The sequence below is a fragment of the Burkholderia anthina genome (assembly GCF_001547525.1).
Taxonomy (GTDB): domain Bacteria; phylum Pseudomonadota; class Gammaproteobacteria; order Burkholderiales; family Burkholderiaceae; genus Burkholderia; species Burkholderia semiarida.
Map to the genome: position 1 here is coordinate 2,435,746 of NZ_CM003768.1, position 113,265 is coordinate 2,549,010.

Here is a 113,265-nt window from a genome sequence, read left to right on the forward strand (position 1 = left end):
CCCGCGCGACGTCGAGCCACGCGCGCGCCGCGTGAGACAGGTAGCCCTTCTTCAGCCAGCCGAGCGCGATCGCCCACGTGATTTCCGGCTCGACGATCGGCCGGCACGTGAACTGGCCCGCGTCGAGCCGCCGGCAATACGGCTCGGGCAGCAGCGCGATGCCGACGCCCGCATGCACGAGCGCGGCCATGAAATCCCAGTGGCCGCTGCGGCTCACGATCGACGGCGTGAAGCCGGCCTGCCGGCACGCATCGAGCACCGCGTCATGCAGCGCGAGGCTTTCCGCATAGAACACGAACGATTCGCGCGCGAGATCCGCGAGCGGCACGGCCGTGTGATCCTCCCAGCGCGACTCGCGCGGCGCGACGAGCCACAGCGGCGCGCGCACCATCGGCAGCCGCTCGAACGTGCCGGGATCGACCGGCTCCAGCAGCCCGCCGAGCTCCAGCTCGCCCGACGTCAGCGCGGCCTCGATCATCCGCGCGCCCTGCTCGAACAGCTTCAGCTCGATGTTCGGGTAGCGCTGCTTGTACGCGGCGATGATCGGCGTGAACAGCGAGCCGCCGAGCGGCGGAATGCCGATCGTCAGCTCGCCGCGCCCGAGCGTGCCGAGATCGTTCAGCTCCGACTGCAACTGCGCCTGTGCGGCGAGCACGTCCTGGCCGCGCTGGAACACGATCCGCCCGGCGTCGGTCAGCACCATCTGCCGGCCGTCGCGCAGCAGCAGCGGCGAACCGATCTCGTCCTCCAGCGCCTTCACCATCTTGCTGATGGTCGGCTGCGTGACGAACAGCCTGTCGGCCGCCGCGGTGAAGCTCTGCTGGCGAACCACCTCGACGAAGTACCGCAGCGCGCGCAATTCCATCGATCACTCCCCACATTGGTGCAGCCACGTCAAAACGAATTCCGGATTGGAATGATAAGGATAGAGACAAGTCATTTTATTTATGGTTAGGGGAAACCCTATACTGAGGCCATCGACAGAAACATCCGTATGGAGCCCGCCATGAACCAGCCGACCGCCACTGCCGCCGCCCGCCCCGCCGCTTCGGGCAGCCTCGCGCACACGGGCCGGATCGTGCTGCAGGCCACCGCGCTCGGCGTGCTGTGGATGGCGGTCGACTGGGCCGTGCGCAAGATCGGGCTGCCGATTCCGTCCGGCGTGATCGGCCTCGCGGTGCTCCTCGTGCTGCTGTTCTCGGGCCGCGTCGCGCCGGCGTGGGTGAAGGACGGCGCGAACTGGCTGCTGTCCGACATGCTGCTGTTCTTCGTGCCGGCCGCCGTCGCGGCCGTGCAGTACGGCGGGCTGTTCCGCGAGGACGGCTGGCGCATCGCGCTGGTGATGCTCGCCGGCACCGCGTTCGTGATGGTCGCGGTGGCCGTCGCGGTCGATCTCGCCGCGAAGCTCGAACGCCGGCTCGCCGCACAACGCGTGTTCGCCGAGCGCCGCCGCGCGCGCCTGGGCGCCGTCGCCCACTGAGCCGGAGCCTTCCATGCTCGCCGCGCTATCGAACCTGCCCGCCGACCGCGTGAATACCGCGATCTCCGTCGGCTGCTTCGTGCTGACGGTCGTGCTGTATTTCGCGTCGAAGCGGCTCTACGCGTACAAAAAGACGCTGCTGTTCTCGCCGCTCGTGTTCGTGCCGGGCGTGCTGGTGCTGCTCGTGCTGCTGACCGGCATCCCGTATTCGGTCTACTTCCGCGACACGCGCTGGCTGATGTGGCTGCTCGGCCCGGCGACGATCGCGTTCGCGGTGCCGATCTACGAATACCGCGACCTGATTCGCCGGCACTGGCTGTCGTTGTCGGTCGGCGTCGCGGTCGGGATCGCCGCGGGCGTGTGCGGGTCGCTGCTGCTCGCGAAGCTGCTGCATCTGTCGCCCGAGCTGCAGCGCTCGCTGATGACGCGCTCGGTGTCGACGCCGTTCGCGCTCGCCGTGTCGGACAAGATCCACGCGCCGAAGGACCTCACCGCCCTCTTCGTGATCGCGACCGGCATCTGCGGAATGCTGCTCGGCGAGCTCGTGCTCGCGCTCGTGCCGATGCGCACGCGGCTCGCGCGCGGTGCGCTGTTCGGCGCGGCCGCCCATGGCGTGGGCACCGCGAAGGCACGCGAGATCGGCAGCGAGGAAGGCGTCGTGTCGAGCCTGACGATGATGATCGCGGGCGTCGCGATGGTGCTGATCGCGCCGCTGCTCACGCTGCTGCCGATCTGACGCCCGACGGGCGGGCGCCGCCGCCTGCCCTTTTCTCCGCGCGGCCGATTCCGCCCCGCTGGGCCGCCTGCGCCGCCGTTCCCCCCTGCATCGAGCCGGCGCCGCGCCGACAATCGGCTGAGATAGCCGCAATTCCCCCCTCTTTTCCGCCCATCGGCCTCGGCCCGGATGCCGAACAATGCATGCTACGAGACATCACGCACGCATTCACATGGCCACGACCGCAACCCCGACCGCCGACAAGCCGGCTTCCTCCGGCAAGTTCAAGCGCATCGCGCTCATCGCCGTCATCGCGCTGGGCGCAGCCGCCGCCGCCGCCGGCGGCATGTACGTGTTCCTGGGCAAGGCAGGCGTCGGCCATGCGAGCGCGCCCGCCGAGCCGGCGCCGCTTGCCGCGCCGGTGTTTTTCCCGCTCGACCCGATGACGGTGAACCTGCAGTCCGACGACGGCGTGCAGCACTACCTGCGCGTGGGCCTGTCGCTGAAGCTCACCGACCCGAAGGCGCAGGAGCAACTGACCGCGCGGATGCCGGAAATCCGCAGCCGGATCCTGCTCGCGCTGTCGAACAAGCATCCCGAGGAGCTGGCGACGCCGGACGGCAAACGTTCGCTCGCGAACGAGCTGCGGGAGCTGATCGCGCAGCCGACGCAGCCGGGCAACCAGCGCGCGAAGGTCGACGAGGTGCTGTTCACCGAATTCGTCGTCCAGTAACGCGGCCGCGAAAGGAGCGCGTATGGGTCACCAGGAGTTCATGTCCCAGGAGGAGGTCGATGCCCTCCTCAAGGGCGTCACGGGCGAAACCGATGCGGTCGACGAGCAGCGCGACACGTCGGGCGTCCGTCCCTACAACATCGCGACGCAGGAGCGAATCGTCCGCGGCCGGATGCCCGGCCTCGAGATCATCAACGACCGCTTCGCGCGCCTGTTGCGGATCGGCATCTTCAACTTCATGCGGCGCACGGCGGAAATCTCCGTCAGCCAGGTGAAGGTGCAGAAGTACAGCGAATTCACCCGCAACCTGCCGATCCCGACGAACCTGAATCTGGTGCACGTGAAGCCGCTGCGCGGCACGTCGCTGTTCGTGTTCGACCCGAACCTCGTGTTCTTCGTCGTCGACAACCTGTTCGGCGGCGACGGGCGCTTTCACACGCGTGTCGAGGGCCGCGATTTCACGGCCACCGAGCAGCGGATCATCGGCAAGCTGCTGAACCTCGTGTTCGAGCACTACACGACCGCGTGGAAGAGCGTGCGGCCGCTGCAGTTCGAATTCGTGCGCTCGGAGATGCACACGCAGTTCGCGAACGTCGCGACGCCGAACGAGATCGTGATCGTCACGCAGTTCTCGATCGAGTTCGGGCCGACGGGCGGCACGCTGCACATCTGCATGCCGTACTCGATGGTCGAGCCGATCCGCGACGTGCTCAGCTCGCCGATCCAGGGCGAGGCGCTCGAAGTCGACCGCCGCTGGGTGCGCGTGCTGTCGCAGCAGGTGCAGGCCGCCGAGGTCGAGCTGACCGCGAATCTCGCCGAGATCTCGGCGACGTTCGAGAAGATCCTGAACCTGCGCGCGGGCGACGTGCTGCCGCTCGAGATCGAGGACACGATCACCGCGAAGGTCGACGGCGTGCCGGTGATGGAATGCGGCTACGGAATTTTCAATGGTCAATATGCGTTGCGCGTGCAGAAGATGATCGGCGCGAGCGATTCGATGAAGGAAGGTGGATATGAGTGAGCTGAACCAGACGCCCGACGACGACATGCAGGCGATGGCCGATGCGGCCCTCGCGGCATCGGCCGCCGCGGCATCGGCCGCCGACGCGAAGGCGCCGGCCGCGGCCGACGAAGAGCAGGGCCTCGACGACTGGGCGGCCGCGCTCGCCGAGCAGAACCAGCAGCCGGTGCCGGCCGGGGCGACGGGCGCCGGCGTGTTCCAGCCGCTGTCGAAGGCCGCGGCAAGCTCGACGCACAACGACATCGAGATGATCCTCGACATCCCGGTCAAGATGACCGTGGAACTCGGCCGCACGAAGATCGCGATCCGCAACCTGCTGCAGCTCGCGCAGGGGTCGGTCGTCGAGCTCGACGGCATGGCCGGCGAGCCGATGGACGTGCTCGTGAACGGCTGCCTGATCGCGCAGGGCGAAGTCGTGGTCGTCAACGACAAGTTCGGTATCCGCCTGACCGACATCATCACCCCTGCCGAACGCATCCGGAAGCTCAATCGATGAACGTCGTGACGTCCGGCCGGCGCGCGTGCCGCGCGAAGGCGGCGGCGGTGCTTGCCGTCGCCGCGTCGCTCGCGTGCGCGCCGGCCGGCGCCGCCGACATGAACGCGGTGAACCACGCCGGTTCGATCGCATCGAGCGTGACGGTCGGTTCGGCCGTGCCGTCGCTCGGCATCGGCGCGGTGCTGCAGACGCTCGTCGGGCTCGCGGTCGTGATCGGCCTCGTGTTCGCGTGCGCATGGCTCGCGCGCCGCTTCGGCTTCCAGCCCGTGCGGCGCGGCGGCCCGTTGAAGGTCGTATCGAGCGTCGGGCTCGGCGCGAAGGAAAGCGCGACGATCGTCGAGATCGGCGACACCTGGCTCGTGCTCGGCGTCGCGCCGGGCAACGTGCGCCTGCTGCATACGCTGCCGGCCGGTTCGGTGACCACAGTCGCGGGCCCGGCCGCGTCCGACGCGTCCGCCGGCGGCGCTTCGCCCGGCGCCGGCCTGCCCGGCACGTTCGGCTCACGATTTCGCGACGCGCTCGCGGGCGAAGCCGCGAAACGCCTCGGGCGCGGCAAGGACCGCTGACATGGCGCCGCGCCCTCTTTCCGACTCCGCATTCCGATGAAACACGCCTTCCTGCGGCGCGCCGCGCGCGTCGCGCCCGTGCTGATCCTCTGTCTCGCCCCTGCGCTCGCGTATGCGCAGGCGAACGGCCTGCCCGCATTCAACGCGAGCCCGGGCCCGCACGGCGGCACCACCTATTCGCTGAGCGTGCAGACGATGCTGCTGCTCACGATGCTGTCGTTCCTGCCGGCGATGCTGCTGATGATGACGAGCTTCACGCGGATCATCATCGTGCTGTCGCTGCTGCGCCAGGCGCTCGGCACCGCGACGACGCCGCCGAACCAGGTGCTCGTCGGCCTCGCGATGTTCCTCACGTTCTTCGTGATGTCGCCGGTGCTCGACCGCGCGTACAACGACGGCTACAAGCCGTTCTCCGACGGCTCGATGCCGATGGAGCAGGCGGTGCAGCGCGGCGTCGCGCCGTTCAAGACCTTCATGCTGAAGCAGACCCGCGAGACCGATCTCGCGCTGTTCGCGAAGATCTCGAAGGCCGCGCCGATGCAGGGCCCCGAGGACGTGCCGCTGTCGCTGCTGGTGCCCGCATTCGTCACGAGCGAGCTGAAGACCGGCTTCCAGATCGGCTTCACGGTGTTCATCCCGTTCCTGATCATCGACATGGTCGTCGCGAGCGTGCTGATGTCGATGGGGATGATGATGGTGTCGCCGTCCACCGTATCGCTGCCGTTCAAGCTGATGCTGTTCGTGCTGGTCGACGGCTGGCAGCTGCTGATCGGCTCGCTCGCGCAGAGCTTCACGTAAGCGGAGGAACACGCGCGATGACGCCCGAACAAGTGATGACGCTGGCGCACCAGGCGATGATGGTCGGCCTGCTGCTCGCGGCCCCGCTGCTGCTGGTCGCGCTCGCGGTCGGCCTCGTCGTGAGCCTGTTCCAGGCCGCGACGCAGATCAACGAGGCGACGCTGTCGTTCATCCCGAAGCTGCTCGCGGTGGCCGCGACGCTCGTGATCGCCGGCCCGTGGATGCTGACGACGATGCTCGACTACCTGCGGCAGACGCTGCTGCACGTCGCGACGCTCGGCGCCGGCTGAGCCGCGCGTCCGCCCTCCTTTTCCCGCGATGTTCTCGGTCACCTACGCGCAGCTCAACGGCTGGCTGACGGCTTTCCTGTGGCCGTTCGTGCGGATGCTCGCACTCGTCGCGACGGCGCCGATGGTCGGCCACGCGGCCGTGCCCGTGCGCGTGAAGATCGGCGTCGCCGCGTTCATGGCGCTGATCGTCGCGCCGACGCTCGGCGCGATGCCGGACGTCACCGTGTTCTCCGCGCAGGGCATCTGGATCCTCGTCACGCAGTTCCTGATCGGCGTCGCGATGGGTTTCACGATGCAGCTCGTGTTCGCGGCCGTCGAAGCGGCCGGCGACTTCATCGGGCTGTCGATGGGGCTCGGCTTCGCGACCTTCTTCGATCCGCACTCGAACGGCGCGACGCCCGCGATGGGCCGGTTCCTGAACGCGGTCGCGATGCTCGCGTTCCTTGCCGTGGACGGCCATCTGCAGGTATTCGCCGCGCTCGCCGCGTCGTTCCAGTCGCTGCCGGTGTCGGCCGACCTGCTCCACGCGCCGGGCTGGCGCACGCTCGCCGCGTTCGGCGCGACCGTGTTCGAGATGGGGCTGCTGCTTTCGCTGCCGGTGGTCGTGGCGCTGCTGATCGCGAACCTCGCGCTCGGCATCCTGAACCGCGCGGCGCCGCAGATCGGCATGTACCAGATCGGCTTTCCCGTCACGCTGATCGTCGGGTTGCTGCTCGTGCAACTGATGATCCCGAACCTCGTGCCGTTCGTGTCGCACCTGTTCGACATGGGGGTCGATGCGATGGGGCGGGTGCTGATCGGGTGGCGGTAGGCGCCCTGTCGACCCACGTCGATGCTCGTTCGCGTCATTCGGGCGGGACTCGTCCCCTCCCGCCGCGACTCTCCCTGCGGCACGCCCGCGTTCGGCGTCGACCGTGCCCCTTTTTTCGTCCTTTCCGCGGCCCCGTCGAATGCCTACCGCCCGACCGCCCCGTGCCGCAACCGGCCCGACCCCCGCTTGCGCCCCGTCCGGCGGGCAATCGCGGCCGATGCCCGCACGTTCGGCCCACATCGGCGCTTGACCTCGGCCGACCGACTCGCTAGCGTTTCGGGTTTGCCCCGGGCGGCCCTTGCCGCCGGTGCCGTGAGCGCGCCCGACGTCCTGGCGCGCACGGCCGGGCTCCGATGGAAAAGACGATGCACAAACTCGATGCGGCCAGCCCGCAGGCGATGTCGACGGATTTCACCGCCGACAACGTCGCGCGCCTGAAGGCGCTGTTCCCCGAACTCGTGACCGAAGGCCCGCACGGCGCGTCGGTCGACGTCGACGTGCTGAAGGCGCTGGTCGGCGAACGCACGGTCGGCGACGCCGACGAGCGCTACGGCTTTCACTGGCACGGCAAGCGCGCCGCGCGCCAGGCCGCGCTCACGCCGTCGACGGGCACGCTGCGGCCGTGCCCCGACGACAGCGTCGCGTGGGACGACACGCGCCACCTCGTGATCGAGGGCGACAACCTCGACGTGATGAAGCTGCTGCACAAGAGCTACGCGGGCAAGGTGAAGCTCGTCTACATCGACCCGCCGTACAACACCGGCAACGATTTCGTCTATCCGGACGACTTCAGCGACAGCATCCGCCACTACCTGGCGATGACCGGCCAGACCGAAGCCGGCGTGAAGCGCAGCACCAACACCGAGGCGAACGGCCGGTTCCACACCGACTGGCTGAACATGATGTATCCGCGCCTGAAGCTCGCGCACGCGCTGCTGTCCGACGAAGGGCTGATCGCCGTGCACATCGACGAGCACGAAGTGCATGCGCTGGTGCTGATGCTGCGCGAGATCTTCGGCGAGGAAAACGAGCTCGGCGTGGCCGTGTGGGACAAGCGCAACCCGAAGGGCGACGCGCGCGGCATCGCGTACCAGCACGAATCGCTGGTGCTGTTCGCGCGCAACGCCGAGACGCTGCTCGAACGCGCGCCGCTCAAGCGCCCGAAGCGCAACGCGCAGCGCATGCTCGACGCCGCGCACGACGCCGTGTACCGCAGCGGCAACCCGAAGGACGCGCAGAAGGCGTACCGCGCGTGGATGAAGGCGCAGACCAACCTGTCCGGCGGCGAGGCGATGTACGACCGGCTGTCGGCGGAAGGCCGCGTGTACCGTCTCGTGTCGATGGCGTGGCCGAACAAGAAAAAGGCGCCGGAAGAATACTTCACGCCGCTGATCCACCCGGTCACCGGCAAGCCGTGCGCGATGCCGGCGCGCGGCTGGCGCAACCCGCCCGCGACGATGCAGGCGCTGATCGAGCGCGGCCAGATCGAATTCGGCCCGGATGAAACCACGCAGCCGCAGCGGATCTACTACCTCGACGAGAACATGTACGAGAACGTGCCGTCGGTACTGCCGTTCGCCGGCTCCGACGACGCGCTGCTGAAGGCGCTCGGCATCCCGTTCGATCTGCCGAAGCCGGTCGACTTCGCGGCCGCCGTGATCGGCTGGTGCACGCGCGGCGACGACATCGTGCTCGACTGCTTCGCCGGCTCCGGCTCGACGGGCCACGCGGTGATGCAGGTGAACGCGACCGACGGCGGCGCGCGCCGCTACGTCCTCGTGCAACTGCCCGAGGCGCTCGATCGCCGCGACAAGACGCAAACCGCGGCCGCCGATTTCTGCGCGAAGCTGAAGAAGCCGCTGACGCTCGCGGAAATCACGAAGGAGCGCCTGCGCCGCGCCGCGCAGCAGGTCGCGCGCGACTATCCGGAAAGCTATGGCGACCTCGGCTTTCGCGTGTACCGGCTCGACACGACCAACGTGATCGAGTGGGACCCGCGCCGCGACGACTTCGACCATGCGTTGTTCGCATCCGTCGAACACGTGAAGACCGGCCGCACCGAGGACGACCTGCTCGCCGAGCTGACGCTCAAGCTTGGGCTCGACCTGTGCACGCCGGTCGAGCACCACCAGGTGGCCGGCAAGACGGTGCATCTGATCGGCCGCGAGATCGTCGCGTGCTTCGATGCGCGCCTGTCGCGCGACGATGCGGGCCCGCTCGCCGACGGCATCGTCGACCTGCTCGATGCGAGCGGCGCGTCGCGCGACGTCACGTGTCTGTTCCGCGACAACGGTTTCGTCGACGACGTCGCGAAGCTCAATCTCGCCGCGCTGCTCGAACAGCACGGCGTGAAGCGCGTGCGGAGCCTGTGATGCGGCTGCATTTCGAAGCGGATCTCGACTACCAGCGCGAGGCGATCGACGCCGTCTGCGACCTGTTTCGCGGCCAGGAGTCGTATCGCGGCGATTTCAGCGTGCTCGCGAACGCCGCGCCCGGCACGACGGCCGCCGCACAGGGCTCGCTCGGCTTCGCGGTGTCGGAGCAAGGCGTCGGCAACCGGCTGTCGCTGACCGACGACGCGCTCGCGCGCAATCTCGCCGACGTGCAGTTGCGCGGCGGGCTGCCGCCGTCCGGCCTGCCCGGCTCGCGCGACTTCACCGTCGAGATGGAGACGGGTACCGGCAAGACCTACGTGTACCTGCGCACGATCTTCGAGCTGAACCGCCGCTACGGCTTCACGAAGTTCGTGATCGTCGTGCCGTCGATCGCGATCAAGGAAGGCGTGCACAAGACGCTGTCGATCACCGAGGATCACTTCCGCGCGCTGTACGCGGGCGTGCCGTACGACTACTTCCTGTACGACTCCGCAAAGCTCGGCCAGGTGCGCCACTTCGCGGCGAGCGCGGCGATCCAGATCATGGTGATGACGGTCGCCGCGATCAACAAGAAGGAAATCAACAATCTCTACAAGGACAGCGAGAAGACCGGCGGCGAGAAGCCGATCGACCTGATCCGCGCGACGCGGCCGATCGTGATCGTCGACGAGCCGCAGAGCGTCGACGGCGGGCTCGAGGGGCGCGGCCGCGAGGCGCTCGCCGCGATGGCGCCGCTCTGCACGCTGCGCTATTCGGCCACGCACGTTGACCGTCACCACATGGTGTACCGGCTCGATGCGGTCGACGCGTACGAGCGCAAGCTCGTCAAGCAGATCGAGATCGCGTCGGCGATCGTCGAGGACGCGCACAATAAGCCGTACGTGCGGCTCGTCGGCGTGTCGAACCGGCGCGGCGCGATCAGCGCGCGCGTCGAGCTCGACGTCGCGACGGCGGCCGGCGTGAAGCGCCAGATCGTGTCGGCCACCGACGGCGACGATCTCGAGCGGCTGACGAAACGCGCGCTGTACGCAGGGCTGCGGATCGGCGAGGTGCATGCGGTGAAAGGCGCCGAGTACGTCGAGCTGCGCCATCCGGATGGCGAGGCATTCCTGTCGCTCGGCGAGGCGTTCGGCGACATCGACACGCTCGCCGTGCAGCGCGAGATGATCCGCCGCACGATCCGCGAGCATCTCGACAAGGAGCTGCGCCTGGCCGAACGCGGCGTGAAGGTGCTGTCGCTGTTCTTCGTCGATTCGGTCGAGCGCTATCGCCGCTACGACGAGAACGGGATGCCCGTGAAGGGCGACTACGCGCTGATCTTCGAAGAGGAATATGCGCGCGCGGCGCGCGTGCCGGCCTACCGTGCGCTGTTCGACGGCGTCGACGTCGCGCTCGAGGTCGAGCGCGCGCACAACGGCTACTTCTCGATCGACCGCAAGGGCGGCTGGACCGACACGAGCGAAAGCAGCGCGGCGGCCCGCGAGAACGCGGAGCGCGCGTACGGCCTGATCATGCGCGAGAAGGAGGCGCTGCTGTCGTTCGACACGCCGCTGAAGTTCATCTTTTCGCACTCGGCGCTGAAGGAAGGCTGGGACAACCCGAACGTGTTCCAGATCTGCACGCTGCGCGACATCCAGACCGAACGCGAGCGCCGTCAGACGCTCGGCCGCGGCCTGCGCCTCGCCGTCGACCAGGACGGCGAACGCGTGCGCGACCCGGGCGTGAACACGCTCACCGTGATCGCGACCGAGCGCTACGAGTCGTTCGCCGAGAACCTGCAGAAGGAAATCGAGGCCGATACGGGCATCCGCTTCGGGATCGTCGAGGAACACCAGTTCGCGGCGCTGCCGGTGCAGGAAGACGACGGGCCCGCGCACGCGCTCGGCATCGAGCTGTCGCGCGTGCTGTGGAACCATCTGCACGAGCAGGGCTACGTCGACGCGCAGGGCAAGGTGCTCGACCGGCTGAAGGATGCGCTGCGCCAGAGCGCGCTCGTGCTGCCGGATGCGTTCGAGCGGCTGCGCGCACCGATCGTCGCGACGCTGCGCAAGCTGTCGGGCCGCTTCGCGGTGCGCAACGCCGACGAGCGCCGCGCGATCGCGTTGCGGCGCGATGCATCGGGCAAGGCCGTCGTGTTCGGCGAGGATTTCCGCGCGCTGTGGGACCGCATCCGCCATCGCACCGTGTACCGCGTCGAGTTCGACAACGCGAAGCTGGTGCGCGACTGCACGGCCGCGTTGCGTGACGCGCCGGACATCGCGCGGGCGCGGCTGCAGTGGCGCAAGGCCGAGATCGACATCGGCAAGGCCGGCATCGAGGCGATCGAGGTGGCCGGCGCCGGCACGGTGCTGCTCGACGAAGGCGAATTGCCGCTGCCCGACCTGCTCACCGAGTTGCAGGACCGTACGCAGCTCACGCGCCGTTCGCTCGCGACGATCCTCGCCGACAGCGGCCGGCTCGACGATTTCCGCGTGAATCCGCAGCAGTTCATCGCGGTGGCGGCCGACGCGATCAACCGCTGCAAGCGGCTCGCGCTCGTCGCGGGCATCGCGTACCGCAAGCTCGGCGAGCGCCACGTGCATGCGCTCGAATCGTTCGAGAGCGAGGCGCTGACCGGCTATCTGCGCAATCTGCGGCTCGACGCGCGCAAGTCGATCCACGAAGCGGTCGTGTGCGAGACGGACGCCGAACGCGCGTTCGCCGATGCGCTCGAAGCGCACGACGGCGTGAAGCTGTACGCGAAGCTGCCGGCATGGTTTCGCGTGCAGACGCCGCTCGGCAGCTATCACCCGGACTGGGCCGTGCTTGCGGAGCAGGATGGCGGCGAGCGGCTGTACTTCGTCGTCGATACGCCGAATACGGACGGCCACGTGCCGAGCGAGCACGAGCGCGCGAAGCTCGCGTGCGGCGAAGCGCATTTCCGTGCGCTGGCCGATGGCGACGGCGCGGCGCGCTTCGTGCGCGTCAAGCACGTCGACGCGCTGTTCGAACCTGCGGCGCCGCTGGCAGGCGCGAGGCGGTGAGACGAAGGGCGGCGACGAGCCGCCCTTTTTTGTCGGCGTGGCCGGGCCTTTATCGATCGCGCCACGCACGATGCGCGCCGCACGACGTTGTAAATGATCGTAACGATGCGTGCGCACGCATTCGTCGGATCAATCCGGGGCGTGCATGAACGCGGGAACGAAGCACCGGCGCGACGCCACGGCATCGCGCCGGCGGCGAGGTCGCTTACTGCGCCGGCTGCATGCCCTGCGCGGCGGCCTTGTGCTGCGCGGCCTGCTCTTGCGCCTGCTTCTTCGCCATGTGATGACCGACGATACAGCCGCCGACCGCGCCGACCACCGCGTGGTGCCCCGCGTAGTGGCCAGCCACACCGCCGACTACCGCGCCCTTCATGCAGCCCGCCGCGTGAGCGCTGCCGATCGTTGCGAGCGCAACGGCCGCGGCGGTTGCATACCGTCCGATGTGCCGGATGGGATTCATACGATCACTCTCCTCGTGTTGTCGTGATCAGTGTTCGCGCGAGCGGGTCGCCGCGCTCAGTCCCAACGGCCGCGCCAGCCGCCGCCGTCACGCCAGGCGCGCTCGCGCCACTCGTGTTCGCGCCATTCACGGCGGCGCCACTCGCGTTCACGCCATTGACGCGCACGCCAGTCATCGCGATAGCCGACCGGCGCGTACATCACCGGCGGAGGCGGCGCCACGTAGACGGGCGCCGGCGCCGCATAGGCGGGCACACCGATGCCGACCGACAGGTCGACGTGGGCCGAGGCGACGCCCGAAGCTGCCAGCGCCGCTACACCGAGAACTGCACCGAGAATAAATTTCTTGCTCATTTCGCGACTCCCTGCACGTGTCGTGCGTCATGTGACTACGGTTCGGAGTCTAGGCACCGTGCGCCGACACAGGTGAAACGGGTATGCGAGACAGGTAACGGACGTTTACGGGTGCTCGCAAAGCCTTATGGAACAAGGAAGAGACGGTATTCCACACACCGTTGCGGCGATGCATCGGGCCGGTAAAAGGGGGATTTTCGGCACGAAACCGGGCAACGGGATCGAACCCGCCGGTGTGCATGGCGAGCGAACCGCCCTCACCGTGCGGCGCGAGCGGTTCGTGGCGGCGCGCGTTACGCGCGGATATCGTCGACGCTGCGCAGCCAGTGCACGCTGAACAGGTTGTCCGCGTCGGTCCACACGGTATCGGGTTCGAACCCGGCGCGGCGCGCGATCGCACGAAAGCCGTCGATCGTGAACTTATGCGAGTTTTCCGTGTGGATGCGCTCGCCGGCCTCGAAGCGGAACGCGTGGCCGCGCACGTGCACGGTCTGCGCGACGTCGCTGACGAGATGCATCTCGATGCGCTGCCGCTCGCGGTCGTAGAACGCGCAATGCGAGAACGCATCGACGTCGAAATCCGCGCCGAGCTCGGCATTCGCACGCGCGAGCAGGTTCAGGTTGAACTGCGCGGTCACGCCCTGCGCGTCGTTGTACGCGCGGTGCAGCGTGCGCTCGTCCTTCACGAGATCGACGCCGACCAGCAGGCCGCCGCCGCGCAGCAGCCGCGCCGCGTCGCGCAGGAACGTGTCGGCCTCTTCCGGCGAGAAGTTGCCGATCGTCGAGCCGGGAAAGAAGCCGATGCGCCGCCGCGGCGTGTCCGTCAGCGCGGCCAGTTGCTCGGCCTTCGTGTAGTCGGCCGCGAGCGGCGCGACGTCGAGCCACGGATAGGCCGCCCGCAGCCGCGCGGCCGCGCCGTGCAGGTAGTCGGCCGAGATGTCGACCGGCACGTAGCGCGCCGGCGCGTTCGCGTAGTTGCCCGCGAACGCGTCGAGCAGCACGCGGATCTTCTCGAGCGAACCCGCGCCGAATTCGACGATGTCCGCATGCGGGCCGACGCGCCGCACGATCTCGGCCGCGCGATCGCGCAGGATGCCGAGCTCCGTGCGCGTCGGGTAGTACTCGGGCAACTCGCAGATGCGGTCGAACAGCGCGGAGCCGGCCGCATCGTAGAAGTATTTCGGCGGGATGCTGCGCGGCGTGCGCGACAGTCCGTCGATCAGGTCGCGCTCGAACGCGCTCGGCCGCGAATCGCGGGCGGGTTGCAGGCCACCGCTCGTGGCCGTCAGATCAGACGTCTCGCGCAAGTCGCACCCCCGTGAATTGCCAGCGTGCCGCCGGCGGAAAGAAATTGCGGTACGTCGGCCGTTCATGCCCCGGCGGCGTCGCGATGCTGCTGCCGCGCAGGACCTGCTGGCCGACCATGAACTTGCCGTTGTATTCGGCCGCGACCCCGGCGAGCGGCCGAAAGCCCGGATACGGCTCGTACGACGAACGCGTCCACTGCCAGACGTGCCCGAGCATCTGCCGGATGCCGTCGGCCGCGAACGCGGTTTCCCATTCGAATTCGGTCGGCAGCCGTGCGCCGGCCCATTCCGCGTACGCGGCCGCTTCGTAGAAGCTCACGTGGCATACCGGCGCGTCGGGCGCGAGCGGCTCGACGCCGTGCAGGCCGAACGTGCGCCGCACGCGCGTGGCGGCCGCATCGTCGTCGTCCGGCATCCAGTACGCGGGCCCCTGCCACCCTTCCCGCTGCACCGTCGCCCAGCCGTCGGACAGCCAGAACTCGGGGCGCGTATAGCCGCCGTCGGCGATGAACGCCGCGAATTCCGCGTTCGTCACGAGGCGGTTCGCGATCTCGTACGGCCGTACGAGCGCGGTATGACGCGGCCGTTCGTTGTCGAACGAGAACGTGTCGCCGTCGTGCCCGATCTCGACGAGCCCGCCTGGCTGGGGCAGCCAGCGCAGCACGCCGGCGTCGCCCGCGGCCATCGCGTCGCCGTCCGTCGCGTTGCGCGGCCGGAACGCCGGCTTCAATGGATTGCACGAGAACGCGTGCAGCATGTCGGTGACGATCAATTCCTGATGTTGCTGCTCGTGATGCAGGCCGAGCACGAGCTCGGGTTCCATCGCGTCGAGTAGCGCCGCATCGGCGCTGGCCAGCGCGCGCAGCATCGCGTCGTCGACGTACTGCCGGTACGCGTGCACCTCGTCGAGCGACGGACGCGTGAGCAGCCCGCGCTGCGGCCGCGGATGGCGCGGGCCGAGCGCTTCGTAATAGGAATTGAACAGGAACTGGAAGGCGTCGTCGAACGGCGCGTAGCCGGGCACGCGGCGCATCAGCACGACGGTTTCGAAGAACCAGGTCGTATGCGCGAGATGCCATTTCGTCGGACTTGCGTCGGGCATCGACTGCACGGCCTGGTCTTCGGCGGACAGCGTCGCGGTCAACGCGACGCTATGGGCGCGCACGTCCTGGTAACGGCGCTGAAGCTGGGATGCAAGAAGGCTCATCGGTTTACCGTTCACGTCGCGATTCGCTGCGTTGCGTTGCCGGAAAAGGGAAAGCCTTGCGCGGATGCGCGCGGCTGACGTGCGATTTGCTGCTGCGTCGTCGGGCAGCCGGCGCGCGCGCCGGGCCGCGGATGCGGCGTCACTTCATCTGCCCGTGCAGAACAGTATGGTCCAGAAATGTGAACGTCGCGAATCGGATTTCGGATGAAACGAAGGCGAAAGAAAAATGAAAGCATGCGTGATGTCGGCATCGCCGGTGCAGCGGACCGCCGATGCCCTGTCGTGGTGGGGTTCGGCGACGGGGGCAATACGCGTGCCTACCGCTGCATGCTGCTGACGCCCGGTGACAGCCGCGCGGCGTGCGTGAAAGGTCGATGGCGCGCGTGGGTCGGAGGCGCGGCGTCCCGCGGACGATTCGTCAGTCGATATCGCGTTGTTCTCCGTGCCCCGCTCAACGCCTCTGCCCTGCGCTGGCCGCCGCTTTCTTCTCCGGCCGCAAAAAATTTTTTACGCCGATGTCACACGCGCGGGGGGCTCGCTCGTCATATCGGCGGAACCCACACGAAAGGAGAAGGAACCATGACTGCGAAACTCAATCCGTTTGCCGCCGCCCCCGCGTTGATGAAGCAATGGATGACCGTGTCGGTCGCCGCTGCCGGGAGCCTCGAGCCGACGCTGATCGAGCTGGTCAAGATCCGCGCGTCGCAGATCAATGCATGCGCGAACTGCCTTAACATGCACACCGTCGAGGCGCGCGAACAAGGCGAGACCGAGCAGCGCATCTATCTGCTGTCCGCGTGGCGCGAAGCGCCCTGCTACACCGACCGCGAACGCGCGGCGCTCGGCTGGACCGACGCGCTCACGCGGCTGTCGGAGGGCCACGCCGCGCACGAAGCGGCCCATGCGGCGCTGAACGACCATTTCAGCGAGGAGGAACAGGTGAAACTGACGGTGATGATCAACGTGATCAACGGCTGGAACCGGCTCGCAGTCGGCTTCGGGCTGTGGGTCGACCCGGCCGCCGCGAAGGCCGCCGCCGCGAAGATGGTGGCTTGATGCCGAACCTCGACCCGGCCAGCGGCGGCGCCGACGAACGGGCTGACGCGGCGGCGAGCTTCGATCCGCTGCGTCGCACGCTGATCCGCGTCGCGTACCGGATGCTCGGTTCCGTCGCGGATGCCGAGGACATGGTGCAGGACGCGTTCATCCGCTGGATGGACGTCGACCGCACCGACGTGCGCGTGCCGGAGGCGTTCCTGCGCCGCATGGTGATGCGCATGTGCCTCGACCAGTTGAAGTCCGCGCGGTATCAGCGCGAGACCTATATCGGCCCGTGGCTGCCCGAGCCGGTCGTCGAGGAAGACGAACAGGACGACGTCACGCTGCCGCTGCTGCTTGCACTCGAACGGCTGTCTCCGCTCGAACGCGCGGCGTTCCTGCTGCACGACGTGTTCGGCGTCGAATTCGACGAAGTGGCCACGACGATCCGGCGCGATCCGGCCGCGTGCCGGCAGCTCGCCGCGCGGGCCCGCACGCACGTGCGCGACGCGCGGCCGCGTTTTCATGTCGAGAAGCAGCGCGGGATCGAACTGGCCGAAGCGTTCTTCGCGGCGTCGCGCAGCGGCGACATGCGCGCGCTCGGCGCGATGCTTGCGGAGGATGTGAGCCTGCATTCCGACGGCGGCGGCAAGCGCGCGGCCGCCGGCAAGCCGGTGTTCGGCTTCGAGCTCGTGATGCGGGTGCACGCGCACCTGGCCGAGTTGTTCGAGACGCATGCGTCGAAGCTCGTGCGGGCCGGGTTTATCAACGGGCTGCCGGGGTTCGTCACGCTGGAAGCCGACGGCGAGCTGCAGACGACCGCGCTCGAGATCGACGACGGAAAGATCGTCGCGATCTATGTCGTGCGGAATCCTGATAAATTGAAGCATCTGCATTGAGCGTGCGCGGGTGGCGTGCGGCTTCAAGCGGCCACCCTGCCCGCTTTCTCGTTCGATCCGGCGCGAGCCGATGACGTCATCGGAATGCGGCCACCAAGGCGTGAATGAGCGACGTCGCGTAACAGAAAAATACGAACGCGACGGCAAAGCCGATTACCGCGAGCCAGTTCGTGCCGCCTTGCACGCTCAGGAGTGCAAGAAAGGAGTCGCCGGGTGCGGAATGGGGACGCAGCCTCGTGATCGCCCGGCGGACATGCGCCTGATAGAAACTGTTGCCATGCAAGCCAAGTATCACCGAAATCCCGATGCCGATTGCGTTGCTCTGACTCGAGTCGAAGAAATTCGGGAAGAACAGCATTTCGATCAGCGAGAGCCCGAATACGATTCCGAATAGCGCCAGCGCATGCCAGTACATGCCACGGTACGCCATCCAGAACGGCCCCACCAGAAAGGCTGCCCAGTTCCAGGAATGCTTGCTCCTGCGTGTCGCGGCGATTGCCCATTTCGTTTCATACCAGCGGGCTTTTTTCCCAACGTAAGCGGCGATTTCGTCAGTGCTGACGGGTGTCGTGGTCTCGGACATGTGTGTGTTGGCCCTCGGTGGCGCAGCGTGCGCGTTATTGGTATCGGGTCCGCTCACTGCGTCGGCAAGATGTGTGCGCTTTCCCGGGAATGCCGCGGCGGGTCTTTTCGGGTATCGGGACGCGTCGACGGTCGGCCGAGTCTATGCGGCGTACGGCGATGGAGTAAGAGAAGCCGGAGTAGCGTGGATGCGGGCGCGCGGACGAAACGCACGTCGGCTGGTGCTGTGCCGCGCCCTCTGCATACGGCCGCAATTGTGTCGAACCGTTTCGACAGTCAATACGTGTAGCGCGGGATACGGAGAGAAACGTGAAGGCTGGCGCGCGGCCGGATGCTACCCGTCGGCGCAAAGAAAAACGCCACGCGAGGTTGCCGCGTGGCGTTTGTATGTTTGGCGAGCCGCGTTGCCTGTAGGCAAGTTGTGCTGCCGGACCCCTTCATTTTGTTCGTTGGTAGGCTCGATTGGATTCGAACCAACGACCCCCACCATGTCAAGGTGGTGCTCTAACCAACTGAGCTACGAGCCTAAGAAGCCGCGAATTATAGAGAGGGTTTTGGGGGAGCACAAGCCCCTTCGTGAAAATTTTTGAATCGACGTGTGCGCAGGCTGACGATCGATGTTGCCTCGAGATGCAGGAAGTGTGGACGTCACTTGTTCGCATCACAGCAAAACGCGTCGATGTGCTGCCGTGTTATCCACATCGCCCTCTGGATAACCGTCCGGCAAGCCTCTGGATTCACAGTGGAACGATTGAGGATATGTCGGCGCAGCTGTGAATCGACGAAAAGTTGTTCTGTGCTGCCGGACACTGTTCACGTCGCGCACCCAGGGTTATGCATTTCGCTTCGCGTTGAAAATTCAGTGCGTTACGGAGGTTATCCACTGTGGAGCACAGGGTTTGTTAACTATCACTACGTATATATACGAACCCTGTTAACACCTTTGGATAAGCACAGTCCGTCGACTGTGCTCCGCGCACGCCGTGCGCTTCGTGTAGCGATTGGATGAACGAAGTCGAAAACTGTGGAGAGCCTTGACCGATGCTTGGACCAGCCGCTCTGTAGAATTGCCGTCATCCTTGGTGAGCGGTCACGCGAAGACATACGAGGTTCCGATGGTGTCGCGCGGTGCGATTGATCTGTCCGATGGCGAGCGCAGCGTCCGGGTGTTGAGCGACGCGCAGCCATGGGATTGGAAATCAAAGGTGAAATGATGCCGCTGGTGAATTGTTCATATCACGGACGTGTCGGAGGCGAGCTCGCGACTCGTGCTGTGTCCGAACTCGTCAACGATCGTGGCAACAGGAAGGGCGGCCGCGGGGTCGTGCCGTTGACGCTGGTGCGCGATGAGATCGAGTTTCCGGGCTACATGCTCGAATCGGAAGCGACGAAGCTGCTTGAATCGGGCGGGACGCACGCAGGCGGAGGCGTCTATCGGTTCGACGATGACGAGCCGATGGAGACGGCGATCGGATGGTTGACGGCAACGTGTGTTGAATGCCTGAGGGAATTGATGGCCGGGCAGGAAGCAGGATAGAAGCGCGGCGTCTTCGAGGGGAGGCGATGGCCCAATTGAATTTCGGCGCGGTCGATCGATGCTCCGTCCGGCTCAATACCGCGACGCTGCTCGGCCTGAAGGCTGCCTACGAGGAATTTGCGAAGACCGGGCAGGACCTGCGTAACTTCGAGATCTACATCGAGGACGAAAGTGCAGCCAGGGTCGATCCGAAGCCCGAGGACGCCGTCATCGGTGTGACGTTCACAGCGAAGATGCCCACAGGCGTGCGCGGGCTCGGCAACGCGAGTCCGCTCGGGACGTCGATGAAGTATGTCGTCTCTCCGGAAACCGGCGAGATTCTCAGGGTTTATCTGATCAAGTGACTTCGGAGGCGATGAAGGTAGTCGGCCTTCATATGTGGATAACCGCGGTACAAAACGATGCGAAACGCTGTGCTCCGGACGGGTGAGCACCATGCATTCGACCATGCGAATCAGCCCGAACGTCTTGTCTGACGGGGATTTTCCGGAATAGCGCAGGCGATGTGGAGCGTCCTCGCGCGATCCGTAGTGATGGAATGTCTTGTGGATATCGAGCAGCCAACGCACGCGAAATCCTGTGCGCTCAACAGGCGAGGGTAAGCGAATTCGGTGCTATCCCCTCATCTATCGCTGCGACGACAGAGGCGTTCTCGGCGAAATAGCGGTGCTTGGGGACAATCGGAAGCATCGTCGTCATCGCGGTTTTCCTGGCGCCGGCCTATGCGTACGCGAGCGACCTCAGGACGACCCTGAAATCGGTCAGCCGCGGATCGCGTGTGTGGCCGAACCCAACAGTGTCTGGCTGATGTTCCTCGTGCCGTACAACTTCATCGAGGACTTCTTCATTATTTCCAACGTTGTGAAGTCCCTGGAAGCGGAGTCTCGTATCAATCCGGCGCTGTCGGGTTTGCGCTCGCTCGGCCGGATCAGCTGCATCGGGTGGTGCTTGCCCACGTTCTTTCGTTGATACGCAATGCCATGGGCTCCGTCGCCGGCGGCGTCAAGGTTTTCCTCTGGGTTTGGCACTGGGTGTTTGTGCGCCGAGCCAACAAGATGCTCGCCGGCAGCCAGGTTCCCATGGCGACTCTACCTGGACGGACAGGATCGCAGCCCGCCTTGGAAGCCAGATCGCTTGCCCGTGATCGATGTGGATATCCCGTTCCGCAGCGACTCGAAACCCTGTGATTCCAAAGGTGAGGGCGCCGCCGGGGTTCCGATGTGAACAACAGCCCGGGAAAGTCAGTCGAAACGCTGTGCGCTCGACTGGTGAGCATGAACTCGTTCAAGCCCGCCGGGCCGCCCCACAAAAGCCGCTGGCGGTCACCACCAACCGCCTGCCGGGCGCGCATCCCGCTACTTCAAGTCTGCTGATCGAGCGCCTGCGCGATCGCCTTCTCCCCGACGCTGCCGGCCGGCCCGACTACCGCATAATTGAGTCCGTTCACCGACCCATACCGCGCGAGCAGCGCGCCATCCGCGCGTTGCCCGTTCGGCAACAGCCGATGTCCCGATTCCGCCGGCCGGAGATAGAAGCTCAGCGTCCGTCCCGCATCATCCTCATAGAGCACCATCGCAGCAGTAGCGCCGCTGTCCGTCGTGAACAACCGCCCACCGACCGGCCTGAACCCCGCCGCGCTCAAATCCGGCAGCTTCGCCGATGCGCCCACGCCTTTGGTGAGCCATCCCTGCAAATCGCCCGCACCGGTCGGCCGGTAATCGACCTTGGCCGTTCGATCGACCACCATCATCTGATAAGCCTTGACCGCATCGCTCATCGGCGCGATGGGCGGCGGCGCGTTCCACCCGCGCGCCTGCCATCCGCCGACCGTTCCGAGCCCGACGCAGAACACGAACGAAGCCGCCATCGCGAACCGCATGCGCGCGCGCTCGGCCCGCCGGCCGCGAATCGCGGCCGGGTCCAACGCGGGGTTGTCCGCCGGCATCCGCACGCTCTCGAGCGCAGCCCGCAACCGCTGCGCGTCCTGCTGCCATTGCTTCACCTGTTCCGCGCGGGCCGGATGCAGCGCGAGATAGCGCTCGACCGCGGCGCGCGCATCGTCGTCGAGCTGGCCGTCGACATAGGCCTGAAGGTCATGTTCGTTCGGAGGCGTGTTCATTTTTTCATCAACCGCAAGGAAGGAGCAGGAAGTTCGCCGTCGCTCAGCTGGCGCAGCGCCTGGCGCGCGCGCGACAGCCGCGACATCACGGTGCCGATCGGCACCTCGAGCAGGTCGGCCACTTCCTGATAGGTGAAGCCTTCGACCGCGACGAGCAGCAGCAGGCTGCGCTGTTCGTCCGAGAGCCGGCCGAATGCTTCGAGCGTCGCGCGCGCCGCGAATTCGCGTTCGGCGGACGGCCAGTGCGCTTCGTCGTCGTCGTGGATGCGGCCGAGCAGCCACGCGTAGCGCTTCGCGCTGCGTTTGCCGTCGAGAAATTGTCGGTACAGGATCGTGAAGAGCCAGCTGCGCAGCGACGCGTCGTCGCGACGGCTCGTCCAGCGCGACAGCGCGCGCTCGAGCGTCGACTGGACGAGATCGTCGGCCGCATGGACGTCGCGCGCCAGCCAGAGCGCGAAACGTCGCAGCCTGGGGATGAGTTCGCGCAATGCTTCGTCGTCGAGGGCGGTGGAGGGCATGGCGGGGCCGGTGGCCGAAAGGGTCGTGGATGCCGCGTAGGACGCCGGCCGGCATCGATTATTCCCTCCAGCATACGAAAAAACTTTTCGTGGAATAAAGCGGCGCGGGCGGCGTCCTACGCGCGTTCGACAATGATCTGACGATCGGGAGTACATTCATGAAGCAATCTTCTTCTTCGCCGCAGCGCGAGCCCGGGCGCGGGTGGTGGCGCTGGGCCGTGATCGGCGGCGCGGTGGCCGGCGTGGCGGCGGCGTTCGGGTATGCCGGCGGATGGCTCGCGCCGGCGCGTCTGACCCCACACCGGCTCGTCGACGCGCTGCAGACCAACAGCGGCATCCATCCCGGCTACCGGCGCAATCACGCGAAGGGCGTGTGCGTGACCGGCTATTTCGAAGGCAACGGGGCCGCGAGCGCGTATTCGGTCGCGCCGTTCTTCAAGCCGGTACGCACGCCGGTGGTCGGGCGCTTCGCGTTGCCGGGCGGGAACCCGTACGCGCCCGACAGCAGCGTGCCGATCCGCAGCCTCGCGCTGAAGCTCACCGCGCCGGACGGCCAGCAATGGCGGACCGGAATGAACGCGATGCCGGTGTTTCCGGTCGCGACGCCGCAGGCGTTCTACGAGCAGACGCTCGCGACCCGGCCCGACCCGAAGACGGGCAAGCCCGATCCGGCGAAGGTGAAGGCGTTCTTCGGCGCGCATCCGGAGGCGGCCGCGTTCCTGCAATGGGTGAAGGGTGCGAAGCCGAGCGCGAGCTACGTCACCGAAAGCTATTACGGGTTGAACGCGTTCTACTTCGTCGATGCGGCCGGCAAGCGCCAGGCCGTGCGGTGGCGTGTCGTGCCCGAGCAGACGGCCGGCGCCGGGGACGTCGCGACGGCCGCGGATCCGAACGTGCTGCAACAGGACGTGACGCAGCGCATCGCGGCCGGCCCGCAGAAGTGGAAGCTGCTGGTCACGCTGGCGGAGCCCGGCGACCCGGTGGACGACGCGACGAAGATCTGGCCCGAGCAGCGCCCGACGATCGATGCGGGCACGCTCGTGCTCGACCGCGTGGAGGCGCAGGACAGCGGCCCGTGCCGCGACGTGAATTACGACCCGACGGTGCTGCCGCAAGGGATCCAGGTGTCGGGCGATCCGTTGCTGGCGGCGCGCTCGGCCGCGTATGCGGATTCGTATCTGCGGCGCACGAGTGAAGAGGCCGGCGTGGCAGGCGTGGCGCGAGTGAGTGGGGAGGGACGGTGATGAAGGCTTCGACGACGTTTAGTTTGCCGGCGCGGGTGCTGCACTGGGTGATGGCCGCGATGATCCTCGCGATGCTGTTCATCGGAGTGGGGATGGTGGCGTCGGTTTCCGGGCGGCACGAGATCCTGGTGGCGATTCACAAGCCGCTGGGTGTGGCCGTGCTGGTGCTGGTGTGCGTGCGGATCGTGGTGCGGATGCTGTCGAAGCCGCCGGCGTTGCCCGACGATCTGCCGTGGTGGCAGAAGGTGGCCGCGCACGGGTCGCATCTCGTGCTGTATGCGCTGATGGTGGCGATGCCGCTGATCGGCTGGGCGATGCTGTCGGCGGGCGGATATCCGGTGACGTTGGGCGGCGGTGTGCAGCTACCGGCGCTGGTGTCGGCTGATCCGGTGACGTTCGCCTGGCTCCGGATTGCGCATCGCGTGCTGGCGTATCTCTTCTTCCTGACGTTCCTCGCGCACTTTGCCGCGGCGCTGTATCACGGGCTGATTCGGCGGGACGGCGTGGTGAGGGCGATGGTGGGGCGGTAATCGACGGAAGGTTGCGTTCGATACGGCGGGGGCTGTTCAAGGGCGACCGAGGCCGCGCCTGCCGTGTCGTCTTATATATGAGCACTGGGAAGTGCTCGGCGGCCCCCGCCATAGCACGTCAAAAATATTTCACAAAAGGGGTTGCGGAGACCGGGGCGGATGCATAGAATCACGCCTCTTTCGCGCTAACGGAAACACGGCGCGGGGGAAGAAGAGGGAAGCGGTGCTGTTGCAGTCTGTTTTATCGATTCCAGTGCACGCGAAATTAAACCGCAGTCGTCGCAACGAAGTAGTTAAAAAAGTTGTTGACGAGTCTCAAAAAACGGTTGATAATCTCGCTTCTCTGCTGCTGAAAACGCAGCGCTGCCGGGAAACACGGAGTTCCTCGCAGAAACGCTCTTTAAAAATTAACAGCCGATAAGTGTGGGCGCTTGATGAAAGCGAGCTGATCCTCGGATCAGATAGCGAAAGTATCAAGAGTCTCACACTAAAGTAAGTCAGGTTTATGAAGTGATTCATATTCCTGTCAGCTTTGAGTGAGCGACCGGTTCTACGGAACCGAAAACAGTAACAGGTTTGAACTGAAGAGTTTGATCCTGGCTCAGATTGAACGCTGGCGGCATGCCTTACACATGCAAGTCGAACGGCAGCACGGGTGCTTGCACCTGGTGGCGAGTGGCGAACGGGTGAGTAATACATCGGAACATGTCCTGTAGTGGGGGATAGCCCGGCGAAAGCCGGATTAATACCGCATACGATCCATGGATGAAAGCGGGGGACCTTCGGGCCTCGCGCTATAGGGTTGGCCGATGGCTGATTAGCTAGTTGGTGGGGTAAAGGCCTACCAAGGCGACGATCAGTAGCTGGTCTGAGAGGACGACCAGCCACACTGGGACTGAGACACGGCCCAGACTCCTACGGGAGGCAGCAGTGGGGAATTTTGGACAATGGGCGAAAGCCTGATCCAGCAATGCCGCGTGTGTGAAGAAGGCCTTCGGGTTGTAAAGCACTTTTGTCCGGAAAGAAATCCTTGGCTCTAATACAGTCGGGGGATGACGGTACCGGAAGAATAAGCACCGGCTAACTACGTGCCAGCAGCCGCGGTAATACGTAGGGTGCAAGCGTTAATCGGAATTACTGGGCGTAAAGCGTGCGCAGGCGGTTTGCTAAGACCGATGTGAAATCCCCGGGCTCAACCTGGGAACTGCATTGGTGACTGGCAGGCTAGAGTATGGCAGAGGGGGGTAGAATTCCACGTGTAGCAGTGAAATGCGTAGAGATGTGGAGGAATACCGATGGCGAAGGCAGCCCCCTGGGCCAATACTGACGCTCATGCACGAAAGCGTGGGGAGCAAACAGGATTAGATACCCTGGTAGTCCACGCCCTAAACGATGTCAACTAGTTGTTGGGGATTCATTTCCTTAGTAACGTAGCTAACGCGTGAAGTTGACCGCCTGGGGAGTACGGTCGCAAGATTAAAACTCAAAGGAATTGACGGGGACCCGCACAAGCGGTGGATGATGTGGATTAATTCGATGCAACGCGAAAAACCTTACCTACCCTTGACATGGTCGGAAGCCCGATGAGAGTTGGGCGTGCTCGAAAGAGAACCGGCGCACAGGTGCTGCATGGCTGTCGTCAGCTCGTGTCGTGAGATGTTGGGTTAAGTCCCGCAACGAGCGCAACCCTTGTCCTTAGTTGCTACGCAAGAGCACTCTAAGGAGACTGCCGGTGACAAACCGGAGGAAGGTGGGGATGACGTCAAGTCCTCATGGCCCTTATGGGTAGGGCTTCACACGTCATACAATGGTCGGAACAGAGGGTTGCCAACCCGCGAGGGGGAGCTAATCCCAGAAAACCGATCGTAGTCCGGATTGCACTCTGCAACTCGAGTGCATGAAGCTGGAATCGCTAGTAATCGCGGATCAGCATGCCGCGGTGAATACGTTCCCGGGTCTTGTACACACCGCCCGTCACACCATGGGAGTGGGTTTTACCAGAAGTGGCTAGTCTAACCGCAAGGAGGACGGTCACCACGGTAGGATTCATGACTGGGGTGAAGTCGTAACAAGGTAGCCGTATCGGAAGGTGCGGCTGGATCACCTCCTTTCCAGAGCTTCTCGCACAAGTTGAGCGCTCACGCTTATCGGCTGTAAATTAAAGACAGACTCAGGGGTCTGTAGCTCAGTCGGTTAGAGCACCGTCTTGATAAGGCGGGGGTCGTTGGTTCGAATCCAACCAGACCCACCACCGTCTTGTGTGGCGGTACACACCTGGGGCATCTGTACTCATGGGGGCATAGCTCAGCTGGGAGAGCACCTGCTTTGCAAGCAGGGGGTCGTCGGTTCGATCCCGTCTGCCTCCACCAATCTTCAATGACAAGCGTTCGAACGAAGCGTGGTTCGAGTCTTTGTCATTGGCGATTGAGCCAGTCAGAGCGGTACGAAAGTATCGGCTGTCGTTCTTTAACAATCTGGAAGAAGTAAGTAATTTGGATAGCGGAAGCGTCTTGAGATGGACGTGGAAACTATCCGGGTTGTGATTGTATCGATGTATCTCAAGATGATTCGAACTTCATTGTTCGGCTCGATTTTGGAATACGGCACAACGCGAGAACTCAACCTGTAGCGACTGTCGTCCCCCATGCGGGGATGGGGCCCTCGTAAGCGCTAAAGCGCTAACGATGGCCGACATGAGACAGACTCGTTATAGGGTCAAGCGAACAAGTGCATGTGGTGGATGCCTTGGCGATCACAGGCGATGAAGGACGCGGTAGCCTGCGAAAAGCTACGGGGAGCTGGCAAACGAGCTTTGATCCGTAGATGTCCGAATGGGGAAACCCACTCCTTATGGAGTATCCATGGCTGAATACATAGGCCATGCGAAGCGAACGCGGTGAACTGAAACATCTAAGTAACCGCAGGAAAAGAAATCAACCGAGATTCCCAAAGTAGTGGCGAGCGAAATGGGATGAGCCTTGCACTCTTTATTTGTATTGTTAGCCGAACGCTCTGGAAAGTGCGGCCATAGCAGGTGATAGCCCTGTAGGCGAAAACAGTATGAAAGAACTAGGTGTGCGACAAGTAGGGCGGGACACGTGAAATCCTGTCTGAAGATGGGGGGACCATCCTCCAAGGCTAAATACTCGTGATCGACCGATAGTGAACCAGTACCGTGAGGGAAAGGCGAAAAGAACCCCGGGAGGGGAGTGAAATAGATCCTGAAACCGCATGCATACAAACAGTCGGAGCCTCGCAAGGGGTGACGGCGTACCTTTTGTATAATGGGTCAGCGACTTACGTTCAGTAGCAAGCTTAACCGTATAGGGCAGGCGTAGCGAAAGCGAGTCCGAATAGGGCGTTCAGTTGCTGGGCGTAGACCCGAAACCAGGTGATCTATCCATGGCCAGGATGAAGGTGCGGTAACACGTACTGGAGGTCCGAACCCACTAACGTTGAAAAGTTAGGGGATGAGCTGTGGATAGGGGTGAAAGGCTAAACAAACCTGGAAATAGCTGGTTCTCTCCGAAAACTATTTAGGTAGTGCCTCGTGTCTCACCTTCGGGGGTAGAGCACTGTCATGGTTGGGGGGTCTATTGCAGATTACCCCGCCATAGCAAACTCCGAATACCGAAGAGTGCAATCACGGGAGACAGACATCGGGTGCTAACGTCCGGTGTCAAGAGGGAAACAACCCAGACCGCCAGCTAAGGTCCCCAAATATAGCTAAGTGGGAAACGAAGTGGGAAGGCTAAAACAGTCAGGAGGTTGGCTTAGAAGCAGCCACCCTTTAAAGAAAGCGTAATAGCTCACTGATCGAGTCGTCCTGCGCGGAAGATGTAACGGGGCTAAGCTATATACCGAAGCTGCGGATGCGAGCTTGCTCGCATGGTAGGAGAGCGTTCCGTAAGCCTGCGAAGGTGCCTTGTAAAGGGTGCTGGAGGTATCGGAAGTGCGAATGCTGACATGAGTAGCGATAAAGGGGGTGAAAGGCCCCCTCGCCGTAAGCCCAAGGTTTCCTACGCAACGTTCATCGGCGTAGGGTGAGTCGGCCCCTAAGGCGAGGCAGAAATGCGTAGCTGATGGGAAGCAGGTCAATATTCCTGCACCATTGTTAGATGCGATGGGGGGACGGATCGCGGAAGGTTGTCCGGGTGTTGGACGTCCCGGTCGCTGCATTGGAGAAGGCGCTTAGGCAAATCCGGGCGCGGGATTCAAGGGTGTGGCGCGAGCTCCTTCGGGAGCGAAGCAATTGGAAGTGGTTCCAAGAAAAGCCTCTAAGCTTCAGTCTAACGATGACCGTACCGCAAACCGACACAGGTGGGCGAGATGAGTATTCTAAGGCGCTTGAGAGAACTCGGGAGAAGGAACTCGGCAAATTGGTACCGTAACTTCGGGATAAGGTACGCCCTTGTAGCTTGACTGGCCTGCGCCAGGAGGGTGAAGGGGTTGCAATAAACTGGTGGCTGCGACTGTTTAATAAAAACACAGCACTCTGCAAACACGAAAGTGGACGTATAGGGTGTGACGCCTGCCCGGTGCCGGAAGATTAAATGATGGGGTGCAAGCTCTTGATTGAAGTCCCGGTAAACGGCGGCCGTAACTATAACGGTCCTAAGGTAGCGAAATTCCTTGTCGGGTAAGTTCCGACCTGCACGAATGGCGTAACGATGGCCACACTGTCTCCTCCCGAGACTCAGCGAAGTTGAAGTGTTTGTGATGATGCAATCTACCCGCGGCTAGACGGAAAGACCCCATGAACCTTTACTGTAGCTTTGCATTGGACTTTGAACCGATCTGTGTAGGATAGGTGGGAGGCTATGAAGCCGGAACGCTAGTTTCGGTGGAGCCGTCCTTGAAATACCACCCTGGTTTGTTTGAGGTTCTAACCTTGGCCCGTGATCCGGGTCGGGGACAGTGCATGGTAGGCAGTTTGACTGGGGCGGTCTCCTCCCAAAGCGTAACGGAGGAGTACGAAGGTACGCTAGGTACGGTCGGAAATCGTGCTGATAGTGCAATGGCATAAGCGTGCTTAACTGCGAGACCGACAAGTCGAGCAGGTGCGAAAGCAGGTCATAGTGATCCGGTGGTTCTGTATGGAAGGGCCATCGCTCAACGGATAAAAGGTACTCTGGGGATAACAGGCTGATACCGCCCAAGAGTTCATATCGACGGCGGTGTTTGGCACCTCGATGTCGGCTCATCTCATCCTGGGGCTGTAGCCGGTCCCAAGGGTATGGCTGTTCGCCATTTAAAGAGGTACGTGAGCTGGGTTTAAAACGTCGTGAGACAGTTTGGTCCCTATCTGCCGTGGGCGTTGGATATTTGAAGGGGGCTGCTCCTAGTACGAGAGGACCGGAGTGGACGAACCTCTGGTGTACCGGTTGTCACGCCAGTGGCATCGCCGGGTAGCTATGTTCGGAAGAGATAACCGCTGAAAGCATCTAAGCGGGAAACTCGCCTTAAGATGAGATATCCCTGGAGGCTTGACCTCCTTGAAGGGTCGTTCGAGACCAGGACGTTGATAGGTCGGGTGTGTAAGCGCAGTAATGCGTTCAGCTAACCGATACTAATTGCCCGTAAGGCTTGATCCTATAACAAGTCTGTCTCGATGCCCGTTAGCGCTTTAGCGCTTACGGACATCGAGCGTCGAGTGCGAGGCACTCGACGTACGACGGTTGAAGTACCGCGTACGTGTGAGATACAGCTCACAACCCAAATCAAGATTACTGCTTCTTCCAAGATTGGTTGCGCTGCGAAGCAACGCAACAACCCCCTTTGCCTGATGACCATAGCGAGTCGGTCCCACCCCTTCCCATCCCGAACAGGACCGTGAAACGACTCTACGCCGATGATAGTGCGGATTCCCGTGTGAAAGTAGGTAATCGTCAGGCTCCCTAAGCCAAAAACCCCCGCCCGACAAGGCGGGGGTTTTTGCATTTGAGCGGCGCGAGATGTGCGTGGAGCAGATAAGGCTCGATTTAATTAGAGCCAGACGGCATCACTCGCTTGCCAGGAATTCTTGTTGGCTGGCGATTAGCGAGGCGCCACATGCAGTCTTCATCCCATCCAGCGCAACGGGGCGGCCTTCAATCGTGTACTGGCTGGAGCCCTGAACGATCGGGTAACCGTGCATGCAAACGCCCCAGAGCGTGTAAGGCCAACATGGACCAGCCGACCGTTCTGCAGATGCGCGAAAATAACCGGGAATGTGCGATGGCGCGAGACCTGATCAACAAAAAGTGCTTCGCGGGTGGAGACGCCAACCACCGTAACGAAGCACTCGAAGCCTGGGCGAATGTTGCGAAGTGCGAGGGATTACTAAAATGAGCTTGAATTTCTCAATGTTTTCAAACGATCCCTTCCCGAATGGAGAGCCGATCACAGACAGATCGGGGATTGAGTCATGTGCTGTCGACGATTTTTTTCGAGGAAAGAAGCGCTTCGAAATAACGCTCAAGGAATTAAGAGAAGACTACGAATGCGATGAGTCGGCTTGCCTCACTTTTATGAAGCCGAAAGCGTTTGCATTTTTTCTTCCGTTGTTCATGAAGATAGCCACATATGAGTACGACGAGGCGGACAATATACCCGATTCTCTTGTCTACAAATTGCACCGAATGGCAACAGGTGGGGCGAGCGACTGGCTCGATGAAATCTCGAAGACGTATGCAAAAGATCAGCGAAATTGCATCATTGATTTTCTAGACGAGATGAGCCGAATCGAGTGGCGGCACCAAGATCCCGACTTGGCGGCAGATGCTGCCAGCCTGCTGCGTGAGATATTTTGATCAGCGTTTTTCGGTCGGAGCCGAATTTGAGGGTTCGAGTTGGGCGATCTGAATCAACGTGGTGCAGTGGGGGATCCGTCTCATAATTCGGACTTCCCGACTGCCGGCATCTGCTCGAGCGCCCGGGTCGGCGAAGCGGAGCCATCTACGGCGGTCCCGACGACATGGTCAAGGCACAGTCGAGGCCACTCTTCGCCTTCCGCCCCTGACGTCCGGACTGGGATGCCCCGATTCTGGATGCGGCTGTATTCGTCGTCCTCGCACCCTGGAATCCACTGATCGCGTTTCGGCCCTCGGGTAGTACAGCGTAGCGCCGCTCGGTCGTCATTTCGTCGTGCAAGTCACGAAGCCGTTTCCCTGCAGTCGGCGTGACCTCTGTAGGTTGTCGTAGATGGTGAAAAGTACGCCATTGATTTTATGGAAGTTTTTCACTAACTCTGACACGGTCCTCCAAACCATGTGTCACTATTCGTGAAAAAAAGCGGCAGGATTGTCGCAAAAGGTGAAAATTCTCGAGGGTGGGTCGCCGCGTACCGCGAGCTGGTTTCGACTGACCCTGTCCCGTAATACGGCCGGCCCCCACTGAGATTTCCTCGGTGGAGCACGGCCATGAAATCGGATCGGATCTGTGCCGCCTGCGGCGCACCCTTCACTCCGCTCTTACACATCCCGCATCAACGCTTCTGCTCGGCCAAGGCGTGCCAGCGTGCTCGCCGGCGTGCATGGCAGCACCAGCGCATGCGAGTCGATCCCGACTATCGCGAGAATCAGATCCGCGCCCAGGCCAGCTGGCGGGCCCGACATCCTGACTACTGGCGGCACTACCGCGAGACGCACCCGGCCTATCGAGATCGCAATTGCGCGATGCAGCGACGACGAAATGTGCGGCGCACCGCTGGTGCTGTTGCAAACATGGACGCGTGGTCGGCCCATCGCCCGCTGGCATCTGGGTTCTATATCCTGCGCAACGCGGTTGAGGCCGGCGTTGCAAAGATGAACGCGTGGACGGTGCACATCGCCGTGCTGTCTGAGCCGAGGCCTGTTCCGGCGTGATTGCAAAGAGATGACGTGTACGACAAGGGTCTATGGCCTGCTACCTTGGCTGTGTACTCGCTCGCATTCGACGTCGTTGCAAGGCGCGACGCGTCCGCCGATACAAGTCCATGTAGTTGATGTCGTGGACGGCGCAGCGGGGAGCGGTTGCCGGTGGGAGCTGGATCGTGGACCTCGAATGCACATGCGAATCCGTTGGCGAGCAGACTTGCAGGATGCGGGCTGCTGAATACGTTCGGATGTCGACGGAGCACCAGCAATACTCGACGGAGAATCAGCGTGATCGGATTCGCGACTACGCTGCTCGTCGCGATCTCGAGATCGTACGGACCTACGCCGACGAGGGTAAAAGTGGTTTGCGAATCGATGGGCGCCAAGCGCTGCAGCAGCTGATCCGGGACGTGGAAACCGGCATGGCCGATTTCCAGGTGATCCTCGTCTATGACGTAAGCCGCTGGGGACGATTCCAGGATGCAGACGAAAGTGCCTATTACGAGTACATCTGCCGGCGCGCAGGCATCCAGGTTGCCTATTGCGCCGAGCAGTTCGAGAACGACGGCTCGCCAGTTTCGACGATCGTCAAAGGCGTGAAGCGCGCGATGGCCGGTGAGTACAGCCGCGAGTTGTCAGCGAAAGTCTTCGCCGGCCAGTGTCGGTTGATCGAGCTCGGTTTCCGGCAAGGCGGCCCGGCAGGCTATGCGTTGCGCCGGATCCTGGTCGACGAGCATGGCCTCATGAAAGGGGAATTGCAACGCGGTCAACACAAGTGCCTGCAGACGGACCGCGTCATTCTGATGCCGGGCCCGGATAGCGAGGTGCGTATCGTCAATCTCATTTACAGCTGGTTCATCAATGAGTCACTCAATGAGCACGAGATCGCCGCACGCCTGAACGGCATGAATGTTCAGACGGACCTTGGGCGTCCCTGGACTCGGGCAACTATTCGGGAGGTGCTGACCAACGAAAAGTACATCGGCAACAACGTCTACAACCGTGTGTCGTTCAAGCTGAAGAAATCGCGCGTCACGAATCCGTCGGAGATGTGGATACGCAAGGAGGGGGCGTTCGAATCCATCGTGCCGAGCGAAACGTTCTATACCGCGCAGGGCATCATGCGGGCGCGCGCGCGGCGCTACTCGAGTGAGGAGCTTATCGAGCGTCTGCGAAACCTGTATCGAAGCCGAGGTTTTCTATCGGGCGTCGTGATCGACGAAACCGAGGGTATGCCGTCCACCTCGGTTTATGTGTATCGCTTCGGCAGCTTGATTCGTGCGTACCAGACGGTTGGCTTCACGCCCGGCCGTGACTATCGTTATATCGAGACGAACCGCTTCATTCGGCAACTGCACCCAGAGATCGTTGCCGACACGGAAAAGAAGATCGCGGATCTCGGCGGATCCGTGTCACGCGATCCGGCGACGGACCTGCTGACTGTGAATAGGGAGTTCACTGCCTGCATCGTGCTGTCACGGTGTCAAGTGCGCGGGAGCGGCCGTAACCGCTGGAAGGTGCGGTTCGACACGAGCCTGCTGCCGGATATCACCGTGGCAGTCAGGCTGGACCAGAGCAACTCGACTGCGCTCGACTACTACCTGCTGCCGCACATCGACTTTTGGCAGCCTCGTATCAGCCTCGCGGACTGGAATCCGATCGAGTTCGAGAGCTATCGCTTTGACACGCTGGACTACTTATACGGTATGGCACAGCGTGCTCGGCTGAGGAGAAGAGCATGACTCAGCGTGAGCAGCACGGTGAGGTTCGGATGATTCCCATCAGCCAGATCGAGGTGATCAATCCTCGCGAGCGCAATGGTCGAGTTTTCGACGAAATAGTCACCAACATCAAGACCATTGGCCTGAAGAAACCGATCCTGGTCACGCCACGGGCAACGGCAAGTGGCGTGGAGAAGTATCTGCTCGTGTGTGGCGAGGGGCGACTGAAGGCGTTCCGATCGCTCGGCGAAACGACGATACCAGCGCTGGTGGTGAGCGTGAGCGACGAAGACGCTTTCATCATGAGCCTGACGGAGAACATCGCGAGACGACAGTGCCGACCGCTCGAACTGCTCGCCGGCATACGCGAACTGCAGGAACGCGGATACGCCCCGAAGGCGATCGCCGAGAAGACGGGCCTCACACAGCACTACGTGCAGGGAATCCTGACGCTGCTGCATCAGGGCGAGGAGCGACTTGTGATCGCGGTGGAGAAAGGCCGAATCCCGCTGAACGCAGCGTTATCGATTGTTGGTGCCGGCGACGACGATGAGGCGATCCAGGCCGCACTGCAGGAGGCATATGAATCGGGGAGATTGCGTGGGCGCCAGCTGATGGATGCTCGGCGCGTCATCGAGCGGAGGAAGGCGCTCGGCCGCACGGCGAATCGAAACATGACGCGCAAGGTGATGGACGTGACCACATCGAGCCTCGTCCGAACGTATCAGCATGAAGTTGAGCGGCAGAAAACGATGGTGCGGAAGGCAGAGTTTACGCAGCAGCGGTTGCTGTTCATTGTCGGCGCCCTTAGGCAGCTATTTGCCGATGAGAACTTCTTCAATCTGCTGCGCGCTGAGGAGCTAGCGACTTTGCCGAAGTATCTGGCGGAACGTGTTTGGCCGAGCGGGAGTCCAGCATGACCGGCGTAGCACTTGGATTCATTCCGGAACCACTTTCCGTTCCGATCACGAGCATCCTGCCGTCACGGCGTACGCCTGCCGGCATGATGAACTCGCGAAAGTTCAAGCAAATCAGAAGCTCCATCGAAGAGGTGGGCTTGATCGAGCCCCTTTCGGTGACGGCGGTCGATCAGGCATCGGGCAACCACGTCCTGCTCGATGGGCATCTGCGACTGATCGCGTTGCAGGAGCTCCAGTTCAACACCGTGTCGTGCCTCGTTGCCACGGACGATGAGAGCTACACGTACAACAACCGCGTCAATCGACTTTCGACCATCCAGGAGCACTTCATGATTCGTCGGGCCGTTGAACGAGGTGTGTCTCCTGAGCGGCTCGCGAAAGCGCTGTCGGTAGATGTGTCTCAGATCATCAAAAGGATGGCATTGTTGGATGGGATTTGCGCTGAAGCGACCGAGCTCCTGAAGGACCGGCAGTTTTCACCGGAGCTCGCGCGGGCTCTGAGGAAGATGAAGCCGACGCGGCAAGTCGAATGTGTCGAACTGATGGTAGCGGCGAACAACCTTTCCGTGTCTTATGCGGAAGCGTTGCTCGTTGCGACGCCGGCATCTCGGTTGGTCGAAGGAAAAAAACCGAGAAAGCTTGCCGGCGTGAGCCCCGAGCAAATGGCAAAGATGGAGCGGGAGATGAGCAATCTGCAGGGGCAGTACAAGGTGGTCGAGCAGACTTATGGACAGGACGTCCTCAACCTCGTGCTCGCAAAGGGCTATCTTTCGAGGTTGCTTGGGAACGAGTCGGTGCGCCAGTACTTGCAAGTCCAACAGGCGGAGTTATTGGGTGAACTCCAGAATGTTGTCGACATGATCGCTCTGGAGCAGCCAGTGCTCGAAGGGACGACATGATGATGTGTATTAGCTGGGACTCGATCTGACAGGGAATCGGGATGACAAAGAACGGGTCATCAATGGGGGATGAGTTTCTCCTTAGCGGATTCGCCGTCGCTCAGTCCACCGCATAGCGTGCCCCTACACGCTATCTACCGCGCCCCCTGCGGTCGGTCACGTCACGCCTGCTCGACCAGTCCGGGGGGATGGCCCGAAGCACACGGAATGCGCTATCAGTATCGGGGGCTCACACCCACGAGCTCCAAAGAGAGCCGATCGACCATTGCCCTGCGCACTGGAATCCAATGCGCGTCAATTTCTTCATCATGGCCACTCCAGCTCCTAGTTCATCGATTACCGTGCATGTCGTGCTAGGGTACGACACGTCGCTTAGAGCGACCGTGCTCGTCCTACTTCGCTATCGTAGGCTGTACCATTCATCCGACGGCATCCCACGCATGGGTGGGCCGGCAGTGGTGGGGCCGATACGAGTTCATCCGCGACCAGTGGCTCCGAAGGGGTCTCCGGCTCCCTTACGTGCCCGTCGGTTTAAAATGCACCCTTACCCGTGCGTCTGGCTGTTCTGGAAGGCGGAAGGCGCCCCAGCAATTCAGCTGAAACACGCACTGGCAGTTGAACACAAGCCTGAGAATGATAATGTCGCAAAAAATTGGAGCCGCCCTGCTCTCCTACGCCGAAACGATCTGGAAGACGGCGGACACGCTCCGCGGGGCGGGCATCAAGGAGGGCGATTTCCCCAGCTACATGATGCCCTTTTTCGCGCTGATGCTTTTGGAATCGCGATTGCGGCGTTTCCGTGCGGAAAAGATCGCGCAGTTCGAAAAGGCAATGGGAATGGGCTTCGATTTTGAGCTCGCTGATCATCGTGAATGGTTGGAAGCTTCGGCGCGCGCTGAAAACAAAGGTTTTCACCCGGAGCTGCTGCTCTTGGGCAAGGGTCTTAAGGAGACGTGCGCGGTTCCTGGCGGAAATTTTCGGGGGCGCCTGCTTGCGCACTTGGAGCTCTATGACACTGAGACGAAGCGGTTGCTGGGGCTCGGGTATCCAGAAGGTGCGCCCAAATATCTCGACATCCAAGGAAAGGCTTCAGACCTTTTTTCACGCCCAAATAGCCCGCTTTACGCCTTCGCGTCTCGCTGGGCGGCGATCGACCTGACGCCGTTCACGAACTCGGAAGTCACCACGATCGAAGAGCATATAAAGAGGCGTTGGGGGGACATTTCAGCCGAAACCGCTGGCGAACAATACACACCGTCGGACGTGATCGACCTTGCAGCCGACTTAATTGTGAGCCTGCGAAAAGAAGGGTCGCTTGAAGACGGCGTTGCGGACGTCTATGACATGGCATGCGGCGGCGGGAATTTTTTGTTCGCGACCGAGGATGCATTGCGTCAGGCGTTCCCTCGTCTGTCCGTGCGCACGCGAGGACAAGAGCTCAATGACGCGCTATATGCGCTTGCAGCGATCGAGGCGCGCTTCCGGGAAGACTCGCGCATCGAGCATGAAAACACCCTGACGAACGATCTCTTCCTCTCCGAAAAATTTGATGTCATCGTCGCGAATCCACCGTATGGCAGCGATTGGAAGGATTTCAGGTTCGCTATCGAATCGGACGCGTCGGGCCGATTTTCGAGAGATCGCCTGCCGCCGATTTCGGATGGTCAATTGCTGTTCTTACAGCATGCCGCTTTCCATCTTGCCGAGCAAGGCGTCGCTACGATCGTCCATAACGGATCGACTCTCTTTTCCGGCGGAGCTGGCAGCGGCGAGTCTCAAACACGGCTCTGGTTGCTCAAAGAGCAAGACCTGGTCGAGGCAATCATCCAGTTACCGAGAGGCGAGTTTTTCAACACAGACATCTCCACCTACATGTGGGTCCTCAATAGGAACAAGCCGAGGCACCGAAGTGGAAGGGTCTTATTGATCAACGCGGAAGATTGCGGAACGAAGCTGGAACGTAATTTGAACAAGAAGAATTGCAAGATCTCGTCCGAGACGCGCGAGACGATTGTTCGAGCTTTTGAAGCGTACGCCGATGGACCACTGTCAAAGGTGCTGACGATCGACCAGTTGCTTTACAACGACGTCGAGATAGAGGTGCATCGACATGATGAAGAAGGGCGCGCGATTCAAGAGCCAGTGGAACTCAATTGCGACGAGCTGGAACTGTCTATCGACGATCGTCTCGTAAAGATCGTCCGCGGTGTGCTGGACGACGCCGAAAGCATCGGATCGACACCTGTGGCGGCCGCAGCAACACTTAACGAATGGGTCAAGCGCGCGACCTCGATTCACCTTGTCGCTTCGGACGGTAATCAGTGGCGCTGGGATGTCGAGAGCGGGCGACTGACTGAGGAAAGAGTCGAAGGCCACATGTCGCTTGGACTGGGACGTGTGTCGGTAAAGGCGAAGGTGTCGAAGTCAAAGAAATCGGGGGAAGTCGTAAAGGTGACGACGGTGATTGGTCCCCTCCTTGAAAAAGATCACGAGATAACGGCGTTTTCGTCGGACCCGTCCGAAAACGATCGCTTTATTGAAGAATTTTTGAACAGTTGGGTCCGAGAACCGCGAAGGCGCCTTGGACAAAAGCTCGGCTGCGAGATCAATTTCAATCGTTTTTTTCCGAAGCGGGTGCATGTTCCCAGCAGTGAAGAGCTCGCCAATGAGCTAGAGATTCTGGCGCGAGAGATGACCGATTTGCAGGCCGCGTTGGAAGCCGTCGGTGGCCGGAGGCGCCAGTGAAAGGGATTCGAGCAGAACAACCGCCTCTATGGATGCGGGGGCTTCCGGCCGGGTGGACTGACGCTCGGCTAAAGGACGCTGCGCATCTGCCGCGCGTGAAGAACCAGTTCGTGCCGAAGCGTTACGTTGGCATGGAGCATGTCGAAGCCCAGCGAGGCATCGCGCGGCCGATCGAACTCGGCACACACGTGTCGACTAGCAATCTTGCGCGGGTTGGGACAATTTGCTATGGGAAACTGCGGCCATATCTCGCGAAGGCGTTCATCGTGGCCGAGCCACTGGCCGTATCGACGGAATTTTTGCTTCTCGCACCGAACATCGGCATCGCCGATCCAGAGTATCTGGCATTCGTTCTAATCTCGAAAGGCTTCACCGACAAGCTAAGCGAGCATGTCTCTGGCGCGAAAATGCCCAGAGTCGATTGGGGAATCTTGTCTTCGCAGCGCATTCCGCTCCCCGATCTGGCGACCCAGGGCGCAATCGTAACGCTGCTCAAACAGCGGCTCGCTCTTATCGACCGCCAGGTGGAGTTGCTCGCGCGTCGTCGCACTCTCATCGCTGAGCTAAAACGGTCGATTCGGGAGGAAGTTATTTTTGCCCGCGCTGCGACGATCGGGACCGAACCGCTTGCAGACGAAGCGTGGCACGGGCCCGTGCCATCAGGTTGGCGCGTCGAACGACTCGGCAATCTGTTTCGGCAAAGCTCCGCCTTCGGCGGAGCCGGCCTTCCAATACTGAGCGTCTCGATTCATTCAGGCATTTCGGACAAAGAGCTCGCCGACGACGAGCAGGATCGAAAGGTCGCGAGAAGCGAGAACCGCGGTCTCTATAAAAAAGTCCAGCCAGGCGATATCGTGTACAACCAAATGCGTGCATGGCAAGGTGGCTTCGGTGTTGCAAAAGTCGAGGGTTTGGTAAGCCCCGCCTACGTCGTGGCGAGACCGAAGCGACAAGTTGTGCCGAGCTTCGTCGAACATATGCTGCGGACGGCCTCTGCGATCGAGGAAATGCGAGCGCGCTCCCGAGGGATCATTGATTTTCGGTTGCGCCTTTACTGGGACAAATTTAAAGATATTCGCATACCGCTGCCGCCGCTCGACGTCCAATTCGACCTCGCGAAAGAACTGGATCGGCGTCTAGCCGGGATCAATCGACAATCCGAAGCGCTTGATCGCATGGAAGAGCTGCTGAGCCAGCAACGCCGCTCTATCATTGATGAAGCGGTCACTGGCAGACTACTCGCGTTTCAATTGACCGGACTGGACGAAGACGGAGCAGTCGAAAAAGCGGCATAAAAACGGGGTAAATAATGAGGCACGGGTTCAAAGAGGATGATTTTCAGCGAGGGGTGTTCTTACCGTTTCTGACTGGGCACGGACAAGATCAACTCGGTTGGGTACTGGGCAAACCGTCAGATATCGATTCCGATAGATGGCTTATACCCGGCGACATCCTCGAGTTCATCCGAGATGGGAACCCGTCCAACCAAGCCGCGTTTGAGAAGGCGGCGCAGGCTTTCGCCTCGGACGAAGATTGCGCCAAGGCATTCATCGAAGAAGCGCTCGCGCCGAGGATAGCGGCGACCCCCAACGCGTCGTTCGTTCTTCGCGAGCCGATTGTCTTTCGGTCATATTCGTTTTCTCTCTGGAACGAGGCCCCGCGCGCAGGGGCTCAGCAAGCAGCGGCCGATTTCTTCGCCCGCAACCTTTTGCGTGCAGTTCCCGAAGCCGCGTTTGAACGCGTCTTTCCGTTGACCGGCAAGCGCATCAAGCGACGCCCTGACTACGTGTTCTTCGTCAATGGAGTTTATTTTGCCTATTCCGAGCTGAAAACCGCCCAGACTGGGCAGACAGCTGCGACTGATGGACGCAAAAAGATAGCGCACAACTGCGTCGAATCGGCGATAGCAGTCTTGGCTGAAGCGCGCGAGGATTGGGCACGCGCCGGCGGAAAATGGCCGGGTTTCAGAAGCCGCTCAATGCCAGCTGCTGAAAGGAACCGCATTCGTCAAGAGGTCTGCCTTTACGAAAAGGCGGTCCACATCAGCTGCGTCGACATGGGCAACCTGATGTTGCTGCAAGACCTCGAATGGCTACTAGCTGACGTGGATGAAGCCATCGAAAAGGGCGATCGGATCGGTTTGGAGGCTGTAATCCCGCAGCGCCTCATCGCGGCGTTCACCCGTGGCGCAGACATGCGAGAGAAGTCGCCGAGCGAGGCGCTGGCCGATCACCTAGCGGCCCTGTTCTCGGCCGGGGACGGCATTGACCGCGAAATCTTCTACTTCAACCAAAGCCGTCCAAGCCGCACGACTACCGGGGCAGAGATACTGCTTCCACGCCCCGCTCAGCGGGCTATGTTATTTCAGACCATTCGCCGTGTCCGCGAGCTTTATGCCGAGGAGGGCCGTCCAAAAATAAGTGAGCAGACAGTGAGGGAAAGGCTGGCGATCGACCTCCCCGACTTGGACTCCGCGAAAGCCGACCAGATCGTCAGCGAAACCTTGCTTTATCGAAACGGAGCGGAATCTCACTCTGTGCTTCTCCAAGGTGCAGCAGGGCTTGGCAAAACAAACGTTATCGTTTGGCTCGCGCAAGCGTTGGCGGACATGCCCGACCCGCGCAGCAAAACATTCGCTCCCCTTTTTGACCTTTGCGTGTTGCTGACCGATCGGACAGAACTTCGCAAAAACGTCGCTGAGGAAGCGGGTCGGCTGCGCGCGACACGAGAGATTGTCGCTGAGGCTCGGACATTCAAGCAGCTGCGGCTCGCTTTGATCGGCCGCACTCGCGTCGTAGTGGTGAACGTTCACAAGTTTCCATCGCTGCAGCGCCTTGCCGGCGAAGACCCCGAACTCGCCGAGCTCCTTCTTCGTATGCGTGTAGCGTTCGTGATCGACGAGGTTCACCGCTCGCAAAGCGGCGTGTTGCATAACGCGATGATTGACGTATTCGATCAGTGGGGCACGATTCGCCCAGAAGGCGCGAAGCGCAATTTGGTCATTGGGCTGACGGCCACGCCCACGGACGAAATCCTCGCTAGGATCGGAGAGTGGCGCTCGCCCAGTTCGCCTGGCGATGACATTCGTTGGGCTCCGTATTTCGCTTACACGATGACGCAAGCGATACGGGACAAGGTGATCCTCAATCCCATCCAGAACGTGGTTAGATTCGAAGATCATGTCGTGTATGCGATAACCGACACCCTGTCGAAAATTGGCGAAGGAGACAAGCTGCGCGCGCCCACCGCCGACGAGATTTATGAGAATCCAAATCGTCAGCGGTTCGTGGCGAGAAAAGCCGCGCGTGTCTTCGCTGCTAAAACTATGATGGCCGTGCGGCCTGCAGGAGGCCGGACCCTCGGCGAGGGTAAGGCCTTGTTTGCCTCCAATTCGATCCGATCCGCAATCGCTTACCAAACCCTGCTCAAGGAAGAGTTGGAGGCTCTTGCAGCTGACTCCCGTTTCTCAGAGCATGCTGAAACCCTGAGAAACATCCCGGTGTTGCTCCTCTACACGGACAAGCAGGGGGAAGCGAGCTGCTCGTCGAAAAACGACGGACGCAATCAGGAACAGATTATCGATGCGTTTCGACGCAAAGGCATCGAAAGCGCGGGCGGGTTGAAGGTGCGCAATTCCATTGTGGTTGTCGTGGACAAGCTTCTCACCGGATTTGACGAACCGACGTTGCACACCGTGTTCATTGACCGCGGCATGGACGATGTCTTGCTGTTTCAGACCGCATGTCGCGCGAATCGTTTGCGGAAATGGAAAAGCGACTGCCTGATTGTCGACTTCTCTCATGCGGGCATCGTCTCCAAGAACCTTCCGAAGGTCTTCGCAAAATATGGCGGGATTGCGGTTTCCGACCTCGACGCCATGGATTTGGTGGAAAAGATGAACGCCGCGTATTGCGGCTTCTTCAAGGACCGCGACCTTGAAACACATTGGAGAACGTGGCGTGCAACGCTCTCCGGCGGGAAGGACAGTTTGGGAGCAATGGGGCTCTCCGACTTTTTGGACGAATTGGTCCTCCGAGACATAGTTCGCGCGGCAAAGCTGCGGAAGTATGGAACGGCGTGGCTATCGAGCCGCACGCGGCTGCTCGGGATTCTCGATTTTGACCGCGCTGAACTGCGCCGGCACAACGACGAGTGGCGAGTGGCGTTCGCTGAACAAGTCGTCAACCACCTTTCCGCGAAAACTAAGGACGCAGACGAGCGTGTCGGTGCGGTGTTCGATATCGACCTCGTTGAAGAGTCAGAGGGCTGGGGGCTGGACGAGATCCCGGAGAGCAAGAAGCGGAATCGCGCAAAGGAGCTTGCCTCCAAGAATGGCTTGCCGCAATCCGTCGCGGCGATAGCGGAGTCGCTCGATGCGTTGGAGCTTCTGGTGGCTTTGCAGTTGACCGAAGAGCAGAAGCTTGAATTGATCGAAAAACTGAAAGACTTTTTGCGGACTTTGTTTGCCGCGATGGACGCTGTCGGAAAACGAAAAAATAACGATGTCCACCGCAAATTGATCCAAGCCATGGCTGCGAACGGCGAGGACTACTCTTGGGAAAATCGGTTCGGAAAATTTAAAGAGCTGCTGGACGCAGCTGTAATTGAGCCAAACGTTTTCGCGCATCCGCATCGCAAGGCGTTTCTGAATCCGCTGATGCGACGCCCTGAACTTGTTATGGCGGATTACGAGGAATGGGTGGTGGTTGGCGACAGCCGGCTGAGGCAGAGCTGATAGCGGGCGGGGCAGGCATGATATCTGGTAGTCTAGATTCCTACTGACCCTGAACCAGAATTAGTCCCGGTCGGAAGTGGAGATTTCCGGCTTGTGACCCTGAACCAGAATTAGTCCCGGTCGGAAGTGGAGATTTCCGGCTTGTGACCCTGAACCAGAATTAGTCCCGGTCGGAAGTGGAGATTTCCGGCTTGGTTGAGTTGTCAGGCGAGGCGGATTCCCTTGCCTGACGGGCGAATTCGGCGGGCGTCATCCACTGCAATGCAGAGTGGGGGCGCACCTCGTTATAGTACGTGCGCCAGTCGTCGATTTTGCTCTGCGCGTCGGCCAATGACAAGAACCAATGTGCGTTCAGACATTCCTGCCGGAAACGCCCGTTGAAGCTTTCGACCTTGGCATTGTCAGTGGGCGTGCCCGGCCGACTGAAATCCAATTCAACGCCATGTTCGTAGGCCCAGCGATCCATTGCCTTCGAGATGAACTCGCTGCCATTGTCGACCTTGATCGTGGCGGGGTGCCCACGTGTTGCAGTAATACGCATCAGCGCTTTGACCACATGCTCTCCCTTCAGACTTTGTCCGACCTCGATGGCCAAACATTCCCGTGTGTAGTTGTCGACGACGGTCAGAGTCCGAAGGCGTCGCCCATCGAACAGGGCATCTGCAACGAAATCCATGCTCCAGATTTCGTTGATCGCGGTCACGATGTGCTTGGGCTGTCGCAGCCGAGCCGATTTGTTACGTCGTGGTCGCTTATGCCGCAGTGACAGGCCCTCCGCACGATACAGCCTGTAGACGCGCTTGCAATTATCTCGCCAGCCTTCCCGTCGCAGGACCACATGAACGCGTCGATACCCGTAGTGCACGCGCGTGGCGGTGATTTCCTTGATACGCATGAGCAGCGCCGACGAATCGCGCGCAACCGACTGATACCGATACAGCGAACGAGACATGCCAAACAACGCGCATGTCTTCGTCAAGCTGGTTCGATAGCGATCACGCAACTCATCGATCAACATGCGCCGACGGGAAGGCTTCAGAGCTTTTTTGCGAGTACGTCCTGCAGCATGGCCTTGTCCAGGCTCAGGTCTGCTACGAGCCGCTTCAACTTCGCGTTTTCCTCTTCGAGCTGGCGCAAGCGGCGCAACTCAGAAGGTCCCAGACCTCCGAATTTCTTCTTCCAGTTGTAGAAAGTCGCCTCGCTTATTCCGAGCTTGCGGCAGATCTCTTCGACCTTCGTCCCCAACTCGGCTTGCTTCAGTGCAAATGCGATCTGCTCTTCCGTAAACTTGCTTGTCTTCATGGCATGGCCTTCGTGTCCGCTTGGACACATCATGCCGAATTTCTCTACTTTTGAACCGGACTATTTCTTGGGTCAGGGTCACGGACTTTGATGCCGTGGGATTATCGGTGCCAGAAAATAAAATAGCCCGGAAGACATTGGCAGTCGACCGGGCTATAACGATGATTCTAATTTTTCACGGACACTGAGAAACTTTTTTCATTTCAGTGACACGTTTTTCACTATCTCTGACAACCTACAACCTCAAACGTCAATATTCCCCGCCCGCAACGCATTGCTCTCAATAAACGCCCGCCGCGGCTCGACATCATCCCCCATGAGGGTAGTAAAGATCCCATCCGCCGCGATCGCATCCTCGATCTGCACACGCAGCAGACGCCGCACGGCCGGATCCATCGTCGTTTCCCACAGCTGCTCGGGGTTCATCTCGCCGAGCCCCTTATAGCGCTGTTTGGAGACGTTGCGTTCAGCATCCGCCAGCAGCCACTTCATCGCGCTCTTGAAGTCCGCCACGGCCATGCTGCGCTCACCGCGCTTGATGACCGCACCTTCCCCAATCAGCCCCTTGAACGTATTCGCCGTCGTCACGAGCTGCTGATAATCCGCCGTGTGCTGGAATTCCTGGTCGATGACCGAAACCCGCACGTTGCCGTGATGCGTGCGCTCGACATGCAGCGCCCGCTGTTCGCGAACCGGGTCATACGAAGGCACAACCCGCACTTCATTCTTCAGCGCGTCATCATGCAACGCAGCATGCAGCGCCTTAGCCGAAGCCTCAGTCGACTCCTCATTGGAAAGATCGATCACCACCCCGTCCATAACGGCTTCCAGCGCGGCCGGGTCATACAACCGGCTCAACCGATCGATCACGCTCTGCGACAGCAGATACGACCGAGCAAGCTCCCCAAGCGCATCCCCAGAAATCGCCGCCGCATTCTCACCCGGCACCAGCTCCGACCCTTGCAGCGCCAACCGCAGCATATGCGCGTTGAGCTCCACGTCATCCTTCAGATACCGCTCGTCCTTACCCGCCTTGATCTTGTAAAGCGGCGGCTGCGCGATATACACGTACCCGCGCTCGATCATGTCCGGCATCTGGCGATACAGGAACGTGAGTAGCAGCGTCCGGATGTGCGCACCGTCGACGTCCGCGTCGGTCATGATGATGATGCGGTGATAGCGGAGCTTCTCGAGGTTGTAGTCTTCCTTGCCGATGCCGCACCCAAGCGCGGTCACGAGCGTGACGATCTGTTCCGACGACAGCAGCTTGTCGTAGCGCGCCTTCTCGACGTTCAGCACCTTGCCGCGCAGCGGCAGGATCGCCTGGAACTTCCGATCGCGCCCTTGCTTCGCCGACCCACCTGCCGAGTCACCCTCGACGATGTAGATTTCGCACTTCGCCGGGTCTTTCTCCTGGCAATCCGCGAGCTTACCGGGCAGGCCGACGCCGTCGAGTACGCCCTTCCGACGCGTCATTTCACGCGCCTTCCGCGCAGCATCCCGCGCCCGAGCAGCCTCGACGATCTTCCCGCAGATGATCTTCGCGTCGATCGGCGTTTCCAGCAGGAACTCTTCCAGCGCCTTCGCCACAACTTCCTCAACCGGCGCACGAACCTCGGAAGAAACCAGCTTGTCCTTCGTCTGCGAGCTGAACTTCGGCTCCGGCACCTTCACGGAGAGCACGCACGACAGCCCTTCGCGCATGTCGTCGCCGGTCGTCTCGACCTTCGCCTTCTTCGCGATTTCGTTGTCGGTGATGTACTTGTTGATGACGCGCGTCATCGCGGCCCGCAGGCCGGTCAGGTGCGTGCCGCCGTCGCGCTGCGGGATGTTGTTCGTGAAGCACAGCACGTTTTCGTTGTAGCTGTCGTTCCACTGCATCGCGACTTCGACGCCCACGCCGTCCTTCTCGCCGTTGGCGAAGAACACGGTCGGGTGCAGGTTGGTCTTCGTCTTGTTGATGTACTCGACGAAGCCCTTCACACCGCCGGCGAATGCGAAATCGTCTTCCTTGCCCGAACGCAGGTCGGTCAGACGAATCCGCACGCCGTTGTTCAGGAACGAAAGCTCGCGCATCCGCTTGGCCAGAATGTCGTAGTGATACTCGACGGTCCCGAAAATGGTCGGATCGGCCATGAAATGCACTTCGGTGCCGCGGTTCTCGGTGTCGCCGGTCACGAGCATCGGCGACACTTCCACGCCGTCCACCACTTCGATCACGCGATCCTGCGCGACGCCGCGGTGGAACTCCATGAACCGCTTCTTGCCGTCGCGGCGCACGGTGAGGCGCAGCCAGCTCGACAGCGCGTTCACGCACGACACGCCCACGCCGTGCAGGCCGCCGGACACCTTGTAGCTGTTCTGGTCGAACTTGCCGCCGGCGTGCAGCTCGGTCATCACGATCTCGGCGGCGCTGCGCTTCGGCTCGTGCTTGTCGTTCATCTTCACGTCGGTCGGAATCCCGCGGCCGTTGTCGACCACGGAAATCGAGTTGTCGGCGTGAATCGTCACGTGGATGTCGTTGCAGTACCCGGCCAACGCTTCGTCGATCGAGTTGTCGAGCACCTCGAACACGAGGTGGTGCAGACCGGTGCCGTCCGACGTGTCGCCGATGTACATCCCGGGGCGCTTGCGCACCGCTTCCAGACCTTCGAGGATCTGGATCGACGAGGCGCCGTAGCTGCTGTTATCGGGTTGCGAATTGTGCTGTTCACTCATGGATATCTTCCGGTTCTGCGGGGCCACTCTCGTGGCGGCGCGGTGCGTTTCAGCGAGAGAAATCGCCGGGCCGCTCCAGTTTCCTGGCCCGCCCCAGGTGCCGAAACGGCACCAAAAGGGCGGGTTGTCGGTTCGCCATAAAAACGCCAAAGGGGCTTGCCGCCCCCTGGTGTGTGTCGCGATGTCGAGCGCGTCAGATGCGCATCGGCATCACGACATACTTGAACTCGTCGTTCTCGGGCACGGTGATCAGCGCGCTCGAGCTGGCGTCGCCGAGGCTCACCTGCACGGTGTCGACCTTCAGGTTCGCGAGCACGTCGAGCAGATACGTGACGTTGAAGCCGATGTCGACGGTATCGCCCTGGTAGGCGATTTCGAGTTCTTCCTGCGCCTCTTCCTGATCGGCGTTGGTCGACATGATCTTCAGCTGGCCCGGCGCGATGATGCAGCGCACGCCCTTGAACTTGTCCGAGGTCAGGATGGCCGCGCGCTGCAGCGAACGCTGCAACTCTTCACGGCCGATCTCGAACGTGTTCTTGTGCGCCTTCGGGATCACGCGCTGGAAGTCGGGGAACTTGCCCTCGACGAGTTTCGACACGAGCTCGACCTGGCCGAACGTGAACTTGGCCTGGGTTTGCGCGATGTCGATGGTGACGGTGTCGTCGATGTCTTCGAGCAGGCGCTGCAGCTCGAGAATCGTCTTGCGCGGCACGATGACTTCCTGGCGGCCGAACGTGCCGCCTTCGAGCTTCATCGACGAGAACGCGAGGCGGTGGCCGTCGGTGGCCACGGCCATCAGCTGGTCGCCGTCGACGACGAGCAGCATGCCGTTCAGGTAGTAGCGGATGTCCTGCTGCGCCATCGCGAAGTGCACCATGCCGAGCAACTGGCGGAACGACTTCTGCGGGACGGTGAGCGTGGCGCCGAAATCCTTCGCCTGCGCGACGGTCGGGAACTCGTCGGCCGCCAGCGTCTGCAGTGCGAAGCGGCTCTTGCCCGATTGAACGGTGAGGCGCTTGTCGGCGAGCGACAGCGTGACCTGGCCGTCAGGCATCGCGCGCAGGATGTCGAGCAGCTTGCGGGCCGCGACGGTGGTCGCGACCTGGTCGCCGCCGACGCCGAAATCGGCGCGCGTGGTGATCTGCAGCTCCAGGTCGGTCGACAGGAATGAAACGTCCGGGCCGTTCTTGGTGATCAGCAGGTTGGCGAGGATCGGCAACGTATGGCGGCGTTCGACGATGCCGCTGACCGTTTGCAGCGGCCTGAGGAGGGTGTCTCGTTCGGTCTTGACCAGTTGCATAGAGTTCCTTCGTTGAGTAACGGCCTGCAGCGCAGCAGCCACGCAGCGCCCCGCCGGCCGGGCTCTTGGCCCGCCACCACCGGGGCGGTCAAACCAGTATTGTGCCTCAAAACCGAACCGCCCCCCTTAAATTGGGGCGGAGGCCGAATTATCAAGCGCGGTGCACGCGCTCAGCCCTTCAGCGTCTGTTCCAGCACGTGCAGCTCGTGGTTGAGCTGCGCGTCCTTGCTGCGCTCGTCGGCGATCTTGCGCACCGCGTGCAGCACGGTGGTGTGATCGCGCCCGCCGAACAGCTCGCCGATTTCCGGCAGGCTCTTCTGCGTGAGTTCCTTCGCCAGGTACATCGCGATCTGCCGCGGCCGCGCGATGTTCGCGGGGCGCTTCTTCGAGTACATATCCGCGACCTTGATGTTGTAGAAGTCGGCGACGGTCTTCTGGATGTTCTCGACCGAAATCTGCCGGTTCTGCACGGTCAGCAGGTCCTTCAGCGCTTCCTTGGTCAGCTCGATCGAGATCTCGCGGCCGTGGAACTTCGAATACGCGAGGATCTTGCGCAGCGCGCCTTCGAGCTCGCGCACGTTCGAGCGCAGGTGCTTCGCGACGAAGAACGCGACGTCCTCCGACAAATTCACGCCTTCCGACTGCGCCTTGCGCATCAGGATCGCGACGCGCATCTCCAGCTCCGGCGGCTCGATCGCGACGGTGAGGCCCGAGTCGAAGCGCGAGATCAGGCGATCGTCGATGCCCGAGATTTCCTTCGGATACGTGTCGCTGGTGATGATGACCTGCGCCTTGTTCGCGACCAGCGCCTCGAACGCGTAGAAGAATTCCTCTTGCGTGCGCGACTTGCCGGAGAAGAACTGGATATCGTCGATCAGCAGCAGGTCGAGCGAATGGTAGTAGCGCTTGAAGTCGTCGAACGCCTTGCGCTGGTACGCCTTCACCACGTCCGACACGTACTGCTCGGCGTGGATGTAGCGGATCCGTGCACCGGCCTTGTCGAGCAGCAACTGGTTGCCGATCGCGTGGATCAGGTGGGTCTTGCCGAGGCCGACGCCGCCGTACAGGAACAGCGGGTTGTACGAGATGCCCGGGTTGTCCGCGACCTGGATCGCGGCGGCGCGCGCGAGCTGGTTCGCCTTGCCGGTCACGAAGTTGTCGAACGTGAGCACCGGGTTCAGCTTCGAACGTTCGTACATCGAATCGGCTTCGCCGCCGTTCGCGGGCGCGGCGCCCGGGCCCGGACGCCACGTGCGGCGGCCGGCCGCCGCTTCGTGCGCGGGCAGGCTCGGCAGGTCGATGTCGGCGTCGTCGGCGTTCAGGTGGTGCGCGGCGGCCGCCGACGGCGTCATCGGCACGTCGGCCGGCGCGCTGGGCGCGGCGGCGGCATTCGCGGTCAGGTTGGCGGCGATCGCGGCGACCGTCGCGGCCGGGCCGCTCGGCGCCAGCGGCGCACGCGGCGCGGCCGGTGTGGCGCCTGCCGCGGCGCTGCGCATGCCGGCCTTCGGATCGAGGACGAACTGGACTTCGATCGGCGTGTTCCAGAATTCACGGGCCAGATCGCTGATCCGGCCCGAAAACTGGCTCTTGACCCAGTCCAGCTTGAAGCGGTTCGGCGCGGCGATGGACAGCGTGTTCGCCGACGCATCGAAGGCCACCGGGGCCAAGGGTTTGATCCACGTCACGTACTGCTGGGGCGTCAGCTCGCGCTCCAGCAGTGCGGAACAGTGTTGCCAGAAATCGTTCATCAAGTAACTGTCGTTTTTTGCGTGCACAGCGCGGCTCGCCGGCGCCCTTGTCGCGGTCGCGCAACAAGGCCCGAAGCGGTCGTGCGAGCGTGCGTCGGACGCCTGCGTCACAGTCTTGGCGGGGCAGGCGCGAGCCGAAGCGGCGTGCGGGATTCTTGGAGATAAGGCGAGATTCTAACGCCAAACGCGGCCACAGCGGGACTTATCCACAGGCTGTGTTTGTGGGCCGCGGGGCCGGATCGGGGCGGGCTGGCACAGGCGAACGACGCGTAAAGTATTGACCGTCAACGGAAAAACGGTTTAAATAGCGGGTTCCGCGAAAACCAATCCTGTATTCCCGGCGATTGCGTTCGCCCGAATGCCTCCGGTTAAGGGCACGCGGTCCCCTGAATTTCGACATTCTCGAACAAGTGAGAACATCATGAAACGTACTTACCAACCGTCCGTGACGCGCCGCAAGCGCACCCATGGCTTCCGTGTCCGCATGAAGACGGCAGGTGGCCGCAAGGTCATCAACGCTCGCCGCGCGAAGGGCCGCAAGCGCCTCGCCATCTAAGGCAGGTTGCGCGCTGTGTCCGCCGTCCGCAGTCCTGCGGAAGGTGCCGTCGAGCCGGGTGCGAATCCGTCGCAGACGAAAGCCGCCTTCCCGAAAGCTGCGCGACTTCTGAAAACGGATGAATTTTCATCCGTTTTTCGTTTGCGCCCCTGGCGGCGCTCCGCGCACTTCGTGATTTACGGCAAGCCGACCGGTCAGCCCGCACGCCTGGGGCTCGTCATCGGCAAGAAGTATGCGCCGCGGGCAGTCACACGTAACCTCGTGAAGCGGCTGGCGCGCGATGCGTTTCGCCTGCGCCGCGCCGAATTCGCCGGTTACGACCTGCTGCTGCGGCAGCACACGCGCTTCGACAAGAAAGCGCTGCCGAGCGCGGCTTCCGCCCCGCTCGCGGCGATGTGCGCGGGCGAGATCCGCGAGCTGCTCGACAGGGCAGCCCGGGAAATCGCGCGCCGCGCGTCGAAGCCCGCGTCCGAGTGACGCATCCGTGCCCGGTGCGGCGTTCGCGCCCGCCCGGCCGGTTTTGACGCGGCGTCGTACGGCGCCGCCCAAGGTATGGAAACGGTATTGATCGCCTTGCTGCGCTTCTACAAGGTTGCCGTGAGCCCGATGCTCGGCAACCGTTGCCGTTTTTATCCTTCCTGTTCGGATTACGCGCGCGAGGCAATCCAGTATCATGGCGCCGCGCGCGGCACGTATCTCGCCGTCAGGCGTGTGTGCCGATGCCATCCGTTTTCCGCGGGCGGCATCGACCTCGTCCCGCCGCCCAACTCCGACACTCGCGCTCGCGGCGAAGCCGACGCGCGGTCCCATCGACTCTGAGACAACGCATGGATATCAAACGCACCGTCCTATGGGTGATCTTCTTCATGTCAGCTGTCATGCTGTACGACAACTGGCAGCGGGACCATGGACGCCCGTCGATGTTCTTCCCGAGCGCCACGCAGACGGCCCCGGCCGCCGCCGGCGGCGCATCGGGCACGGGCGCGACGACGACCGCAGGTGACGTGCCTGCCGCCGCGGCCGGCGCCGCACCGTCGACGACGGCCCCGGCTGCGCAGGCGCAGCTGGTGAAGTTCTCGACCGACGTGTACGACGGCGAAATCGACACGCGCGGCGGCACGCTCGCGAAGCTGACGCTGAAGAAGCAGGGCGACGGCAAGCAGCCCGACCTGTACATCACGCTGTTCGACCACACGGCCGGCCACACGTATCTCGCACGTACGGGCCTGCTCGGCGGCGATTTCCCGAACCACAACGACGTCTACACGCAGCTGAACCCCGGCTCGACGTCGCTGACGGGCGACCAGAACACGCTGAAGCTGTCGTTCGAATCGCCGGTGAAGGGCGGCGTGAAGGTGATCAAGACCTACACGTTCACGCGCGGCAGCTACGTGATCGGCGTCGATACCAAGATCGACAACGTCGGCACGGCGCCCGTCACGCCGACGGTCTACATGGAACTGGTGCGCGACAACACGGCCGTCGAAACGCCGATGTTCTCGCACACGTTCCTCGGGCCGGCGGTGTACACGGACGCGAAGCACTTCCAGAAGATCGACTTCAGCGACCTCGACAAGAACAAGGCGAACTTCGAGAAGTCCGCCGACAACGGCTGGGTCGCGATGGTGCAGCACTACTTCGCGTCGGCCTGGATTCCGCAGCAGGGCGCGAAGCGCGACATCTACGCTGAAAAGATCGATCCGACGCTGTACCGCGTCGGCGTGAAGCAGCCGGTCGCCGCGATCGCGCCGGGCCAGTCGGCCGACGTGCAGGCGCGCCTGTTCGCCGGTCCGGAAGAAGAGCGCATGCTCGAAGGCATCGCGCCGGGCCTGGAGCTCGTGAAGGATTACGGCTGGGTGACGATCATCGCGAAGCCGCTGTTCTGGCTGCTCGAGAAGATCCACGGCTATGTCGGCAACTGGGGCTGGGCGATCGTGCTGCTGACGGTGCTGATCAAGGCCGTGTTCTTCCCGCTGTCGGCGGCGAGCTACAAGTCGATGGCGCGCATGAAGGAAATCACGCCGCGCATGCAGGCGCTGCGCGAACGCTTCAAGAGCGATCCGCAGAAGATGAACGCCGCGCTGATGGAGCTGTACAAGACCGAGAAGGTCAATCCGTTCGGCGGCTGCCTGCCGGTCGTGATCCAGATCCCGGTGTTCATCTCGCTGTACTGGGTGCTGCTCGCGTCGGTCGAAATGCGCGGCGCGCCGTGGATTCTGTGGATTCACGACCTGTCGCAGCGCGATCCGTTCTTCATCCTGCCGGTGCTGATGGCCGTGTCGATGTTCGTGCAGACGAGCCTGAACCCGACGCCGCCGGACCCGGTTCAGGCGAAGATGATGAAGTTCATGCCGATCGCGTTCTCGGTGATGTTCTTCTTCTTCCCGGCCGGCCTCGTGCTGTACTACGTCGTGAACAACGTGCTGTCGATCGCGCAGCAGTACTACATCACGCGCAAGCTCGGCGGCGTGAAGAAGAAGCCGGCCTGACGCCAGTCGTACTCGCGGGCGGTCCGCCGCTCGCGATGCGCGCAAAAAAAGCCGCATGGTTCATGACCGTGCGGCTTTTTGCTTTTACTGGTCCGATCCCGGCTCAGCCCTTCTTCGATTCGCCCACGTCGCCGTAGAACTGCTCGACCAACTCCTGTACGAGGTAGCGATGATGCGGCGACAACGCTTCGATCTTCGACGCGAGTTCGATCGTCTCGGGCGTCGGCGGATAGTGCTCGTCGCGCGGCAGCGGTTGCGGCGTCGCGTGTTCGATCACGCTTGGCGACGGGCCGTAATGCAGCCAGTGGACTTCGACGCGCAACCAGTCGGCGAGCGTCGCGAGTTTGTCCGGCGTCGGAATCGTGCGGCCCGTCAGCCATTTGTGCGCGGTTTGCGGCGAAACGGGCTGGGCTCCGCGATGGCGCAGATTGAATCGGTTCGCCAGTTCCGTCGCGCCGGTGACCTTCTCCGGGCTGCGCCGCAGGGCGAACTTCAGGCGTTCCGAGAACGCGGCTTTTTCTTCGGGTGTCGGCATGGGGGAGATTGTGCAATTCGGCCGACGTTTCTAAGACAACCATATAGGATAAACGTATCCTGTTCAGACGAATCCCGGCCTCGTACGGGCACATTGGCGGAATTGAGGGGCAAATCGTCCGCCCCCGCCAGCAGGCATACTTGTCCGAAACGAAGAGTATGCCAGCACGGGGTACTGATACTCGACTTATCCCCGTCGGGATAAATTCGGGCGAGTCCGAATTCGGCGTCGCGTCCGGTGGCGCGGGTGCCGACACGCTACAATGCCGGCGTTCCAACGCGCGAACTGTTGCGCCGGCGCACCGGCTACTCGCCGATTTCCCAGACTCCCCAGATTCGTCCGATTCCCATGCTCGCTACCGATTCCGATCCGATCGTCGCCATTGCCACCGCCGCCGGCCGGGGCGGCATCGGCGTTGTCCGCGTGTCGTTCGGGCGCGGCGGCGAGGCGGCCGCGCTGCCGCTGATCGACGCGTTGTGCGGGCAGAAGCTCGCGCCGCGTCATGCGAGCTACGTGCCGTTTCTCGACGCGCATGGTGCGCCGCTCGACCGCGGGATCGCGCTGTATTTCCCGGCGCCGCATTCGTACACGGGCGAATACGTGCTCGAGCTGCAGGGGCACGGCGGGCCGATCGTGATGCAGTTGCTGCTGCAGCGCTGCCTGGACGCGGGGCGCGGCTTCGGGCTGCGGCTCGCGGAGCCGGGCGAGTTCACGCGACGCGCGTTCCTGAACGACAAGCTCGATCTCGCGCAGGCCGAAGCCGTCGCCGACCTGATCGAGGCGAGCACCGAGGCGGCCGCGCGCTCGGCCGGGCGTTCGCTCGACGGCGCGTTCTCGCGGCAGATCCATGCGCTCGTCGACGACGTGATCACGCTGCGGATGCTGGTCGAGGCGACGCTGGATTTTCCGGAGGAGGAAATCGACTTCCTCGAGGCGGCCGACGCGCGCGGCAAGCTCGCGAAGATCCGCGCGCAGCTCGCGCACGTGCTCGGCGATGCGCGGCAGGGCGCGTTGCTGCGCGAAGGGCTGTCGGTCGTGCTCGCGGGGCAGCCTAACGTCGGCAAGTCGTCGCTGCTGAATGCGCTGGCGGGCGCCGAGCTGGCGATCGTCACGCCGATCGCCGGCACGACGCGCGACAAGGTGGCGCAGACGATCCAGGTCGAAGGGATTCCGCTGCACATCATCGATACGGCCGGGTTGCGCGAGACGGAGGACGAGGTCGAGCGGATCGGCATTGCGCGCACGTGGAGCGAGATCGAGCGCGCGGACGTCGTGCTGCATCTGCTCGATTCGCGCATGGGGATGACGCCGGACGACGAAACGATCGCGGCGCGGTTTCCGGCCGGCGTGCCGGTGGTGCGCGTGCTGAACAAGACGGATCTGACCGGTGTGCCCGCGTGCGTCGAGCATCCGGCGGCGGAAGGCGATCTGACCGAGGTGCATCTGTCGGCGAAGCGCGGCGACGGGATCGACATGCTGCGCGCGGAGCTGCTGCGGATCGCCGGGTGGCAGGCGGGGGCCGAGGGCGTGTATCTCGCGCGGGAGCGGCATCTGATCGCGCTGCGGGCCGCGCAGGAACATCTCGCGCAGGCGGCCGATCATGCGGAGCAGCGCGCGCAGTCGCTCGACCTGTTTGCCGAAGAGCTTCGGCTCGCGCAGGAGCAGCTCAATGCGATTACCGGGGAGTTCACGTCGGATGATCTGCTGGGGGTGATTTTCAGCAGGTTTTGTATCGGGAAATAAAGGCGGCATTGTTTCAGAAGCTAAAAAAGCACTGGAGAGGCCGCCTCCCCCTGATGCCGATCGTGAAGCGTGTCCGTTTGCAGAGACACTAAAAAATATACGATTTATGACATTTTCAGCTGCAATCGGTTGATCGCATATTACCATCATCCTTCATGAGACAAAGATCAATCTCCTGGAGGGGCATCATCCGGCCGATGCACTCGATCTCCCTTGGCTGGCGCTACATGCGGGGCGTAGACGGCGAACATGCCTTTTCGACGAGAAGGATTTTTCTCAACATTTTTTGTTGGGTGTTGCGGAATATGCATCAATTTCCGGTGCCGGTATATTGAGATATCCGGTGCCGATCGGACGAATACCCTGCATGCTCTTGCGATATTGAATCGATACAGTAATCCTCAAATGACGCCATTCGTTTCGGAGTGGCGGGAATGCTCGACTTTGACGAGTTTTACTTTGAGGAAAGCATGTTCGATCACAACCACTACGTTCCAGTATTGAAATGGCGTCAGGGAGAATACCTTGCGTTGTCCAGATTGACGGCGACCGTCATGAATTGGGTAACACCGTTGTTCGAGGTGCCGACGGAGGCGTGGGACTTTGAGGCTGAAGCGCCAGCCAAGAGCCTCGACGAGCACTTGAGCAAGTTTGGCGTGCGACTCAAACAAAAATGGGACACGCGACGTTGTTTTGTCGATTCTCCCTTTATCGACGGCGACGCGTGTGTCGAGAGCGGCGCGCACCATCTGGCCCATATCTTCGACTTGGCACGGGCCGCCGGGGCCATGCCCGTCCCGGTGTTTGGGGCGGGGCGCTCCGAAGCGTATATGGCTGCTGTAAGGGCGATTGTCGATCGCGATGGACGGGGAGCCTGTCTTCGACTGACGCCGGACGACTTCGGCATTTCGATGCGCGCGGAGGTGGATACGTTGCTGGACGCCATCGGGATAGCAGAAAGCGCGTGCGATCTCGTACTCGATTGCGCGGCCGACATCGCAACCAGCCCGAAGATGCAGGCGTTGGTGTGGAAAGGGTTGCTCGACGAGTTGCCGAAGCTCGAAGATTGGCGTTCCGTCACGATTGCCGGGACGTCATTCCCGCAGACGTTGCCGTCGGCGTCGTATCGACCGTCCGGCCTGATCAAGCGTCATGATTGGCTTGGCTACAAATCACTTGTCGGAATGCTACCTGCCGGCACACGCGTGCCGACTTTCGGCGACTACGCCGTGGCGCATCCGGAGACCGAACTCATCGATCCACGCATGCTCGATCCGACTGCAAAGGTGAAGTACACCATCGACGATGAGTGGTTCATCGCGATGGGTGTGCAGGTCAAGAAACATGGGCGTGCGCAGTACGCCGACATCTGCCGGAGTATTGTTTCCGCCAGGCCGCCGATCTTCATGGGAGGCGCCTACTCACACGGTGATCAATTCATCGAGGACTGCGCGAGCGGCATTGGAAGTACCGGCGGTGCATCAACTTGGCCGATGGTGGGGAGCAACCACCATGTCACGAAGGTTGTGAGGGATGTCGCCACCTTGTTCGGCGCTTCAACGCTTCCCTGACCTGCGCGCGAAGCGACGAAGGGGAAAGGTGTTGCGTGAGCAGCGTATACAGCGCCCGTCTGCTGCCGCGCAGCGCCTTCCTGTCGGTTTCAAGGGCTTCCAGAATGGCCAGGGCTTCGTCGCGCCAGAGAAGGTGGGCAACATGGAACGGGGAGATGTCCGGGTTCATTGACGCGGCGCGCTCGGTCTCGATGTGAACCGCTCCGCGAGGGCCGACATGCGACACCTTGATGCCCCACCACGGTGGAAGCAGGTTCGCCGCTTCGACGAAGTGCCGTTCGCTCACGACGAGCGTCGCCTTGTCGAGCGCTCGCGAGTAGGCGTCGATCTGCAGCGGCAGACGGTGCAGTGTATCGGTATCGCTTTTGAGCTCGTAGCCGTGAATGACGCCATTGATTACCGCGATGTCGACCCTGCATGCGCCGTGCTCGAGCCCCAGCTCTTCCACGACGAGCACGTTGGGATTCGACATCGGCTCCGCAAGGACCTTTTTCATGACAGCGGTTCGAACGTCACGATCGCGTGTCGCGATACGAGGCGTTTGATTGCTGTTTGAAAATTTCACCACGGTGGAGGGCCCCCTGAATCGGTACGCAGCGGGGCATGTTAACACAGGCAGAGAGTGCCTTTACCCCCCACTGCCGTTAGGCCGACCCTGCGTCGACATCAAGCCCGATGACGAAGTTGGATGCCCGTCGAAGCCAGGCCGGACGTTCAATCCCAATGACGATGATGGTGATAATACCCACCCCCACCGTAATACCCGCCACCGTCAGGCACCACGACACAGCCGCTCAACAACACGGCGACGCCGGCAATCAGCAAAAGGGCCTTCTTCATCGCGTTCACCTGCTCGGATTCAATATGAAACCCAGCATAGCGAGCGGCTCCGGCCGAGGCTGTAAGCGATCGTATCCCCGCGCCGCAATCCGTAACGGCGGATTATTCCGGTCAAAATGACCGTAACAATTAGCCAAACAGCAGACGTTTCAGGCGACGACGACCCGGTTTCGCCCCGTGTCCTTCGCCCGATACAGCGCGGCATCGGCGGCCTCGATCAACGCGTCGGGCGTTGACAGGTCGTCGGCCGACACGGTCGCGCAGCCGATGCTGACGCTCACGCGCCCGGCCGGCGAATCGGGCATCGCGAGGTCGAGCCGCAATACGGCTTCGCGCGCTTCGTCGGCCACCACCCGCGCGCCGTGCGCGCCGGTATTCGGCAGTACGATCGCGAACTCCTCGCCGCCGTAGCGCGCGACGATATCGGTGGGCCGCCGCACCGCGCCGACCAGTGCATTCGCGACGGCGATCAGGCACGCATCGCCCTTCACGTGACCGAACGCATCGTTGTACGCCTTGAAGTGGTCGACGTCGACCATCAGCAGCGACAGCGGTTCGCCCTGCCGCCGCGCCTGCAGGAACAGCATGTGGAAATGGTCGTTGAAGTGGCTGCGGTTGAACGCACCCGTGAGCCCGTCGCGCGCGGACGAGCGAATCAGCGTCGCGTGCGCTTCGAACAGTTGCTGATACAGCATCGTCACTTCCCATGCGAGCACGCACACGAGCACGCCCGGCGTGAACATGCTGAACACGCGCGCGACATACCAGCCGAGCGTGAAGCGATGGGTGGACAGCAGGTTCAGCGTCGTATCGGTGAGGCACGCGAGCACCGCGATCGCGAGCCACAGGTCGAGCGTCGTGCGCAGCCGGCCGGTGACCAGCACGGCCACGAGCGCGAGCACGTTGAGGATCCACACGACGAGCGCGGTGCCGTTGACGGGCAGCACGGCCGCGTCGCGAGGCGGATGGAACGCGGGCGGCAGCGACACGTTCAGCGCGAGCACACACAGCAGCGCCGCCGCGACGGCCGGGCCGCCGACGAGCGCGAGCGTCCAGCGGCGTGTTTCTTTCGCGCCGACCGGCGCGCGCGTCAGCCGCTCGCGTGCGACCAGCGCGGCCATCACGAAGCACGGAAAGCCGGCATGCCAGAAGATCCACATCCATGCGGCGCTTTGCGGGCGCGCGCCGAGCAGGCCGTGGGGCGCGAACACGCCGGGAAAGGTCAGCAACTGCAGCGCGACGGCGAGCGCGGTGAACGCATAGGCGCCGCCGAGCGCACCGAGCACGGGCTGGCGCGTCACGGTGAACTGCGCGCCGAGGAAGAACGCCGCGATGCTCGCGGTCGTGAACACGGTGAGCGCGCACATCGGCATGAACGGCTCGACGGCCGGCAGCGCGACGTTCGCGTGCGGCACGGCGATCCCGAGCGTGAGCAGGATGACGAGCGCCGTCAGCGCGCCGAACCACAGCTGACGTTGCGTCGTGTGCTGGATCAGGATGCCTTCCATGGAGTCCCCCGGGCACGCGCGCGAAACGCCCGATCTTGCGCCGGGCGGCGCGCTCCCCGATCGCGGCGCGACCGGTGCGGCCCGATCCTATCGCGTTATTGGCATCCGCTCAAATGCCGAGCCCCGGGCCGAAGTTGCCGGCAATCCAGCGCGTGACGGCGTCGACGTCCGCGTAGTCCTGTTCGGGCAGGCCGTCGAGCATCGCCAGCACTTCGTTGCTGGCGCCGGCGTCGCGTGCGGCATCGACGATCGCATCCTTGTTCGCGGGATAGCGGACGGCCGCCAGCACATCGGCGATCTGCAGGTCGATCGTTTCGTTCGGGATATCGTGCGGAGGAAGGGCGGGCTTGTCGTTCACGTCGGTGTCTCGCGGGTGGGGCGGGAATCGGATCGAAGCGCAAGGGCCGTGCCCGCGTGTTACCCGGCCTGGGGTGGCCGGCCCTGCGCATGCGGCGGATCGACGATGATCGAAGTCAATGCCCGCGTCGCACGCGGCGCCACGGATGCTTCCAGTCGATGTGCGGTGCGTTCTCGTCGCGCGGATGCTGGCGACGATGCTCCTGCCAGAGTTCGTCGGAAAACAGCGCAGCCACGATGACGAGCGGCAGCACGAGGAAAATTCCGAGGATGACTTGCTCGATCACGATAGCCTCCTTGCGGTGGCAGGAACCCTTGTTCCCATTCTAGGCTCTGAACTTCGCCCGCGTTCAATTTCTTACAGTGCGAAACGGGCCGGAACGCGGCCGGGCCGCAGGCATTTCGCGCATGCGGCGACATCAAAAAGGACACCAACATGCAACTTCAGAACGATACCCACACGCTCGCGCTACGGCCGCTGGAACGCCAGGACCTGCGCTTCGTCCACGAGCTGAACAACGACGCGAAGATCATGCGCTACTGGTTCGAGGAGCCGTACGAAACCTTCTCGGAACTGTCGCAACTGTACGACCGTCACGTGCACGATCAGCGCGAGCGCCGTTTCGTCGCGGTCGATGCGCGGGACGAACTGGTCGGCCTCGTCGAGCTGATCGAGCTCGACTACATCCACCGCCGCGGCGAGTTCCAGATCATCATCGCGCCGCAGTGCCAGGGGCGCGGCTATGCGGGCCAGGCGACGCGCCTCGCGATCGAATACGCGTTCAAGGTGCTGAACATGCGCAAGCTGTACCTGATCGTCGATACGTCGAACGCGGCGGCGATTCACGTGTACGAGAAATGCGGATTCCAGCACGAAGCCGAATTGAAGGAAGAATTTTTCGGGAATGGCGCGTATCACAACGCTTATCGCATGTGCATCTTCCAGCGCGATTATTTCGAGCGCCAGCAAACCGGATTGAATAATGCAGGGTAAACACCACACGGACGAAATGCGCTTGCGACGGGGCACCGAGCGCGCCGAATAGAGGCGGCGACCTACGGATAAATACGGATGCGCCTATATCTGGCATTTTTCTTGTATCGAGTAAAGGCGCTGCCGCGCTGCGGTAAAAGTCGAATCATTTTGGATGACTTTATGTGCAATGCATCAAAATGAGCCGAATAGCGAAATGGATTATCCAAACCGTTCAATCGTCGCATTGTAACTTCGCTGAAAGCCTTGTCGGATAACGCTTTCCGCCGGGCGGCGCGGGCCCGTCCGCGATTCGGCAGCGTTTGCCGGACGCGCGCCGCCCGCGAAAAGCGGGGCGCGCACGGGGTGCGACAATCCGCCGCTATTGCGGTCGCACAACAAATGTGCTTGCTATCGTTTGCCGGTCTTCTAAAGTGAAAAACGCGGGTTCACGATCACCTTTAAACACATAGCTAACCCAGCCTGGTGCCCGCAAGCCTGGAGACAGAACATGATCAAGCGTACCGGTGTCCTTTTTGCCCTTGTCGGCGCGTTTTGCGCGGTGTCGATTGCCCAGGCCGGCGGCGATTCGGCCGTCAAGCCGAAGCAGGAAATCCAGCTGACGAAGAATGCATGGGGTTGCCTGTCGAAAGACAATCTGGACTCCGTACTGAGTCACGAACGTGACGGCAAGTCGCAGGCGAAGCAGCAGTATTTCGACGACTTCCGCTGCCTGTCGGTGCCGGAAGGCCAGCGCTTCCGCGTGGTGTCGGTCGACGAGGGCGACGTGCAGTTCGTCAGCGCCGACAACAGCGACCAGCAAGGCCTCTGGGCCGATTCGCGCTTCGTCAAGCAGTAACCGTCCATTCCCCGCGCAGTCGCACGACGCGCGAGCGTGCCGGCCCGACGAGCCGGCGGCGCGAACCGAACGCGGCCCGGCCCAATGCCGGGCCGTTGCGCTGTGGGTCGCGCATGACGCGCGCCCGACGGCCCGCATTCGGTATCATCACGGCCCGACCGAACCGAATGCCCGCCCGGGCCGTATCCGCATGGCGCTGAAATCCACGATCTACAAAGCCGAGTTGCAAATCGCCGACATGGATCGGCATTACTACGCCGATCACGCGCTGACGGTGGCGCGCCATCCGTCGGAAACCGACGAACGGATGATGGTGCGCATCGTCGCGTTCGCGCTGTTCGCGCACGAGCGGCTCGAATTCTGCAAGGGGCTGTCGGACGTCGACGAGCCCGACCTGTGGCAGAAGGACCTGACGGGCGCGATCGACGTGTGGATCGAGGCCGGTCAGCCCGACGAACGGCGCATCTCGAAGGCGGCCGGGCGTGCCGGGCAGGTCACGGTGATCGCGTACGGCGGCAAGACGTCGGATATCTGGTGGCAGGGCGTGCGCAGCAAGGTCGAACGGCTGCGCAACGTGCAGGTGCTGTCGCTCGCCGACGGCGTCGCGGCAGCGCTCGGGCGGCTCGCGGAGCGCACGATGCGCCTGCAGTGCACGGTGCAGGACGGCGCCGCATGGATCTCGAGCGCGGACCACGATCCGGTCGCGGTCGAGTGGACCGTGCTGAAGGCGCGCGCGGACGCGTAACGGCTCGCGCGCCGGCCGCGTTCAGCCGAGCGCGGCCGGCGGCCCCTTGAATTCGACCATGTTGCCTTCCGGATCGAACAGGTAGATCGACGGCCCGTAGCCGCCGGCGCCGTAGCGTTCGGCCGGCGCGCCGGGCCGCGCGCCATGCGCGGCGAAATGGGCGATCAGTGCGTCGGGATCGAACGGCTCGACGCGCAGGCACAGGTGGTCGAGGTTGCGCCCCGCGCCGGGCGGGCCGCTGTCGGGGCGGTCGATCGGGCCGCCGACCGTCAGCAGGTCGATCAGCGCATCGCCGGCCCGCAGTTGCACGAGGCCCAGATCGGGCTGTTCCTTCTCCACATGGCAGCCGACGGCGTCGCAGTAAAAGCGCGTCACGGCCTCCATGTCGGTCACGCGCAGCACGATGTGATCGATGCCGCGGATGGTGGGCTTCATGGGCGGGACTCCTTCGCAGTCGACGAGCATCGAGTGTAGACGCATCGCGCCTGCGCTGCCGGCCGGAACGCGGCACAATCGACGGACGAAAAAAAGCCCGTTCACGCAGAGCGGAACGGGCTTAATCCATATCAGGAGGAGACATGGAGGAGACAGTTCCAACTATACACACGGCGATGGTGCGACGCAATATTCCGATTGCAAAAAAACGTCAGGACGGCGATTTGTCGCATCCGCACTGCAGCAAAACGGTGACGGGACGATGACGGAAACGGTGCTTGAGCCGCCGCCGCGCACATTTCGTCGCATTTATCCCTACTGATGCGCCCCCGATTTTCGGGCACGAATCACAGAGCAAGATTCAGGGCGCGACGGCATGTGCCGATGGCTAGAGTAGGCACCATCTACACTAGAGAGTGCGAGGTTCAGATGAAAACCGCCTATCCGACCGACGATGCCCGCTGGGGCGCCGTGACCGAGCGCGATCCGCACGCGGACGGCGCGTTCTTCTATGGTGTCAGCACGACCGGCGTGTTCTGTCGCCCGACCTGCGCGTCGCGGCAGCCGCGCCGCGAGAACGTGTCCTTTTTCACCGATCCGGCGGCCGCGCGCGCGGCCGGTTTCCGGCCCTGCAAGCGTTGCCAGCCGGAAGGGCTGCCGCGCGAGCTGGAAATCGTCAATCGCGCGTGCGCGGTGCTCGACGCGCACGCCGAGCGGCTCACGCTGCAGCAGTTGAGCGACGCCGTGCACGTGAGCCCCTTCCACCTGCAGCGGCTCTTCAAGCGCGTGGTCGGCGTGTCGCCGCGGCAGTACCAGGCCGCGCAGCGCGGCGCCGCGCTGCGGCAGGCGCTGCTAAACGGCCAGCCGGTCACGCAGGCGGCCGTCGACGCGGGGTTCAACTCGCCGTCGCGGCTCTATGCGTCGGTGTCGCGCGAGCTCGGCATGGCGCCGTCCGCGTTTCGCCGCCAGGGCGCCGGCCTGCGGATCGACTACGCGACCGCGTCGACGTCGCTCGGCACGGTGCTCGTCGCCGCGACCGAACAGGGCATCTGCCGGATCGCGTTCGGCGACGACGCGGCGTCGCTCGTCGTCGAGCTGAAGGGCGCGTTCGCGCGGGCCGAACTGGTCGAATCGTCGGCCCGGCTCGCGCCGTTCGTCGCGCAGATCCGCGCCTACCTCGACGGCACGCGGCACGCGTTCGACCTGCCGCTCGACATCGCGCCGACCGCGTTCCAGCAGCGCGTGTGGGAAGCACTGACGCATATCCCGTACGGCGAAACGCGCAGCTATTCGGAGATCGCCGAGGCGCTCGGCTCGCCGCGCGCGGTGCGGGCGGTCGCGTCCGCGTGCGCGTCGAATCCGGTTGCGCTCGCGATCCCGTGCCACCGCGTCGTGCAAAAGGGCGGCGCGCTCGCCGGCTATCGCTGGGGCGTACGCCGCAAGGCGACCCTGCTCGCGGCCGAGGCGCGCCATGTTCACAACGATGAAGCCGAAGCCGAGACGGAGGGCAGCGCGGTTTGAGCATCGACACGATAACGATCACGTCTGTCGCGAACGGCGGCCCGGTGCCGCCGTCCGCGCAGATGGAACTCCGCTACAAGGCGCCGTACGACTGGGCGCGCGTGCTGCGCTTCTTCAGCGGGCGCGCGATTCCGGGCGTCGAGCAGGTGGCCGGCGGCGCGTATCGCCGCATCGTCGATCTGCACGGCGATGCCGGCCGGCTCACCGTCGCGAAGCACCCGCGCAAGCACTGCCTGATCGCGACCGTCGAAGGGGCGGTCGCGCGTCACGTCGACGACGCATTCGCCGCACGTGTCGCGACGATGTTCGACCTCGGCGCCGATCCGGCCGCGATCGGCGGCGGGCTCGCGCGCGATCCGTGGTTCGCGCCGCTCGTCGAGGCCGCGCCGGGCTTGCGCGTGCCGGGCGCATGGTCGGGGTTCGAGCTGGCCGTGCGCGCGATCGTCGGCCAGCAGGTGAGCGTGAAGGCCGCGACGACGATCGTCGGCCGGCTCGTCGAACGGGCCGGCGAACGCGTGATTCATGAAGACGACGGCGCGCCCGCGTGGCGTTTCCCGACGCCCGACGCCCTGGCCGCGTGCGATCTCGACAAGATCGGGATGCCCGGCAAGCGCGTGGCGGCGCTGACCGGCGTGGCGCGCGCGGTGGCGGCCGGCGACGTGCCGGTCGATCGCGCGCATGCCGATCTCGCGACGCTGCGCCGCGCGTGGCTCGATCTGCCCGGCATCGGCCCGTGGACCGTCGAATACATCGCGATGCGCGCGTGGCGCGACCCCGATGCGTGGCCGGCATCCGATCTGGTGCTGATGCAGTCGATCGCCGCGCGCGACCCGGCGCTCGACCGGCTCACCCGCCAGAAGCGCCGCACCGAAGGCTGGCGGCCATGGCGCGCGTATGCGGCGCTGCATCTGTGGAACGAAGTGGCTGACCGAGCGAGCGGCGCGCGCGGCGGGTAACTGCGGCGGCCGGCCAGGTGCGACCGCCAGCAGGCAGTGCCGCAACCCGTTGCGCACGCGATACCGGCATGCGGCGAGTGCAGGCGTGACGCGGCCCGTCACGGCGACGCCACGCATTCGGCGCTTCCCCGATGCTGCGCGTGCGATATGCGCGCACGCGTCGCTTCCCGATCCATTCAGCGGCATGGTTGCACCCGCGCGCCAGCCGTTCGCCGTTCACGTTCCGTCAGACGAATTCCGCTGGCCGGCGTGCCGACCGGCGTTGTCCGGAACCGGCGATGGAGGCCGGGACCGGCGCGTCCGGCCCGTCCGGTGGCCCGCTCAGGCCCGTGCGCCGGACCCGGCGCCACCTCAAGCGCGGGTTCCGGCGAGATGTTAAAGTGCCCGCTACCAACGAAGCGACCAACAATCCAGCCGGCCGCGCGCGGCGTTCTGCGCGCGGCCGTCACGCACTTGCGTCTCCATGTCGAACACCATGACTTACCGCCAGTCCGAACTGCTGCTGAAACGCCTCGACGCGCTGAGCTCGGGCCCGACGCGGCAGCATCTGCCCGACGGCCTGCGCGGCATCGAAAAGGAAAGCCTGCGCGTGACGCGCGACGGGATGATCGCATTCACGCCGCATCCGCGCGCCCTCGGTTCGGCGCTCACGCATCCGGCGCTGACGACCGACTATTCCGAAGCGCTGATCGAACTGATCACGCCCGCGGAGCGCGACGCCGCGCTCACGCTCGAACGCCTCGACGATCTGCATCGCTACGTGTATGCGTCGCTCGGTGACGAGCTGCTGTGGAACGACTCGATGCCGGGCCTGCTGCCGGCCGACGACCAGATCCCGATCGCCGACTACGGCACGTCGAACATCGGTCGCCTGAAGACGGTGTACCGGCGCGGGCTCGCGTATCGCTACGGCCGCACGATGCAGTGCATCGCCGGCATCCACTACAACTACTCGCTGCACGAGGAAGTGTGGCGGCGCCTGCATGCGGAAGAGGAATCGACGGCGACGCTCGTCGATTACCAGTCGGAACGCTATCTCGCGCAGATCCGCAACTTCCGCCGCCGCAGCTGGCTGCTGATGTACCTGTTCGGCGCGTCGCCGGTGCTCGACACGAAATTCCTGCGCGGCAAGCCGCACAAGCTCGACACGTTCGACGCCGATACGCTGTACCGGCCGTATGCGACGAGCCTGCGGATGAGCGATCTCGGCTACTCGAACACGACGGCCCAGGCCGCGCTGCACGTCGACTACAACACGCTGCCCGGCTATCTCGACGCGCTGTCGAAGGCCGTGAGCGAGCCGTATCCCGCGTACGAGGCGATCGGCACGCATCGCGACGGCGAGTGGATCCAGATCAACACGAACGTGCTGCAGATCGAGAACGAGTTCTACTCGACGATCCGGCCGAAGCGCGTCACGTATTCGGGCGAGCGGCCGTTGCATGCGCTCGCGTCGCGCGGCGTGCAGTACATCGAAGTGCGCTGCCTCGACATCGATCCGTTCGAACCGACCGGCATCGCGCTGGAGACCGCGCGCTTCATCGATGCGTTCCTGCTCGCGTGCGCGCTCGACGAAAGCGCGCCGCTCGACTGCGACGCATACAAGGAAGCGAACGCGAACTTCGGCAGCGTGACGCTGGACGGCCGCAAGCCGGGGCTCACGCTGACGCGCGACGGCCAGTCGATCACGCTGCAGCAGTGGGCCGACGAGCTGATGGGCGATATCGAGATCGTCGGCCGACGTCTGGACGAAATCCGCGGCGGCGACGCGCATGCGCGCGCGATTGCCGCGCAGCGCGAGAAGCTCGCCGATCCGGAGCGCACGCCGTCCGCGCGCGTGCTGCGCACGATGCGCGAGAACGGCCAGTCGTTCCTCGCGTTCGCGCTCGCGCAGAGCGAAGCGCATGCCGCGCATTTCCGCGCGCGCCCGCCGTCGGCCGAGACGCTGCGCACCGAGCAGGCGCTCGCCGCGAAGTCGCTCGCCGAGCAGGCCGAGCTCGAAGCGAAGGAGGCCGGATCGTTCGACGCATTCGTCGCCGCCTATCGCGCCTATACGCTGAACCGCTTCAGCGTGTGACGATCGCGCACGCGGCCGGCGCAGAATGCTGCGCCACGCCGCGATGCGACGGCCATCCGGTTCCATCGGTGATCAGTGATGGGCGTACGTGCCGCGATCGACCACGTGCGGCAGCGCCGGCTTGCCCGATTCCGTGCGGGCCCGGGCAGCGCCGCCGTAACCGGCAGCGTCGCCTTCACCGCGCGCCTGCGCGGCACACTGCATGATCGCCTGCATGTTGCCCGGAAAGTCGGGACTGCTTGCGAGGCTCGTCCGGTAGCCGGCGGCCTGCAACGCCACGAGTTCCTGGCGGACCTGCGCGCGCGTGAGCGTCGACGCGGCTTGCGCGTGAGCGGCGAACGCCGCGCCGATCAGCACGAATGCGCATGCCGCGTGTTTCATCGTCTTCATCGTGTGTGCTCCGTGAGGTTCCGGCGCCGCGCCATCGCCGGCGCGGCCGGAAACGATGCAGCCAGTCTAGGCTTCGGATGCTCAACGAAACATCCTCGTAGCCGGCAGTCACCTTTCCCGGTCGCGCAACATTGCGGGCGCCGGTGAGTCGTCACGACGGGTTTCCTGTCGCACGCGACAGCGGCGCGCCATCTGCCGGCCATCGTGCGGCGGGCCGCCCGCATCGGCTCGCCCGCATCGGGCTTCTCCCCCTTGTACAAGCGTGCCGCGCCTCCTAACCTCTTTTAAGCGACCGATCGGTTGGCCGCGCAACGTCGTTGCGCATGCAAGCGCCCGATCGCGGCCGTGACTGCAGGACATCGCCTTGTACCGAACCCGGCGCATCGACATGCGAATTCGGGTCGACTCTGGAGACACGATGAATCCCACCGACGCCCTACCGCCCGGCATCGTCTTCGCGCAACCGTTGACGCCCGTCGCCCACTCGCTGCTCCTGTCGTTTCTCGTCGCCGTGATCCCGATCGCGGTCGCGCTGATCGCGCTCGGCGTGCTGCGCCGCCCCGCGTGGCAGGCATCGCTCGCGGGGCTCGTCGCGGGCCTCGCGGTCGCGATCGGCGCGTGGGGGATGCCGGCCGGCCTCGCGTTCAACGCGGTCGGCGCCGGCATGGCGCTCGCGGTCGTGCCGGTGATGTGGATCGTCTTCAACGCGCTGCTGCTGTACAACATCGCGGTGAAGTCGGGTCGCTTCGATCAGTTCCGGCAGTGGATGCTCGATAACCTGCCCGACGACCGCCGCCTCGTGCTGCTCGTCGTCGCGTTCTCGTTCGGCTGTCTGCTCGAAGGGATTTCCGGCTTCGGCACGCCGGTCGCGATCACGAGCGCGCTCCTGATCGCGCTCGGTTTCCCCGCGCTCGAAGCGCTTACCTATACGCTGCTGTTCAACACGGCGCCGGTCGCGTTCGGCGCGCTCGGCGTGCCGATCACCGTGCTCGGCGCGGTCACGTCGCTGCCGCCCGCGACGCTCGCGCAGATGGTCGGCCGCCAGTTGCCGTTCTTCGCGCTGCTGCTGCCGTTCTACGTGGTCGGCGCGTATGGCGGGCTGCGCTCGATCTCGAAGCTGTGGCCGGCGCTGCTCGTATCCGGCGGCAGTTTCGCGCTCGCGCAGTTCGTCACGTCGAACTACCTCGGCTATCAGCTCACCGACGTGCTGTCGTCGCTCTCGTCGCTGATCGTGACGATCGGCTTCCTGCAGGTGTGGAAGCCGCAGCCCGATCCGCAATACGCGCTCGCGCGCAGCGTGCCGGCCGCCGCCGGCGCCGCGCGCGCGAGCTTCGGCGGCTGGCTGCCGTGGCTCGTCGTGTCGGTGGTCGTGATCGTGTGGGTGCACGCGAACATCGCGGCGATCGGCGACGTGAAGATCAAGTGGCCGGGCCTGCACAACGCCGTGTACGTGTCGCTGTACCACAAGCCGTATGCGGCGATCTGGGACTTCCAGCCGCTCGGCACCGGCACCGCGATCCTCGTGTCGGCGATCATCACGGCCGCGCTGACGCGCACCGGCCCGGGTGCGTTCGTCGAATGCGTGGTGAAGACGTGGCGGCAAACGTGGATCGCGATCGTCACGGTGATGATGATCGTGGGGCTCGCGTACCTGCTGAACTACTCGGGCATCAGCTACACGCTCGGTACCGGCGTCGCGTCGACGGGCGCGCTGTTCCCGCTGGTGTCCGCGTCGCTCGGCTGGATCGCCGTGTTCCTGTCCGGCAGCGACACGTCGGGCAACGCGCTGTTCGGCAACCTGCAGGTCGTCGCTGCGCGGCAGCTCGGCCTCGATCCGGTGCTGATGGCGGCGACCAACTCGTCGGGCGGCGTGATGGGCAAGATGATCTCGCCGCAGAACATCGCGACGGGTGTGTCGACGACGGACCTGAAAGGGCAGGAGGGCGTCGTGTTCGCCCGCACCTTCTGGCACAGCGTGATTCTCACGCTGTTGCTCGGCGTGCTGGTGTTCCTGCAGCAGCATGTGTTGACGTGGATGATTCCGGCGCTGCCGAAGTGACGCACGGCGCCGCCGCAGAAGGAAGGCACGAGGAAAACAACGAGGGAAGGCGCGGGAAAAGCGCCACGTAGCGTGCGGAAAACGGCGAGCGCGCGGCGGCTCGGCGCGCGTTCGCCCGCCGCGTGCCGCACGGCCGAGGCGTGCCGGTTGCAGGTTGGTTGCGCTCCGGCGCGCAGGATGGGATTTTGGCGACTGAAAACTGTGGACAATATGCCGGGGCGACGGTATACAACGATCATTCGCCGATACGGCGCCCCCGTTTTCACCGACAGCTCCGCCGCCTGCCCGACCATGACTGCCCCGAACGCGCTCAGCGCCATCGAACTCCTGCAAAGCCAGTCGCTCGCGATGATCGTTCAGGACATGCTCGAGCGCGCGATCGTCTCCGGCGAATACGCGCCCGGCGAAAAGCTCAACGAAGTCGATATCGCGACGAAGCTGAACGTGTCGCGCGGCCCGGTGCGCGAAGCGTTCCGCGCGCTCGAACAGGCCGGCCTGCTGCGCAACGAGAAGAACCGCGGCGTGACCGTGCGCGTCGTGCCGCTGCGCGAGGCCGAGGAGATCTACGAAGTGCGCGCGATGCTCGACGAGTCGGTCGCGCGCGCGCTCGCGAAGCGCATCTCGCCCGACACGCTGAAGGTGCTGAAGGGCATCATTCAGTCGATGAAGGACGCCGCGAAGGCGCACGACGTCACGCGTTATACCGAGCTGAACGTGCAGTTTCACGACGCGATGGTCGTCGGCGTCGGCAATACGCATCTCGTCGATACCTACCGGCGGCTCGTGCGCCAGCTCGGCCTGCTGCGCCAGGCGGCGATCGAGGCCGAGGAGGATGCGATCGCGGTGTCGGCGGCCGAGCACGACAGGATCGTCCAGGCGCTCGCGGCCGGCGACGAGGAAAAGGCCGTCGCGCTCGTGCGCGAGCACGTCGCGCATGGTCTCGCACGGATGCGCCGCATGCATGAGCAGGGGTTGCCCGCGACGGGCAAGGCGGTGCGGGAGAAGGCGGGCGCGTGAATTGCCGCGTTGGCGGTTACCGCACGGTGACGCGGCGCGGAGTGGGTGCGCATCGCCCGCTTGCATGGCAGAGCGCTGAAGGCGCGCGCTCCGCGGGACATTGATGATATTCGTTCGAATGCGGGGATCGCTCGCCGCCGATCATTGGCCGCGCTGCTTATCAAAGAAGTCGTCGAGCACCCAACCCGTTCCGGATTCGCAGCGCACTTGCGTGTACGCGTAAATCTTCGCAGCCCGATCCGCCACCGGGACGCAGGATTCGCCTTTCCTGACCGTGAAGATCGGATGCGTTCTGTCGTCGTTTGGCTCGGCGAAGGCCGGCATGTCACGAAGTGCCGCCCATTTCTCGTCTTTATATTTCGAGCACGCACCGATCATCATCGTGAGCGCGACAAGTAGCAGCAGGCGTGTCATTTTTTCGGATACCGTCGGATTCCAATCAGGCGTTTCGAATGGCGCAGACCGGTCATCAAATCCGCAGGCGCTATGATACTCGGGAGTTGCCATCTCGGGTCGTGAGCCAGAATTCCCGCTTTGCCAAGTACTTCGGCTATGTTCGAGGAGCAATTGTTGTCGATGAGAGCGTATGGTTTGTTTTCGTGTAGCCGGCGTTTTATCTCGGAAACGATGATCCTTTTCTCATCCCTGGATGTATGAAGGAGATAGCCGATCGTATCGCGTTGCATCTTGGTCTGCTGGCGATTTAAGTAGTTCAGGATGTTATCTACGTCCCATCCCGGGTGCGCTCGGCCATATACGACCCCATCGACTGCAATCGCGACATGTCCGAACCGGGACCCTCTCGAGACGGATCGGGAATCGCTAATCAAGATTTCAATGGTTGTTGATGAGTGCATGAAAGAAAAAGCGGGATTCTATTTGTCGGATCGTTTGAATCCTGTCATGCTGTTTTTGATAATAAAATCGAGATAATGAAATGACAAAAATAAAGCGTATGGATTGGCGCGCCGTTTTATAAGTTTTATTTTAGCTGGGACATGTCTTGTCGATGCGTGATTGTCCTCATGGGGGATTTTGCGTTTCGAAACAAAAGCGGCGCCTGGAATCGGACTTTTTCTATTAGCGGGATTTCCCCCCCTGTTGTTCGGTCGATGTGCGGATTCGACAGAGGCTGGCGACATGATGGTGCCGGCGAGCCGCCGGCCTCTCCCGTTCCTCGCCGCATTCGCCCCGCCCTTTACGCCTTGTCCGCCTTCCCCGCCGCACTCGCCAACTTCGCGAGCCACGTATCGACGACCGACGGCTGCCGGTTCTCGTCTTCCGCGCGCTCCTTGCGGCGGATCGCATTGCGCACGACATGCGCGCCGACATAGCGAATCGGCTCCGGCGGAAACTGGCCGAGCGGGCCACGCACGAGCGGGCTGCGCGTCCACGCGTTGTCGAGGCCGAGCACGAGCGACGACAGGATCTGCCCGCCCATGTAGGTCGGCCCGACGCCGTTGCCCGAATAGCCGAAGCCGTAGAACACGTTCGGCGCGTCGTCGAGACGGCCGAAGAACGGGAAGCCTGTTACCGAGCGGTCCGACGGCCCGTTCCAGCTTGCGGTGATCGGCACGCCCGCAAGCGACGGAAAAAATGCGCGCAGGCTCCGCGTGAGCTGCGCCTCGTACGGCGAGCGCCGGTCGAACACGGGCGCGATGCGGCTGCGCCACGAGAACGTGTTGCCGCCCTTGCCGAGCATCAGCCGCCCGTCGGCCGTCGTGCGGTAGTAGTAGACGAAGATCCGCGAATCGAGCACCGACACGCCGTCCACGAGCCCCGTCTGCGCCAGCAACGCCGGGCATTTCTCGGTGATGACCATATCGCTCGACACGACCGCGATCGTGCGTTCGAACTGCGGGAAGCGGCTCGCCATCCACGCGTTGATCGCGAAGACCAGCTTGCCTGCGTGCACGCTGCCGGACGGCGTCTGCACGACGGCCGGCTGCCCTGGCGTGAAGTCGACGAGCGGCGTGCGCTCGTATATCCGTATGCCCATATCGAGCGCGACGCGGCGCAGGCCGCGCACGAGCTTGCCGGGATGCACGGTCGCGGCGATCGGCGAGTACACGCCGTCGAGATTGCGTGCGGAGCCCGAGCGGCGCGCGACTTCGGCGGGGGGCAGATGTTCGTAGCTGTGGATGCCGCACGCGGCGAGCGCGTCGAGCACCGGCGCGAGCGTGCCGACCTGCGCGCGCGACGTCGCGGTGTACAGCGTGCCGTCGAGCCGCAGGTCCGCATCGATGCCGTGCGCGCGGCAGAAGTCGGCGATGTGCTGGACGGCCGCTTCCGACGCCCTCACGAGCCGGATCGCCTCGGCTTCGCCGAACAGGCGCCGCAGCGTCAGGAATTTCGCCGACCACGTGAGCAGGCAGCCGCCGTTGCGGCCGCTCGCGCCGGCGCCGCACAGGTCGGCCTCGAGGATCGCGATGTCGAGCGCGGGGTTGTGCTGCTTCGCCTGGATCGCGGTCCAGAGGCCCGTGAAGCCGCCGCCGACGATGCACACGTCGGCCCGCGTCGCACCTTGCAGCGCGGGGGCGAGATCGCCGTCGTTGAACAGCGCTTGTTCGATCCAGAAGGGGCGCATCGGAGCATTCGTCGATAAAGGGCCGTGCGGCGCACAGCCGGAAAAACGGACGGCCGCATGCGTATGCGGCCGGTACGTCGCGTCACATCGTCATGCAGCCGCTTCGGCCGATAGGCGGCTGCGGCGCACATCCATCGCCTTCAGCGTGTCGGCGATCGCCGCGACAGTGCGCGGAATCCCGGCTTCGCCGACGCGACCGATGCAGCCGACGCGGAACGTCTGCACTTCGGTCCGCTTGCCCGGATACGGAATGTAGTCGCCCTTTTTGACCTCCTGATAACACCGCTTGCAGTCGTCATTCGGATCGTCCGGGCGCCATCGCGTTGCTTCCTGCTTTTTGCATGTTGTTGACAATCTACAAATCGTCCATTTTAATGTCAAGCATCGAAACACTCGTTCGGCGCGGCACGGGCGCCGACGGCTCACCGCTTCGCCCCGAAAGGAATGAACGTCATGACTGAAACGCCCGTCTCCGTGGAAGTGAACGGCCGCCGCTACAACTGGATGAGCCGGCCCGTGGTGGTCGTCTGCGTCGATGGCTGCGCGTATGAATATCTGGAAGAGGCCGCCGAGGCCGGCGTCGCGCCGTTCCTGCGCACGCTGCTGAAGCCGGGCACGGCACTGAAGGGCGAATGCGTGGTGCCGAGCTTCACGAACCCGAACAACCTGTCGATCGTGACCGGCGTGCCGCCGGCGATCCACGGGATCAGTGGCAACTACTTCTACGATCGGGACACCGGCGCCGAGGTGCTGATGAACGATCCGAAGTACCTGGTCGCGCCCACCGTGCTCGCGGCCTTCGCCGAACAGGGCGCGCGCGTCGCGGTCGTCACCGCGAAGGACAAGCTGCGCCGCCTGCTCGGCAAGGGGCTGAAGGGCATCTGCTTCTCGTCGGAAAAGGCCGACGAAGCGAGCGTCGAGGAAAACGGCATCGACAACGTGCTCGAGCTGGTCGGCAAGCCTGTGCCCAGCGTGTACAGCGCGGCGCTGTCGGAATTCGTGTTCGCGGCCGGCGTGCGCCTGCTCGAGACGCGCCCGATCGACCTGATGTACCTGTCGACCACCGACTACGTGCAGCACAAGTGCGCGCCCGGCACGGAAGGCGCGAACGCGTTCTACGCGATGATGGATACCTACCTCAAGCGCCTCGACGAACTCGGCGCGATCGTCGCGATCACGGCCGATCACGGGATGAACGCGAAGCACGACGACGCGACCGGCGAGCCGAACGTCGTCTACCTGCAGGAGCTGTTCGACGAATGGCTTGGCCACGATGCGGCGCGTGTGATCCTGCCGATCACCGATCCGTACGTCGTGCACCATGGTGCGCTCGGTTCGTTCGCGACCGTCTACGTGCCGGCAACGGCCGATGCCGAAGCGCTGCGCGCGCGGCTCGCCGCGGTCGACGGCATCGACGTCGTGCTGACGGGCGCCGAAGGCTGCGCGCGCTTCGAGCTGCCGCCCGCGCGGATGGGCGACCTGATCGTGATCTCCAGGCAGGACGTCGTGCTCGGCACGCGCCGCATCAAGCACGATCTGTCCGGCCTCGACGTGCCGTTGCGCTCGCACGGCGGGATCTCCGAGCAGATCGTGCCGCTGATCTTCAGCAAGCCGGTCGCGACCGATGTCGCGGGCCGCGCGCGGCTGCGCAACTTCGACATCATCGATATCGCGCTCAACCATCTGCAGTGATGCACGCGCATCCTTGGGGAGATACAGGCATGAACGCCTTTGCAGCATCGACGGCGGTGCGCGAGATTCGTCGCGAGGCACTGCGAATCGACGGCGAGCGGATTCAGCGGGATGCGGTGATCGACGTGCGCAACCCGTACGACGGCGCACTGGTCGGCACCGTGCCGAAGGCGACGCTCGACGACGTGCGCCGCGCATTCGCGGTCGCGCGTGCATACCGGCCGACGCTCACGCGCCACGATCGCGCGGCGATCCTGCGCCGCGCGGCCGACATCGTGCGCGCTCGCACCGCGGAGATCGCCGCGCTGATCACGGCCGAGGCCGGGTTGTGCATCAAGGATTCGACGTACGAAGCGGGCCGCGTGGCCGACGTGCTGACGTTCGGCGCCGGCGAAGTGCTGAAGGACGACGGGCAGATCTTCTCGTGCGATCTGACGCCACACGGCAAGAAGCGCCGCGTGTACACGCAGCGCGACCCGCTGCTCGGCGTGATTTCGGCGATCACGCCGTTCAACCACCCAATGAACCAGGTCGCGCACAAGGTCGTGCCGTCGGTCGCGACCAACAACCGGATCGTCGTGAAGCCGTCGGAGAAGGTGCCGCTGTCGTGCTGCCTGTTCGCGGACATCCTGTACGAAGCCGGCTTGCCGCCGCAGATGCTGCAGGTGATCACCGGCGACCCGAAGGACATTGCGGACGAATTGATCACGAACCCGGCGATCGACCTGATCACGTTCACCGGCGGCGTGTCGATCGGCAAATCGATCGCCGCGCGGATGGGCTACCGGCGCGCGGTGCTCGAACTCGGCGGCAACGATCCGATCATCGTGATGGAAGACGCCGATCTCGACGAGGCGAGCACGCTCGCGGTGTCGGGCTCGTACAGGAATTCGGGGCAGCGCTGCACGGCGATCAAGCGGATGCTCGTGCACGAGGCAGTGGCCGATCGCTTCACGGAACTCGTCGTCGAGAAGACGCGCGCATGGTCGTACGGCAATCCGTCCGATCCGTCGGTCGACATGGGCACCGTGATCGACGAAGCGGCCGCGCAATTCTGCGAGCAGCAGGTGAACGACGCGATCGCACGCGGTGCGCGGCTGCTGGTCGGCAACGTGCGCGACGGCGCGCTGTATTCGCCGACCGTCGTCGACCGCGTGACGCCCGACATGCCGCTGGTCAAGCATGAAACCTTCGGCCCGGTGTCGCCGATCCTGCGCTTTCGCGACATCGACGAAGCGATCCGGATGTCGAACAGCACCGACTACGCGCTGTCGTCGTCGGTGTGCACGAACCGCTTCGACCACATCACGCGCTTCATCACCGAACTCGAAGTCGGCAGCGTGAACGTGCGCGAGGTGCCCGGCTATCGGCTCGAGCTGACGCCGTTCGGCGGCGTGAAGGATTCGGGGCTCGGATACAAGGAGGGGGTGCAGGAAGCGATGAAGAGCTTCACGAACACGAAGACGTATTCGTTGCCATGGTAAGCGACGTGTAAGCGGCCCGTGCCGGCATCGAGGTTGGCGTGGTCGTTATTCGATCGGCTCATATCGTTAGCCGATTTGCGTTTTTGCCGGGCCTTCCCGCATCGGTAGAATTCGCGGACCTCTCGAACGGCGCAGGCGTGCCGGCGGGATGATTCTCTCCAATCATTCGGGGTCCGCACCATGAAATTCCTCCGCTCCATCCTGATCGTCGCGCTGCTGCAGGCCGCCGCGGCCACCAGCGCGCTGGCTGCCGACGACCTGTCGCAGATCAAGTCGGCCGGCGTGTTCCGCATCGGTACCGAAGGCACCTACGCGCCGTTCACGTACCACGACGAGACGGGCAAGCTGACGGGCTTCGACGTCGACATCGCGACCGCGATCGCGCAGCGTCTCGGCGTGAAGCCGCAGTTCGTCGAAGGCAAATGGGACGGGCTGATCGCGGGCCTCGACGTGAACCGCTACGACGCGGTCGTGAACGAAGTGTCGATCACCGACGCGCGCAAGGCGAAATACGACTTCTCGACGCCGTACATCACGTCGCATGCGGTGCTGATCGTGCGCGCGGACAACACGACGATCCGCTCGTTCGACGACCTGAAGGGCAAGAAATCCGCGAACACGCTGACCAGCAATTTCGGCAAGCTCGCGGCCGCGCACGGCGCCGACGTGGTGCCCGTGCAGGGCTTCAACGAATCGATCGACCTGCTGACGTCCGGACGCGTCGATGCGACGATCAACGATTCGCTGTCGTACCTCGATTTCCGCAAGCACAAGCCCGACGCGAAACTGAAGATCGCGGCGACCGACACGAGCGGCGCGGGCGACGCGTCCGGCGTGCTGCTGCGCAAGGGCAGCCCCGCACTGGTGGCCGCGATCGACAAGGCGCTCGCGGACATCAAGGCGGACGGCACCTACGCGAAGATCTCGCAGAAGTACTTCGGCCGCGACGTGTCGCAGCCGTGACGCGAGGCTGAACGATGCCGGCCTGGCTGCACCTGATGGCGGAATCGCTGCGCCCCCTGCTCGTTGCAGGGCTCGTGTTTACGGTTCCGCTCACGCTCGCGTCGTTCGCGATCGGCCTGTTGCTCGCGTTCGGCGCAGCGCTCGCGCGGCTGTTCGGGCCGCGCTGGGCGCAGGCCGTCGTGCGTTTCTATATCTGGCTGTTCCGTGGCTCGCCGTTGCTCGTGCAGTTGTTCGTGATCTTCTACGGGCTACCGAGCGTCGGCATCGTGCTCGATCCGCTGACGGCCGCCGTGATCGGCTTCTCGCTGAACGTCGGCGCGTACAACGCGGAAGTGATTCGCGGCGTGATCGAATCGATCCCGAAGGGGCAATGGGAGGCCGCGTACTCGATGTCGATGACGCGCGCGCAGGCGCTGCGCCGCGCGATCCTGCCGCAGGCCGCGCGCGTCGCGCTGCCCGCGCTGTCGAATTCGTTCATTTCGCTCGTGAAGGACACGTCGCTTGCTGCCGTGCTGACGGTGCCCGAGATCTTCCAGGCCGCGCAGCGCATCGCGGCCGTGACCTACGAGCCGCTGATTCTCTATACCGAAGCCGCGCTGATCTATCTGCTGTTCAGCTCGGTGCTGTCCACGCTGCAACGTCGCCTCGAAACCCGCTTCGGCCGGCATGCGCTGTTCCACGCGGAGTTGCGATGATCCGTCTCGAGCGCATCGACAAGTCGTTTGGCTCGCATCGCGTGTTGAGCGGAATCGACCTCGCATTGCAGCCGGGGAGCGTAACGGCGCTGATCGGCCCGTCCGGCAGCGGCAAGAGCACGCTGCTGCGCTGCGTGAACCTGCTCGAAGTGCCGGAGGCGGGCGCGCTCGCGGTCGGCGATGCGCGCATCGCATTCGTGCCGGGGCGCCGGCCGTCGCGCGACGCGGTGTTCGCGGTGCGCAGGCAGACCGGCATGGTGTTCCAGAACTTCCAGTTGTTTCCGCACCTGAGCGTCGTGCAGAACGTGATGGAGGGGCTCGTGACCGTGCAGCGCTGGCCGCGCGAGCAGGCGCGCCAGCGGGCGCTCGCGCTGCTCGACAAGGTGGGCATCGCGGGTAAGGCCGACGCATGGCCGGCCACGCTATCGGGCGGACAGCAGCAGCGCGTGGCGATCGCGCGCGCGCTTGCGCCGTCTCCGCAGGTGCTGCTGTGCGACGAGCCGACGTCGGCGCTCGATCCGGAGCTGTCCGTCGAAGTGGTCGAGGTGCTGCGCCAGCTCGCGCGGGAAGGCACGACGATGCTGATGGCCACGCACGACCTGCGCCTGGCCGCGTCGATCGCGCACGATGCGGTGTTCCTCGCCGATGGCCGCATCGTCGAAGCCGGCGCGTCGCGCGACCTGTTCGGCCGGCCGCGCGACCCGCGCACCGCGAAGTTCGTCGCGACGCTCGCGCAAGGCGTGCCGGTGTTCTGACGACGCGGCGCGAGATGGCTGGCGGTCAGCGTGGCGCGTGCGCGTCGAGCACCGCGGCGACGATCGCCTCCGGCGCATCTTCCTGAACCAGATGGCCCGCGTGCGGGACGCGGATCAGCTTGCCGTTCGCGACGCGATCGGCGAGCGCCTGCCCTTGCTCGAGCGGAATCCATGCGTCGTCCTCGCCCCACACGATGCGCACCGGAAAGTCCGGCGGCGCGTAGCGGGCTTCCGCTTCCTCGATGTAGCGCTGGCGCATCTGCGCGATCTGACGGTAGAACGCGGCCTGGCCGGCCGGCGTGAGCCACGGTGCACGGTAGATCGACAGTGCTTCGTCGCTCAGCGGTCGTGCGACCGCCTGGCCGATATAGGCCGACACGAGCGCATGGTGCGCGTACGCGGGCAGGCCGGTGAACGCGGTTTCGTGCTGCGCGACGTGACGCACGAACGGCGACCCTTGCGGCGCGATCGCGACCGGGTTCACGAGCGTGAGATCCGCATACGCGATGCCGTCGAGGAAGTGCGCGCGCAGCACCGTGGCGCCGCCGTAGTCGTGCGCGAGCACACGCGGCCGCGCGAGTGTCCATTCGTTCAGCAGTGCGCCGAACAGCGCGTTCTGGCGGCCGAGCGACACGTCCGCGTCCGGCATGTCGGACTGGCCATAGCCGAGCAGGTCGTAGAAATACACGCGATGGCGCCGCGCGAGCCACGGCGCGATCCGGCGCCATACCTGCGACGAAAACGGCGTGCCGTGCACGAGCACGAGCGGCGGGCCTTCGCCGAGCGTGCCCCATGCAATCCGGTGGCCTTCGAAATCGAAGCGGTTCGGAAGTTCGAGCATCGGCTTCTCCGTGCTAACCTGTTTTGGTTGTTAACAGGTTACGCCGGATTTTCCGGATATGAAACCGATAGGTGAAAATAAATGGTTACTCGATCCGACCCGGCGCGGCACGGGCACGAATGGCGCGCGGCCGATTTCGTCGGCGGCCATCCGGCGCTCGACTTCCTCAACACGGTGGCCGACACGGGCAAGACGCGCGACGAGGACAAACTCGTCGACTGGCCGGCCGTGCGTGCGTGGGCCGGGAAAGCGGGGTTGCTGGCGCCCGACGATCTGGCGCGGCTGCTGCGTCATCCGCGCCAGGATGGCCCCGACGAACTGGCGGCGCTGCACCGCTTTCGCGACGATGCGTACGCCGCGATCGTGCATCTGACGGCCGCGGGCGGCGGCAGCGCGGGCGCGCGCGCTGCCGACCGGCTCGCGGTGGCGATCCGCGAGGCGATCGGGCGGAGTGCGTTCGATGCGGTTGGCGGCCGCTTCGCGTGGCGACCCGACGCGCGCGCTGCGTCGCGCTGGATCGATGCGGCTGCGCTCGGTTTCGAGGATCTGATGCGCAGCGACGATTTCGCGCGCGTCCGGCAATGCGGCCGGTGTACGTGGTTCTTCGTCGATCGCGGCCGCGGCGTCGGGCGGCGGTGGTGCGACATGCGCACGTGCGGGAACCGCGCGAAGGTGGAGGCGTTCAGGGAGCGGTGACGCGCGCGGCGCGGCGGTTGCCGCACCGCGCGTGGGTCAGCGAGCGGCCTCGGCTTCGTGCGGCCGATAGTCGGGCCATAACGTCGCGGCGGCGAACAGCCCGGCCGCCAGGAACGGCGCACCGATCGCGAACAGGATGGCCGTGAGGCCCCAGCGATCCCAGAAGCGGTCGACGAGCGCACGCTCGGGCGTGACGGGATCGTACAGCACGTCGACCGCATCGCCTTTGTGGAGGCCCGGCGGCGACGACGCCGAGCCCTGGGCGAATGTGATCAGCCGCCCGCTGTCGGTCGTGAATGCGACGATGGCCGAATACAGCGACGTGCGCGACCGCGACGGCCGTCCGTTTTTCGCGATCTCGACCACATGGCCGGTCGAACGCGCATAGTGGTGGACGATTTGCCATTGACGCAGCCCGGCCGCGCCGGCGCCGGCGAGGAAACCCGTGCCGATCGCGATCGGAATCAGCGCGATCGCGACATCCCAGCGGCGCCGTGCCGGCTTGCGTTCGACGTGGCGCAGCGCCGGGCCCGACTGCCGGCGGCGTCGCTCGCCCGCGAGCAGCAGGCCGCCGATTGCGAACGACGCGACGGCGAGCAGCGCCGGCACGGCCACCGGAAGCCAGCGTTGCGCAAAATCGTCGATCAGCGCGGGGCGCTCCGGGTGGTCGGGGTCGAGCAGGATGTCGACGTTCTCGCCGATGTCGTACGCGGGCACCGCGGATGCAGTATTGCCGGCGACTTCGCGGCGCCGGCCGTCGTTCGCGAGGTACGCGACGATCGGCCGGTACGCGCGCATTGCATCGCTGTCCTGGACGATGCGCACGACCGTGCCCGGCGCGCGGACCAGGCGGTCGGGTTCCCGGCCGGCCGTGACGGCGAGCACGCCGGCCAGCACGAACAGCACGACACCGATCATCAGTGCGACCAGCGCGTCCTTACCCGGCATGACGCGATCCGGTTCGGGCGTCGCGCGGATCGGGGCCGGCCCGGGTGAGCGGCCCATCGCGACGGACAGGCCGATATCGGCGCAACCATGCCCTCTGAATGGTCGCGTCTCGTTCACATGCTTCCATGTCTGACGTCCCATGTTCTCTCAGTGCCGGCGGGCAAATGACGAACCCCGCGCCGGTCGTGTGATATTTATCGGACGATTCTAGCGGAAACGATGCGCGACGGGCGTGCGGCGGCGTACCGCGAAAGGCGCGCGGCGCGCCAAAACGGAAAAGGCCGGTCAGCTTTCGCTGACCGGCCTTTGAAATTCCTGGTGGGGCGTGAGTGACTCGAACACTCGACCTACGGATTAAGAGTCCGCTGCTCTACCAACTGAGCTAACGCCCCCAACAGAAGAAAGATTATGCCGGGGTTTTCGGGACATGGCAAGCCTTTTCTGCGAATTTCCCGAAAATATTTCGTCACGCCGGCGACGGTTGCCGGCGCGGTAACGAGCGGTCGCAGTTTGCGCGCTCCCGGTATGATGACGCCACACGCGTTGCGCGACGGTCGCGCAACGTTTTCTGGACATTCGAAGATGGACGAAAACGCAGTCCGCGAATTGCTGGATCGCCTGCTTGCCCCGTGGGTCCGCTCGCTGGGTCTGGTCCCCGTGTCGATCGGCGACGACAGCGTCACGTTGCGCCTGCCGTTTTCCGGCGAGTTCCGCCATTCGGGCGGCGTGATCTGCGGCCAGGTGTTCACCGCGGCCGCCGACACCGCGATGGTGGTCGCGATCTCGGCTGCGCTCGGCGAATTCCGGCCGATGACGACGGTGTCGCTGAACACGAACTTCATGCGTCCCGTGCGCAAGGGCGACGTGCTCGTCACCGCGCGCGTGCTGCGGATGGGTCGCAACCTCGTGTTCGGCGAAGTCGAGCTGTTCGACGAGGACGGCAAGATGGCCGTCCACGCGACGTCGACCTACGCGCTCGTCAGCTGAGCGGCGCGATGTTCGACCAGATCGTCTTTGCGGGCGGCGGCAATCGCTGCTGGTGGCAGGCCGGCTTCTGGGACGTCGCGCAGCCGGCCCTCGGCCTGCGCCCGCGCGTGATCACCGGCATCTCGGCCGGCGCGGCGACCGCCTGCATGCTGTATACACGCGACGCCGCATGGGTGATGCGCTATTACGAGGAGGCGCTGCGCCACAACCGGAAGAATGCGTACTGGGGCAACCTGTTCGGGCGTGAGCCGGTGTTTCCGCATTACCGGATCTATCGTCAGGCGCTGCTCGACATCTACGGCGAACCGTTCGCGAAGCTCGCCGCGGCGCCGGAAATCCGCATCGGCGTGTCGCACGTGCCGCGCTGGCTCGGCGCGCGCAGCGCGGTCGCGGCCGGCCTCGTCGCGTACAACATCGAGAAGTACGTGCGCAAGACGCTGCACCCGACGCTCGGGCGCACGCTCGGCTTTCGGCCCGAATTCGTGCGCGCGCAGGCCTGCGCGCACGTCGACGAACTCGCCGACCTGATCCTGCAGTCGTCCTGCACGCCGCCGTTCACGCCGGTGCTGCGGCGCGGCGGTCGGCCGGTGCTCGACGGCGGGATGGTCGACAACGTGCCGGTCGATGCGCTCGATCCGTCTCCGGGCGACGTGCTGGTGCTCGTCACGCGGCTGTATCCGCGTCCGCAGATGTTCACGGTCGCGCATGGCGACCAGCGGCGGCTGTACGTGCAGCCGTCGAGCAAGGTGCCGATTTCGAGCTGGGATTACACGAGCCCGTCGCAGATGCGGCATGCGTACGATCTCGGGCGGCGCGACGGCGAGCACTTCCTCACGCGCGTCGACGCGATGACGGGCGGCCGCGTGGCCGCCTGACGGCAGGAATCGGGCAACGGGGCCACGCGACGCGCGCGGCCCGCGCGGTCAGCGCTTGCGGATCGGCGTCAGCGCTTCGGGGTTGGCGACGCTCGACATGTCGCCGTCGTCGAACGCGAGAATGTTGCGGAATGCGGCACTGAAATACAGTTCGTAGCTTTCGCGTTCGACGTAGCCGATGTGCGGCGTGCAGATCACGTTTTCCATCCGCAGCAGGCTGTAGCCCTGCAGGATCGGCTCGCTTTCGAACACGTCGATCGCGACCATCCCCGGCCGGTTGTGCGACAGCGCGTTGACGAGCGCGTTTTCCTCGAGCAGCTCGGCGCGGCTCGTGTTGACGAGCAGCGACGTCGGCTTCATCCGCATCAGGTCTTCCTGCTTCACGATCCCGCGCGTGTCGTCGTGCAGGCGCAGATGCAGCGACAGCACGTCGCTTTGCTCGAACAGCGCTTCGCGGCTCTCGGCGGCCGTGTAGCCGTCGGCGCGCGCGGCCTCGAGCGAATGCTCGCGGCCCCAGATCAGCACGTTCATCCCGAACGCCTTGCCGTAACCGGCGACGAGCCGGCCGATCTTGCCGTAGCCCCAGATGCCGAGCGTCTGGCCGCGCAGCACCTGGCCGAGGCCGAAGTTCGGCGGCAGCGCCGACGTCTTCAGGCCCGACTGCTGCCAGGCGCCCTGCTTCAGGTTCGCGACGTACTGCGGAATGCGGCGCTGGGCGGCCATCACGAGCGCCCAGGTCAGCTCGGCCGGCGCGACGGGCGAACCGGTGCCTTCGAGCACCGCGATGCCGCGGTCGGTACACGCGTCGAGATCGATGTGGCTCGACACGCGGCCGGTCTGGCTGATCATGCGCAGGTTCGGCAGCTTCGAGAGCAACTGCGAGGTAATCGGGGTCCGTTCACGAATCAGCACGAGCGCTTCGACTTCCGCCAGACGGCTGGCGAGCTGTCCCAGGCCGCGCACCGTATTGTTGAAGACCTTTACGTCGTGGCCGGCGAGCATCTCGAAGCAGTTCAGTTTGCGGACGGCGTCCTGGTAGTCGTCGAGGATGGCAATTTTCATGGTGAACGGGGTGTCGCGCGTTGAAAGCGGGCACGGGCGGCGGCGCATCTTGCGCACCTGTTCCGCCCGGCCGGGGCCGACATGATGCTACGCCCGCCGCCTTCGTGGGGTCTTTTTAACAGGTTGTTACGCTCCGCCGCAATGGGCGCGAGCCACCCCCCACGCCGCTCGGGCGCCGTGCGCGAGGGTGCGCTGTTGTGTCGCATCAAACACGTCCTTCCTGATTCGGCCGCTTACTCGACGAGGTTCACCCAATTGTTGCTCGCAGCAGAATAATTGGATCAACTATCCGCGGAAGGCGAGGATTTTTGACTATTTTTATCGTCAACCGGCCCGTTGTTGAGCAACTCTGCATCATTTCCGCTGTCGTAGGAGAATTACGCATTTGCTTCATCTTTTTGAAGTTGTAACAGCGGCAGGAGTCGTTTATGGATCATTTGCAGTCGATGCGCGTGTTCGTCAAGGTTGCAGATCTCGGCAGTTTCGCGCGGGCCGCGAGCGCAATGGATATCTCCAACGCGGTCGCGACGCGCCACGTCGCCGATCTGGAAGGCCGGCTCGGCACGCGTTTGCTTAACCGCACCACGCGCAGCCTCTCCCTGACGGAGTCGGGTCAGGTCTATCTGGAGCGTGCCCGCCAGATCCTCGACGAGCTCGAGGACGTCGAGCAGATGGTCGTCGCGCGCAATCACGAGCCGGTCGGCACGCTGCGCATCGTGGCGCCGGTCGTGTTCGGCCTGCACAACCTCGCCCCCGTGCTGCAGTCGTACACGGAGAATTTCCCGAAGGTGGTGCCGGATCTCACGCTGGTCGACCGGCAGGTCGATCTCGTCGAGGAAGGCTTCGACGTCGGCATCGTCGTCACGCGCCAGATGCGCAGCGCGAGCATCGTCACGCGGCGCCTGACCACCGGCTGCATGACCGTGTGCGCGACGCCCAGCTATCTGGAGAAGCACGGCGTGCCGACGCATCCGGAACAGCTCGCCGAGCACCCGGCGCTGAGCCTGCCGACCGAATACTGGGGCGACGAGCGCGTGTTCACGGGGCCGGACGGCGAAGTGCGCGTGCGCCCGACCAACGTGATCGTCGCGAACAACACCGCGATGCTGCGCCAGTTCGCGTTGCTCGGGATGGGCGTCGCGATCCTGCCGAGCTACCTGATCGGCAGCGACATCGCGCGCGGCGCGCTCGTGCGGCTGCTGCCGGATTTCCGGCTGCCGCAGGTCGAGATCAACATCGCCTACCCGAGCCGGCGCCATCTGCCGGCGAAGGTGCGTACGTTCATCGATCATCTCGTCGAGCATTTCAGTCACTCGACCGACGCGACGATGGGCGAGCAATGGGCCGCGCAGGGCGCGACGCCGCCGCCGATCGGCGTCGAGATGCGTGCCGAGCAGCCCGAGACGACCGATCCGAACCTGCAACCGCGTCTTGCGCGCTCGCCGCGCACGCGCGTGGCGATGCCGTCGCCGCTGTAACGGCCCGGCGCCCGCCCGGTAGCAAGACGGCCGGCACGAATAAAAAACGCGGATCGATCGATCCGCGTTTTTTATGGGTGCGCGCGGGAGCCGGACGCGCCGCAAGCGGCGCGCGGCGGCCGGGCCGTCACGAACCCGTCTTGCGCGCCGTCGTCTTGCGTGCGGCGGTCTTGCGGGCCGGCGCCGGTTTCTCTTCGGCGCCTTCGGTCACGGTTTCGGCATCCTTCGTCGCCGATTTGGCCGTCTTCTTCGCGGCGGCCGCCTTCGGCTCCTTCTTCTCGAACTCGAAGCCGATCTTGCCGTCCGGCTGCTTCACGAGGAACGCCTTGAAGTTGCGGCCGGTACGCGACGACTTGAAGTTCGGCAGCAGGTCCGTGCGGCCGTCGGCCAGCAGCTTGCCCATCTGCTCGCGCGTGATTTCCTGCTGCAGGATCACCTTGCCCGAGCGGAAGTCGCAAGTCTTCGGGTTCGCCACCGAGTGCTCGCACACGTAGCTCATCCCGTGTTCGAACACGCGGCCCTTGCACTTCGGGCATGCGCCGACCGGTTCCTGCGCGGAGAAGTCGGGCGCTTCGCCATCCTCGCCGCCCTGGTCCTGGCCGAAATCGAACTCGAGCTTGTAGTTCTTCGTCTCGTCGTCGAACGACAGCTTCAGGATCGCCGAGAACGGGCGGCCCATCTTGCTGCGGAACCCGGACAGCGGCCCGATTTCCTTCTTCTGCAGCAATTCCTCGACTTCCGGGATCTCGAACTGCCGGCTGCCCGGGATCTTCGAGATCGAGAAGTCGCACTTCGTGCACGCGAAGCGGCGATAGTTTTCCTTCACCTGGCCGCCGCAGTTCGGGCACGGCGTCTGAAGGGTCGCGTAGTCGCCGGGGATCGTGTCGGAATCGTATTCCTTCGCGCGCTTGACGATCTGCTGCGTCATGCGGGCGATTTCCTGCATGAACGCGTCGCGCCCGAGATTGCCGCGCTCCATCTGCGACAGCTTGTATTCCCATTCGCCGGTGAGCTCGGGCGCGGTGAGTTCCTTCACGCCGAGGCCGCGCAGCAGCGTCATCAGCTGGAACGCCTTCGCGGTCGGGATCAGTTCGCGGCCCTCGCGCAGCAGGTACTTCTCGCCGAGCAGGCCTTCGATGATCGCCGCGCGCGTCGCCGGCGTGCCGAGACCCTTCGCGGCCATCGCCTCGCGCAGCTCGTCGTCCTCGACCAGCTTGCCCGCGCCTTCCATCGCGGACAGCAGCGTCGCTTCCGAGTAGCGTGCGGGCGGCTTCGTCACGAGTGCGACGGCGGCGATTTCGTCCGTCTTCACCTTCTCGTCCTTCTGCACCGGCACGAGGTTCGCGTCGGCGCCTTCGGCGTCGCGGCCGTACACCTGCAGCCAGCCCGGCTCGACGAGCACCTTGCCTTCGGTCTTGAAGTGATGGCCGGCGACTTCGGTGATCCGAGTCGTCACGCGGAATTCGGCCGCCGGGAAGAACACCGCGAGGAAGCGCTTCACGACCATGTCGTACAGCTTCTGCTCCGGCTCGGACAGCGACTTCGGCGCCTGCAGCGTCGGGATGATGGCAAAGTGGTCGCTGATCTTCGAGTTGTCGAAGATCCGCTTGTTCGGCTTCACCCAGCCCTTGTCGAGCACCTGCTTCGCATGCGGCAGGTAGTTGTGGCTCTCCTTGAGCATCTCGAGCGTGGACTGGACCGTCGAAAGATAGTCTTCCGGCAGCGCGCGCGCATCGGTACGCGGATAGGTCAGCACCTTGTGCTTTTCGTACAGCGCCTGGGCGAGGCCGAGCGTATTTTTCGCGGAGAAGCCGAAGCGGCTGTTCGCCTCGCGCTGCAGGCTCGTCAGGTCGAACAGCAGCGGCGAAAGTTGCGTCGACGGCTTCGATTCCTCGGACACCGTGCCGATCTGGTCGCGGCAGGCGGCGACGATCGTTTCGGCGGCCGGCAGGCTCCAGAGGCGGGAGTCGCGCTTTTCCGGATCGAATTCGTCGCGCTTGAATTTCGGGTCGAACCACTTGCCTTCGTAGAAGCCGCCCGCGCACGCGAATTCGGCCTTCACTTCCCAGTAGTCGCGCGGGACGAAACGGCGGATTTTCTCTTCACGTTCGACGACGATCGACAACGTTGGCGTCTGAACGCGGCCGACGGTGGTCAGGAAGAAGCCGCCGCCCTTGCTGTTGAACGCGGTCATCGCGCGCGTGCCGTTGATCCCGACGAGCCAGTCGGCTTCCGAGCGGCAGCGTGCGGCGTCGGCGAGCGGCTGCATGTCCGAGTCGCTGCGCAGATTCGCGAAACCGTCGCGGATCGCCTGCGGCGTCATGGATTGCAGCCACAGACGCTGGACCGGCTGCTTCGCCTTCGCGTGCTGCGCGATCAGGCGGAAAATCAGCTCGCCTTCGCGCCCCGCGTCACATGCGTTGATCAGGCGGTCGACGTCCTTGCGCTTCATCAGCTTCGTGAGCACCTTGAGGCGCGACTCGCTTTTTGCGATCGGGTTCAGGTCGAAATGCGGGGGAATGACGGGCAGATGCGCGAAGCTCCATTTCCCGCGCTTGACCTCGTACTCCTCCGGGGCGGCGATTTCCAGCAGGTGGCCGACAGCGGACGAAAGGACGTAATCGTCGCTCTCGTAATACTCGTCATGCTTGGTAAAGCCGCCCAAAGCGCGTGCGATGTCGTTCGCGACAGAAGGCTTTTCCGCAATGATCAGTGCTTTGGACATGACAGGTGTGTGTTGGTAGACCGGGTTCGCCGGCGTGGGTCCCTTTTACGACCGCTTTATAGCACACGCGGCAGCGACGGCGGCTCGGCGTGTAAAAAGCGGCTCATCATAGAGGGGGGCCGCAACGGCGGCAAGCGTCCGGCGCGGCGGAGCGCGCGAACCTGCGCGAAACCTGCCGCGCCGGCCCGCGAATTCAGGCTTCGACGGTCAGGACGTCGCGCAATTTCGGTGCGTGCGGCGCACCGGGCACCGCGCTCAGGTCGGACAGCATGCGCTCGACGATCGCCGCGTGCGGCAGCACCGTGCCGAAGAAGCGCGCGGTGTGGGCATCCTCGATCAGGATGGTCGGGAAGTTCTCGACATCGAGATCGTCGAGCCGGTCGGCATGGGTTTCGATGTCGATCCACGCGAAGCAGGCATCCGGATGCGCGTCGGCGAGCTGGTCGAAGGCGGTCCGGTAGTCGCGGCACGTGCCGCACCACTCGGCGCACAGGCAGGCGACCAGCAACGTGCCGGGATCGGCGAGGCGCTCGGCGATCCGATCTGCGTCGGTGTCGAGATTCAGCGCGGGCATGGCATTCCTTGGGTAGCGTCGGCGGCCGGGCCGCCCCTATGGCGGGGAATGTAGCACGCCCCGCGCGGACGGGGTGGGCGCCGCGTCAAGCCGCGCGAACCGTCCGCCGGCGACGCTCGCGACGCGGCCGGCCAGTTCCAGCGCGAGCAGCGCGCCATGCAGCACGTCGTCGGACAGGCCGCTGTGCTCGGCCAGCCATTCGTACGTCACGGGGCCGTATCCCAGGGCGGCGAGCACCGCCTGTTCCGACGGGGTGACCGGTGACGCGGCTTCGATCCGGGGCGATGCGGCGGCCGCGACGGCACGATTCGCCGGCGCGCCGCCGGCCGTTTCGGGCTCGCCGCTTTCGCCGGCGTTCGGGCCCGGGTTGCCGGCCCGCACCGTGCCGGCTGGTGCTTGCGCCGCCGGCTCGCCCAGCCCGTATTCCTCGAGCACGTCGAACGGCGCTGCGGTGAGCTTCGCGCCGTCGCGGATCAGCGCGTGGCAACCCTGCGCGAGCGGCGCGTGGATCGAACCGGGCATCGCGAACACATCGCGCCCCAATTCGTTCGCGAGCCGCGCGGTGATCAGCGAGCCCGAGCGCGGGGCGGCCTCGACGACGAGCACGCCGAGCGCGAGCGCGGCGATCAGCCGGTTGCGCTGGGGAAAATGCGCGGCGCGGGCCGGCGTGCCGAGCGGCCATTCCGACACGATCGCGCCGTGCGCGGCGATCTCGTGGGCGAGCGCGCGGTGCCGCGCCGGATAGACGAGATCGGCGCCGGTCGCGATCACCGCGACCGTGCCCGAGCGGCCGTCGAGCCCGCCACGATGCGCGGCGCCGTCGATGCCGAGCGCAAGGCCCGAGACGATCGTGAGGCCCGCGTCGGACAGCCCGCGTGCGAAATGCGTGGCGTCGGCGAGCCCCTGCGGCGTCGCGTGGCGGCTGCCGACCACGGCGAGGCCACGGGCGTGCAGCAGATCGAGCCGCCCCTTTACATATAGCAGCGGCGGCGGATCGTGCAGATCGCGCAGCCGCGGCGGGTACGCCGGATCGCTCAGCGTGACGAGCACGTTGCCCGGCCCGTCGAGCCAGGCGAGTGCGGCGTCGGCACGCGTATCGAGATCGACGCGCTCGCTCGCGCGCACGGCCTGCGCGGCGGCGGGGCTGGCCACGGCGGCGATCGCCTCGCCGGACGCGCGCAGCAACGCCGCCGGCGAGCCGAACGCGGCAAGTAAAATCTGCAGCACGGCGGGCGGGAGGCCGGGCGCATGCGCGAGTTGCAGCCAGGCGCGCAGCGCGGCGGGCGTCAGCGCTTGCGGCGACATGAGACGGCCCTCGAATGCGGCGGCCAGCGCAGCGCGTGACGCCATGATAAAATTTTCATCATCCGAAATACTCGACAGGGCCGTGCGCGCAGGCGCCCGGCCGATTGCAGGAGGCGCGATCCGCGGCATTGATATGCCACGCATCCGCCTCATCTTCATTGCATCGCGGCGGCGGCGCCAGCCGGCCGGATGGCCGATGCGGCGCGCCGCCCCATCGAATACCGAACACCGAACACCATGGCTTTGCTCAATATTCTTCATTACCCCGACAAGCGGCTGCACAAGGTCGCGAAGCCCGTCGACAAGGTCGACGACCGGATCCGCAAGCTCGTCGCCGACATGGCCGAGACCATGTACGCGGCGCCCGGCATCGGCCTGGCGGCCACGCAGGTCGACGTGCACGAGCGCGTGATCGTGATCGACGTCTCCGAGGAGAAGAACGAACTGCGCGCGTTCATCAACCCGGAAATCGTGTGGTCGAGCGACGCGAAGCAGACCTATGAAGAAGGCTGCCTGTCGGTGCCCGGCATTTACGACGAAGTCGAGCGGCCCGACCACGTGCGCGTGCGCGCGCTCAACGAGCACGGCGAGGCATTCGAGCTCGACTGCGAAGGGCTGCTGGCCGTGTGCGTCCAGCACGAGATGGATCACCTGATGGGCCGCGTGTTCGTCGAATACCTGTCGCCGCTCAAGCAGACGCGTATCAAGACGAAGATGAAGAAACTCGAACGCGCGATGTGATGCGCGCACGCCCAGCCCGACCCCGAACGCTGTCATGACCCATACGTTGCGCGTGATTTTTGCCGGCACGCCGGAATTCGCCGCGGCTGCCCTTGCCGCTATCCACGAGGCCGGTTTCCCGGTGCCGCTCGTGCTCACCCAGCCCGATCGCCCGGCCGGCCGCGGGATGAAGCTCCAGGCGAGCGCCGTGAAGCGCTACGCCGTCGAGCACGGGATGACCGTCGCGCAGCCGCCGTCGCTGCGCCGCGCGGGCAAGTACCCGGCGGAGGCGGCCGACGCGATCGAGCTGCTGCGCGCGACGCCGCACGACGTGATGGTGGTGGCCGCGTACGGCCTGCTGCTGCCGCAGGAAGTGCTCGACATCCCGCGCGCCGGCTGCATCAACATTCACGCGTCGCTGCTGCCGCGCTGGCGCGGCGCCGCGCCGATCCATCGCGCGATCGAGGCCGGCGACGCCGAGACGGGCGTCACGCTGATGCAGATGGACGCCGGCCTCGACACCGGCGCGATGATCGACGAGGCGCGCACGGCGATCGCGCCCGACGATACGACTGCGACGCTGCACGACCGTCTCGCCGCCGACGGCGCGCGGCTGATCGTCGACGCGCTCGTGCGGCTCGAGCGCGACGGCACGCTGCCGGCGACGCCGCAGCCGGCCGACGGCGTGACCTACGCGGAAAAGATCGACAAGCACGAAGCGGCGCTCGACTGGCGCAAGCCGGCCGACGTGCTCGCACGCCAGGTGCGGGCGTTCGATCCGTTCCCGGGCGGCGTCGCGACGCTCGACGGTGCGGCCATCAAGCTGTGGGCGGCCGAGCCCGTGGCGGGGCGCGGTGCGATTGCCGACGCGGCGCCCGGCACGATCGTCGAAGCCGCGCCGGAAGGCGTGGTGGTCGCCTGCGGCAGCGGCGCGCTGCGCGTGACCCAGTTGCAGAAGCCGGGCGGCAAACGGCTGCCCGCGCGCGAATTCCTTGCCGGTTCGCCGCTCGCCGCCGGCCAGCGTTTCGCGCTGTCCGACGCTGACTGACACGGCCCGAGCGCCATTCGACCCGGTCTGCCGGCCCGGCGCAACTGGCCGGACGGCCGAGTCGCGCGGTGCGGCAGGCGCGCGTAGAATTTCCCTGCGCTTTCCGGTTTCGAGGTCTTCATGTTCGGCATCACCCATTTCGGCTTCTTCGTGTTCGCGGTTTTCCTGCTGAACATCACGCCCGGCCCCGACACGGCCTACATCGTCGGCCGCAGCGTCGCGCAGGGGCGCGGCGCGGGGCTGATGTCGGCGTTCGGCATTTCGGCCGGCTGCTGCGTCCACGCCCTTGCGTGCGCATTCGGGCTGACCGCGCTGCTGGCGGCATCGGCAACCGCGTTCACGGTGATCAAGCTGGTCGGCGCCGCGTACCTGATCTATCTCGGCGTGCGGATGGTCATCGCGAAGCCGGCCGCCGCGCCGTCGGGCGCGGAGGCCGTGCAGGTCCCGGCCGCCAGGCCGCTGCGCCAGTTGTTCATGCAGGGCTTCTGGACCAACGTGCTCAATCCGAAAGTCGTGCTGTTCTTCGTGTCGTTCTTCCCGCAGTTCGTATCGGCCGACAGTCCGCACAAGGCATGGGCGTTCCTGACCCTCGGCGCGGTGTTCGTCGCGATGAGCACGGTCTGGACGAGCCTGGTCGCGTGGGTGGCGGGTAGCGTCACGCAGCGCTTTTCCGGCAAGCCGGGCGTCAAGAAATGGCTCGATCGCACGGTCGGCAGCGCTTTCGTCGGCCTCGGCCTGCGTCTTGCCGCTTCGCAACGCTGAGATTGAATTTTTCCGGCGAGACCTTATCTAACAAATCGCTTACAATTTTCCGCCGTGCGCTGTGAAGCGCGGCGGGTCCCCTGACGGATAAGGAGTGGGTATGTTCAATTGGGTCAAAACGGCGATGCTGATGGCCGCGATCACGGCCCTGTTCATCGTGATCGGCGGGATGATCGGCGGCTCGCGCGGCATGACGATCGCGCTGCTGTTCGCGCTCGGCATGAATTTCTTCTCGTACTGGTTCTCGGACAAGATGGTGCTGCGCATGTACAACGCGCAGGAAGTCGACGAGAACACGGCGCCGCAGTTCTACCGGATGGTGCGCGAGCTGGCCACGCGCGCGAACCTGCCGATGCCGCGCGTCTACCTGATCAACGAGGACGCGCCGAACGCGTTCGCGACGGGCCGCAACCCCGAGCACGCGGCGGTCGCCGCGACGACGGGCATCCTGCGCGTGCTGTCGGAGCGCGAGATGCGCGGCGTGATGGCGCACGAGCTCGCGCACGTGAAGCACCGCGACATCCTGATCTCGACGATCACGGCGACGATGGCGGGTGCGATCTCGGCACTCGCCAATTTCGCGATGTTCTTTGGCGGGCGCGACGAGAACGGCCGGCCCGCCAACCCGATCGCGGGTATCGCGGTCGCGCTGCTCGCGCCGATCGCAGGCGCGTTGATCCAGATGGCGATTTCGCGGGCGCGCGAGTTCGAGGCCGACCGCGGCGGCGCGCAGATTTCTGGCGATCCGCAGTCGCTCGCCACCGCGCTCGACAAGATCCATCGCTATGCGGCGGGCATCCCGTTCCAGGCGGCCGAGGCGCATCCGGCCACCGCGCAGATGATGATCATGAACCCGCTGCACGGCGGCGGCCTGCAGAACCTGTTCTCGACGCACCCGGCCACCGAGGAGCGCATCGCGCGCCTGATGGAGATGGCGCGCACCGGCCGCTTCGATTGATCTCCGGCATACCGCGCGGCCGTTGCCGCGCGGAGGCCGCCCCGCCACCCCGCATGCTCCGCGCTGCGGGGTGTTTCATTTGCGTGCGCCGTAAAGGGGCCAAAGGGGCGGCATGGCCGCACGCTACAATGCGCGGTTTGGGATCGCCAGGCCATCCGGCGGCTGCGATCCCGCCGTTTGCCGCATTTGTTTGCCGCAGCTGATTGCCGCGCCTGTTTGCCGATTCCGCACCGATGACACGACCCCGTTCTTCCGCTTCGACTCCTTCCGGCCGCCCGGCGCGCCTGGCCGCGCTGCATCTGGCGCCCGATTCGCTCGGCTTCGCGCTCGACGCGGCCGCGCAGGCGGTCGATGCGGTGCGGCGCGGCACCGCGTTGCCGGCGGCGCTGTCGGCGGTGTTCGCGCAGATGCCGTCCGGTGCGCAGGCGCTCGCGCGCGGCGCGACGCAGGACGTGGCCTACCGGACGATGCGTCGCCTCGGCAGCGCGGACTGGCTGATCGGCCGGTTCGTCAGCAAGGCGCCGCCCGCGCACGTACACGCGGTGCTCGCCGGCGCGTTCGCGCTGCTGCTCGACCCGGCGGACGAGGCCGCGTACCCGGCGTTCACGGTGGTCGATCAGGCCGTCACCGTCATCGGTGCGCGGCGCGAATTCGCATTCGCGAAGGGGATGGTCAACGCGGTGCTGCGCCGTTTCCTGCGCGAGCGCGACGCGCTCGTCGCGGCGATGCAGGACGACCCGGTCGCGCGCTGGAACTACCGAGCATGGTGGGTCGATGCGGTGAAGCGCGCATGGCCCGACGCGTGGCAGGCGATTCTCGCGGCCGGCGAGCGTCAGGGGCCGCTGACGCTGCGCGTGAATGCGCGCCGCGCGAGCGTCGACGCGTATCTCGACACGCTGCGTGCGAGCGGGATCGACGCGACCGCGATCGGCCGGCATGCGGTGCGGCTTGCGTCGGCGCTGCCGGTGGATCGCATTCCGGGATTCGCCGACGGCGTGGTGTCGGTGCAGGACGCCGGCGCGCAACTCGCGGCCGAATGGCTCGGCGCGCGCGACGGCATGCGCGTGCTCGACGCATGCGCGGCGCCCGGCGGCAAGACGGGCCATATTCTCGAACTCGCGGACGCGGAAGTCGTGGCGCTCGAAAGTGACGCGCCGCGCGCGGCGCGCATCGGCGAGAATCTCGTGCGGCTGTCGCTCGCGGCGGAGGTGCGCGTCGGCGACACGGGCGCGCCGGACGCGTGGTACGACGGGCGCCCGTTCGATCGCATCCTGGCCGACGTGCCGTGCTCGGCGTCCGGCATCGTGCGGCGGCACCCCGACATCCGCTGGTTGCGCCGCGAGGCCGATATCCCGGCGCTGGTCGCGGAGCAGCGCCGCATCCTGTCGGCGCTGTGGCCGCTCGTGAAGCCGGGCGGCGAACTGCTGTACGTGACCTGTTCGATCTTCCCCGAAGAAGGCGAATTGCAGGCCCGCTGGTTTGAAGCGGCCTGTGAAGATGCGGTACGATTGGACGCCCCCGGCCAGCTGCTGCCGGGTGGCGCGCACGGACGGGCGGCCGCCGGCGCACTCGACCAGAACACCGATCACGACGGATTTTTCTACGCGCGGTTTCAGAAACGGTGACGATCAAACACCTTTTTCCCTTTCGGCTCGCGGCCGTCTTGCTGGTTGCGTTGACGCTATGCCTGGCCATCGTCCGGCCGGCGCATGCCGAATCGATCGCCGTGCAGCGCGCGTCGCTCCAGGCCGACGGAAGCGGCTGGAGCCTCGACGCACGTTTCGACTTCGAGTTGAATCCGAACCTCGAGGATGCCGTCAACAAGGGCATCCCGCTCTACTTCACGACCGACTTCGAGCTGAGCCGCGCGCGCTGGTACTGGTTCGACGAGCAGCCGGTGTCCGTCACGCAGACGATCCGCCTGTCGTTCCAGCCGCTCACGCGCGAGTACCGTGTGTCGACGGGCGGCCTGCAGCTCGGTTTCCCGTCGTTGAAGGATGCGCTCGCGGTCGTCCGGCACATCACGTCGTGGCACGTGATCGATCGCAACCAGGTGCGCGCGGGCGAAACCTACACGGCATCGGTGCGGATGCAGCTCGATACGGCGCTGATGCCGAAGCCGTTCCAGGTCGATGCCGTGAACAACCGCGACTGGACGCTCGGGTCGGACTGGAAGCGCTTCAATTTCACGGTGACCGAACGTGCTAAATAAAGTACGCCGCGCGGCCAGCGGGAAGAGCCTCCTCGTCCGCGTGATCGTCTCGACCGTCGCGCTGACCGCGCTGCTGCTGCTCGTGCTGCTCGCGGCCGCGAGCGCGAACACCGAATTCTTCGACCGCTACTACTCGTGGTTGTACGCGACCAACATCGTCGTCGCGCTCGTGTTCCTGCTCGTGGTGCTCGGGCTGATCGGGATGATCGTCGCGCGCCTGAGGAAGGGCAAGTTCGGCACGCGGCTGCTCGCGAAGCTCGCGGTGTTCTTCGCGCTCGTCGGCGTGGTGCCGGGCGGGATCATCTACATCGTGTCGTACCAGTTCGTGTCGCGCAGTATCGAGTCGTGGTTCGACGTGAACGTCGAGACGGCGCTGACGGCCGGCCTGAACCTCGGCCGCGGGATGCTCGATGCGTCGCTGTCCGATCTGCAGACGAAGGCGCGGTTGATGTCCGACCAGCTCGCGAGCGTCGATGCGAACACGAACGGCACGACCCTCACGCTGCTGCGGCTGCGCGACCAGTTCGGCGTGCAGGACGCGACGATCGTCGAGCCGAGCCGCGGCGGCTCCGGCGCGGCGCCCGACCTGCACATCGTCGCGCAGGCGTCGGGCAATTTCGCGGCGCTGATTCCGGACGACCTGCCGACGCCGCTGATGCTGAGCCAGGCGCGCGAACACGGCGCGTATGCGGCGATCGAGGGCGAAGTCGACGGCGACCCGCGCGCGCACGGCGCGAAAGGCGCGCTGCGGCTGCGCGTCGTGCGGCCGATTCCCGATGCGACGACGTCGCTGCTGCAGCCGGCGGAGCGGTTCCTGCAGCTCACGCAGCCGGTGCCGCCCGGGCTCGCGCACAACGCGGACGCCGTGCAGCGCGCGTACCGCGAGTACCAGGAAAAGTCGCTCGGCCGCACCGGCCTGCGCAAGATGTACATCGGCACGCTGACGCTCGCGCTATTCCTCGCGACCTTCATCGCGATGATGCTGGCGCTCGCGCTCGGCCAGCAGCTCGCGCGGCCGCTGTTCCTGCTCGCGCAGGGCACGAAGGAGATCACGGAAGGCGACTACACGCCGAAGCGCGAGATCAAGACGCGCGACGAGCTCGGCTTCCTCACGCAGTCGTTCAACGCGATGACGCGCCAGTTGTCCGAGGCGCGGCTCGCGGTCGAGAAGAACCGCATCGCGCTCGAGCATTCGAAGACGTATCTCGAGAGCATCCTCGCGAACCTGACGGCCGGCGTGTTCGTGCTCGACCGCCAGTTCCGGTTGACGACGGCCAATCGCGGCGCCGAGCGGATCTTCCGGCAGCCCTTTAACACGCTGATCGGCACGACGCTCGACCGGATCGGCGTGGCCGCCGGGTTCGGCGCGATGGTGCGCAAGGCGTTCGCCGATCGCGAGGCGGCGTCCGACGGCGGCAGCGGCGATCGCGGTCACTGGCAGCAGCAGTTCGCGATCGAGGTGCCGGGCGAAACCGATCCGCTGACGCTGCTCGTGCGCGGCACGCGGCTCGTGTCGACGGTCGAGGGGCAGGCCGACGATCCGCAGACGTCCGGTTACGTCGTCGTGTTCGACGACATCTCCGACGTGATTTCCGCGCAGCGGTCGGTCGCGTGGGGCGAGGTCGCGCGGCGGCTCGCGCACGAGATCAAGAATCCGCTGACGCCGATCCAGCTGTCGGCCGAGCGGCTGCAGATGAAGCTGTCGGACAAGCTCGCGCCGTCCGACGCGGACGTGCTCAAGCGCGGCGCGACGATGATCGTAAACCAGGTGGCCGCGATGAAGCGGATGGTCGACGATTTCCGCGAATACGCGCGTACGCCGCCGGCTGTGCTCGCGAACCTGCAGTTGAACGACCTGGCGAGCGAGGTGCTCGGGTTGTACGGCGTCGGCGAAGGCAAGAGCCCGATCGTCGCCGAGCTCGCGCCGTCGCTGCCGGTGATTCGCGGCGACGCGACGCAATTGCGCCAGGTGATTCACAACCTGCTGCAGAATGCGCAGGATTCGGTCGCGGAGTCCGCGCATCCGCGTGTGTTGATCGAAACCAAGACAGTAGAATATGGCGACCCCGACGCCGAAGGCAAAACGCGCGTCGCGGTACGTCTGACCGTGTCCGACAACGGGCCCGGTTTTCCGGCACGCATCCTGACCCGCGCGTTCGAGCCTTACGTGACGACGAAGGCGAAGGGCACGGGGCTCGGGCTGGCCACGGTCAAGAAAATCGTTGACGAGCACGGCGCGCGGATCGATCTGCGCAATCGCATGCACGGCGAGACCGTCGAGGGTGCGCAGGTGTCGATCCTCTTCCTGCAGATGGCGAGCGATACGCCAGGCGCCGAACCGGGCGCACAGGACGGGGCGACGCCCGCCAAGACAAAAGCAAGTGAGCAGACAAAGGCAGCGTAAATGGCAACCATCCTGGTGGTAGATGATGAAATGGGCATCCGGGAATTGCTCTCGGAGATCCTCAGCGATGAAGGACATGTCGTCGAGGCGGCGGAGAACGCGCAGGCCGCGCGGGAATACCGGCTGAAGCAGGCGCCCGATCTCGTGCTGCTCGATATCTGGATGCCCGATACCGACGGCGTCACGCTGCTCAAGGAATGGGCGGCGCAGGGGCTGCTGACGATGCCCGTGATCATGATGTCCGGGCACGCGACGATCGATACGGCCGTCGAGGCGACGAAGATCGGCGCGCTCGATTTCCTCGAGAAACCGATCGCGCTGCAGAAGCTGCTGAAATCGGTCGAGCATGGTCTTGCACGCGGCGCGGCGCCCGTATCCGCGAACGCGGCGGCGAAGGCGGGAGGCGGCCAGCCCGCGGGCCCGGCGGCGGTCGCGTCCGCGGCGGCGCTGCCGACGCTCGGCGACGACATGGCGTCGGCGCTCGGCCTCGCAGGCCAGACGGCCGCGATCCCGTTCGACATCCCGCTGCGCGAAGCGCGCGATGCGTTCGAGCGCGCGTACTTCGAATATCACCTCGCGCGCGAGAACGGCAGCATGACGCGCGTCGCGGAGAAGACGGGCCTCGAGCGCACGCACCTGTATCGCAAGCTCAAGCAGCTCGGCGTCGAGCTCGGCAAGAAGCCGCCCGAAGGCGCGTTGTAAAATTTTTTGCGAAAGCACTTGCTCAAGGATGAATAGCTCGATATACTTTCATTCTTCGTTGGCCCGGTAGCTCAGTTGGTAGAGCAGCGGATTGAAAATCCGCGTGTCGATGGTTCGATTCCGTCCCAGGCCACCAGCATTCAAAACCCCAAGAATCGGAAGGTTCTTGGGGTTTTTCGTTTGTGGTGGGTATGGCGTGTCGTGGGCCGCGGGCCCGGCAGCATTCGCCGGGGCATGATAAAATCCGTGCCCGCTCAATGACTTAGCGCATCGCTTCATGCGCATGGCCGGCGGCCCGCGGCGCGCCTGCCGTGGCGCGCGGCAACGATGCCGCGCGATGAGCGGTATAAGCGCGCCGCCGCATTCTCGGCCGACCGCGCTGCCTATACTGGTCGAGCCGGCGCAGGCCGGCCGTATCGGGCCGCCCGGCGGCAGCCGGCCTCGGGGCGCAGCGCGACGCGAGCCTACACATTCACGGAGTATCACGGTGATTCGGACAGACGCTAAAGACGGCGCGCTCGTGTTGTTTTCCGGCGGGCAGGATTCCGCCACGTGCGTGGCATGGGCCCTCGAACGCTACCAGACGGTCGAGACGCTCGGCTTCGATTACGGCCAGCGTCATCGCGTCGAGCTCGAGTGTCGCGAAGGCGTGCGCGAAGCGTTGAAGCGCAAGTTTCCGGCGTGGTCGGACCGGCTCGGCGACGATCACATGATCGACCTGTCGGTGCTCGGCGCGATCAGCGATACCGCGATGACGCGCACGATCGAGATCGAGACGGCGGCGAACGGCCTGCCGAATACGTTCGTGCCGGGCCGCAACCTGATGTTCATGACGATCGCCGCGGCGATCGCCTATCGCCGCGGGCTGCGCGTGCTGGTCGGCGGGATGTGCGAGACCGATTTCTCGGGCTATCCGGACTGCCGCGACGACACGATGAAGGCGCTGCAGGTCGCGCTGAATCTCGGCATGGATACGCGCATCGTGCTCGAGACGCCGCTGATGTGGCTCGACAAGGCGCAGACGTGGCAACTCGCCGAACAGCTCGGCGGCGACGCGCTCGTCGAACTGATCCGCGTCGAGACGCATACGTGCTACGTGGGCGAGCGCGCGGAGCTGCACGACTGGGGCTTCGGCTGCGGCGAATGCCCGGCCTGCAAGCTGCGCAAGCGCGGCTACGAAGCCTACCTGAAGGGCGAGCGGGTGACCGAAGCGCCGCTGTGACGCGGCTCGCGCGGGCAGCGCTTGATGGACAACGGATTCTGATCGACAACGAGCGGCGCGAGCCGGACGAAGCACGATGACTTACGCGGTCAAGGAAATTTTCTACACGTTGCAGGGCGAGGGCGCGAACGCGGGCCGGCCGGCCGTGTTCTGCCGGTTCGCCGGCTGCAATCTGTGGTCGGGCCGCGAAGAGGACCGTGCGGAGGCCGTGTGCCGCTTCTGCGATACCGACTTCGTCGGCACCGACGGCGAGAACGGCGGCAAGTTCAAGGACGCCGCCGCGCTCGTCGCGACGATCGCGGGCCTGTGGCCGGAAGGCGAAGCGCACCGCTTCGTCGTCTGCACGGGCGGCGAGCCGATGCTGCAGCTCGACCAGCCGCTCGTCGACGCGCTGCATGCGGCAGGCTTCGAGATCGCGATCGAGACCAACGGCTCGCTGCCGGTGCTCGAATCGATCGACTGGATCTGCGTGAGCCCGAAGGCCGATGCGCCGCTCGTCGTCACGAAAGGCAACGAACTGAAGGTCGTCGTGCCGCAGGACAACCAGCGGCTCGCCGACTACGCGAAGCTCGATTTCGAGTATTTTCTCGTGCAGCCGATGGACGGCCCGTCGCGCGACCTCAATACGAAGCTCGCGATCGACTGGTGCAAGCGTCATCCGCAGTGGCGGCTGTCGATGCAGACCCACAAATATCTGAACATTCCCTGAGCCACGGCTTTTGACATCGTGCTGATTACCCGAAAACTCGAATTCGACGCGGGCCACCGCATCCCCGATCACCGCAGCCAGTGCAGGAACCTGCACGGCCATCGCTACGTGCTCGAAATCACGCTGCGCGGCGATCTCGTCGATACGGAAGGGGCGCCCGACCGCGGCATGGTGATGGATTTCGCCGACGTGAAGGCGCTCGCGATGGAGCACCTCGTCAGCAAGTGGGACCACGCGTTCCTCGTCTATGCGCGCGACGAGGTCGTGCGCTCGTTCCTCGAGCAGATGGCCGACCACAAGACCGTCGTGATCGACCGGATCCCGACCGTCGAGAATCTCGCGGCGATCGCATTCGACATCCTCGCGAACGTGTACGACGCGCACTACGGCGTGAACCTGCGCCTCGAGCGGGTGCGGCTGTACGAAACGCCGAACTGCTGGGCCGACGTCGAGCGCCAGCCCGGCCGCTGATCCTGCCTCCCCCGGCAGCCCCGCCGTGCGGCGCGGGCTGCCCGCCAATGCGCTTTCGCGCGCCCGCGCCCCCGCGGTCTCGCCGCCGCCAGTCCTGCGCCGGTACGGCTTCCCCCGTCAGTTCCCGCATCGAGCACCCCGCCGCGCTATGATCGTCGTGCGGCGCCGAAAAACGCTCGCGTGACCCATTGCGCGGCCCGCGCTGTCAGGTCGGCCGTCCCGGGCCGACTCACGTTTTCCGGCGCGCGATCTGCCGCCGCCGCCGTGCTTCGCTTGCCCCGCGGCGTGCGTTTCGTTTCGCCAGTTGCTTGTCCCGTTCGATTGCCGTTCCGCTCCGGAGGCCGTATCGATGAGCACGCTCACCAATTCCCTCAAACAACGCCTGCGCGACGGTGACGAGCCGCTGTACGGCCTGTGGCTGTCGCTCGGCAGCGACTCGGCCGCGGAAGCGCTCGCGCACGCCGGTTACGACTGGCTCTGCATCGACATGGAGCATGCGCCGAACGACAGTCGCGACGTGGCGTCGCAACTGCGCGCGATCGCCGCCGCACACCTGCCGAGCGAGCCGGTCGTGCGCGTGCCGGCGCGCGAGCCGTGGCTCGTGAAGCGCGCGCTCGACGCCGGCGCGCGCACGCTGATGTTCCCGTGTATCGAGACGCCCGACGACGCCGCGCATGCGGTGCGGCTCACGCGCTTTCCGTCGCCCGAAACGCCCGACGGGCTGCGCGGCGTCGCGGGCATGGTGCGCGCGGCGGCGTTCGGCATGCGCCGCGACTACCTGCAGACGGCGAATGCGCAAGTCGCGGTGGTCGTGCAGGTCGAATCGGCGCGCGGCGTCGACGAAGTCGAGCGGATCGCGGCGACGCCCGGCGTCGATTGCGTGTTCGTCGGTCCGGCCGACCTCGCGGCGAGCCTCGGGCATCTCGGCGATATCCGCCATCCGGACGTCGAAACCGCGATGGCGCGCGTGCTCGCGGCCGGCAAGCAGGCGGGCGTCGCGGTCGGCATCTTCGCGGGCGATACGGCGGCCGCGCGCCAGTACCGCGAGGCCGGCTACCGGATGATCACGGTGTCGGCCGACGTGAGCTGGCTGTTGCGCGCGGCGCGACAGGCGTTGCAGGAGGTACGGTCATGAACGGCGTAGACGGCGCGTGCCGCAGGCGCGCGCGGATCGGGGCGATGGTCGGCCTGTGGGCCGTGTGGGCGGCGGCGGCCGCCGCGCAGGGGGCGCCGCAAGCGAAGCCCGATCCGTCGCACGAGACGCAATCGGCGGTCGCCGACTACAACGCGGGCGACTATCGCGCGGCGCTGGTGCAGTTCCACGATGCGGCCGAGCGCGGCGATCGCCTCGCGCAGTTCAATTACGCGATGATGCTGCTGACGGGCGAAGGCGTGACGGCGAACGTCGGCGAAGGGCTGCGCTGGCTGAAGCGCGCGGCGGAAGCGAACATGTCCCATGCGCAGTACGTGTACGGCCGGATGTTCGACGACGGCGAGTTCGTCGCGCGCAATCCGGCCGAAGCGCACCGCTGGTTCCTGCGGGCCGCGAAGCAGGGGCACGTGCAGGCCGCGCTGTCGCTCGCGAACCAGTTTCTCGACGGGCGCGGCACGCCGCGCGACAACCGGCAGGCGTTCACGTGGTACAAGCAGGCCGCCGACGCCGGCGAGCCCACCGCGCAGTACGTGACCGCATCGTTCTACGAGCGCGGCGGCGACGGCGTCACGCAGAACCTGAACATCGCACGGGCGTATTACGCGGCGGCCGCCGCGCAGGGCGACGAGACGGCCGGCCTGAAATTCAAGGAGCTGAGCGCGCGGCTGAAGGCGCCGGCATCGGGCGCCGGCGCGGGGCAAGACAAGCCGCGCGCGCCGCCGCAGTAAGCGGCCGCATTCGGCGGGCCCGATGCAAAACGGCGCGTCGCGGCGCCGTTTGCGTGTGCTGCGCGGTGCGGTGCGGGCCGCGCGATCAGCTCTTCATCAGCCGCCGCTGCCGGCCGACGCTCATGATCATCCCGATCGCGATGCCCAGCGTCGTGAGCGCGGTGCCGCCGTAACTCATGAACGGCAGCGGCACGCCGACGACCGGCAGCACGCCGCTCACCATCCCGATGTTGACGAACGCGTAGACGAAGAACGCGAGCGTGAGCGAGCCCGCGAGCAGCCGGCCGAACTGTGTCGCGCCCTGCGCGGCGATGTAGAGGCCGCGCGCGATCAGCGCCATGTACAGCGCCAGCAGCACGAGCCCGCCGGCGAGCCCCCATTCCTCGGAGAACACCGCGAAGATGAAGTCGGTGTGCTTCTCCGGGATGAATTCGAGGTGGGCCTGCGTGCCTTTCAGGTAGCCCTTGCCGAGCACGCCGCCCGAGCCGATCGCGATCACCGCCTGGATCGTGTGGAAGCCCTTGCCGAGCGGGTCGGACGTCGGGTCGAGCAGCGTGCACACCCGGTGCTTCTGGTAGTCGTGCATCAGCGGCCACTGCACTTCGGGCTGGCAGATGCGTTCCTCGAACACGGCGATCGAGCCGACCGCGATCACGCCCGCGACGAGCACCGGCACGATCAGCTTGAACGACAGGCCGGCCAGATAGATCACGAAGAAGCCGGCCGCGAACACGAGCAGGCCGGTGCCGAGGTCGGGCTGCTTCGCGATCAGCCCGACCGGCACCATCAGGATCCCGAACGCCGCGACGAAGTCGTACCAGCGCAGCCCGCCTTCGCGGCGCTGGTAGTACCACGCGAGCATCAGCGGCGTCGCGATCTTGAGGATTTCCGACGGCTGGATCACGACGCCGACGTTCAGCCAGCGCTTCGCGCCCTTCTTGGTCATCCCGAACAGCGCGACGGCGATCAGCAGCGTGACCCCGAACGTGTAGAGCGGGACCGCGAAGCGCATGAGCGTGGTCGGCGGGATGTTGGCGATCACCCACATCAGCACGAAGGTCAGCAGGATGTTGCGCAACTGGTCCTCGACGCGGCCCGGCACGTCGATCGACGCGCTGTACAGCGTGACGATGCCGACGCACAGCAGCAGGAACACGATGAGGGCGAGCGGGCGGTCGAAGCCCGCGAACATCTGCTTGATCTTGTCGAGCCAGGCGCGCTTGTCGAATTGCATGCCTTTCTCCGTTAATGAGCGGTGCCGGCGTCCGCCGCTTTCGCGGGGGCCGTCGCACGATGGTTGTCGTCCCGCGGCGCGGCGACGGCCGGCTGCGCGTCGCTGGCGGGCCGGCGCGGGCGGTGCGGGCGCCGGATCGGCGGCAGGCTCGCGGCCATCGGCGCCGCGGCGCTCGCGTCGGCCGGCGCCGTGGCGCTGGCGCCTGCCGCGCCCGAGGCACCCGAGGCGCCCGAGGCGCCCGACGCCGCGTCGGCCGCGCTGGCTGCCGACGGCACGACCGGCTGCGGCAGCGCGGTGAAGCCGGCCGCGATCGTGGCCGGCTTCGATGTGTCGCCGACCACGGGCGCGCTCACCGGCTCGGTGGCCGACGCCGCGGCGGCCACGGCCGCGGCTTCGTTCTTCGGGTTCTGGCGCTCGACCAGGTAGTAGTCGAGCACGCGACGCGCGACCGGGCCGGCGGCCTGGGCGCCCCAGCCGCCGTTTTCGACGACCAGCGCGACGGCGATCTGCGGGTGGTCGACCGGCGCATACGCGATGAACAGCGCGTGGTCGCGCAGGTGCTCGGCGAGCAGGTGGCCCTTGTAGTTCGAGCCCTGCAGCGAGAACACCTGCGCGGTGCCGGTCTTGCCGGCGGCGAGGTACTGCGCGCCGCGGAACACCTTGTACGCGGTACCGGACGGGTTCTCGATCACGTTCTCCATCCCGCGTTTCACGACGTCGATGTCGGCCGCCTTGAGCGGGATCACGTCGCTTTCCTTCGGCACCGTCAGGTGGCGCGCACGCGTGATCGGATCCTCGACTTCCTTCACGAGGTGGGGCTTCATCACGACGCCGTTGTTCGCGAGCGTCGCGGTCGCGTGCGCGAGCTGCAGGATCGTGAACGAGTTGTAACCCTGGCCGATCCCGAGGCTGATCGTCTCGCCGTCGAACCACTTCTGCTGCGCGGGCTTCTTGAACGCCTTCTTCTTCCAGTCGGTCGACGGCAGGATCCCGCGCGCCTCGCCCTGGATGTCGATGCCGGTGATCTGGCCGAAGCCGAACGGCTTCATGAAGTTCGCGATCGCGTTCACGCCGAGGTCGCGCGCGAGCATGTAGAAGTAGGTGTCGTTCGACACCATGATCGCCTTGTTCATGTCGACCCAGCCCTGGCCCGAGCGCACGTCGTTGCGGAACGTGTGGCCGCCGAACGTGAAGTAGCCCGGGTCCTGGAAGCCCCAGCCCGGCGTGCGCTTGCCGAGCGTCAGGCCCGCGAGCGCCATGAACGGCTTGTACGTCGAGCCGGGCGGGTAGGTGCCGTGCAGCGGGCGATTCAGGAGCGGCTTGTCGGGCGAGTTGTTCAGCTCGTCCCAGGTTTGCTGGTCGATGCCGTCGACGAACGAGTTCGGGTCGAAGCTCGGCGACGACACGAACGCGAGCACGTCCCCCGTCTTCGGCTCGATCGCGACGAGCGCGCCGCGCTTGCCGGCGAACGCCTGCTCGGCGACCTGCTGCAGCCCGATGTCGAGCGACAGCACGAGGTTGTTGCCGGGCGTCGCCTGCGTGCGCGACAGCGTGCGCACCGGCCGGCCGCCGGCCGTCACCTCGACTTCCTCGAAGCCCGTGAGCCCGTGCAGCTCGGTTTCGTAGCTCTGCTCGACGCCGATCTTGCCGATGTAGTCGGTGCCCTTGTAGTTGTTCGCGTCGCGACGCGGATCGTAGTGTTCCTGGTCGCTGTCGTTGTCGTCGCTCATCGCGTCGATGCGATCCTGGTCGCGCTTCGAGATCCGGCCGATATAGCCGATCACGTGCGCGGCCGTCATGCCGAGCGGGTACTGGCGGAACAGCCGCGCGCGCACGTCGACGCCGGGGAAGCGGAAACGCTGCGCGGTGAAGCGCGCGACTTCGGCGTCGGTGAGCCGCGTGCGGATCGGCAGGCTCTCGAAGTTCTTCGAGTCTTCCTGCAGCTTCTTGAAGCGGCGGCGGTCGCGGGCGTCGATCGGGACGATCTCGGACAGCTTGTCGATCGTGTTGTCGAGCGTGTCGTCGAGCTTCGACGGCGTGATCTCGAGCGTGTACGCCGAATAGTTCTTCGCGAGGATCACGCCGTTGCGGTCGGTGATGATCCCGCGGTTCGGCACGATCGGCGCGACCGAGATGCGGTTTTCCTCGGCCTGCAGCGCGTATTTGCCGTGCTGCATCAACTGCAGATAGAAGAAACGGCTCGCGAGCAGCCCGAAGCAGACGAACACGAACACGCCCGCCGCCGCGACGCGCAGGCGGAACCTCGAGAGCTGCTGTTGGGTGTCGTTGAATTCGGTCATTTACTGGCAATCTGGCCCGCGCGCGGGCGAGGGCGAGGTGCCGCCCCGGAGCGCGGCGCGCGGCGGGCGTGGGGGCGGCGGGTATTCAAGGTCGGTCCGGCTCAGATCGGGCGCGTATCGTCCGGGTCGACCGGGCGGCGTTGCGGCATCAGCAGCAGATGGCTCGCGATCGGCCACAGCGCGGCTTCGACGAAACCGTCGACGAGGTAGCGCCAACCGGGGAACGCGGCGCCCATCAGCAGGCGGATCACGAACGGCACGAGCTGCGCGGCGACGAGCAGCGGCGTGACGTACAGCACCTGCACGCCGATCGGCATCCACAGCACGCGGCGGTGGATCGTGATCGCGCCGTACGACAGCAGCGTATAGGCGAGCGCATGCTCGCCGAGCAGCCCCGCGTCGTGCACGTCCATCAGGATGCCGAGCGCGAACGCGACGCCCATCCCGACCTTGCGCGGCTGGTGGATGTTCCAGAACAGCAGCACCAGCGCGACGAAGTCGGGCACGCCGGGCAGGCGGCCCCACGGCATCAGGTTCAGCAGGAACGCGGCGGCGAGGCTGAAGACGATGAAGTACGGATTGACCGGCTGCAGGATGTATTGCGGGCGGTTCATCGCTGGGCTCCAGATTGCCCGGCGGCGGGCTTCGCGGGCGCGGCGGCGGGCTGGGCCGGCGCCGGCGCCGGCTTCGCGCCGGGCTGGGCCGCGGCGGCCGGCTTCGCGTTCGCGTCGGCCTTGTCGGTTTTCTCGGCCTTCTCGCCCTTTGCGGCGGCTTTCGCGCCCTTCTTGCCCTTCGCGTTCTTCTCGGCGGCGGGATCGGGCTCGGCCGGGCGCGGCGGGATGTCGTTCCGGTAATGCAGCACGAGCATCTGGCGCGCGCCGCGCACGGCCGCGACCGGTGCGCAGGTCACGCGCGCGAACGCGGTATCGGCGAGCTTGTCGACGCGCACGACCTTCGCGACCGGCAGGCCGGGCGGATAGACGCCGTCGAGGCCGCTCGTGACGAGCTCGTCGCCGGCGACGAGATCCGCGCTCGTCGGCACGAAGCGCAGGTCGAGCGAATCGCCCTTCGGCGTGCCGTAGATCACGCTGCGCAGGCCGGTGCGCAGTACCTGCACGGGAATCGCGAGATCGCGGTCGGTGACCAGCGTGACTTCGGATTGCAGCGGGAACACGCGCGTGACCTGGCCGACCACGCCGTCCTCGCTGACGACGGGCGAGCCGTCCTGGATGCCTTGCTGCGAGCCTTGGCCGATCACGATCTTCTGCGTGAACGGGTCGCTCGTGTCGTACTGGATCTCGACCGGCGTCGATTGCGTCGCGATGTGCTGGCGCAGCTCGAGCACCGCGCGCAGATGGATGTTCTCCTGCGCAAGCACCGCGGCCTGGTTGGCCTGCGTGGACAGTTGCAGGTTGCGCTTGCGGAGGTCGTCGTTCTCGTGGCGCAGCGACGCGCCGGTGACGGCGATGTCGGCCGCGCCCATGAACAGGTCGCGCGGCACGAGCGCCGCGCGTTGCAGCGGGTACAGCACGGTGCCGAGCACGCCGCGCACGATTTCGAGCGTGCTGAAGCGCGCGTCCGACACGAGGAGCGCGATGGCGAGGGCGACGAAGAAGATGAGCCGCGCGAGCGCGGGCGGACCTTGCTTGAAGAGGGGCGGCGGACTGTATTCCATGGTCGGCGCCGGGCGCGTGTGATCGGTTAAATAATGCTCAGACGCGCAAACGGCGCGGCGGTTCGTTCTGAACGAGCGATCCGGCCACGCCGCGGGTGCGTCATATCAAACGGGACTGCCTAGGCGATCACTGGGCGATCACTCGTACGAGAAGATGCTGCCCAGCTTGTCCATGCGCTCGAGCGCCATGCCCGAACCGCGCACGACGCAGGTCAGCGGATCTTCCGCGACGAGCACCGGCAGGCCGGTTTCTTCCGCGAGCAGGCGATCGAGGTCGCGCAGCAGCGCGCCGCCGCCCGTCAGCATCATCCCGCGCTCGGCGATGTCGGCGCCGAGTTCCGGCGGCGTCTGTTCGAGCGCGATCTTCACCGACGACACGATCTGGTTCAGCGGATCGGTCAGCGCTTCGAGGATTTCGTTGCTGGAGATCGTGAAGCTGCGCGGGATGCCTTCCGACAGGTTGCGGCCCTTCACTTCCATTTCCTTGACTTCGGAGCCCGGGAACGCGGAGCCGATTTCCTTCTTGATCGCCTCGGCGGTCTGTTCGCCGATCAGCATCCCGTAGTTGCGGCGGATGTAGTTGACGATCGCCTCGTCGAACTTGTCGCCGCCGACGCGCACCGAGCCCTTGTAGACGATGCCGCCGAGCGAGATCACGCCGACTTCGGTCGTGCCGCCGCCGATGTCGACGACCATCGAGCCGGTGGCTTCCGATACCGGCAGGCCCGCGCCGATCGCGGCGGCCATCGGCTCCTCGATCAGGTAGACCTGCGATGCGCCGGCGCCGTGCGCGGCTTCCTTGATCGCGCGGCGCTCGACCTGGGTCGAGCCGCACGGCACGCAGATGATGATGCGCGGCGACGGCGAGAACATGCGCGACTCGTGCGCCGTCTTGATGAACTGCTTGATCATCTGCTCGGTGACGGTGAAGTCGGCGATCACGCCGTCCTTCATCGGGCGGATCGCCTCGATGTTGCCGGGCACCTTGCCGAGCATCTGCTTGGCTTCCTTGCCGACCGCCTGGATCGTCTTCTTGCCGTTGGGGCCGCCTTCCTGGCGGATCGACACGACGGACGGCTCATCGAGCACGATGCCCTTGCCGCGCATGTAGATCAGGGTGTTTGCGGTGCCGAGGTCGATCGCGAGATCGTTGGAGAAGTAGCTGCGCAAAAAACCGAACATTCAGAATCCTGTTTCGCTCTGGGCCGGCCCTGCATAGCGAGCGCTGAGGGCGGCAGCGGAAAAAATAACAGCCTCGGGAAGCGTGGCGGAAGCGGCCGCCGCGGCGCACGAAGCTGCGAGTGATGTCTACCGGGGATCGCACGAAGCACGCACGGCTTGCCGAAACAGGGCGAAACGGTGCGGGAAAAGGCTGCCGGGTTTGGGTCGAACGCGTAATGATACCTTATAATTTCACGGTATTTGAATCGAAACGGGCGGTATTTTTGCCGCTTCGGCCCCGATTTTTGAGGGTGGGATCGCACCCTCCAACCCCCCGCCGCAGTGCTGCTTCGATGCACTGCGCAGCCTTGTTTTTCCGGTGATCGCATGGCCCTGACCCTGACCGATGTGAAACGCATCGCGCACCTGGCGCGACTCGAAATGGCCGACGCCGACGCCGAGCACATGCTCGGCCAGCTCAACGAATTCTTCGGCCTCGTCGAGCAGATGCAGGCGGTCGACACCGCCGGCATCGCGCCGCTCGCCCACCCGATCGAACAGATCCAGGCAGTCGCGCAGCGCCTGCGCGACGACGCCGTGACGGAGCTCGTCAATCGCGACGACAACCAGCGTCCGGCGCCGGCCGTCCAGGACGGCCTCTATCTCGTGCCGAAGGTGATCGAGTAAGCATTCGATGACAAGCGCGCCGGCCGTCCAGCGCCGCGCGCCACCCAGAATTCCCAGGAAAACCACTCAATGCACGCAAAAAGCCTGACCGAACTGCGCGCCGCGCTCGCCGCCAAGGAATGCTCGGCCGTCGAGCTCGCGCAGCACTATCTGAAACGGATCGACGCCGCGCGCGACCTGAACGCGTTCGTCCACGTCGACGCCGACCTCACCCTCGCGCAGGCGAAAGCCGCCGACGCGGAGCTCGCGCGCGGCGCGGGCGGCGCGCTCACCGGCCTGCCGATCGCGCACAAGGACGTGTTCGTCACGCGCGGCTGGCGCTCGACCGCCGGCTCGAAGATGCTCGCGAACTACGAGAGCCCGTTCGACGCGACCGTCGTCGCCCGCCTGCAGGCGGCCGGCATGGTCACGCTCGGCAAGACCAACATGGACGAGTTCGCGATGGGCTCGTCGAACGAAAACTCGGCGTTCGGCGCGGTGAAGAACCCGTGGGACACGAACGCGGTGCCGGGCGGCAGCTCGGGCGGCAGCTCGGCCGCCGTCGCCGCGCGCCTCGCGCCGGCCGCGACCGGCACCGACACCGGCGGCTCGATCCGCCAGCCCGCGTCGTTCGCGGGCGTGACGGGCATCAAGCCGACCTACGGCCGCGTGTCGCGCTACGGGATGATCGCGTTCGCGTCGTCGCTCGACCAGGGCGGCCCGATGGCGCAGAGCGCGTCCGACTGCGCGCTGCTGCTGAACGCGATGGCCGGCTTCGACGAGCGCGACTCGACGAGCCTCGAGCGCGACGACGAAGATTTCACGCGTCACCTCGGCCAGCCGTGGGCGGCCGGCAACGACGCGGGCAAGCCGCTCGCCGGCCTGCGCATCGGCCTGCCGAACGAGTATTTCGGCGCCGGCCTCGCCGACGACGTGCGCGCGACGATCGATGCGGCGCTCAAGCAGTATGAAGCGCTCGGCGCGACGCTCGTGCCGGTGTCGCTGCCGAAGACGGAACTGTCGATCCCCGTGTACTACGTGATCGCGCCGGCCGAGGCGTCGTCGAACCTGTCGCGTTTCGACGGCGTGCGCTTCGGCCACCGCGCCGCGCAGTACGGCGACCTGCTCGACATGTACAAGAAGTCGCGCGCCGAAGGCTTCGGGCCGGAAGTGAAGCGCCGGATCCTCGTCGGCACGTACGTGCTGTCGCACGGCTACTACGACGCGTACTACCTGCAGGCGCAGAAGATCCGCCGCATCATCGCGAACGATTTCCAGGAAGCGTTCAAGTCCTGCGACGTGATCATGGGCCCGGCGTCGCCGACGGTCGCATGGGATCTCGGCGCGAAGGGCGACGATCCGGTGCAGATGTATCTCGCGGATATCTACACGCTGTCGGTGAGCCTCGCGGGCCTGCCCGGCATGAGCGTGCCGTGCGGCTTCGGCGCGGGCGCGAACGCGAAGCGCCCGGTCGGCCTGCAGATCATCGGCAACTATTTCAACGAAGCCCGGATGCTGCAGGTTGCCGACGCGTTCCAGCGCGCGACCGACTGGCACAAGCAAGTTCCGGCGGGGGTGTAAGCATATGGCTACTCAGTGGGAAGTCGTCATCGGTCTCGAGACGCACGCGCAACTGTCGACCGTCTCGAAGATTTTCTCGGGCGCATCCACGCAGTTCGGCGCCGAGCCGAACACGCAGGCGTGCCCGGTCGACCTGGCGCTGCCGGGCGTGCTGCCGGTGCTGAACCGCGGCGCGGTCGAGCGCGCGATCCGCTTCGGCCTCGCGATCGGCTCGACCATCGCGCCGCGCAGCATCTTCGCGCGCAAGAATTATTTCTACCCCGATCTGCCGAAGGGCTATCAGATCAGCCAGTACGAGATTCCGGTCGTGCAGGGCGGCCGGATCACGATCCAGGTGCCCGCCAACGAAAAGGCCGGCAAGCCCGCGTACGAGAAGACGGTCAACCTGACCCGCGCGCACCTCGAGGAAGACGCGGGCAAGTCGCTGCATGAAGACTTCGCCGGGATGACCGGGATCGACCTGAACCGCGCGGGCACGCCGCTGCTCGAGATCGTCACCGAGCCGGAAATGCGCAGCGCGGCCGAGGCCGTCGCGTACGCGAAGGCGCTGCACGCGCTCGTCGTGTGGCTCGGCATCTGCGACGGCAACATGCAGGAAGGTTCGTTCCGCTGCGACGCGAACGTGTCGGTGCGCCCGGTCGGCCAGGAGAAGTTCGGCACGCGCGCGGAAATCAAGAACCTGAACTCGTTCCGCTTCCTCGAGGAAGCGATCAATTACGAAGTGCGCCGCCAGATCGAGCTGATCGAGGACGGCGGCGAAGTCGTGCAGGAAACGCGCCTGTACGATCCGGACAAGCGCGAGACGCGTTCGATGCGCAGCAAGGAAGACGCGCACGATTACCGCTACTTCCCCGATCCCGACCTGATGCCGCTCGTGATCGGCCAGGACTGGATCGAGCGCGTGCAGTCCGGCATGCCGGAGCTGCCGGCCGCGATGCAGCAGCGCTTCGTCGACGAATACGGCGTGTCCGCGTACGACGCGGGCGTGCTGACGTCGAGCAAGGCGATGGCCGCGTACTTCGAGGCGGTGGTCGCGAAGGCCGGCGTGGCGAACGCGAAGATCGCCGCGAACTGGCTGATGGGCGACGTGTCGTCGCAGCTGAACCGCGACGGCATCGAGATCGACGCGATTCCGGTGTCGGCCGCGCAGCTCGCGCTGCTGTTGCAGCGCATCGCCGACGGCACGATCTCGAACAAGATCGCGAAGGAAATCTTCGCGGCGATCTGGGACGAGAA

Annotated in this window: 101 protein-coding genes, 5 tRNA genes, 3 rRNA genes and 1 pseudogene (2 of these 110 cut by a window edge); 72 read left to right on the forward strand and 38 right to left on the reverse strand. The window is 64.8% G+C overall.

The features are described 5' to 3' along the window. A protein-coding gene (locus tag WS64_RS11130; RefSeq protein ID WP_059580406.1) for a LysR family transcriptional regulator crosses the window boundary here: on the reverse strand, positions 1-865 show its 5' portion. Its footprint begins 62 nt before the window's first position; only the first 865 of its 927 coding nucleotides appear in the window; it begins with the start codon at positions 863-865; its stop codon lies off the left edge, out of view. Between the two features lie 141 nt (positions 866-1,006). Here WS64_RS11130 and WS64_RS11135 point away from each other — a divergent pair, with 141 nt between their 5' ends. From WS64_RS11135 to WS64_RS11185, 11 genes are all read left to right on the forward strand, one after another. After that, positions 1,007-1,480 carry a CidA/LrgA family protein gene (locus WS64_RS11135; RefSeq protein WP_060966465.1) on the forward strand — a complete coding sequence of 158 codons (474 nt, stop codon included), beginning with the start codon at positions 1,007-1,009 and terminating at the stop codon, positions 1,478-1,480. 13 nt (positions 1,481-1,493) lie between these two features. Further along, on the forward strand, positions 1,494-2,216 hold the full coding sequence (locus WS64_RS11140) for an LrgB family protein (RefSeq protein WP_059580404.1): 723 nt from the start codon (positions 1,494-1,496) through the stop codon (positions 2,214-2,216). 211 nt (positions 2,217-2,427) lie between these two features. Beyond that, positions 2,428-2,928 carry a flagellar basal body-associated protein FliL gene (gene fliL, locus WS64_RS11145; RefSeq protein WP_179231707.1) on the forward strand — a complete coding sequence of 167 codons (501 nt, stop codon included), beginning with the start codon at positions 2,428-2,430 and terminating at the stop codon, positions 2,926-2,928. Between the two features lie 22 nt (positions 2,929-2,950). Then, complete coding sequence (gene fliM, locus WS64_RS11150; protein ID WP_059580399.1) at positions 2,951-3,949, forward strand: flagellar motor switch protein FliM; 999 nt, start codon at positions 2,951-2,953, stop codon at positions 3,947-3,949. Further along, on the forward strand, positions 3,942-4,445 hold the full coding sequence (gene fliN, locus WS64_RS11155; RefSeq protein WP_059580396.1) for a flagellar motor switch protein FliN: 504 nt from the start codon (positions 3,942-3,944) through the stop codon (positions 4,443-4,445). The genes fliM and fliN overlap by 8 nt, the downstream gene beginning before the upstream one ends. Further along, a complete protein-coding gene (gene fliO / locus WS64_RS11160; RefSeq protein ID WP_060966466.1) occupies positions 4,442-5,011 on the forward strand; it encodes a flagellar biosynthetic protein FliO in 570 nt (189 codons plus the stop codon). Before fliN ends, fliO begins: the two co-directional genes overlap by 4 nt. Positions 5,012-5,047: 36 nt before the next feature. Then, positions 5,048-5,809: a flagellar type III secretion system pore protein FliP gene (gene fliP, locus WS64_RS11165; protein WP_059580391.1), complete on the forward strand. Its 762-nt coding sequence runs from the start codon at positions 5,048-5,050 to the stop codon at positions 5,807-5,809. A 17-nt stretch (positions 5,810-5,826) separates the two neighbouring features. Continuing rightward, positions 5,827-6,099, forward strand: a complete 273-nt coding sequence (gene fliQ, locus WS64_RS11170; RefSeq protein ID WP_006401718.1) for a flagellar biosynthesis protein FliQ — start codon at positions 5,827-5,829, stop codon at positions 6,097-6,099. A gap of 28 nt (positions 6,100-6,127) precedes the next feature. After that, entirely contained in the window at positions 6,128-6,910 is a 783-nt protein-coding gene (gene fliR, locus WS64_RS11175) for a flagellar biosynthetic protein FliR (protein WP_060966467.1), read from the forward strand. A 353-nt stretch (positions 6,911-7,263) separates the two neighbouring features. Further along, a complete protein-coding gene (locus WS64_RS11180; RefSeq protein ID WP_060966468.1) occupies positions 7,264-9,282 on the forward strand; it encodes a site-specific DNA-methyltransferase in 2,019 nt (672 codons plus the stop codon). Continuing rightward, on the forward strand, positions 9,282-12,308 hold the full coding sequence (locus WS64_RS11185) for a type III restriction-modification system endonuclease (RefSeq protein ID WP_060966469.1): 3,027 nt from the start codon (positions 9,282-9,284) through the stop codon (positions 12,306-12,308). Before WS64_RS11180 ends, WS64_RS11185 begins: the two co-directional genes overlap by 1 nt. 205 nt (positions 12,309-12,513) lie before the next feature. On the opposite strand, the gene WS64_RS11190 is transcribed toward WS64_RS11185, so the two are convergent. The 5 genes from WS64_RS11190 to WS64_RS34285 form a co-directional block, all read right to left on the reverse strand. Further along, positions 12,514-12,768 carry a hypothetical protein gene (locus WS64_RS11190; protein ID WP_060966470.1) on the reverse strand — a complete coding sequence of 85 codons (255 nt, stop codon included), beginning with the start codon at positions 12,766-12,768 and terminating at the stop codon, positions 12,514-12,516. Positions 12,769-12,824: 56 nt separating this feature from the next. Beyond that, entirely contained in the window at positions 12,825-13,121 is a 297-nt protein-coding gene (locus WS64_RS11195; protein WP_059580378.1) for a hypothetical protein, read from the reverse strand. 293 nt (positions 13,122-13,414) lie between these two features. Then, positions 13,415-14,428, reverse strand: a complete 1,014-nt coding sequence (gene egtD, locus WS64_RS11200; RefSeq protein ID WP_059637965.1) for an L-histidine N(alpha)-methyltransferase — start codon at positions 14,426-14,428, stop codon at positions 13,415-13,417. Next, positions 14,412-15,635 (reverse strand): ergothioneine biosynthesis protein EgtB, encoded by a 1,224-nt coding sequence (gene egtB / locus WS64_RS11205; RefSeq protein WP_060966471.1) that lies wholly within the window; start codon positions 15,633-15,635, stop codon positions 14,412-14,414. The genes egtD and egtB overlap by 17 nt, the downstream gene beginning before the upstream one ends. Positions 15,636-15,646: 11 nt before the next feature. Then, a complete protein-coding gene (locus tag WS64_RS34285) occupies positions 15,647-15,871 on the reverse strand; it encodes a hypothetical protein (protein ID WP_155720415.1) in 225 nt (74 codons plus the stop codon). 343 nt (positions 15,872-16,214) lie between these two features. On the opposite strand from WS64_RS34285, the gene WS64_RS11215 reads away from it, so the two are divergent. Further along, a complete protein-coding gene (locus tag WS64_RS11215; protein ID WP_060966472.1) occupies positions 16,215-16,691 on the forward strand; it encodes a carboxymuconolactone decarboxylase family protein in 477 nt (158 codons plus the stop codon). Next, complete coding sequence (locus tag WS64_RS11220) at positions 16,691-17,572, forward strand: sigma-70 family RNA polymerase sigma factor (RefSeq protein ID WP_060966473.1); 882 nt, start codon at positions 16,691-16,693, stop codon at positions 17,570-17,572. Before WS64_RS11215 ends, WS64_RS11220 begins: the two co-directional genes overlap by 1 nt. A 76-nt stretch (positions 17,573-17,648) precedes the next feature. Here WS64_RS11220 and WS64_RS11225 read toward each other — a convergent pair whose 3' ends face one another. Together WS64_RS11225 and WS64_RS11230 are read right to left on the reverse strand one after the other, a co-directional pair. Then, positions 17,649-18,155 (reverse strand): DUF2628 domain-containing protein, encoded by a 507-nt coding sequence (locus WS64_RS11225; RefSeq protein ID WP_060966474.1) that lies wholly within the window; start codon positions 18,153-18,155, stop codon positions 17,649-17,651. 449 nt (positions 18,156-18,604) lie between these two features. Next, positions 18,605-18,681 (reverse strand) — tRNA-Val (locus WS64_RS11230). A gap of 659 nt (positions 18,682-19,340) precedes the next feature. Here WS64_RS11230 and WS64_RS11235 point away from each other — a divergent pair. The 3 genes from WS64_RS11235 (at position 19,341) to WS64_RS35215 (ending at position 20,660) form a co-directional block, all read left to right on the forward strand. Beyond that, on the forward strand, positions 19,341-19,691 hold the full coding sequence (locus WS64_RS11235) for a hypothetical protein (RefSeq protein WP_244166548.1): 351 nt from the start codon (positions 19,341-19,343) through the stop codon (positions 19,689-19,691). Between the two features lie 26 nt (positions 19,692-19,717). After that, on the forward strand, positions 19,718-20,035 hold the full coding sequence (locus WS64_RS11240) for a hypothetical protein (protein WP_060966475.1): 318 nt from the start codon (positions 19,718-19,720) through the stop codon (positions 20,033-20,035). Positions 20,036-20,471: 436 nt separating this feature from the next. Continuing rightward, the gene (locus tag WS64_RS35215; RefSeq protein ID WP_244166549.1) at positions 20,472-20,660 is read left to right on the forward strand and encodes a hypothetical protein; all 189 of its coding nucleotides are present in this window, start codon (positions 20,472-20,474) and stop codon (positions 20,658-20,660) included. A gap of 391 nt (positions 20,661-21,051) precedes the next feature. Here the strand turns inward: WS64_RS35215 and WS64_RS11250 are convergent, their stop codons facing one another. Together WS64_RS11250 and WS64_RS11255 are read right to left on the reverse strand one after the other, a co-directional pair. After that, positions 21,052-21,810: an anti-sigma factor family protein gene (locus WS64_RS11250; RefSeq protein ID WP_060966476.1), complete on the reverse strand. Its 759-nt coding sequence runs from the start codon at positions 21,808-21,810 to the stop codon at positions 21,052-21,054. After that, positions 21,807-22,328 (reverse strand): sigma-70 family RNA polymerase sigma factor, encoded by a 522-nt coding sequence (locus WS64_RS11255; RefSeq protein ID WP_059580351.1) that lies wholly within the window; start codon positions 22,326-22,328, stop codon positions 21,807-21,809. Before WS64_RS11255 ends, WS64_RS11250 begins: the two co-directional genes overlap by 4 nt. 158 nt (positions 22,329-22,486) lie before the next feature. On the opposite strand from WS64_RS11255, the gene WS64_RS11260 reads away from it, so the two are divergent. From WS64_RS11260 to rrf, 7 genes are all read left to right on the forward strand, one after another. Further along, positions 22,487-23,572, forward strand: coding sequence for a catalase family peroxidase (locus tag WS64_RS11260; protein WP_060966477.1), 1,086 nt, complete (start codon positions 22,487-22,489; stop codon positions 23,570-23,572). Beyond that, complete coding sequence (locus tag WS64_RS11265; protein ID WP_185716590.1) at positions 23,572-24,102, forward strand: cytochrome b; 531 nt, start codon at positions 23,572-23,574, stop codon at positions 24,100-24,102. The genes WS64_RS11260 and WS64_RS11265 overlap by 1 nt, the downstream gene beginning before the upstream one ends. A gap of 578 nt (positions 24,103-24,680) precedes the next feature. Next, positions 24,681-26,213: ribosomal RNA gene (locus tag WS64_RS11270) — 16S ribosomal RNA — on the forward strand. A gap of 63 nt (positions 26,214-26,276) precedes the next feature. Next, positions 26,277-26,353 (forward strand) — tRNA-Ile (locus WS64_RS11275). A gap of 42 nt (positions 26,354-26,395) precedes the next feature. Continuing rightward, a tRNA-Ala gene (locus WS64_RS11280) sits at positions 26,396-26,471 on the forward strand. 344 nt (positions 26,472-26,815) lie between these two features. Then, a 23S ribosomal RNA gene (locus WS64_RS11285) occupies positions 26,816-29,696 on the forward strand. 187 nt (positions 29,697-29,883) lie between these two features. Continuing rightward, positions 29,884-29,996: ribosomal RNA gene (rrf, locus tag WS64_RS11290) — 5S ribosomal RNA — on the forward strand. Together the 16S, 23S and 5S rRNA genes with 2 tRNA genes alongside form the textbook arrangement of a ribosomal RNA operon. 107 nt (positions 29,997-30,103) lie before the next feature. Here the strand turns inward: rrf and WS64_RS35640 are convergent. Next, positions 30,104-30,238 (reverse strand): PAAR domain-containing protein, encoded by a 135-nt coding sequence (locus tag WS64_RS35640; protein WP_081103813.1) that lies wholly within the window; start codon positions 30,236-30,238, stop codon positions 30,104-30,106. 29 nt (positions 30,239-30,267) lie between these two features. Here WS64_RS35640 and WS64_RS34880 point away from each other — a divergent pair, with 29 nt between their 5' ends. The 9 genes from WS64_RS34880 to WS64_RS11325 all read left to right on the forward strand — a co-directional run bounded on the left by WS64_RS34880 (position 30,268) and on the right by WS64_RS11325 (position 42,957). Further along, positions 30,268-30,432, forward strand: coding sequence for a hypothetical protein (locus tag WS64_RS34880; protein WP_167351615.1), 165 nt, complete (start codon positions 30,268-30,270; stop codon positions 30,430-30,432). Next, entirely contained in the window at positions 30,429-30,893 is a 465-nt protein-coding gene (locus tag WS64_RS11295; protein ID WP_059646003.1) for a DUF6714 family protein, read from the forward strand. The genes WS64_RS34880 and WS64_RS11295 overlap by 4 nt, the downstream gene beginning before the upstream one ends. Before the next feature lie 609 nt (positions 30,894-31,502). Further along, positions 31,503-31,946 (forward strand): hypothetical protein, encoded by a 444-nt coding sequence (locus tag WS64_RS32695; RefSeq protein ID WP_081103814.1) that lies wholly within the window; start codon positions 31,503-31,505, stop codon positions 31,944-31,946. A 119-nt stretch (positions 31,947-32,065) separates the two neighbouring features. Further along, complete coding sequence (locus WS64_RS11300) at positions 32,066-33,679, forward strand: recombinase family protein (protein ID WP_060966478.1); 1,614 nt, start codon at positions 32,066-32,068, stop codon at positions 33,677-33,679. After that, on the forward strand, positions 33,676-34,578 hold the full coding sequence (locus WS64_RS11305; RefSeq protein WP_060966479.1) for a ParB/RepB/Spo0J family partition protein: 903 nt from the start codon (positions 33,676-33,678) through the stop codon (positions 34,576-34,578). Before WS64_RS11300 ends, WS64_RS11305 begins: the two co-directional genes overlap by 4 nt. Next, positions 34,575-35,477: a plasmid partitioning protein RepB C-terminal domain-containing protein gene (locus WS64_RS11310; RefSeq protein ID WP_060966947.1), complete on the forward strand. Its 903-nt coding sequence runs from the start codon at positions 34,575-34,577 to the stop codon at positions 35,475-35,477. Before WS64_RS11305 ends, WS64_RS11310 begins: the two co-directional genes overlap by 4 nt. Positions 35,478-36,116: 639 nt before the next feature. After that, positions 36,117-38,222 carry a class I SAM-dependent DNA methyltransferase gene (locus WS64_RS11315; protein ID WP_060966948.1) on the forward strand — a complete coding sequence of 702 codons (2,106 nt, stop codon included), beginning with the start codon at positions 36,117-36,119 and terminating at the stop codon, positions 38,220-38,222. Between the two features lie 95 nt (positions 38,223-38,317). Then, positions 38,318-39,517: a restriction endonuclease subunit S gene (locus WS64_RS11320; protein WP_167351616.1), complete on the forward strand. Its 1,200-nt coding sequence runs from the start codon at positions 38,318-38,320 to the stop codon at positions 39,515-39,517. A 14-nt stretch (positions 39,518-39,531) separates the two neighbouring features. Beyond that, positions 39,532-42,957 carry a type I restriction enzyme subunit R domain-containing protein gene (locus WS64_RS11325; protein WP_060966481.1) on the forward strand — a complete coding sequence of 1,142 codons (3,426 nt, stop codon included), beginning with the start codon at positions 39,532-39,534 and terminating at the stop codon, positions 42,955-42,957. Between the two features lie 160 nt (positions 42,958-43,117). On the opposite strand, the gene WS64_RS11330 is transcribed toward WS64_RS11325, so the two are convergent. The 4 genes from WS64_RS11330 to dnaA form a co-directional block, all read right to left on the reverse strand. Then, positions 43,118-44,259 (reverse strand): IS3 family transposase gene (locus WS64_RS11330; protein WP_155720390.1). Its coding sequence is split into 2 segments (ribosomal slippage): positions 43,118-44,007 and positions 44,007-44,259, totalling 1,143 coding nucleotides; the frame shifts between segments, so codons are not numbered across the junction. Between the two features lie 243 nt (positions 44,260-44,502). Further along, on the reverse strand, positions 44,503-46,977 hold the full coding sequence (gene gyrB / locus WS64_RS11340) for a DNA topoisomerase (ATP-hydrolyzing) subunit B (protein ID WP_060966482.1): 2,475 nt from the start codon (positions 46,975-46,977) through the stop codon (positions 44,503-44,505). 193 nt (positions 46,978-47,170) lie between these two features. After that, positions 47,171-48,277 (reverse strand): DNA polymerase III subunit beta, encoded by a 1,107-nt coding sequence (gene dnaN / locus WS64_RS11345; RefSeq protein ID WP_006756934.1) that lies wholly within the window; start codon positions 48,275-48,277, stop codon positions 47,171-47,173. 170 nt (positions 48,278-48,447) lie between these two features. After that, positions 48,448-50,025 (reverse strand): chromosomal replication initiator protein DnaA, encoded by a 1,578-nt coding sequence (gene dnaA / locus WS64_RS11350; protein ID WP_060966483.1) that lies wholly within the window; start codon positions 50,023-50,025, stop codon positions 48,448-48,450. A 421-nt stretch (positions 50,026-50,446) separates the two neighbouring features. Here dnaA and rpmH point away from each other — a divergent pair, with 421 nt between their 5' ends. The 4 genes from rpmH to yidC all read left to right on the forward strand — a co-directional run bounded on the left by rpmH (position 50,447) and on the right by yidC (position 53,070). After that, positions 50,447-50,581: a 50S ribosomal protein L34 gene (rpmH, locus tag WS64_RS11355; RefSeq protein WP_004198824.1), complete on the forward strand. Its 135-nt coding sequence runs from the start codon at positions 50,447-50,449 to the stop codon at positions 50,579-50,581. 15 nt (positions 50,582-50,596) lie between these two features. Further along, positions 50,597-51,058 carry a ribonuclease P protein component gene (gene rnpA, locus WS64_RS11360; RefSeq protein ID WP_060966484.1) on the forward strand — a complete coding sequence of 154 codons (462 nt, stop codon included), beginning with the start codon at positions 50,597-50,599 and terminating at the stop codon, positions 51,056-51,058. 75 nt (positions 51,059-51,133) lie between these two features. Next, positions 51,134-51,400, forward strand: coding sequence for a membrane protein insertion efficiency factor YidD (yidD, locus tag WS64_RS11365; RefSeq protein WP_006750110.1), 267 nt, complete (start codon positions 51,134-51,136; stop codon positions 51,398-51,400). 8 nt (positions 51,401-51,408) lie between these two features. Continuing rightward, positions 51,409-53,070 carry a membrane protein insertase YidC gene (yidC, locus tag WS64_RS11370; protein ID WP_059573579.1) on the forward strand — a complete coding sequence of 554 codons (1,662 nt, stop codon included), beginning with the start codon at positions 51,409-51,411 and terminating at the stop codon, positions 53,068-53,070. Between the two features lie 103 nt (positions 53,071-53,173). Here yidC and WS64_RS11375 read toward each other — a convergent pair whose 3' ends face one another. Next, on the reverse strand, positions 53,174-53,605 hold the full coding sequence (locus WS64_RS11375; RefSeq protein WP_060010875.1) for a helix-turn-helix domain-containing protein: 432 nt from the start codon (positions 53,603-53,605) through the stop codon (positions 53,174-53,176). 348 nt (positions 53,606-53,953) lie between these two features. Between WS64_RS11375 and mnmE the strand changes: the two genes are divergently transcribed. Further along, positions 53,954-55,348 carry a tRNA uridine-5-carboxymethylaminomethyl(34) synthesis GTPase MnmE gene (gene mnmE / locus WS64_RS11380; RefSeq protein ID WP_060966485.1) on the forward strand — a complete coding sequence of 465 codons (1,395 nt, stop codon included), beginning with the start codon at positions 53,954-53,956 and terminating at the stop codon, positions 55,346-55,348. A 434-nt stretch (positions 55,349-55,782) separates the two neighbouring features. Next, entirely contained in the window at positions 55,783-56,919 is a 1,137-nt protein-coding gene (locus WS64_RS11385; protein ID WP_244166550.1) for a beta family protein, read from the forward strand. Here the strand turns inward: WS64_RS11385 and WS64_RS11390 are convergent. The 5 genes from WS64_RS11390 to WS64_RS34885 all read right to left on the reverse strand — a co-directional run bounded on the left by WS64_RS11390 (position 56,864) and on the right by WS64_RS34885 (position 59,911). Next, positions 56,864-57,415: a sce7726 family protein gene (locus WS64_RS11390; protein WP_060966486.1), complete on the reverse strand. Its 552-nt coding sequence runs from the start codon at positions 57,413-57,415 to the stop codon at positions 56,864-56,866. The two genes, WS64_RS11385 and WS64_RS11390, sit on opposite strands and share 56 nt — an antisense overlap. 218 nt (positions 57,416-57,633) lie before the next feature. Then, a complete protein-coding gene (locus WS64_RS35500; protein ID WP_279616247.1) occupies positions 57,634-57,759 on the reverse strand; it encodes a hypothetical protein in 126 nt (41 codons plus the stop codon). 149 nt (positions 57,760-57,908) lie between these two features. Continuing rightward, the gene (locus tag WS64_RS11395) at positions 57,909-59,267 is read right to left on the reverse strand and encodes a sensor domain-containing diguanylate cyclase (RefSeq protein WP_060966487.1); all 1,359 of its coding nucleotides are present in this window, start codon (positions 59,265-59,267) and stop codon (positions 57,909-57,911) included. A gap of 109 nt (positions 59,268-59,376) precedes the next feature. Further along, positions 59,377-59,625 carry a DUF2795 domain-containing protein gene (locus WS64_RS11400; protein WP_060966488.1) on the reverse strand — a complete coding sequence of 83 codons (249 nt, stop codon included), beginning with the start codon at positions 59,623-59,625 and terminating at the stop codon, positions 59,377-59,379. A 115-nt stretch (positions 59,626-59,740) separates the two neighbouring features. Next, on the reverse strand, positions 59,741-59,911 hold the full coding sequence (locus WS64_RS34885) for a hypothetical protein (protein ID WP_006489933.1): 171 nt from the start codon (positions 59,909-59,911) through the stop codon (positions 59,741-59,743). A gap of 149 nt (positions 59,912-60,060) precedes the next feature. Here WS64_RS34885 and speG point away from each other — a divergent pair, with 149 nt between their 5' ends. The 3 genes from speG to WS64_RS11415 all read left to right on the forward strand — a co-directional run bounded on the left by speG (position 60,061) and on the right by WS64_RS11415 (position 62,201). After that, the gene (gene speG, locus WS64_RS11405) at positions 60,061-60,618 is read left to right on the forward strand and encodes a spermidine N1-acetyltransferase (RefSeq protein ID WP_060966489.1); all 558 of its coding nucleotides are present in this window, start codon (positions 60,061-60,063) and stop codon (positions 60,616-60,618) included. A 490-nt stretch (positions 60,619-61,108) separates the two neighbouring features. Then, positions 61,109-61,456: a surface attachment protein Sap1 gene (gene sap1 / locus WS64_RS11410; RefSeq protein ID WP_060966490.1), complete on the forward strand. Its 348-nt coding sequence runs from the start codon at positions 61,109-61,111 to the stop codon at positions 61,454-61,456. 190 nt (positions 61,457-61,646) lie between these two features. After that, positions 61,647-62,201, forward strand: coding sequence for a YaeQ family protein (locus WS64_RS11415; protein ID WP_060966491.1), 555 nt, complete (start codon positions 61,647-61,649; stop codon positions 62,199-62,201). A 21-nt stretch (positions 62,202-62,222) separates the two neighbouring features. Here WS64_RS11415 and WS64_RS11420 read toward each other — a convergent pair whose 3' ends face one another. After that, the gene (locus tag WS64_RS11420; RefSeq protein ID WP_060966492.1) at positions 62,223-62,636 is read right to left on the reverse strand and encodes a VOC family protein; all 414 of its coding nucleotides are present in this window, start codon (positions 62,634-62,636) and stop codon (positions 62,223-62,225) included. Positions 62,637-63,065: 429 nt separating this feature from the next. Here WS64_RS11420 and ada point away from each other — a divergent pair, with 429 nt between their 5' ends. The 3 genes from ada (at position 63,066) to gshA (ending at position 67,190) form a co-directional block, all read left to right on the forward strand. After that, positions 63,066-64,157, forward strand: a complete 1,092-nt coding sequence (gene ada, locus WS64_RS11425; protein ID WP_060966493.1) for a bifunctional DNA-binding transcriptional regulator/O6-methylguanine-DNA methyltransferase Ada — start codon at positions 63,066-63,068, stop codon at positions 64,155-64,157. Next, positions 64,154-65,113 (forward strand): DNA-3-methyladenine glycosylase family protein, encoded by a 960-nt coding sequence (locus tag WS64_RS11430; RefSeq protein ID WP_060966494.1) that lies wholly within the window; start codon positions 64,154-64,156, stop codon positions 65,111-65,113. The genes ada and WS64_RS11430 overlap by 4 nt, the downstream gene beginning before the upstream one ends. 463 nt (positions 65,114-65,576) lie before the next feature. Then, the gene (gene gshA / locus WS64_RS11435) at positions 65,577-67,190 is read left to right on the forward strand and encodes a glutamate--cysteine ligase (RefSeq protein ID WP_060966495.1); all 1,614 of its coding nucleotides are present in this window, start codon (positions 65,577-65,579) and stop codon (positions 67,188-67,190) included. Between the two features lie 72 nt (positions 67,191-67,262). Here the strand turns inward: gshA and WS64_RS11440 are convergent, their stop codons facing one another. Then, the gene (locus WS64_RS11440; protein WP_060966496.1) at positions 67,263-67,580 is read right to left on the reverse strand and encodes a DUF4148 domain-containing protein; all 318 of its coding nucleotides are present in this window, start codon (positions 67,578-67,580) and stop codon (positions 67,263-67,265) included. A 418-nt stretch (positions 67,581-67,998) separates the two neighbouring features. Here WS64_RS11440 and WS64_RS11445 point away from each other — a divergent pair, with 418 nt between their 5' ends. Both WS64_RS11445 and WS64_RS11450 read left to right on the forward strand, forming a co-directional pair. After that, positions 67,999-69,639 carry an L-lactate permease gene (locus WS64_RS11445; protein ID WP_060966497.1) on the forward strand — a complete coding sequence of 547 codons (1,641 nt, stop codon included), beginning with the start codon at positions 67,999-68,001 and terminating at the stop codon, positions 69,637-69,639. A gap of 291 nt (positions 69,640-69,930) precedes the next feature. Further along, positions 69,931-70,656 carry a phosphonate utilization associated transcriptional regulator gene (locus WS64_RS11450; RefSeq protein ID WP_060966498.1) on the forward strand — a complete coding sequence of 242 codons (726 nt, stop codon included), beginning with the start codon at positions 69,931-69,933 and terminating at the stop codon, positions 70,654-70,656. Between the two features lie 141 nt (positions 70,657-70,797). On the opposite strand, the gene WS64_RS11455 is transcribed toward WS64_RS11450, so the two are convergent. From WS64_RS11455 to WS64_RS11465, 3 genes and pseudogenes are all read right to left on the reverse strand, one after another. Continuing rightward, positions 70,798-71,163 carry a hypothetical protein gene (locus tag WS64_RS11455; protein WP_155720418.1) on the reverse strand — a complete coding sequence of 122 codons (366 nt, stop codon included), beginning with the start codon at positions 71,161-71,163 and terminating at the stop codon, positions 70,798-70,800. A 691-nt stretch (positions 71,164-71,854) separates the two neighbouring features. Further along, complete coding sequence (locus tag WS64_RS11460; RefSeq protein WP_060966499.1) at positions 71,855-73,243, reverse strand: FAD-dependent oxidoreductase; 1,389 nt, start codon at positions 73,241-73,243, stop codon at positions 71,855-71,857. 90 nt (positions 73,244-73,333) lie between these two features. After that, positions 73,334-73,555 (reverse strand): annotated as a pseudogene (locus WS64_RS11465) (2-aminoethylphosphonate--pyruvate transaminase); the annotation flags it as partial. 141 nt (positions 73,556-73,696) lie between these two features. On the opposite strand from WS64_RS11465, the gene phnA reads away from it, so the two are divergent. The 5 genes from phnA (at position 73,697) to WS64_RS11490 (ending at position 78,832) form a co-directional block, all read left to right on the forward strand. Then, a complete protein-coding gene (gene phnA, locus WS64_RS11470; RefSeq protein WP_060966950.1) occupies positions 73,697-74,935 on the forward strand; it encodes a phosphonoacetate hydrolase in 1,239 nt (412 codons plus the stop codon). Between the two features lie 29 nt (positions 74,936-74,964). Next, complete coding sequence (gene phnY / locus WS64_RS11475) at positions 74,965-76,419, forward strand: phosphonoacetaldehyde dehydrogenase (RefSeq protein WP_060966500.1); 1,455 nt, start codon at positions 74,965-74,967, stop codon at positions 76,417-76,419. A gap of 180 nt (positions 76,420-76,599) precedes the next feature. Continuing rightward, complete coding sequence (locus WS64_RS11480; protein ID WP_059573597.1) at positions 76,600-77,382, forward strand: amino acid ABC transporter substrate-binding protein; 783 nt, start codon at positions 76,600-76,602, stop codon at positions 77,380-77,382. 14 nt (positions 77,383-77,396) lie between these two features. Next, positions 77,397-78,077, forward strand: a complete 681-nt coding sequence (locus WS64_RS11485; protein ID WP_059573598.1) for an amino acid ABC transporter permease — start codon at positions 77,397-77,399, stop codon at positions 78,075-78,077. Further along, positions 78,074-78,832: an amino acid ABC transporter ATP-binding protein gene (locus WS64_RS11490; RefSeq protein WP_059573599.1), complete on the forward strand. Its 759-nt coding sequence runs from the start codon at positions 78,074-78,076 to the stop codon at positions 78,830-78,832. The genes WS64_RS11485 and WS64_RS11490 overlap by 4 nt, the downstream gene beginning before the upstream one ends. 25 nt (positions 78,833-78,857) lie before the next feature. Here WS64_RS11490 and WS64_RS11495 read toward each other — a convergent pair whose 3' ends face one another. Then, positions 78,858-79,673: an alpha/beta fold hydrolase gene (locus WS64_RS11495; protein ID WP_060966501.1), complete on the reverse strand. Its 816-nt coding sequence runs from the start codon at positions 79,671-79,673 to the stop codon at positions 78,858-78,860. 81 nt (positions 79,674-79,754) lie between these two features. On the opposite strand from WS64_RS11495, the gene WS64_RS11500 reads away from it, so the two are divergent. Beyond that, positions 79,755-80,369 carry a CGNR zinc finger domain-containing protein gene (locus WS64_RS11500; RefSeq protein WP_060966502.1) on the forward strand — a complete coding sequence of 205 codons (615 nt, stop codon included), beginning with the start codon at positions 79,755-79,757 and terminating at the stop codon, positions 80,367-80,369. A 36-nt stretch (positions 80,370-80,405) separates the two neighbouring features. Here the strand turns inward: WS64_RS11500 and WS64_RS11505 are convergent, their stop codons facing one another. Beyond that, positions 80,406-81,458, reverse strand: a complete 1,053-nt coding sequence (locus tag WS64_RS11505) for a DUF3592 domain-containing protein (protein ID WP_060966503.1) — start codon at positions 81,456-81,458, stop codon at positions 80,406-80,408. A gap of 175 nt (positions 81,459-81,633) precedes the next feature. Then, positions 81,634-81,709 (reverse strand) — tRNA-Lys (locus tag WS64_RS11510). Between the two features lie 190 nt (positions 81,710-81,899). Between WS64_RS11510 and WS64_RS11515 the strand changes: the two genes are divergently transcribed. Both WS64_RS11515 and WS64_RS11520 read left to right on the forward strand, forming a co-directional pair. After that, a complete protein-coding gene (locus WS64_RS11515; protein WP_027785770.1) occupies positions 81,900-82,304 on the forward strand; it encodes a PaaI family thioesterase in 405 nt (134 codons plus the stop codon). Between the two features lie 8 nt (positions 82,305-82,312). Continuing rightward, complete coding sequence (locus WS64_RS11520) at positions 82,313-83,179, forward strand: patatin-like phospholipase family protein (protein ID WP_059573647.1); 867 nt, start codon at positions 82,313-82,315, stop codon at positions 83,177-83,179. Positions 83,180-83,227: 48 nt separating this feature from the next. Here WS64_RS11520 and WS64_RS11525 read toward each other — a convergent pair whose 3' ends face one another. Further along, positions 83,228-84,241 (reverse strand): D-2-hydroxyacid dehydrogenase family protein, encoded by a 1,014-nt coding sequence (locus WS64_RS11525; protein ID WP_059573604.1) that lies wholly within the window; start codon positions 84,239-84,241, stop codon positions 83,228-83,230. A gap of 428 nt (positions 84,242-84,669) precedes the next feature. Between WS64_RS11525 and WS64_RS11530 the strand changes: the two genes are divergently transcribed. After that, positions 84,670-85,719: a LysR family transcriptional regulator gene (locus WS64_RS11530; protein ID WP_059573605.1), complete on the forward strand. Its 1,050-nt coding sequence runs from the start codon at positions 84,670-84,672 to the stop codon at positions 85,717-85,719. 127 nt (positions 85,720-85,846) lie between these two features. Here the strand turns inward: WS64_RS11530 and WS64_RS11535 are convergent, their stop codons facing one another. The 3 genes from WS64_RS11535 to dprA form a co-directional block, all read right to left on the reverse strand. Then, complete coding sequence (locus WS64_RS11535; protein WP_060966504.1) at positions 85,847-88,444, reverse strand: DNA topoisomerase III; 2,598 nt, start codon at positions 88,442-88,444, stop codon at positions 85,847-85,849. A 193-nt stretch (positions 88,445-88,637) separates the two neighbouring features. Continuing rightward, complete coding sequence (locus WS64_RS11540) at positions 88,638-89,018, reverse strand: thioredoxin family protein (protein ID WP_060312278.1); 381 nt, start codon at positions 89,016-89,018, stop codon at positions 88,638-88,640. Positions 89,019-89,054: 36 nt separating this feature from the next. Beyond that, positions 89,055-90,368, reverse strand: coding sequence for a DNA-processing protein DprA (gene dprA, locus WS64_RS11545; protein ID WP_060966505.1), 1,314 nt, complete (start codon positions 90,366-90,368; stop codon positions 89,055-89,057). A gap of 192 nt (positions 90,369-90,560) precedes the next feature. On the opposite strand from dprA, the gene def reads away from it, so the two are divergent. The 14 genes from def (at position 90,561) to WS64_RS11615 (ending at position 103,412) form a co-directional block, all read left to right on the forward strand. Next, positions 90,561-91,064 carry a peptide deformylase gene (def, locus tag WS64_RS11550; protein WP_059573609.1) on the forward strand — a complete coding sequence of 168 codons (504 nt, stop codon included), beginning with the start codon at positions 90,561-90,563 and terminating at the stop codon, positions 91,062-91,064. A 34-nt stretch (positions 91,065-91,098) separates the two neighbouring features. Continuing rightward, the gene (gene fmt / locus WS64_RS11555; RefSeq protein ID WP_060966506.1) at positions 91,099-92,091 is read left to right on the forward strand and encodes a methionyl-tRNA formyltransferase; all 993 of its coding nucleotides are present in this window, start codon (positions 91,099-91,101) and stop codon (positions 92,089-92,091) included. A 120-nt stretch (positions 92,092-92,211) separates the two neighbouring features. Further along, positions 92,212-92,853 (forward strand): LysE family translocator, encoded by a 642-nt coding sequence (locus WS64_RS11560; RefSeq protein ID WP_060966507.1) that lies wholly within the window; start codon positions 92,212-92,214, stop codon positions 92,851-92,853. Positions 92,854-92,953: 100 nt separating this feature from the next. Next, complete coding sequence (gene htpX, locus WS64_RS11565; RefSeq protein WP_006485774.1) at positions 92,954-93,811, forward strand: zinc metalloprotease HtpX; 858 nt, start codon at positions 92,954-92,956, stop codon at positions 93,809-93,811. A 233-nt stretch (positions 93,812-94,044) separates the two neighbouring features. Next, positions 94,045-95,436, forward strand: coding sequence for a 16S rRNA (cytosine(967)-C(5))-methyltransferase RsmB (gene rsmB / locus WS64_RS11570; protein WP_060966951.1), 1,392 nt, complete (start codon positions 94,045-94,047; stop codon positions 95,434-95,436). Further along, complete coding sequence (locus WS64_RS11575; protein WP_059646146.1) at positions 95,433-96,023, forward strand: DUF4390 domain-containing protein; 591 nt, start codon at positions 95,433-95,435, stop codon at positions 96,021-96,023. Before rsmB ends, WS64_RS11575 begins: the two co-directional genes overlap by 4 nt. After that, positions 96,013-98,427, forward strand: a complete 2,415-nt coding sequence (gene esaS / locus WS64_RS11580; protein ID WP_059573612.1) for a sensor histidine kinase EsaS — start codon at positions 96,013-96,015, stop codon at positions 98,425-98,427. Before WS64_RS11575 ends, esaS begins: the two co-directional genes overlap by 11 nt. Then, entirely contained in the window at positions 98,428-99,129 is a 702-nt protein-coding gene (gene esaR, locus WS64_RS11585) for a response regulator transcription factor EsaR (protein ID WP_059573613.1), read from the forward strand. Between the two features lie 60 nt (positions 99,130-99,189). Beyond that, a tRNA-Phe gene (locus WS64_RS11590) sits at positions 99,190-99,265 on the forward strand. A gap of 351 nt (positions 99,266-99,616) precedes the next feature. Then, the gene (gene queC / locus WS64_RS11595) at positions 99,617-100,351 is read left to right on the forward strand and encodes a 7-cyano-7-deazaguanine synthase QueC (protein ID WP_059573614.1); all 735 of its coding nucleotides are present in this window, start codon (positions 99,617-99,619) and stop codon (positions 100,349-100,351) included. Between the two features lie 76 nt (positions 100,352-100,427). Continuing rightward, a complete protein-coding gene (gene queE / locus WS64_RS11600; protein WP_006482565.1) occupies positions 100,428-101,060 on the forward strand; it encodes a 7-carboxy-7-deazaguanine synthase in 633 nt (210 codons plus the stop codon). An 18-nt stretch (positions 101,061-101,078) separates the two neighbouring features. After that, on the forward strand, positions 101,079-101,531 hold the full coding sequence (gene queD / locus WS64_RS11605; protein WP_059573615.1) for a 6-carboxytetrahydropterin synthase QueD: 453 nt from the start codon (positions 101,079-101,081) through the stop codon (positions 101,529-101,531). 349 nt (positions 101,532-101,880) lie between these two features. After that, entirely contained in the window at positions 101,881-102,666 is a 786-nt protein-coding gene (locus WS64_RS11610) for an HpcH/HpaI aldolase family protein (protein WP_059646078.1), read from the forward strand. After that, positions 102,663-103,412, forward strand: a complete 750-nt coding sequence (locus tag WS64_RS11615; protein ID WP_060966508.1) for a tetratricopeptide repeat protein — start codon at positions 102,663-102,665, stop codon at positions 103,410-103,412. Before WS64_RS11610 ends, WS64_RS11615 begins: the two co-directional genes overlap by 4 nt. Before the next feature lie 85 nt (positions 103,413-103,497). Here WS64_RS11615 and rodA read toward each other — a convergent pair whose 3' ends face one another. From rodA to WS64_RS11640, 5 genes are all read right to left on the reverse strand, one after another. Further along, positions 103,498-104,646, reverse strand: coding sequence for a rod shape-determining protein RodA (gene rodA / locus WS64_RS11620; RefSeq protein ID WP_059573618.1), 1,149 nt, complete (start codon positions 104,644-104,646; stop codon positions 103,498-103,500). Positions 104,647-104,657: 11 nt separating this feature from the next. Next, complete coding sequence (mrdA, locus tag WS64_RS11625) at positions 104,658-106,946, reverse strand: penicillin-binding protein 2 (protein ID WP_060966509.1); 2,289 nt, start codon at positions 106,944-106,946, stop codon at positions 104,658-104,660. A 101-nt stretch (positions 106,947-107,047) separates the two neighbouring features. Next, a complete protein-coding gene (mreD, locus tag WS64_RS11630) occupies positions 107,048-107,560 on the reverse strand; it encodes a rod shape-determining protein MreD (RefSeq protein WP_006477476.1) in 513 nt (170 codons plus the stop codon). Continuing rightward, complete coding sequence (gene mreC / locus WS64_RS11635; RefSeq protein ID WP_059573620.1) at positions 107,557-108,621, reverse strand: rod shape-determining protein MreC; 1,065 nt, start codon at positions 108,619-108,621, stop codon at positions 107,557-107,559. Before mreC ends, mreD begins: the two co-directional genes overlap by 4 nt. 138 nt (positions 108,622-108,759) lie before the next feature. Further along, a complete protein-coding gene (locus WS64_RS11640) occupies positions 108,760-109,803 on the reverse strand; it encodes a rod shape-determining protein (RefSeq protein ID WP_004189550.1) in 1,044 nt (347 codons plus the stop codon). A 366-nt stretch (positions 109,804-110,169) separates the two neighbouring features. Between WS64_RS11640 and gatC the strand changes: the two genes are divergently transcribed. From gatC to gatB, 3 genes are all read left to right on the forward strand, one after another. After that, positions 110,170-110,469: an Asp-tRNA(Asn)/Glu-tRNA(Gln) amidotransferase subunit GatC gene (gatC, locus tag WS64_RS11645; RefSeq protein WP_059573621.1), complete on the forward strand. Its 300-nt coding sequence runs from the start codon at positions 110,170-110,172 to the stop codon at positions 110,467-110,469. Between the two features lie 69 nt (positions 110,470-110,538). After that, the gene (gatA, locus tag WS64_RS11650; protein WP_011546474.1) at positions 110,539-112,029 is read left to right on the forward strand and encodes an Asp-tRNA(Asn)/Glu-tRNA(Gln) amidotransferase subunit GatA; all 1,491 of its coding nucleotides are present in this window, start codon (positions 110,539-110,541) and stop codon (positions 112,027-112,029) included. 4 nt (positions 112,030-112,033) lie between these two features. Then, positions 112,034-113,265, forward strand: the 5' portion of a protein-coding gene (gatB, locus tag WS64_RS11655) for an Asp-tRNA(Asn)/Glu-tRNA(Gln) amidotransferase subunit GatB (RefSeq protein WP_060966510.1). It continues 244 nt past the right edge of the window; only the first 1,232 of its 1,476 coding nucleotides appear in the window; it begins with the start codon at positions 112,034-112,036; its stop codon lies beyond the right edge, outside the window.

What these genes read in the sequence shown, in the direction of transcription:
- WS64_RS11295 (WP_059646003.1), top strand. Translation starts at nt 30,429, where the DNA reads ATGAGCTTGAATTTCTCAATGTTTTCAAACGATCCCTTCCCGAATGGA.
- WS64_RS11185 (WP_060966469.1), top strand. Translation starts at nt 9,282, where the DNA reads ATGCGGCTGCATTTCGAAGCGGATCTCGACTACCAGCGCGAGGCGATC.
- phnA (WP_060966950.1), top strand. Translation starts at nt 73,697, where the DNA reads ATGACTGAAACGCCCGTCTCCGTGGAAGTGAACGGCCGCCGCTACAAC.
- gatC (WP_059573621.1), top strand. Translation starts at nt 110,170, where the DNA reads ATGGCCCTGACCCTGACCGATGTGAAACGCATCGCGCACCTGGCGCGA.
- fliP (WP_059580391.1), top strand. Translation starts at nt 5,048, where the DNA reads ATGAAACACGCCTTCCTGCGGCGCGCCGCGCGCGTCGCGCCCGTGCTG.
- WS64_RS11220 (WP_060966473.1), top strand. Translation starts at nt 16,691, where the DNA reads ATGCCGAACCTCGACCCGGCCAGCGGCGGCGCCGACGAACGGGCTGAC.
- yidD (WP_006750110.1), top strand. Translation starts at nt 51,134, where the DNA reads ATGGAAACGGTATTGATCGCCTTGCTGCGCTTCTACAAGGTTGCCGTG.
- WS64_RS11250 (WP_060966476.1), bottom strand. Translation starts at nt 21,810, where the DNA reads ATGAACACGCCTCCGAACGAACATGACCTTCAGGCCTATGTCGACGGC.
- rodA (WP_059573618.1), bottom strand. Translation starts at nt 104,646, where the DNA reads ATGCAATTCGACAAGCGCGCCTGGCTCGACAAGATCAAGCAGATGTTC.
- WS64_RS11215 (WP_060966472.1), top strand. Translation starts at nt 16,215, where the DNA reads ATGACTGCGAAACTCAATCCGTTTGCCGCCGCCCCCGCGTTGATGAAG.
- fliN (WP_059580396.1), top strand. Translation starts at nt 3,942, where the DNA reads ATGAGTGAGCTGAACCAGACGCCCGACGACGACATGCAGGCGATGGCC.
- WS64_RS11440 (WP_060966496.1), bottom strand. Translation starts at nt 67,580, where the DNA reads ATGAAGACGATGAAACACGCGGCATGCGCATTCGTGCTGATCGGCGCG.
- fmt (WP_060966506.1), top strand. Translation starts at nt 91,099, where the DNA reads ATGACCCATACGTTGCGCGTGATTTTTGCCGGCACGCCGGAATTCGCC.
- WS64_RS34285 (WP_155720415.1), bottom strand. Translation starts at nt 15,871, where the DNA reads ATGCTTTCATTTTTCTTTCGCCTTCGTTTCATCCGAAATCCGATTCGC.
- WS64_RS11420 (WP_060966492.1), bottom strand. Translation starts at nt 62,636, where the DNA reads ATGAAGCCCACCATCCGCGGCATCGATCACATCGTGCTGCGCGTGACC.
- yidC (WP_059573579.1), top strand. Translation starts at nt 51,409, where the DNA reads ATGGATATCAAACGCACCGTCCTATGGGTGATCTTCTTCATGTCAGCT.
- WS64_RS11520 (WP_059573647.1), top strand. Translation starts at nt 82,313, where the DNA reads ATGTTCGACCAGATCGTCTTTGCGGGCGGCGGCAATCGCTGCTGGTGG.
- gatA (WP_011546474.1), top strand. Translation starts at nt 110,539, where the DNA reads ATGCACGCAAAAAGCCTGACCGAACTGCGCGCCGCGCTCGCCGCCAAG.
- mreD (WP_006477476.1), bottom strand. Translation starts at nt 107,560, where the DNA reads ATGAACCGCCCGCAATACATCCTGCAGCCGGTCAATCCGTACTTCATC.
- WS64_RS11610 (WP_059646078.1), top strand. Translation starts at nt 101,881, where the DNA reads ATGAGCACGCTCACCAATTCCCTCAAACAACGCCTGCGCGACGGTGAC.
- WS64_RS11385 (WP_244166550.1), top strand. Translation starts at nt 55,783, where the DNA reads ATGCTCGACTTTGACGAGTTTTACTTTGAGGAAAGCATGTTCGATCAC.
- sap1 (WP_060966490.1), top strand. Translation starts at nt 61,109, where the DNA reads ATGATCAAGCGTACCGGTGTCCTTTTTGCCCTTGTCGGCGCGTTTTGC.
- ada (WP_060966493.1), top strand. Translation starts at nt 63,066, where the DNA reads ATGAAAACCGCCTATCCGACCGACGATGCCCGCTGGGGCGCCGTGACC.
- WS64_RS11265 (WP_185716590.1), top strand. Translation starts at nt 23,572, where the DNA reads ATGAAGGCTTCGACGACGTTTAGTTTGCCGGCGCGGGTGCTGCACTGG.
- WS64_RS11505 (WP_060966503.1), bottom strand. Translation starts at nt 81,458, where the DNA reads ATGGGACGTCAGACATGGAAGCATGTGAACGAGACGCGACCATTCAGA.
- WS64_RS11135 (WP_060966465.1), top strand. Translation starts at nt 1,007, where the DNA reads ATGAACCAGCCGACCGCCACTGCCGCCGCCCGCCCCGCCGCTTCGGGC.
- WS64_RS11460 (WP_060966499.1), bottom strand. Translation starts at nt 73,243, where the DNA reads ATGCGCCCCTTCTGGATCGAACAAGCGCTGTTCAACGACGGCGATCTC.
- WS64_RS11560 (WP_060966507.1), top strand. Translation starts at nt 92,212, where the DNA reads ATGTTCGGCATCACCCATTTCGGCTTCTTCGTGTTCGCGGTTTTCCTG.
- WS64_RS32695 (WP_081103814.1), top strand. Translation starts at nt 31,503, where the DNA reads ATGAAATCGGATCGGATCTGTGCCGCCTGCGGCGCACCCTTCACTCCG.
- gyrB (WP_060966482.1), bottom strand. Translation starts at nt 46,977, where the DNA reads ATGAGTGAACAGCACAATTCGCAACCCGATAACAGCAGCTACGGCGCC.
- fliQ (WP_006401718.1), top strand. Translation starts at nt 5,827, where the DNA reads ATGACGCCCGAACAAGTGATGACGCTGGCGCACCAGGCGATGATGGTC.
- fliR (WP_060966467.1), top strand. Translation starts at nt 6,128, where the DNA reads ATGTTCTCGGTCACCTACGCGCAGCTCAACGGCTGGCTGACGGCTTTC.
- WS64_RS11495 (WP_060966501.1), bottom strand. Translation starts at nt 79,673, where the DNA reads ATGCTCGAACTTCCGAACCGCTTCGATTTCGAAGGCCACCGGATTGCA.
- speG (WP_060966489.1), top strand. Translation starts at nt 60,061, where the DNA reads ATGCAACTTCAGAACGATACCCACACGCTCGCGCTACGGCCGCTGGAA.
- WS64_RS11485 (WP_059573598.1), top strand. Translation starts at nt 77,397, where the DNA reads ATGCCGGCCTGGCTGCACCTGATGGCGGAATCGCTGCGCCCCCTGCTC.
- WS64_RS11615 (WP_060966508.1), top strand. Translation starts at nt 102,663, where the DNA reads ATGAACGGCGTAGACGGCGCGTGCCGCAGGCGCGCGCGGATCGGGGCG.
- WS64_RS11490 (WP_059573599.1), top strand. Translation starts at nt 78,074, where the DNA reads ATGATCCGTCTCGAGCGCATCGACAAGTCGTTTGGCTCGCATCGCGTG.
- esaR (WP_059573613.1), top strand. Translation starts at nt 98,428, where the DNA reads ATGGCAACCATCCTGGTGGTAGATGATGAAATGGGCATCCGGGAATTG.
- WS64_RS11455 (WP_155720418.1), bottom strand. Translation starts at nt 71,163, where the DNA reads ATGGCAACTCCCGAGTATCATAGCGCCTGCGGATTTGATGACCGGTCT.
- WS64_RS11195 (WP_059580378.1), bottom strand. Translation starts at nt 13,121, where the DNA reads ATGAGCAAGAAATTTATTCTCGGTGCAGTTCTCGGTGTAGCGGCGCTG.
- WS64_RS11450 (WP_060966498.1), top strand. Translation starts at nt 69,931, where the DNA reads ATGACTGCCCCGAACGCGCTCAGCGCCATCGAACTCCTGCAAAGCCAG.
- WS64_RS11305 (WP_060966479.1), top strand. Translation starts at nt 33,676, where the DNA reads ATGACTCAGCGTGAGCAGCACGGTGAGGTTCGGATGATTCCCATCAGC.
- WS64_RS11325 (WP_060966481.1), top strand. Translation starts at nt 39,532, where the DNA reads ATGAGGCACGGGTTCAAAGAGGATGATTTTCAGCGAGGGGTGTTCTTA.
- WS64_RS11235 (WP_244166548.1), top strand. Translation starts at nt 19,341, where the DNA reads ATGGGATTGGAAATCAAAGGTGAAATGATGCCGCTGGTGAATTGTTCA.
- fliM (WP_059580399.1), top strand. Translation starts at nt 2,951, where the DNA reads ATGGGTCACCAGGAGTTCATGTCCCAGGAGGAGGTCGATGCCCTCCTC.
- WS64_RS11300 (WP_060966478.1), top strand. Translation starts at nt 32,066, where the DNA reads ATGTCGTGGACGGCGCAGCGGGGAGCGGTTGCCGGTGGGAGCTGGATC.
- WS64_RS11190 (WP_060966470.1), bottom strand. Translation starts at nt 12,768, where the DNA reads ATGAATCCCATCCGGCACATCGGACGGTATGCAACCGCCGCGGCCGTT.
- WS64_RS35500 (WP_279616247.1), bottom strand. Translation starts at nt 57,759, where the DNA reads ATGAAGAAGGCCCTTTTGCTGATTGCCGGCGTCGCCGTGTTGTTGAGC.
- WS64_RS11445 (WP_060966497.1), top strand. Translation starts at nt 67,999, where the DNA reads ATGAATCCCACCGACGCCCTACCGCCCGGCATCGTCTTCGCGCAACCG.
- fliL (WP_179231707.1), top strand. Translation starts at nt 2,428, where the DNA reads ATGGCCACGACCGCAACCCCGACCGCCGACAAGCCGGCTTCCTCCGGC.
- WS64_RS11225 (WP_060966474.1), bottom strand. Translation starts at nt 18,155, where the DNA reads ATGTCCGAGACCACGACACCCGTCAGCACTGACGAAATCGCCGCTTAC.
- WS64_RS11515 (WP_027785770.1), top strand. Translation starts at nt 81,900, where the DNA reads ATGGACGAAAACGCAGTCCGCGAATTGCTGGATCGCCTGCTTGCCCCG.
- mnmE (WP_060966485.1), top strand. Translation starts at nt 53,954, where the DNA reads ATGCTCGCTACCGATTCCGATCCGATCGTCGCCATTGCCACCGCCGCC.
- rpmH (WP_004198824.1), top strand. Translation starts at nt 50,447, where the DNA reads ATGAAACGTACTTACCAACCGTCCGTGACGCGCCGCAAGCGCACCCAT.
- WS64_RS11525 (WP_059573604.1), bottom strand. Translation starts at nt 84,241, where the DNA reads ATGAAAATTGCCATCCTCGACGACTACCAGGACGCCGTCCGCAAACTG.
- WS64_RS11390 (WP_060966486.1), bottom strand. Translation starts at nt 57,415, where the DNA reads ATGAAAAAGGTCCTTGCGGAGCCGATGTCGAATCCCAACGTGCTCGTC.
- WS64_RS11415 (WP_060966491.1), top strand. Translation starts at nt 61,647, where the DNA reads ATGGCGCTGAAATCCACGATCTACAAAGCCGAGTTGCAAATCGCCGAC.
- WS64_RS34880 (WP_167351615.1), top strand. Translation starts at nt 30,268, where the DNA reads ATGGACCAGCCGACCGTTCTGCAGATGCGCGAAAATAACCGGGAATGT.
- mrdA (WP_060966509.1), bottom strand. Translation starts at nt 106,946, where the DNA reads ATGACCGAATTCAACGACACCCAACAGCAGCTCTCGAGGTTCCGCCTG.
- egtB (WP_060966471.1), bottom strand. Translation starts at nt 15,635, where the DNA reads ATGAGCCTTCTTGCATCCCAGCTTCAGCGCCGTTACCAGGACGTGCGC.
- WS64_RS11310 (WP_060966947.1), top strand. Translation starts at nt 34,575, where the DNA reads ATGACCGGCGTAGCACTTGGATTCATTCCGGAACCACTTTCCGTTCCG.
- WS64_RS11480 (WP_059573597.1), top strand. Translation starts at nt 76,600, where the DNA reads ATGAAATTCCTCCGCTCCATCCTGATCGTCGCGCTGCTGCAGGCCGCC.
- gshA (WP_060966495.1), top strand. Translation starts at nt 65,577, where the DNA reads ATGTCGAACACCATGACTTACCGCCAGTCCGAACTGCTGCTGAAACGC.
- fliO (WP_060966466.1), top strand. Translation starts at nt 4,442, where the DNA reads ATGAACGTCGTGACGTCCGGCCGGCGCGCGTGCCGCGCGAAGGCGGCG.
- phnY (WP_060966500.1), top strand. Translation starts at nt 74,965, where the DNA reads ATGAACGCCTTTGCAGCATCGACGGCGGTGCGCGAGATTCGTCGCGAG.
- WS64_RS11535 (WP_060966504.1), bottom strand. Translation starts at nt 88,444, where the DNA reads ATGTCCAAAGCACTGATCATTGCGGAAAAGCCTTCTGTCGCGAACGAC.
- WS64_RS11395 (WP_060966487.1), bottom strand. Translation starts at nt 59,267, where the DNA reads ATGGAAGGCATCCTGATCCAGCACACGACGCAACGTCAGCTGTGGTTC.
- WS64_RS11180 (WP_060966468.1), top strand. Translation starts at nt 7,264, where the DNA reads ATGGAAAAGACGATGCACAAACTCGATGCGGCCAGCCCGCAGGCGATG.
- WS64_RS35640 (WP_081103813.1), bottom strand. Translation starts at nt 30,238, where the DNA reads ATGCACGGTTACCCGATCGTTCAGGGCTCCAGCCAGTACACGATTGAA.
- WS64_RS11640 (WP_004189550.1), bottom strand. Translation starts at nt 109,803, where the DNA reads ATGTTCGGTTTTTTGCGCAGCTACTTCTCCAACGATCTCGCGATCGAC.
- WS64_RS11140 (WP_059580404.1), top strand. Translation starts at nt 1,494, where the DNA reads ATGCTCGCCGCGCTATCGAACCTGCCCGCCGACCGCGTGAATACCGCG.
- WS64_RS11540 (WP_060312278.1), bottom strand. Translation starts at nt 89,018, where the DNA reads ATGCCCGCGCTGAATCTCGACACCGACGCAGATCGGATCGCCGAGCGC.
- rsmB (WP_060966951.1), top strand. Translation starts at nt 94,045, where the DNA reads ATGACACGACCCCGTTCTTCCGCTTCGACTCCTTCCGGCCGCCCGGCG.
- dprA (WP_060966505.1), bottom strand. Translation starts at nt 90,368, where the DNA reads ATGGCGTCACGCGCTGCGCTGGCCGCCGCATTCGAGGGCCGTCTCATG.
- dnaN (WP_006756934.1), bottom strand. Translation starts at nt 48,277, where the DNA reads ATGCAACTGGTCAAGACCGAACGAGACACCCTCCTCAGGCCGCTGCAA.
- def (WP_059573609.1), top strand. Translation starts at nt 90,561, where the DNA reads ATGGCTTTGCTCAATATTCTTCATTACCCCGACAAGCGGCTGCACAAG.
- WS64_RS11375 (WP_060010875.1), bottom strand. Translation starts at nt 53,605, where the DNA reads ATGCCGACACCCGAAGAAAAAGCCGCGTTCTCGGAACGCCTGAAGTTC.
- dnaA (WP_060966483.1), bottom strand. Translation starts at nt 50,025, where the DNA reads ATGAACGATTTCTGGCAACACTGTTCCGCACTGCTGGAGCGCGAGCTG.
- WS64_RS11260 (WP_060966477.1), top strand. Translation starts at nt 22,487, where the DNA reads ATGAAGCAATCTTCTTCTTCGCCGCAGCGCGAGCCCGGGCGCGGGTGG.
- WS64_RS11240 (WP_060966475.1), top strand. Translation starts at nt 19,718, where the DNA reads ATGGCCCAATTGAATTTCGGCGCGGTCGATCGATGCTCCGTCCGGCTC.
- WS64_RS11255 (WP_059580351.1), bottom strand. Translation starts at nt 22,328, where the DNA reads ATGCCCTCCACCGCCCTCGACGACGAAGCATTGCGCGAACTCATCCCC.
- WS64_RS11500 (WP_060966502.1), top strand. Translation starts at nt 79,755, where the DNA reads ATGGTTACTCGATCCGACCCGGCGCGGCACGGGCACGAATGGCGCGCG.
- mreC (WP_059573620.1), bottom strand. Translation starts at nt 108,621, where the DNA reads ATGGAATACAGTCCGCCGCCCCTCTTCAAGCAAGGTCCGCCCGCGCTC.
- WS64_RS11530 (WP_059573605.1), top strand. Translation starts at nt 84,670, where the DNA reads ATGGATCATTTGCAGTCGATGCGCGTGTTCGTCAAGGTTGCAGATCTC.
- WS64_RS11315 (WP_060966948.1), top strand. Translation starts at nt 36,117, where the DNA reads ATGTCGCAAAAAATTGGAGCCGCCCTGCTCTCCTACGCCGAAACGATC.
- queE (WP_006482565.1), top strand. Translation starts at nt 100,428, where the DNA reads ATGACTTACGCGGTCAAGGAAATTTTCTACACGTTGCAGGGCGAGGGC.
- htpX (WP_006485774.1), top strand. Translation starts at nt 92,954, where the DNA reads ATGTTCAATTGGGTCAAAACGGCGATGCTGATGGCCGCGATCACGGCC.